Source organism: Paenarthrobacter sp. AT5, from assembly GCF_032764245.1.
In the GTDB taxonomy this organism is placed as follows: domain Bacteria; phylum Actinomycetota; class Actinomycetes; order Actinomycetales; family Micrococcaceae; genus Arthrobacter; species Arthrobacter ureafaciens.
In genome coordinates, this window is the sequence record NZ_CP136441.1 from 2297193 (window position 1) to 2410595 (window position 113403).

113 protein-coding genes and 1 tRNA gene (2 of these 114 running past the window's edge) are annotated in these 113403 nt (G+C 63.9%); 70 read left to right on the forward strand and 44 right to left on the reverse strand.

What is annotated here, in order from left to right; genetic code table 11:
* The 3 genes from RI444_RS10490 to kynA all read right to left on the reverse strand — a co-directional run.
* On the reverse strand, positions 1-274 hold the beginning of the coding sequence (locus tag RI444_RS10490; protein ID WP_139126718.1) for a PaaX family transcriptional regulator C-terminal domain-containing protein. It extends 581 nt beyond the left edge of the window; 274 of the gene's 855 nt are visible here — the first part of the coding sequence; the start codon lies at positions 272-274; its stop codon lies off the left edge, out of view.
* On the reverse strand, positions 271-1509 hold the full coding sequence (locus RI444_RS10495) for a kynureninase (RefSeq protein WP_069694384.1): 1239 nt from the start codon (positions 1507-1509) through the stop codon (positions 271-273). The genes RI444_RS10490 and RI444_RS10495 overlap by 4 nt, the downstream gene beginning before the upstream one ends.
* Positions 1510-1590: 81 nt before the next feature.
* Positions 1591-2487 (reverse strand): tryptophan 2,3-dioxygenase, encoded by an 897-nt coding sequence (gene kynA / locus RI444_RS10500; RefSeq protein WP_021470378.1) that lies wholly within the window; start codon positions 2485-2487, stop codon positions 1591-1593.
* 109 nt (positions 2488-2596) lie between these two features.
* Between kynA and RI444_RS10505 the strand changes: the two genes are divergently transcribed.
* The 6 genes from RI444_RS10505 to RI444_RS10530 all read left to right on the forward strand — a co-directional run bounded on the left by RI444_RS10505 (position 2597) and on the right by RI444_RS10530 (position 7324).
* Entirely contained in the window at positions 2597-3106 is a 510-nt protein-coding gene (locus tag RI444_RS10505) for an HAD domain-containing protein (RefSeq protein ID WP_021470379.1), read from the forward strand.
* A 176-nt stretch (positions 3107-3282) separates the two neighbouring features.
* On the forward strand, positions 3283-4485 hold the full coding sequence (locus RI444_RS10510; RefSeq protein WP_021470380.1) for an inorganic phosphate transporter: 1203 nt from the start codon (positions 3283-3285) through the stop codon (positions 4483-4485).
* On the forward strand, positions 4482-4703 hold the full coding sequence (locus tag RI444_RS10515; RefSeq protein WP_021470381.1) for a hypothetical protein: 222 nt from the start codon (positions 4482-4484) through the stop codon (positions 4701-4703). Before RI444_RS10510 ends, RI444_RS10515 begins: the two co-directional genes overlap by 4 nt.
* A gap of 92 nt (positions 4704-4795) precedes the next feature.
* Positions 4796-5824 carry a hypothetical protein gene (locus RI444_RS10520; protein WP_207604766.1) on the forward strand — a complete coding sequence of 343 codons (1029 nt, stop codon included), beginning with the start codon at positions 4796-4798 and terminating at the stop codon, positions 5822-5824.
* Positions 5821-6726, forward strand: a complete 906-nt coding sequence (locus tag RI444_RS10525; protein WP_242703095.1) for a hypothetical protein — start codon at positions 5821-5823, stop codon at positions 6724-6726. The genes RI444_RS10520 and RI444_RS10525 overlap by 4 nt, the downstream gene beginning before the upstream one ends.
* A gap of 31 nt (positions 6727-6757) precedes the next feature.
* On the forward strand, positions 6758-7324 hold the full coding sequence (locus RI444_RS10530) for a dihydrofolate reductase family protein (protein WP_207604767.1): 567 nt from the start codon (positions 6758-6760) through the stop codon (positions 7322-7324).
* 43 nt (positions 7325-7367) lie between these two features.
* Here RI444_RS10530 and RI444_RS10535 read toward each other — a convergent pair whose 3' ends face one another.
* Positions 7368-7832: a hotdog fold thioesterase gene (locus RI444_RS10535; protein WP_031215923.1), complete on the reverse strand. Its 465-nt coding sequence runs from the start codon at positions 7830-7832 to the stop codon at positions 7368-7370.
* A gap of 157 nt (positions 7833-7989) precedes the next feature.
* On the opposite strand from RI444_RS10535, the gene polA reads away from it, so the two are divergent.
* The 3 genes from polA (at position 7990) to rpsA (ending at position 13691) form a co-directional block, all read left to right on the forward strand.
* Positions 7990-10626, forward strand: a complete 2637-nt coding sequence (gene polA / locus RI444_RS10540; protein WP_021470386.1) for a DNA polymerase I — start codon at positions 7990-7992, stop codon at positions 10624-10626.
* Between the two features lie 83 nt (positions 10627-10709).
* Complete coding sequence (locus RI444_RS10545) at positions 10710-12020, forward strand: GNAT family N-acetyltransferase (RefSeq protein ID WP_207604768.1); 1311 nt, start codon at positions 10710-10712, stop codon at positions 12018-12020.
* A 195-nt stretch (positions 12021-12215) separates the two neighbouring features.
* On the forward strand, positions 12216-13691 hold the full coding sequence (gene rpsA / locus RI444_RS10550) for a 30S ribosomal protein S1 (RefSeq protein WP_021470388.1): 1476 nt from the start codon (positions 12216-12218) through the stop codon (positions 13689-13691).
* Positions 13692-13820: 129 nt separating this feature from the next.
* On the opposite strand, the gene RI444_RS10555 is transcribed toward rpsA, so the two are convergent.
* Positions 13821-14510: an IMPACT family protein gene (locus RI444_RS10555; protein ID WP_207604769.1), complete on the reverse strand. Its 690-nt coding sequence runs from the start codon at positions 14508-14510 to the stop codon at positions 13821-13823.
* A gap of 22 nt (positions 14511-14532) precedes the next feature.
* On the opposite strand from RI444_RS10555, the gene coaE reads away from it, so the two are divergent.
* From coaE to RI444_RS10575, 4 genes are all read left to right on the forward strand, one after another.
* A complete protein-coding gene (gene coaE, locus RI444_RS10560) occupies positions 14533-15744 on the forward strand; it encodes a dephospho-CoA kinase (protein WP_207604770.1) in 1212 nt (403 codons plus the stop codon).
* Between the two features lie 90 nt (positions 15745-15834).
* Complete coding sequence (uvrB, locus tag RI444_RS10565) at positions 15835-17934, forward strand: excinuclease ABC subunit UvrB (RefSeq protein ID WP_062096835.1); 2100 nt, start codon at positions 15835-15837, stop codon at positions 17932-17934.
* A 168-nt stretch (positions 17935-18102) separates the two neighbouring features.
* Positions 18103-19128: a TerC family protein gene (locus tag RI444_RS10570; RefSeq protein ID WP_021470392.1), complete on the forward strand. Its 1026-nt coding sequence runs from the start codon at positions 18103-18105 to the stop codon at positions 19126-19128.
* A 26-nt stretch (positions 19129-19154) separates the two neighbouring features.
* Positions 19155-20480 (forward strand): MFS transporter, encoded by a 1326-nt coding sequence (locus tag RI444_RS10575; protein WP_207604771.1) that lies wholly within the window; start codon positions 19155-19157, stop codon positions 20478-20480.
* 21 nt (positions 20481-20501) lie between these two features.
* Here RI444_RS10575 and RI444_RS10580 read toward each other — a convergent pair whose 3' ends face one another.
* The 4 genes from RI444_RS10580 to RI444_RS10595 are packed head-to-tail and all read right to left on the reverse strand — an operon-like array spanning position 20502 to position 26346.
* The gene (locus tag RI444_RS10580; RefSeq protein ID WP_062096837.1) at positions 20502-21848 is read right to left on the reverse strand and encodes an alpha/beta fold hydrolase; all 1347 of its coding nucleotides are present in this window, start codon (positions 21846-21848) and stop codon (positions 20502-20504) included.
* Positions 21841-22353, reverse strand: a complete 513-nt coding sequence (locus RI444_RS10585; RefSeq protein ID WP_062096838.1) for a GNAT family N-acetyltransferase — start codon at positions 22351-22353, stop codon at positions 21841-21843. Before RI444_RS10585 ends, RI444_RS10580 begins: the two co-directional genes overlap by 8 nt.
* Positions 22354-22402: 49 nt before the next feature.
* Positions 22403-23788 carry a CoA transferase gene (locus RI444_RS10590; RefSeq protein ID WP_207604772.1) on the reverse strand — a complete coding sequence of 462 codons (1386 nt, stop codon included), beginning with the start codon at positions 23786-23788 and terminating at the stop codon, positions 22403-22405.
* A gap of 23 nt (positions 23789-23811) precedes the next feature.
* Positions 23812-26346, reverse strand: a complete 2535-nt coding sequence (locus RI444_RS10595) for a DEAD/DEAH box helicase (protein ID WP_316963908.1) — start codon at positions 26344-26346, stop codon at positions 23812-23814.
* An 83-nt stretch (positions 26347-26429) separates the two neighbouring features.
* On the opposite strand from RI444_RS10595, the gene RI444_RS10600 reads away from it, so the two are divergent.
* The 15 genes from RI444_RS10600 (at position 26430) to RI444_RS10670 (ending at position 42334) form a co-directional block, all read left to right on the forward strand.
* Entirely contained in the window at positions 26430-27203 is a 774-nt protein-coding gene (locus tag RI444_RS10600) for a trans-aconitate 2-methyltransferase (protein ID WP_207604774.1), read from the forward strand.
* 142 nt (positions 27204-27345) lie between these two features.
* Positions 27346-27726, forward strand: coding sequence for a GntR family transcriptional regulator (locus tag RI444_RS10605; protein WP_021470399.1), 381 nt, complete (start codon positions 27346-27348; stop codon positions 27724-27726).
* Positions 27727-27791: 65 nt separating this feature from the next.
* Entirely contained in the window at positions 27792-30719 is a 2928-nt protein-coding gene (uvrA, locus tag RI444_RS10610; RefSeq protein WP_207604775.1) for an excinuclease ABC subunit UvrA, read from the forward strand.
* Positions 30720-30799: 80 nt separating this feature from the next.
* Positions 30800-31516, forward strand: coding sequence for an HAD hydrolase-like protein (locus RI444_RS10615; RefSeq protein WP_316963909.1), 717 nt, complete (start codon positions 30800-30802; stop codon positions 31514-31516).
* Positions 31503-32171: a lysophospholipid acyltransferase family protein gene (locus RI444_RS10620; RefSeq protein ID WP_021470402.1), complete on the forward strand. Its 669-nt coding sequence runs from the start codon at positions 31503-31505 to the stop codon at positions 32169-32171. Before RI444_RS10615 ends, RI444_RS10620 begins: the two co-directional genes overlap by 14 nt.
* Positions 32172-32273: 102 nt before the next feature.
* The gene (uvrC, locus tag RI444_RS10625) at positions 32274-34286 is read left to right on the forward strand and encodes an excinuclease ABC subunit UvrC (RefSeq protein WP_207604777.1); all 2013 of its coding nucleotides are present in this window, start codon (positions 32274-32276) and stop codon (positions 34284-34286) included.
* A gap of 111 nt (positions 34287-34397) precedes the next feature.
* A complete protein-coding gene (gene rapZ / locus RI444_RS10630) occupies positions 34398-35321 on the forward strand; it encodes an RNase adapter RapZ (RefSeq protein WP_021470404.1) in 924 nt (307 codons plus the stop codon).
* Positions 35321-36337, forward strand: a complete 1017-nt coding sequence (locus RI444_RS10635) for a uridine diphosphate-N-acetylglucosamine-binding protein YvcK (protein WP_062096843.1) — start codon at positions 35321-35323, stop codon at positions 36335-36337. The genes rapZ and RI444_RS10635 overlap by 1 nt, the downstream gene beginning before the upstream one ends.
* Positions 36338-36350: 13 nt before the next feature.
* On the forward strand, positions 36351-37331 hold the full coding sequence (whiA, locus tag RI444_RS10640; RefSeq protein ID WP_021470406.1) for a DNA-binding protein WhiA: 981 nt from the start codon (positions 36351-36353) through the stop codon (positions 37329-37331).
* Between the two features lie 175 nt (positions 37332-37506).
* Entirely contained in the window at positions 37507-38130 is a 624-nt protein-coding gene (locus RI444_RS10645; RefSeq protein WP_021470407.1) for a superoxide dismutase, read from the forward strand.
* Between the two features lie 267 nt (positions 38131-38397).
* Positions 38398-39408: a type I glyceraldehyde-3-phosphate dehydrogenase gene (gap, locus tag RI444_RS10650; protein WP_207604778.1), complete on the forward strand. Its 1011-nt coding sequence runs from the start codon at positions 38398-38400 to the stop codon at positions 39406-39408.
* 9 nt (positions 39409-39417) lie between these two features.
* Positions 39418-40644, forward strand: a complete 1227-nt coding sequence (locus RI444_RS10655; protein WP_062096845.1) for a phosphoglycerate kinase — start codon at positions 39418-39420, stop codon at positions 40642-40644.
* A gap of 75 nt (positions 40645-40719) precedes the next feature.
* On the forward strand, positions 40720-41535 hold the full coding sequence (gene tpiA, locus RI444_RS10660) for a triose-phosphate isomerase (protein WP_207604779.1): 816 nt from the start codon (positions 40720-40722) through the stop codon (positions 41533-41535).
* A 36-nt stretch (positions 41536-41571) separates the two neighbouring features.
* Positions 41572-41829: a preprotein translocase subunit SecG gene (gene secG, locus RI444_RS10665; protein WP_021470411.1), complete on the forward strand. Its 258-nt coding sequence runs from the start codon at positions 41572-41574 to the stop codon at positions 41827-41829.
* Between the two features lie 109 nt (positions 41830-41938).
* Positions 41939-42334, forward strand: a complete 396-nt coding sequence (locus tag RI444_RS10670) for an RNA polymerase-binding protein RbpA (RefSeq protein WP_079941385.1) — start codon at positions 41939-41941, stop codon at positions 42332-42334.
* Here the strand turns inward: RI444_RS10670 and pgl are convergent.
* From pgl to tkt, 6 genes are read right to left on the reverse strand one after another with little or no spacing between them, the layout of a single operon-like run.
* On the reverse strand, positions 42287-43057 hold the full coding sequence (gene pgl / locus RI444_RS10675) for a 6-phosphogluconolactonase (RefSeq protein ID WP_062099192.1): 771 nt from the start codon (positions 43055-43057) through the stop codon (positions 42287-42289). The genes RI444_RS10670 and pgl overlap by 48 nt on opposite strands.
* A gap of 37 nt (positions 43058-43094) precedes the next feature.
* Positions 43095-44036: a glucose-6-phosphate dehydrogenase assembly protein OpcA gene (locus RI444_RS10680; RefSeq protein ID WP_062096847.1), complete on the reverse strand. Its 942-nt coding sequence runs from the start codon at positions 44034-44036 to the stop codon at positions 43095-43097.
* A complete protein-coding gene (gene zwf / locus RI444_RS10685) occupies positions 44033-45589 on the reverse strand; it encodes a glucose-6-phosphate dehydrogenase (protein ID WP_021470414.1) in 1557 nt (518 codons plus the stop codon). The genes RI444_RS10680 and zwf overlap by 4 nt, the downstream gene beginning before the upstream one ends.
* Before the next feature lie 15 nt (positions 45590-45604).
* A complete protein-coding gene (locus RI444_RS10690) occupies positions 45605-47236 on the reverse strand; it encodes a glucose-6-phosphate isomerase (RefSeq protein WP_069694400.1) in 1632 nt (543 codons plus the stop codon).
* Positions 47237-47242: 6 nt separating this feature from the next.
* A complete protein-coding gene (gene tal, locus RI444_RS10695; RefSeq protein ID WP_062096849.1) occupies positions 47243-48361 on the reverse strand; it encodes a transaldolase in 1119 nt (372 codons plus the stop codon).
* 31 nt (positions 48362-48392) lie between these two features.
* The gene (gene tkt / locus RI444_RS10700; RefSeq protein ID WP_207605922.1) at positions 48393-50510 is read right to left on the reverse strand and encodes a transketolase; all 2118 of its coding nucleotides are present in this window, start codon (positions 50508-50510) and stop codon (positions 48393-48395) included.
* Positions 50511-50951: 441 nt separating this feature from the next.
* Between tkt and RI444_RS10705 the strand changes: the two genes are divergently transcribed.
* Entirely contained in the window at positions 50952-51914 is a 963-nt protein-coding gene (locus RI444_RS10705; protein ID WP_069694402.1) for a heme o synthase, read from the forward strand.
* A gap of 6 nt (positions 51915-51920) precedes the next feature.
* On the opposite strand, the gene RI444_RS10710 is transcribed toward RI444_RS10705, so the two are convergent.
* From RI444_RS10710 to RI444_RS10725, 4 genes are all read right to left on the reverse strand, one after another.
* The gene (locus RI444_RS10710; RefSeq protein ID WP_207604780.1) at positions 51921-52895 is read right to left on the reverse strand and encodes an IS481 family transposase; all 975 of its coding nucleotides are present in this window, start codon (positions 52893-52895) and stop codon (positions 51921-51923) included.
* 795 nt (positions 52896-53690) lie between these two features.
* A complete protein-coding gene (locus RI444_RS10715; protein WP_021470420.1) occupies positions 53691-54635 on the reverse strand; it encodes a COX15/CtaA family protein in 945 nt (314 codons plus the stop codon).
* Between the two features lie 22 nt (positions 54636-54657).
* A complete protein-coding gene (locus RI444_RS10720) occupies positions 54658-55422 on the reverse strand; it encodes an ABC transporter permease (protein ID WP_021470421.1) in 765 nt (254 codons plus the stop codon).
* Positions 55419-56378 (reverse strand): ABC transporter ATP-binding protein, encoded by a 960-nt coding sequence (locus RI444_RS10725; RefSeq protein ID WP_062096852.1) that lies wholly within the window; start codon positions 56376-56378, stop codon positions 55419-55421. Before RI444_RS10725 ends, RI444_RS10720 begins: the two co-directional genes overlap by 4 nt.
* Positions 56379-56506: 128 nt before the next feature.
* On the opposite strand from RI444_RS10725, the gene RI444_RS10730 reads away from it, so the two are divergent.
* From RI444_RS10730 to RI444_RS10755, 6 genes are read left to right on the forward strand one after another with little or no spacing between them, the layout of a single operon-like run.
* Positions 56507-57310, forward strand: a complete 804-nt coding sequence (locus tag RI444_RS10730) for a helix-turn-helix transcriptional regulator (protein WP_207605923.1) — start codon at positions 56507-56509, stop codon at positions 57308-57310.
* Positions 57310-58785, forward strand: coding sequence for a Fe-S cluster assembly protein SufB (gene sufB / locus RI444_RS10735; RefSeq protein WP_021470424.1), 1476 nt, complete (start codon positions 57310-57312; stop codon positions 58783-58785). Before RI444_RS10730 ends, sufB begins: the two co-directional genes overlap by 1 nt.
* Positions 58786-58787: 2 nt before the next feature.
* On the forward strand, positions 58788-60092 hold the full coding sequence (gene sufD / locus RI444_RS10740) for a Fe-S cluster assembly protein SufD (RefSeq protein ID WP_021470425.1): 1305 nt from the start codon (positions 58788-58790) through the stop codon (positions 60090-60092).
* 53 nt (positions 60093-60145) lie between these two features.
* Positions 60146-60502 carry a non-heme iron oxygenase ferredoxin subunit gene (locus RI444_RS10745; RefSeq protein WP_021470426.1) on the forward strand — a complete coding sequence of 119 codons (357 nt, stop codon included), beginning with the start codon at positions 60146-60148 and terminating at the stop codon, positions 60500-60502.
* Positions 60503-60547: 45 nt separating this feature from the next.
* Entirely contained in the window at positions 60548-61333 is a 786-nt protein-coding gene (gene sufC, locus RI444_RS10750) for a Fe-S cluster assembly ATPase SufC (protein WP_021470427.1), read from the forward strand.
* A 13-nt stretch (positions 61334-61346) separates the two neighbouring features.
* Positions 61347-61679, forward strand: coding sequence for a metal-sulfur cluster assembly factor (locus RI444_RS10755; protein ID WP_021470428.1), 333 nt, complete (start codon positions 61347-61349; stop codon positions 61677-61679).
* Between the two features lie 78 nt (positions 61680-61757).
* Here the strand turns inward: RI444_RS10755 and RI444_RS10760 are convergent, their stop codons facing one another.
* Complete coding sequence (locus RI444_RS10760; RefSeq protein WP_021470429.1) at positions 61758-62657, reverse strand: neutral zinc metallopeptidase; 900 nt, start codon at positions 62655-62657, stop codon at positions 61758-61760.
* Between the two features lie 61 nt (positions 62658-62718).
* Between RI444_RS10760 and RI444_RS10765 the strand changes: the two genes are divergently transcribed.
* Complete coding sequence (locus RI444_RS10765; protein WP_062096853.1) at positions 62719-64110, forward strand: class I adenylate-forming enzyme family protein; 1392 nt, start codon at positions 62719-62721, stop codon at positions 64108-64110.
* Complete coding sequence (locus tag RI444_RS10770; RefSeq protein WP_021470431.1) at positions 64082-65323, forward strand: thiolase family protein; 1242 nt, start codon at positions 64082-64084, stop codon at positions 65321-65323. The genes RI444_RS10765 and RI444_RS10770 overlap by 29 nt, the downstream gene beginning before the upstream one ends.
* On the opposite strand, the gene RI444_RS10775 is transcribed toward RI444_RS10770, so the two are convergent.
* From RI444_RS10775 to RI444_RS10785, 3 genes are read right to left on the reverse strand one after another with little or no spacing between them, the layout of a single operon-like run.
* Positions 65320-65970 carry an energy-coupling factor transporter transmembrane component T family protein gene (locus tag RI444_RS10775; RefSeq protein ID WP_062096854.1) on the reverse strand — a complete coding sequence of 217 codons (651 nt, stop codon included), beginning with the start codon at positions 65968-65970 and terminating at the stop codon, positions 65320-65322. The genes RI444_RS10770 and RI444_RS10775 overlap by 4 nt on opposite strands.
* Positions 65967-66689: an energy-coupling factor ABC transporter ATP-binding protein gene (locus tag RI444_RS10780; RefSeq protein WP_062096855.1), complete on the reverse strand. Its 723-nt coding sequence runs from the start codon at positions 66687-66689 to the stop codon at positions 65967-65969. The genes RI444_RS10775 and RI444_RS10780 overlap by 4 nt, the downstream gene beginning before the upstream one ends.
* Complete coding sequence (locus RI444_RS10785; protein WP_207604781.1) at positions 66686-67321, reverse strand: biotin transporter BioY; 636 nt, start codon at positions 67319-67321, stop codon at positions 66686-66688. Before RI444_RS10785 ends, RI444_RS10780 begins: the two co-directional genes overlap by 4 nt.
* 275 nt (positions 67322-67596) lie before the next feature.
* Here RI444_RS10785 and RI444_RS10790 point away from each other — a divergent pair, with 275 nt between their 5' ends.
* Positions 67597-69195, forward strand: coding sequence for an ABC-F family ATP-binding cassette domain-containing protein (locus RI444_RS10790; RefSeq protein WP_021470435.1), 1599 nt, complete (start codon positions 67597-67599; stop codon positions 69193-69195).
* Positions 69196-69219: 24 nt separating this feature from the next.
* Here the strand turns inward: RI444_RS10790 and RI444_RS10795 are convergent, their stop codons facing one another.
* Genes RI444_RS10795 through RI444_RS10810 form a run of 4 tightly spaced genes read right to left on the reverse strand, consistent with a single transcriptional unit; the run spans position 69220 to position 71316 of the window.
* Positions 69220-69705 (reverse strand): YbaK/EbsC family protein, encoded by a 486-nt coding sequence (locus RI444_RS10795; protein WP_207604782.1) that lies wholly within the window; start codon positions 69703-69705, stop codon positions 69220-69222.
* On the reverse strand, positions 69689-70555 hold the full coding sequence (locus RI444_RS10800) for an SURF1 family protein (RefSeq protein WP_207604783.1): 867 nt from the start codon (positions 70553-70555) through the stop codon (positions 69689-69691). The genes RI444_RS10795 and RI444_RS10800 overlap by 17 nt, the downstream gene beginning before the upstream one ends.
* Positions 70556-70825: a hypothetical protein gene (locus tag RI444_RS10805; RefSeq protein WP_021470438.1), complete on the reverse strand. Its 270-nt coding sequence runs from the start codon at positions 70823-70825 to the stop codon at positions 70556-70558.
* Positions 70822-71316, reverse strand: a complete 495-nt coding sequence (locus RI444_RS10810) for a DUF3099 domain-containing protein (protein WP_062096857.1) — start codon at positions 71314-71316, stop codon at positions 70822-70824. The genes RI444_RS10805 and RI444_RS10810 overlap by 4 nt, the downstream gene beginning before the upstream one ends.
* 151 nt (positions 71317-71467) lie before the next feature.
* On the opposite strand from RI444_RS10810, the gene RI444_RS10815 reads away from it, so the two are divergent.
* From RI444_RS10815 to RI444_RS10825, 3 genes are all read left to right on the forward strand, one after another.
* Positions 71468-72193 carry a beta-ketoacyl-ACP reductase gene (locus RI444_RS10815; protein WP_021470440.1) on the forward strand — a complete coding sequence of 242 codons (726 nt, stop codon included), beginning with the start codon at positions 71468-71470 and terminating at the stop codon, positions 72191-72193.
* A gap of 117 nt (positions 72194-72310) precedes the next feature.
* Positions 72311-73063 (forward strand): SDR family oxidoreductase, encoded by a 753-nt coding sequence (locus RI444_RS10820; protein ID WP_207604784.1) that lies wholly within the window; start codon positions 72311-72313, stop codon positions 73061-73063.
* A 292-nt stretch (positions 73064-73355) separates the two neighbouring features.
* Complete coding sequence (locus RI444_RS10825; protein WP_021470442.1) at positions 73356-74888, forward strand: ATP-binding cassette domain-containing protein; 1533 nt, start codon at positions 73356-73358, stop codon at positions 74886-74888.
* A 134-nt stretch (positions 74889-75022) separates the two neighbouring features.
* On the opposite strand, the gene RI444_RS10830 is transcribed toward RI444_RS10825, so the two are convergent.
* Positions 75023-75391, reverse strand: a complete 369-nt coding sequence (locus tag RI444_RS10830) for a hypothetical protein (RefSeq protein WP_021470443.1) — start codon at positions 75389-75391, stop codon at positions 75023-75025.
* A 605-nt stretch (positions 75392-75996) separates the two neighbouring features.
* Complete coding sequence (gene serB, locus RI444_RS10835; protein WP_021470444.1) at positions 75997-76908, reverse strand: phosphoserine phosphatase SerB; 912 nt, start codon at positions 76906-76908, stop codon at positions 75997-75999.
* Between the two features lie 110 nt (positions 76909-77018).
* Between serB and RI444_RS10840 the strand changes: the two genes are divergently transcribed.
* The 5 genes from RI444_RS10840 (at position 77019) to RI444_RS10860 (ending at position 83304) form a co-directional block, all read left to right on the forward strand.
* A complete protein-coding gene (locus RI444_RS10840) occupies positions 77019-77804 on the forward strand; it encodes an ABC transporter ATP-binding protein (protein WP_031215928.1) in 786 nt (261 codons plus the stop codon).
* A 20-nt stretch (positions 77805-77824) separates the two neighbouring features.
* On the forward strand, positions 77825-78610 hold the full coding sequence (locus RI444_RS10845; RefSeq protein WP_021470446.1) for a sulfite exporter TauE/SafE family protein: 786 nt from the start codon (positions 77825-77827) through the stop codon (positions 78608-78610).
* 28 nt (positions 78611-78638) lie between these two features.
* A complete protein-coding gene (locus tag RI444_RS10850; RefSeq protein ID WP_316963684.1) occupies positions 78639-79532 on the forward strand; it encodes an RNA methyltransferase in 894 nt (297 codons plus the stop codon).
* A 69-nt stretch (positions 79533-79601) separates the two neighbouring features.
* Entirely contained in the window at positions 79602-80165 is a 564-nt protein-coding gene (locus RI444_RS10855; protein WP_316963685.1) for a hypothetical protein, read from the forward strand.
* Between the two features lie 76 nt (positions 80166-80241).
* Complete coding sequence (locus RI444_RS10860) at positions 80242-83304, forward strand: hypothetical protein (RefSeq protein ID WP_316963686.1); 3063 nt, start codon at positions 80242-80244, stop codon at positions 83302-83304.
* A gap of 423 nt (positions 83305-83727) precedes the next feature.
* On the opposite strand, the gene RI444_RS10865 is transcribed toward RI444_RS10860, so the two are convergent.
* Together RI444_RS10865 and RI444_RS10870 are read right to left on the reverse strand one after the other, a co-directional pair.
* Positions 83728-84054 (reverse strand): hypothetical protein, encoded by a 327-nt coding sequence (locus tag RI444_RS10865; protein WP_316963687.1) that lies wholly within the window; start codon positions 84052-84054, stop codon positions 83728-83730.
* Positions 84035-84367, reverse strand: coding sequence for a hypothetical protein (locus RI444_RS10870; RefSeq protein WP_316963688.1), 333 nt, complete (start codon positions 84365-84367; stop codon positions 84035-84037). Before RI444_RS10870 ends, RI444_RS10865 begins: the two co-directional genes overlap by 20 nt.
* A 591-nt stretch (positions 84368-84958) precedes the next feature.
* On the opposite strand from RI444_RS10870, the gene RI444_RS10875 reads away from it, so the two are divergent.
* Both RI444_RS10875 and RI444_RS10880 read left to right on the forward strand, forming a co-directional pair.
* Positions 84959-85540: a hypothetical protein gene (locus RI444_RS10875; protein ID WP_071416348.1), complete on the forward strand. Its 582-nt coding sequence runs from the start codon at positions 84959-84961 to the stop codon at positions 85538-85540.
* A gap of 129 nt (positions 85541-85669) precedes the next feature.
* Positions 85670-86134, forward strand: a complete 465-nt coding sequence (locus tag RI444_RS10880) for a hypothetical protein (protein WP_316963689.1) — start codon at positions 85670-85672, stop codon at positions 86132-86134.
* A gap of 106 nt (positions 86135-86240) precedes the next feature.
* Here the strand turns inward: RI444_RS10880 and RI444_RS10885 are convergent, their stop codons facing one another.
* The 5 genes from RI444_RS10885 to RI444_RS10905 form a co-directional block, all read right to left on the reverse strand.
* Positions 86241-86753 (reverse strand): hypothetical protein, encoded by a 513-nt coding sequence (locus RI444_RS10885; RefSeq protein WP_316963690.1) that lies wholly within the window; start codon positions 86751-86753, stop codon positions 86241-86243.
* 77 nt (positions 86754-86830) lie between these two features.
* On the reverse strand, positions 86831-90433 hold the full coding sequence (locus RI444_RS10890; RefSeq protein ID WP_316963691.1) for a hypothetical protein: 3603 nt from the start codon (positions 90431-90433) through the stop codon (positions 86831-86833).
* A complete protein-coding gene (locus tag RI444_RS10895; protein ID WP_316963692.1) occupies positions 90430-92715 on the reverse strand; it encodes a hypothetical protein in 2286 nt (761 codons plus the stop codon). Before RI444_RS10895 ends, RI444_RS10890 begins: the two co-directional genes overlap by 4 nt.
* 41 nt (positions 92716-92756) lie before the next feature.
* Positions 92757-93656, reverse strand: a complete 900-nt coding sequence (locus RI444_RS10900; RefSeq protein ID WP_166183071.1) for a hypothetical protein — start codon at positions 93654-93656, stop codon at positions 92757-92759.
* A gap of 253 nt (positions 93657-93909) precedes the next feature.
* Entirely contained in the window at positions 93910-96327 is a 2418-nt protein-coding gene (locus tag RI444_RS10905; RefSeq protein WP_316963693.1) for a type IA DNA topoisomerase, read from the reverse strand.
* A gap of 240 nt (positions 96328-96567) precedes the next feature.
* Between RI444_RS10905 and RI444_RS10910 the strand changes: the two genes are divergently transcribed.
* Positions 96568-97059, forward strand: a complete 492-nt coding sequence (locus RI444_RS10910; RefSeq protein ID WP_316963694.1) for a hypothetical protein — start codon at positions 96568-96570, stop codon at positions 97057-97059.
* 7 nt (positions 97060-97066) lie between these two features.
* Here the strand turns inward: RI444_RS10910 and RI444_RS10915 are convergent, their stop codons facing one another.
* From RI444_RS10915 to RI444_RS10930, 4 genes are all read right to left on the reverse strand, one after another.
* A complete protein-coding gene (locus RI444_RS10915) occupies positions 97067-98053 on the reverse strand; it encodes an Abi family protein (RefSeq protein WP_316963695.1) in 987 nt (328 codons plus the stop codon).
* 171 nt (positions 98054-98224) lie between these two features.
* The gene (locus RI444_RS10920) at positions 98225-98419 is read right to left on the reverse strand and encodes a hypothetical protein (protein WP_316963696.1); all 195 of its coding nucleotides are present in this window, start codon (positions 98417-98419) and stop codon (positions 98225-98227) included.
* Positions 98420-98491: 72 nt separating this feature from the next.
* The gene (locus tag RI444_RS10925) at positions 98492-99529 is read right to left on the reverse strand and encodes a hypothetical protein (protein ID WP_316963697.1); all 1038 of its coding nucleotides are present in this window, start codon (positions 99527-99529) and stop codon (positions 98492-98494) included.
* On the reverse strand, positions 99526-99936 hold the full coding sequence (locus RI444_RS10930; protein ID WP_316963698.1) for a hypothetical protein: 411 nt from the start codon (positions 99934-99936) through the stop codon (positions 99526-99528). Before RI444_RS10930 ends, RI444_RS10925 begins: the two co-directional genes overlap by 4 nt.
* 343 nt (positions 99937-100279) lie before the next feature.
* Between RI444_RS10930 and RI444_RS10935 the strand changes: the two genes are divergently transcribed.
* A complete protein-coding gene (locus RI444_RS10935) occupies positions 100280-101275 on the forward strand; it encodes a UmuC (protein ID WP_316963699.1) in 996 nt (331 codons plus the stop codon).
* 499 nt (positions 101276-101774) lie between these two features.
* Here the strand turns inward: RI444_RS10935 and RI444_RS10940 are convergent, their stop codons facing one another.
* Complete coding sequence (locus RI444_RS10940; protein WP_316963700.1) at positions 101775-102155, reverse strand: hypothetical protein; 381 nt, start codon at positions 102153-102155, stop codon at positions 101775-101777.
* A gap of 571 nt (positions 102156-102726) precedes the next feature.
* Here RI444_RS10940 and RI444_RS10945 point away from each other — a divergent pair.
* A complete protein-coding gene (locus tag RI444_RS10945) occupies positions 102727-102918 on the forward strand; it encodes a DUF4113 domain-containing protein (protein WP_316963701.1) in 192 nt (63 codons plus the stop codon).
* 70 nt (positions 102919-102988) lie between these two features.
* On the opposite strand, the gene RI444_RS10950 is transcribed toward RI444_RS10945, so the two are convergent.
* Complete coding sequence (locus RI444_RS10950; protein ID WP_316963702.1) at positions 102989-103306, reverse strand: hypothetical protein; 318 nt, start codon at positions 103304-103306, stop codon at positions 102989-102991.
* A gap of 83 nt (positions 103307-103389) precedes the next feature.
* Positions 103390-103860, reverse strand: coding sequence for a hypothetical protein (locus tag RI444_RS10955; protein WP_316963703.1), 471 nt, complete (start codon positions 103858-103860; stop codon positions 103390-103392).
* Positions 103861-103999: 139 nt separating this feature from the next.
* On the opposite strand from RI444_RS10955, the gene RI444_RS10960 reads away from it, so the two are divergent.
* From RI444_RS10960 to RI444_RS10970, 3 genes are all read left to right on the forward strand, one after another.
* Entirely contained in the window at positions 104000-104155 is a 156-nt protein-coding gene (locus RI444_RS10960; RefSeq protein WP_316963704.1) for a hypothetical protein, read from the forward strand.
* Positions 104156-104585: 430 nt separating this feature from the next.
* On the forward strand, positions 104586-105086 hold the full coding sequence (locus RI444_RS10965; protein ID WP_316963705.1) for a hypothetical protein: 501 nt from the start codon (positions 104586-104588) through the stop codon (positions 105084-105086).
* A gap of 106 nt (positions 105087-105192) precedes the next feature.
* Positions 105193-105630 (forward strand): hypothetical protein, encoded by a 438-nt coding sequence (locus tag RI444_RS10970; RefSeq protein ID WP_316963706.1) that lies wholly within the window; start codon positions 105193-105195, stop codon positions 105628-105630.
* Between the two features lie 56 nt (positions 105631-105686).
* Here the strand turns inward: RI444_RS10970 and RI444_RS10975 are convergent, their stop codons facing one another.
* Positions 105687-106511 (reverse strand): hypothetical protein, encoded by an 825-nt coding sequence (locus tag RI444_RS10975; RefSeq protein WP_316963707.1) that lies wholly within the window; start codon positions 106509-106511, stop codon positions 105687-105689.
* Positions 106512-106836: 325 nt separating this feature from the next.
* Between RI444_RS10975 and RI444_RS10980 the strand changes: the two genes are divergently transcribed.
* The 16 genes from RI444_RS10980 to RI444_RS11055 all read left to right on the forward strand — a co-directional run.
* On the forward strand, positions 106837-107487 hold the full coding sequence (locus RI444_RS10980; RefSeq protein WP_316963708.1) for a homing endonuclease associated repeat-containing protein: 651 nt from the start codon (positions 106837-106839) through the stop codon (positions 107485-107487).
* Between the two features lie 73 nt (positions 107488-107560).
* Positions 107561-107872, forward strand: a complete 312-nt coding sequence (locus tag RI444_RS10985) for a hypothetical protein (RefSeq protein ID WP_316963709.1) — start codon at positions 107561-107563, stop codon at positions 107870-107872.
* A gap of 86 nt (positions 107873-107958) precedes the next feature.
* On the forward strand, positions 107959-108246 hold the full coding sequence (locus RI444_RS10990) for a hypothetical protein (RefSeq protein WP_316963710.1): 288 nt from the start codon (positions 107959-107961) through the stop codon (positions 108244-108246).
* 201 nt (positions 108247-108447) lie between these two features.
* Positions 108448-108768, forward strand: a complete 321-nt coding sequence (locus RI444_RS10995) for a hypothetical protein (protein ID WP_316963711.1) — start codon at positions 108448-108450, stop codon at positions 108766-108768.
* Positions 108768-109007 (forward strand): hypothetical protein, encoded by a 240-nt coding sequence (locus RI444_RS11000; protein ID WP_316963712.1) that lies wholly within the window; start codon positions 108768-108770, stop codon positions 109005-109007. Before RI444_RS10995 ends, RI444_RS11000 begins: the two co-directional genes overlap by 1 nt.
* A 19-nt stretch (positions 109008-109026) precedes the next feature.
* The gene (locus RI444_RS11005; RefSeq protein ID WP_316963713.1) at positions 109027-109290 is read left to right on the forward strand and encodes a hypothetical protein; all 264 of its coding nucleotides are present in this window, start codon (positions 109027-109029) and stop codon (positions 109288-109290) included.
* A gap of 242 nt (positions 109291-109532) precedes the next feature.
* Positions 109533-110024: a single-stranded DNA-binding protein gene (locus RI444_RS11010; RefSeq protein ID WP_021473537.1), complete on the forward strand. Its 492-nt coding sequence runs from the start codon at positions 109533-109535 to the stop codon at positions 110022-110024.
* Positions 110025-110199: 175 nt separating this feature from the next.
* Entirely contained in the window at positions 110200-110463 is a 264-nt protein-coding gene (locus tag RI444_RS11015; RefSeq protein ID WP_133830782.1) for a hypothetical protein, read from the forward strand.
* Positions 110460-110690: a hypothetical protein gene (locus tag RI444_RS11020; protein ID WP_316963714.1), complete on the forward strand. Its 231-nt coding sequence runs from the start codon at positions 110460-110462 to the stop codon at positions 110688-110690. The genes RI444_RS11015 and RI444_RS11020 overlap by 4 nt, the downstream gene beginning before the upstream one ends.
* A gap of 219 nt (positions 110691-110909) precedes the next feature.
* Positions 110910-111047 carry a hypothetical protein gene (locus RI444_RS11025; protein WP_316963715.1) on the forward strand — a complete coding sequence of 46 codons (138 nt, stop codon included), beginning with the start codon at positions 110910-110912 and terminating at the stop codon, positions 111045-111047.
* A gap of 27 nt (positions 111048-111074) precedes the next feature.
* Complete coding sequence (locus tag RI444_RS11030; RefSeq protein ID WP_316963716.1) at positions 111075-111488, forward strand: hypothetical protein; 414 nt, start codon at positions 111075-111077, stop codon at positions 111486-111488.
* Between the two features lie 65 nt (positions 111489-111553).
* Positions 111554-111699 (forward strand) — tRNA-OTHER (locus RI444_RS11035).
* Between the two features lie 62 nt (positions 111700-111761).
* Positions 111762-112070 carry a hypothetical protein gene (locus RI444_RS11040; RefSeq protein WP_316963717.1) on the forward strand — a complete coding sequence of 103 codons (309 nt, stop codon included), beginning with the start codon at positions 111762-111764 and terminating at the stop codon, positions 112068-112070.
* Between the two features lie 17 nt (positions 112071-112087).
* Positions 112088-112390 carry a hypothetical protein gene (locus tag RI444_RS11045; protein ID WP_316963718.1) on the forward strand — a complete coding sequence of 101 codons (303 nt, stop codon included), beginning with the start codon at positions 112088-112090 and terminating at the stop codon, positions 112388-112390.
* A gap of 165 nt (positions 112391-112555) precedes the next feature.
* A complete protein-coding gene (locus tag RI444_RS11050; RefSeq protein WP_316963719.1) occupies positions 112556-113203 on the forward strand; it encodes a thermonuclease family protein in 648 nt (215 codons plus the stop codon).
* Between the two features lie 37 nt (positions 113204-113240).
* A protein-coding gene (locus tag RI444_RS11055; RefSeq protein ID WP_316963720.1) for a hypothetical protein crosses the window boundary here: on the forward strand, positions 113241-113403 show its beginning. Its footprint extends 176 nt past the window's final position; 163 of the gene's 339 nt are visible here — the first part of the coding sequence; its start codon is at positions 113241-113243; the stop codon falls past the right edge of the window.

The window sequence follows — 113403 nt, forward strand, 5'->3', positions numbered from 1 at the left end:
TGTCACCACGGGCCAGCATGGACGCGGCACCGGGGGTGAGGGTGAATCCCGCCAGGCCGGAGCGGGTGTCCGGAACCAAGACACCTTTCTTCCGGAGGCGCCCGAGGGCCGTCCGGGTGACCGTCCCTGACGTACCCAACGCTTCCATCAAGGCAACGATGTCCTTGGTGGCCATCCAACCGCCCGCCTCGCGCATGTACAAGCCGACGACGGTCCGCAGCAGTGACGTAGTACTCCCGGGGCGGGAGTCCATATCGTCAAGGACAGCGCTCACTGCAGTTCCAGGAGGACATCACGGATTGCCGTGATTCCAAGCTCCACTTCCGCGTAGCTGGTGCTCAGCGGCGAGAGCCCGATCCGCAGGCCGTGCGGCGGGCGGAAGTCGGGGATTACCCCGCGTTCCCAGAGCTTCGCAGTGACGTCCGCAAAGAGTGGATGGTCCACCGTGACGTGCGAACCGCGCTCGGCAGGGTCCCGGGGGCTGGCGATGGCAACGCCCAGGGGCACCAGCATTTCATCGGCGAGGTTCATGGCATGTTCGGTGAGCTTAGTGGACTTCTCCCGAACAGCATCCATGCCCACGGAGGCGATGAGCTCCACCATGTCCTTGAGGGGCTGCATGGCAAGTACCGGGGGAGTGCCTGTGATGAAGCGGCGGATGCCCTGTGCAGGCTGGTAGGCGTCAGTCATGCCGAAGGGATCGGCAGCCCCCATCCACCCCCAGATCGGTTGTTGGAGGATATCTTGGCAGGCGCTATTCACATAGGCGAACGCAGGAGAACCCGGACCGCCGTTGAGGTACTTGTACGTGCAGCCCACGGCGAGGTCGACGTTCCAGGCGTCCAGTTCCATGGGCACCGAACCCACCGAATGGCACAGGTCCCACAGCATCAGGGCCCCGGCATCGTGCACCTTGGCCGTGATCGCCTTGACGTCTGCAAGGAACCCGGAGCGGTAGGCCACATGGCTCAGAACCACGACGGCGGTCCGCTCGCCCAGCAGCCCGTCGAGGTCGTGCGGACGAACCCCCGCGGCCGGGTTCGCGGCAATCCACCTGATGCTGGCGCCGCGTTCCTTGGCGATACCCTCGATGATGAAACGATCGGTGGGAAAGTTATCCCGGTCAATGATGATTTCGTCCCTGCCTGGCTGTGAATCAACAGCGGCGCGAATCAGTTTGTACAGCATCACCGACGTCGAGTCCCCAACAGTTACCTGTCCTGCGGCGGCACCCAGTGTCACCTCGCCGATGCGGTCGCCGACCCGCGTTGGTTCGTCCATCCACTGCTCGTCCCAGCCGCGGATCAGCCGGCTGCCCCACGCGTCCTGCACGAATGACTGCAGCGAGGCCACTGTGATGTCCAGCGGCCTGCCCAGCGAGTTTCCGTCCAGGTACGCGGTGAGTTGGCCGTCGTCGGGCGTGTAGAAAGCGGCCCGCTGTGCGGCGAGCGGATCAGCGGCGTCGAGTTGCGCCGAGGTGGGCCGAAGGGTTTGGTGTGCGGTGGTCATGGGTTCTCCTGCGGAGGTGGGTAGGGGGCTGCGCGTAGGGAGACTGTGGCGTCCGGAAATGGAGCCGCTGTCAGGAACGGTTCAACTGCCGATCTCCGTCCGGACGGCATAAAGCTCCGGGAAGAACGTCAGGTCCAGTGCACGTTTGAGGAAGTCGACCCCTGACGATCCACCGGTACCCACCTTGAAGCCGATGGTCCGCTGCACGGTGCGGAGGTGACGGAATCGCCACGCCTGGAAGTTGTCCTCCACGTCCACCAGGTCCTCGCAGGCTTCGTACAAACCCCAGGGTGTGTCATCGGATTCATAGATCTTTTGGAACACCGGCACCAGTTCCTTGTGGAAGACCCACGGTTCCGAGGTGTCGCGGTGCAGCACGTCGGCAGGGATATCGTAGCCGGCGCGGGCAAGGACAGCCAGGAAAGAGTCGTAAAGGGTGGGCTCGGACAAGAGCGTACTCAGCAGCGCGTGGGCTTCGGGGTCGCTTTCAAAAACCCGAAGCATGCCGCGGTTCTTGTTGCCCAACAGGAATTCCACGCCGCGGTATTGATAGGACTGGAAACCGGAGGAGTTGCCCAGGAAACCGCGGAACTGCGCATATTCCCGGGGCGTCAGTGTCCCCAGTACAGACCATTGTTCGGTCATGGTCCGTTGGATCGCCTTGACCCGGGCGATGCACTTCAAGGCCTTTCCGAGGTTGTCCTGGTCGAACAAGCGGCGCGCTTCAAGGAGTTCGTGAAGAATCAGCTTGAGCCACAGCTCGCTGGTCTGGTGCTGGATGATGAACAGCAGTTCGTCATGGTGTTCGGGCTTGCTCACCGGGTGCTGGGAGCTGAGCAGCCGGTCAAGGTCCAGGTAGCTGCCGTAGGACATGGCGTGCCGGAAATCGGTATGGACGGTGTCCTCGATGGGACGTATGTTCCGTGAACCCGGGGATTCGGAAGCAGGGGCGGCCGATTGCGCGGCGGGGTTTTCCATGCATCCAGAATATCACTGAGTTGACGAGCGTCAAGGAAATGATTTGCGCCGGTCCTCCTGCCGGCTGTGCCGTAGGCTGACCTTAACCTTTGGGGAAGGGAGAACGCGGATGGCATCGTCCGTCAGGCCGGTATCCATCTACTTGGACGTCGACGGCGTGGTGAACCCGTTCAGCCCTGTCGGCACCACCGACTGGGGCGGTGACTGGTGCATCGCGGACGCCGGCATCCTGGAGGTCGCCTTCGCGCCGGAAGTCGTCGAGGCCCTGAACGACCTGGCCGCCCACCCTGCCGCGCGCTTCGTGTGGCTCACCACGTGGGAGCGGCTTGCCCCGGAGTTCCTCTGTCCGGCCATAGGTTTGAAGGGGCAGGACTGGCCCGTGCTGTCCAGCCAAGGCTGGGACGAAGGCCCCGAATGGTGGAAGCTTACTGCCCTGCAGAAGGATCTCGCGTCTTCGGGCTCGGACCGGTTCGTGTGGCTTGACGATCAACTGGGCCGGGACGCGGACGCACAATCCTGGGCCGACTACCAGGAAGACCGCGTGTTGTGTATCTCACCGGATCCCCGCCAGGGCCTGTCGCGCAGCCACCTTGCTGCCGTCAGGGCCTTCCTGGGCTGATCACGCCGGGGCGCACGTTTGGCCGGAGGGTGGCTGGCACGTAGGATTCTTAAGGTTTCAGCCCGCACGATGAAGCCGGCAAGTCCAGCCAGTTGAACAGCTGCTGAACTATGCTGTGCTTGGCAGGTATGGGGAAGTGAAACTGCTGAACGTCGACTCTGCAGATTGGGCAACAGGTGGAAATCACCTTCATGGTCGCGCTTGTCATAGCGTTGGCCCTCTTCTTTGACTTCACCAACGGGTTTCACGACACAGCCAATGCGATGGCAACTCCCATTGCTACGGGGGCGATCAAACCCAAGACTGCGGTAGCGCTGGCCGCCGTGCTGAACCTGGTGGGCGCGTTCCTCTCCACGGAGGTGGCAAAGACCATTTCCGGGGGCCTGATCCGGGAAGGCGCCGACGGTATCCATATCACTCCGGACATCATCTTTGCCGGGCTCATGGGCGCCGTCCTCTGGAACATGATCACCTGGCTCAAGGGCCTTCCATCAAGTTCCTCGCACGCCCTGTTCGGTGGTTTGATCGGTGCGGCAGTGGCGGGTATCGGCCTCCACTCCATTAACTTCGAAACAGTGCTTTTGAAGGTGATCCTTCCCGCCCTCTTCGCTCCGCTGATCGCAGGAGCCGTGGCCTACATCTGTACCAGGCTCGCCTACGCGCTGACCTCGCGGCACGATCCCGAAACCGGGGACAAGCTGACCCAGAAGCGTGGGGGCTTCAGGACCGGCCAGATCTTCACATCGAGCCTCGTGGCCTTGGCCCACGGAACCAACGACGCACAGAAGACCATGGGCATCATCACCCTCGTACTCATCGCCGCCGGCACCCAAACTCCCGGCTCCGGCCCACAGTTCTGGGTCATCGCAGCCTGTGCGTTCGCCATTGCCATTGGTACGTACGCTGGCGGTTGGCGCATCATCCGCACCATGGGCTCGGGCCTGACGGAAGTAAAGCCCGCCCAGGGGTTCTCGGCCGAAACCAGCACCGCGACGGCCATCCTTGCCTCCTCGCACCTGGGCTTCGCACTCTCCACGACGCAGGTGGCCTCCGGCTCCGTCATCGGCTCCGGCCTGGGACGCAAAGGCACCTCGGTCCGTTGGGGTACCGCTGGCAAGATCGCCTTGGGCTGGCTCTTCACTTTGCCGGCATCCGCGATCGTCGGCGGGCTGACGGCGCTTCTGGTCAATACCGGCGTCGTTGGCCTGGTCATTGCGGCTGTCGTAGGCACCGCTGCCATTCTCTTCATGTTCGTGGTCTCCCGCAGGGAGCACGTCGGCCACCACAACGCCGTCGAGGTGGATGAAGCCGGCCACGCGGTTGTGTTCCGCAAGAAGAAAAAGTCCAAGTCCAACAAGAACAAAGGTGCACAGCGATGAAGTGGTTGGAATTGCTGCTGGTTGCCGGGGTGACACTCGTGTCCGCGGTGACGGTCGTGGTCCTCTACTCGCTGGGTGTCCGGCTGACCGCGATAGCAGGCGACGTACAGCAGAAGTCGCCGGCACTCTTCAAAAGCCTTGCCTACGTTTGCTTCGGCATCTGCGGGCTGGCTGTGCTGTTCGGGATCTACCTGATCGTTCCTTACTTCGGAAAGTAGCCCGCTCTCTGGCAGTAAAGCCCATTCGGGAGAATAATCGGCAGTGAAATTACATCACTGCACCCTGGTGATCCGGCAGATGCGGGGCTGTCATGAAGAGCCGATCCCTAAGCCACCTCATCGGACTGGCCTTGGCGCCGGTCCTGATGCTGGGCCTTTCTGCCTGCCTTCCCCCCGGTTCCGACTTCAACAGCCCCTCACCCAACCCGGCGCCGGAACCAACCTCTGCTGCGGCAACCACCCAGCCTCCCGCCGTCGAACCTACAGCGGCGCAGCCCGCCGGCCCGGCCGGTCCCGCGGCACCGCAAGCTGAGGCGCCGGTGGTCCGCTGGGTGCCGGTCGGACCGGTCGGACCCAATGACCCGACGGCGGGACAGCGTTACCTGCTGCTGCAGCAGTTCCAGTGCGACGCCCTGGCTGAAAGCGTCCGGCCGGACAGCGTCCAAGGGGCGGCAGACGTGACTGTCTGGCAAGCGGCAGCGGCCGTATGCCGCGCAGTGCAGAGCGGTTCCGAGCAGGATTGGCTTCAAGCGTCAGTGGCGGTCGCGGCGACTCCGCGCATCCCGCAGACGCAGTGCCTGGAGTCCACGGTTGCAGCAACATCCGCCGCAGTCATTGCGCAGCACCGGGCCAGCCCGGGCCTGCCCATCAAGGCCACCTCGCCTCCCGGCGAGGCGTGCCCGCGCCACCTTAGCGGCCTGACAGTAGTGAACGAGGACCTGACGGCGGTGCCGGGCCAACTCCGGGCCTCCGGACCACGTTCGGGCGGCACAATCGTGCGGCTGGACGGCTACTACGTCCGCGTAGGCGACATCCTCTTTGACGGAGAACCCGCCTTCCCGGAAATTGTGTCCGGTGGAGGCGACTACCAGACGATGTACCTCAGGATTCCTCCGGCCAACGGGCGGGACACCCTCCGGATTTCCATCACTGACACAGTGGATATCAGTGGAACAGTGACCTTCTACTATGAGGACACCGCGCCCTCGTCACCTCCGCCTTCCACCGGGCCAAGCCAAACGCCGTCGCCCCAGCCGGGTGGGACGCAACCGGGCGGGACACAACCGGCCCCTTCGCCCAGTACCGCTCCCAGTGAAGCGTCACCCACGGCGTTGCCGTGAGCGGACAAACGGCGGCAGGAGCTCCGGAGGAGGACGATCGCAGCCTCGTCAACACCCGGTGGCAGCGGACCCTGGACGTTTTGTCCGTGATTGGTCCGCCCTTGACGGTGGCCACGGCACTGCTGGTCTATTTCGGCTGGGCACGTACCGACGCGCAGGCAAAGGCAATGGGCCTCGACGTCAGCCTCTTTGGCTACACCGTGCAGGATTTCATTCTTCGGAGCATCCAGTCGCTCTTCCAGCCCTTGGCATGGCTCACGGTGATCGGCTTGCTGTGGCTGATGCTGGACCGGGCTGTTTCCCGGCTTCTGGACGCCTCAAGGCACAGGACGCTGTTGCACCGCACAGCGCTGGTGGTCTTGGTGCTGGGATTCGCGTTTGCTGCCGTGATGTGGGTGGTCGTTGTTACCCAGCCGGGCCGGACTTTGCTGTACGTGCCGTTCCTGATTGCTGCAGGCCTGATAGTCGGGGCCTGGGGCCTGAGTGTCCGACGGCGTGCAGCGGCTCCTGCCGTCCGCACACTGCGGGTCACGCCACGCGCCTTGGAACGGTCCCTCGTTTTTGTCCTTGTCACCCTCCTGCTGTTCTGGGGCACCTCCGACTACGCCCAGGCACTGGGCCGCGGCGCCGCCTTCGACTACCAGGAGCGCTCCGGGCTTTTGCCCACCGCAGTGGTCTACAGCAAAGAGCGCCTGGGCGTCACTGCACCCAACGTCCGTGAGGAGTCAGCTGGAACGGATGCGGCTCCGCTGTACCGCTATTCCGGCTTGCGGCTGCTCGTGGTCAGCGGTGGGCGGATCTTCCTGCTCAACGATCGGTGGACCCTGGCCCAAGGCCGCGTGGTGGTGCTGAGGGACGACGGGAGCGTGCGGGTGGAATACGGCAACGCAAGCGCGGACTGAATTGTCGGTGGGTTTTGGCTAGTCTGGGGCCATGTCGATCTTCCAGTACTACGTGGCGTCCACCATTGACGGCTTCATCGCTTCCCCGGATGACGATCTGGGCTGGTTGCTCCAATTCGACAAGGTGGAAGGTGTAAGCGGAAGCTATGAGTCCTTCTTCTCCGGCGTCGGGTGCATTGCGATGGGTGGGGACACCTACCGATGGCTCATGGTGCACGAGGCCGGGAAGTGGCCTTACCCGAACATCCCGTGCTGGGTTTTTACCCATCACGAATATTCCGCCCCGGCAGGCGCCGACGTGACATTCGTCCGTGGCGACGTCCGCGAATTCGCCCCGGACCTGTTGGCGGATGCCGGGGACAAGAACGTGTGGCTGGTCGGCGGCGGGGACCTGGTAGCCCAATTTGCCAACGCGGGGCTGCTGGACGAGATGATCGTCACGATCATTCCGGTGGTGCTGGGAGCGGGTAAGCGGCTGCTGCCGCTTAACGGCCCGACGGCGCCGCTGGAGTTGGTCTCATCGAAGATCCTTGGCGGGGCCGCGGCCGAACTGCACTACAGGATGCCGGAAAAGAGGATGCCGGAAAAGCGCGGCTGACGCCTTGCCGGCACTTTGCCCGCCGGCTCCGCCCGACAAGCGGTCAGTGACGGTTATCGCGGATCATGTTGGTGATCCGCGCGGTGGAGAGCCTCCGACCCTGCTCGTCAGTGATCACAATCTCGTGCGTTGCCAGCGTGCCGCCAAGGTGGATTGCCGTGCAGGTTCCTGTGACGGTTCCGGCAGCAATGGAGCGGTGATGGGTTGCGCTGAGCTCGATGCCCACTGCATGGCGGCCTGGACCTGCGTGAACGGATGCCGCGAAGGAACCCAAGGTCTCGGCGAGGACTGCGTGCGCCCCGCCATGAAGGATGCCGGCTACCTGGGTGTTGCCCTCCACCGGCATGGTGGCGACGCTGCGTTCGGCGCCCAGTTCGCTGAAGCGGATGCCCATTTTGACCACCAGTGCGCCCACGCCGCCGGCCGATAGCCACTCGTGGAATTCTTCCGGTACGCCTGCTTGCCTGAGCTCATCCACAAACTGGTTCGGCGTGAAATTGTCCATCATGCCAACTAGGCTGGCACCTGTGAGTGAAACAACCAAACCGGACCAGGTTCCAACGGCCCAAGCTTCTGCCATCGCCACGGCAGCCCCCTCTTCCGCATCCCGAGCGAACATCACGGGGGAGGAGCGGCCCAGGCTGCTGGTCCTGGATGGCCACTCCATGGCCTTCCGCGCCTTCTACGCGCTCCCTGCGGAGAACTTCTCCACCGCCCGGGGGCAGCACACCAACGCAGTCCACGGATTCACGTCCATGCTGATCAACCTCATCAAGGACCAGAAGCCCACGCACGTGGCAGTGGCGTTCGATGTCTCCGACGACACCACGTTCCGGAAGGCCGAATACAGCGAATACAAGGGTGGACGCAACGCCACACCGCCCGAATTCCAAGGCCAGATCGGCCTCATCGCCCGGGTGATGGAAGCATGGGGAATCAAGACCATAGCCCTGCCCGGCTACGAAGCCGACGACATCCTCGCAACCCTCGCCGCCCAGGCCGACACCGAGGGTTTCGAGGTGCTCCTGGTCTCCGGAGACCGGGATTCCTTCCAGTTGATCAATGACAACGTCTTCGTGCTTTATCCCAAGCAGGGAGTCAGCAACATTCCCAAACTCGATGCTGCAGCCATCGAGGAAAAGTACTTCGTCAAACCGGCTTTCTACTCTGACCTCGCCGCGCTGGTGGGCGAATCCGCGGACAACCTTCCGGGCGTGCCCGGCGTCGGCCCCAAGACGGCGGCAAAATGGATCAACCTCTACGGCGGCCTGGAGGGAATCCTCGAGAACCTCGATTCCATCGGCGGCAAGGTTGGCGGCGCCCTCAAGGAGAACGTCGAGAACGTCAAGCGCAACCGCAGGCTCAACCAGTTGCTCACGGATCTGGAACTGCCCGTATCACTGGCGGACCTCCATGAGCCGCGCCCGGACCGGCAAGCCATTGAGGAGCTGTTCGAGGAACTCGAGTTCCGCACGCTCCGCACCCGCCTTTTCGACCTCTACGGCGACGACACCGCAGGTGCAGCGCCGGACACCATCGAGGCTCCCGAATTCAACACGCTCACCGACGCGGCCGCTTTGGAAGAGTTCTTTGCGGCCGGATCGGGTGTCCGCTCCGCCCTCGCAATCCAGCAGGTTCCGGGCCGCATCGGCGAGGACGCTGCTGCGGTTGCCGTAGTCCGCAACAACGGTGCCGCCTTCATCGAGCTGACCTCCTTGGACGCCGCCGCCGAATCAGTGCTTGCAACGTGGCTGCAGGACCCTGAGGAAGCCAAGGTGGTCCACGAGTTCAAAGCCGCGCTGAAAGCACTGCACAACAGGGGACTGGGACTGGAGGGAGTGGTGGATGACACCTCCATCTCCGGCTACCTCATCCAGCCGGACCGCCGCAGCTACGATCTCGCCGAGCTGGCCCAGGTCCACCTGAAGATCACCCTAGGCCCCGTGGCTGCGCCTTCCGGCCAACTGGAGCTGGACCTCGCCGGCGACCAGGCTGCCGCCGCAGCGCTGGTCCAGCATGCCGCCGTCGTGCATGCCCTCAGCAAGCACTTCGAGAAGGAACTTGCCGAGCGGAAGGCCGATGCCCTCCTGACCACGCTGGAACTTCCCGTGGCCCGCGTCCTGGCGCAGATGGAGCTCACCGGCATCTACGTCTCCATGGACCGGATGAATGAGCAGCTCGCCGATCTCACCAAGGTGATCGAGAACGCCCAGGAACAGGCCTTCGCGGCGATCGGACATGAAGTCAACCTTGGTTCGCCCAAGCAGCTGCAAACAGTCCTGTTCGAGGAACTCGGGCTGCCCAAGACCAAGAAGATCAAGTCGGGGTACACCACCGATGCCGCTTCGCTGAAGGCCCTGTTGGAGAAGACCGGGCACGAATTCCTGGTCCAGCTCATGGCGCACCGTGAATCGTCCAAGCTCGCCCAGATGGTGGAGACGCTGAAGAAGTCCGTGGCGGAGGATGGCAGGATCCACACCACCTATGCCCAGAACATCGCAGCAACGGGCCGCATCTCCTCCAACAACCCCAATCTGCAGAACATCCCTGTCCGCAGCGAAGAAGGCCGACGCGTGCGCAGCATCTTCGTTGTCAGCGACGGCTACGAATGCCTGCTGTCCGCCGACTACTCCCAGATTGAGATGCGCATCATGGCGCATTTGTCCGGGGACGAAGCTTTGATCCAGGCGTACCGGGACGGCGAGGACCTGCACCGCTTTGTCGGTTCACGAATCTTCAACGTGGCTCCTGCGGAAGTCACGAGCGCCATGCGTTCCAAGGTCAAGGCGATGTCCTACGGGCTTGCCTACGGACTCACTTCCTTTGGCTTGTCCAAGCAACTGGAGATTTCCGTGGACGAGGCCCGGACCCTCATGAAGGACTACTTCGACCGCTTCGGCGGTGTCCGCGATTACCTGAGGGGCGTCGTGGACCAGGCCCGCGTGGACGGCTACACGGCAACCATCGAGGGTCGGCGGCGCTACCTTCCGGACCTGACAAGCACCAACCGTCAGGCCCGCGAAGCGGCCGAACGCATTGCCTTGAACTCCCCCATCCAGGGGTCGGCAGCAGACATCATCAAGCGGGCAATGCTCGGCGTGGCCGCGGAACTCGCCGGCCAGGGCCTGAAGTCGCGCATGCTGCTGCAGGTTCATGACGAGCTGGTGCTGGAAGTTGCCCCCGGCGAACGGGAAGCCGTGGAGAAGCTCGTAGCCGAGCAGATGGGCGCGGCGGCGGATCTGTCGGTTCCCCTTGATGTCCAGATCGGCATCGGTGCCAGCTGGTACGAGGCAGGCCACTAAGCACGTCCCACCAAGAGGTCCGGCCAAGGGGCGCGCCGCCGGAAGGCTGGCGCGCCCCTTCGGCTCTGGCTAGGCTCGGGTGCGTGGCTGATCCCAAGGAAGAAAAACCAGGAAAATACACCGTCCACCAATTCGCTGCCGCCACGCAGGGCAGCCCCGATTTCGACCGTAGCGCCGCATGGGTGCAGGCGGTCTCCCACGGGTTTCACCAAAACCGGCGGGACGAAGACTACATCCGGAAAACGCTGGCGGCCTACAAGGCGGACCAGCGCACCCTGACAGGCATTTACATCAACGGCGACGTGCCCCCGCATTCCCTCGCCGCAGACGTCCCTGTCGCCACGTATGCCACCATGCGGAAGCCACTGAACATCGGCTTTGGCAGGCAACTGGAGGCAAGCCTGGTAACGGCCGTCACCGTCCGGGGAACCCACCGGCGCCAAGGCATCCTGCGCGGAATGATCACCGCGGACCTGGAAGCCGCAAAGGACGACGGCATCGCGATCGCAGCCCTGACCGCTTCCGAAGGCAGCATCTACGGACGCTTCGGTTTCGGCGTGGCCACCTACGAGCGGAACATCACGGTGGATTCCGGCGCCCGCTTCCGGCTTCGGGGCAGCATGACGGGGACGGTGGAGGTTGCTGATCCTGCTGTCCTGCTGGAGCTTGCTCCGCAAATTTTCGACCGTGTGCAGCGTGCCACGCCGGGGTCCATCGGGCGCCAGGAGTATTACCGCCTCCTGGCGTCGGGCTCCATCGGGCATGACGGCAAACCGGACACCGCTGTGCGGTGCGCCCTCCACTACGGTGCCGACGGCGCTCCTGACGGCTACGTCTCCTACCGTTTCAAGGGCTGGGACACCAAGCCCTACACCATGGAAATCGTGGATCTCGTCGCCGGCAGTGACGCGGCCTACCTTGACCTGTGGCGCTTCCTGGGGAGCATCGACCTTGTTGATGTGCTGATGTGGGCGGAAGCACCGGTCCATGATCCTTTGGCATGGGCCATGGAGGATCCCCGCTGCCTGGTGGACTCCGATGTCCGTGACATGCTGTGGCTGCGCATCCTGGACGTGCCCGCCGCGTTGTCGGCGCGGCAGTACGCAGCGGCGGACAAGCTCGTCCTGCGGGTTGCGGATGCACTCGGACATGCGCACGGTACCTGGGAGCTTGATTCCGACGGCGAACCGGCGGCAACCGTACGCAAGGTCACCGCACGTGAGGCGGACCTCGAACTGGACGTGGCCGACCTGGCTTCGATCTACCTCGGCGCCGTTTCACCTGTCACGCTGGCTGCGGCCGGCCGCGTCAAGGAACTGAGCCCCAAGGCAGCTTTCCGGGCCCAGCAGTTGTTCGCGGTTGAACGGCCGGCGCACTGCCTGACGCACTTCTAGGGGAAGCGCACACGTCCTTTTGACCCTGCTTTGCAGAATCAACTACAATAAACGGGCGTGTACTACGTGCGCGCAGCCATTTTGTAACAATCCACAAATCAGGATGACCCGGCACTTTGCCGTGTTCTGCCGTCCGGAGCCGGGCGGCAGCGGTTTGCCTGACCGACATACTATCCACAACGGAGCCCCTACTACATGACCATCACCTCCACCGAGAAGCCCGGTGCCCCCGTCGTCGCGATCAACGACATCGGCACCGCTGAGGACTTCCTCGCAGCAGTCGACGCCACCATCAAGTACTTCAACGACGGAGACCTCGTCGAAGGTACTGTCGTCAAGGTCGACCGCGACGAAGTCCTGCTCGACATCGGTTACAAGACCGAAGGTGTCATCCCTTCCCGCGAGCTTTCCATCAAGCACGACGTTGACCCCGGCGAAGTTGTCGCCGTTGGCGATCAGGTCGAAGCCCTGGTTCTCACCAAGGAAGACAAAGAAGGCCGTCTGATCCTCTCCAAGAAGCGCGCACAGTACGAGCGCGCCTGGGGCGACATCGAGAAGGTCAAGGAAGAAGACGGTGTCGTTACCGGTACCGTCATCGAGGTTGTCAAGGGTGGCCTCATCCTGGACATCGGACTGCGCGGCTTCCTGCCGGCATCCCTCGTCGAGATGCGTCGCGTCCGCGACCTCGCTCCGTACATCGGTCAGCAGATCGAAGCCAAGATCATCGAGCTGGACAAGAACCGCAACAACGTTGTTCTTTCCCGCCGTGCATGGCTCGAGCAGACCCAGTCCGAGGTCCGCTCCACGTTCCTCAACAAGCTGGAAAAGGGCCAGGTTCGTCCGGGCGTCGTTTCCTCCATCGTCAACTTCGGTGCCTTCGTGGACCTTGGCGGCGTAGACGGCCTCGTCCACGTTTCCGAGCTCTCCTGGAAGCACATCGACCACCCGTCCGAGGTTGTCGAGGTTGGCCAGGAAGTCACCGTCGAGGTCCTCGAAGTGGATCTGGACCGCGAGCGTGTCTCCCTGTCGCTCAAGGCTACGCAGGAAGATCCGTGGCAGACCTTCGCCCGCACCCACGCCCTCGGCCAGGTTGTTCCGGGTAAGGTCACCAAGCTGGTTCCGTTCGGTGCGTTCGTTCGCGTCGAAGACGGCATCGAAGGCCTCGTGCACATCTCCGAGCTGGCTGTCCGCCACGTGGAGCTCGCCGAGCAGGTTGTCTCCGTTGGCGACGAACTGTTCGTCAAGGTCATCGACATCGACCTCGAGCGTCGCCGCATCTCCCTCTCCCTCAAGCAGGCCAACGAGGGCGTTGACGCTGACAGCACCGAGTTCGATCCCGCTCTGTACGGCATGGCCGCAGAGTACGACGAAGAGGGCAACTACAAGTACCCCGAGGGCTTCGACCCCGAGTCGAACGAATGGCTCGAGGGTTACGAAGCACAGCGCGCAGCCTGGGAGCAGCAGTACGCTGACGCCCAGACCCGCTGGGAAGCACACAAGAAGCAGGTTGCACAGCACGCTGCTGACGACGCCGCTGCTGCAACGTCCGGCGAAGGCGACTCCGGCGCTACCAGCTACTCCTCGGAGCCGGCTGCTGCCGAGTCCAACGCAGGCACGCTGGCTTCCGACGAGGCCCTCGCTGCACTGCGCGAGAAGCTCACCGGCAACTAATTCCGCCCGCCCTTCGGGGTTGAGCTGAATAGCCCAAGAAGGACCCCCACCGCATTCGGTGGGGGTCCTTCTGCGTCCGGACGGTGGTGCGGCACAACGGCCGTTCCGCACCGGCGGGCAGGCAGGAACCTAGCGGGGAACGTCAACCCATTCAGTTCCCTGCGGATTCAGCACCGAGGCACCCGCCGTCAAGGCCGCAACCCGGTCCTGGGCTTCTTCCAGTACGGGGGGCTCGTCAGGCAGGGCAACCCTGAGTACGGCCTGCCGGGCTTCGTACAGCGTTTCCGCCATGACGAAGCCCCCGCTGCGAAGTTCGTTTTCCAGTCGTCCGGCGTCCGCGTGCGGCACGCCGATGTCACAGAGGCGCAGGCGTTTCCGTTCCACCAAGGGAGCAAGGTCCAGGGCTTTGGAAACCGATTCGGAATAGGCCCTGACCAAGCCGCCCGCTCCCAGCAGGATTCCACCGAAATAACGCACGACGACGGCACTGACGTCGCTCAGGTCGGTGACCCCGTCCGCCGTCTCGCGCTTGATGAGCGCCTCAAGCATGGGAATTCCGGCCGTGCCGGAGGGCTCACCGTCATCGGACGACCGTTGGATCATACGGTCCGGGCCGATGACGAAGGCGGAGCAATGGTGCCGGGCATCGTGGAATTCCCGGCGGAGATCGGCCACCAGGGACCGGGCAGTGTCCTCATCCGGCGAACGGCGGAGCACCGTAATGAAACGGGAGCGGCGGATCTCGAGTTCGTGGCGGAAATCGGACCCGGCCGCCAGGGTTGTGTAGCTGGTTGCTCGGCTGTCGTCCTGGGTTTCCACCGCTTCAGTCTAGTGTGGAGGGGTGCTGAAGATCGGGTTGACGGGCGGTATCGCCTCAGGGAAGTCGTTGGTGGCGTCGCGGTTGCGCGAATTGGGAGCAGTACTCATCGACGCCGATGTCCTCGCGCGGCAAGTGGTGGAACCCGGCACGCCCGGCCTGGCCCAGGTGGCCGACGCCTTCGGTCCGGACGTGATCCGGAGCGACGGCACCCTTGACCGCCCCGCGCTGGGCGCGATTGTGTTCCAGGACCCGTCCAGGCGGGAGGTGCTCAACGGCATCATCCACCCCTTGGTCCGTGCCGCCGCAGCCGAGATGCTGGCCGGCGTGACCCAGGGGGGCATCGTGGTGCAGGACATCCCCCTGCTTGTTGAGACCCGGCAGGGGAGTGCCTTCCACCTGGTCGTCGTGGTGGACGCGCCGGAGGACCTCAGGGTGCAGCGCATGGTCGATGACCGGGCGATGACGCCCGCGGACGCCCGCTCCCGGATGGCTGCGCAGGCCGGCCGTGATGATCGGCTGGCGGCTGCCGACGTCGTCCTTGACAACGCCGGCAGCCGGGAAGAGCTGCTCACCAAAGTCGATTCCCTCTGGAACGAACGGCTCGTGCCCTTCGCCGCCCATCTCACCCAGGGGACACGTGCGCCCCGCACTGCCGGACCGGTTATTGCAGCGCCGCAGTCCGACTGGAGCGCGGCTGCGGAGCGCCTTATCGGCCGCATCAAGGCAGCGGTACCGGATGCCCTTGCCGTCGACCACGTTGGATCCACCGCCATACCCGGGCTGCCTGCGAAGGACGTCATTGACCTGCAACTTGCGGTGAAGGATCTGCAGACGGCAGACCGCATCGCACCGCTCCTTGCCGCCGTCGGATTTCCGGCCGTTCCCGGCGTCACAGGGGATACCCCCAAACCGTCCCATCCCGACCCCGCCGGCTGGCAAAAGCGGTTCCACGCGAATGCCGACCCCGGACGGCCGGTCAACCTCCACGTCCGGGTCGCCGGCTCACCGGGGTGGCGCTACGTGCTCATGTTCCGTGACTGGCTCAGGGCGGATCCCGAGGGGCGCGCCCTCTATGAAGCCCACAAACTCAAGCTCGCTAACGAGTACGCCGGGGATTCAGGCACGGACGGGTACGCGGAAGCGAAGGAACCTTGGTTCACTGACGTAGCCTGGCCCCTGATGGAGGAGTGGGCGACCCGGACGGGCTGGCTTCCGGAGCCGTATTCCCACTAGCCTGCGAAGAGTGCAATGTGACGGTTCTCCCTTGGCTGAAGATGCCTATTCCGGACAGCAGGTGTCCGCAGGCGGGGGTAGATTGAATTCATGAGCCTTGCCCAGGAAATCAACCGCGTCGTCGCACCGTTTGAAGTAGTCAGTGAGTATAAGCCTGCCGGCGATCAACCGGCGGCGATTGCCGAGCTTACGGAGCGCATCAACAACGGCGAAAAGGATGTTGTCCTTCTGGGGGCCACCGGTACAGGCAAGAGCGCCACCACTGCCTGGCTCATCGAGAAGGTACAGCGACCCACGCTGGTCCTTGTCCAGAACAAGACGCTGGCAGCACAGTTGGCCAACGAGTTCCGTGAGCTCCTGCCCAACAACGCGGTGGAGTACTTCGTTTCCTACTACGACTACTACCAGCCGGAGGCCTACGTAGCGCAGACGGATACCTTCATCGAAAAGGACTCCTCCATTAACGAGGAAGTTGAAAGGCTCCGCCACTCGGCCACCAACGCGCTGCTGACCCGCAGGGACGTGATTGTGGTTGCCACGGTTTCCTGCATCTACGGTCTGGGAACTCCCGAGGAATACATTGCGGGCATGGTCACGCTGCGCAAGGGCGCTGAGATGAACCGCGACCACCTCCTCCGCAAGTTCGTCTCGATGCAGTACACACGGAACGACATGGACTTCCACCGCGGGACCTTCCGGGTCCGCGGCGACACCGTGGAGATCATTCCCATGTACGAGGAACTGGCGCTGCGGATCGAATTCTTCGGCGACGAGATCGAGAACATCCAGACCCTCCACCCGCTCACCGGTGAGGTTATTCGCGACGAGGAGGAAATGTATGTCTTCCCTGCCTCGCACTACGTTGCCGGTCCCGAACGGATGTCCCGGGCCATCAAGAGGATCGAAGACGAACTCGCCGACCGCCTGAAGGTCCTTGAAAGCCAAAACAAGCTTGTTGAGGCCCAGAGGCTGCGGATGCGGACCACCTACGACCTCGAAATGATGCAGCAGATGGGCTTCTGCAACGGCATCGAAAACTATTCCGCGCATATTGATGGGCGTGAACCGGGCACGGCTCCGCACTGCTTGCTGGACTACTTCCCGGATGACTTCCTGCTGGTGGTTGATGAGTCCCACGTGACCATCCCCCAGATCGGTGCCATGTACGAGGGCGACATGTCCCGTAAGCGCAACCTGGTGGACTTCGGTTTCCGTTTGCCTTCGGCCATGGACAACCGGCCGCTGAAGTGGGACGAGTTCCTCGAACGCATCGGCCAGACCGTCTACTTGTCAGCAACGCCGGGTAAGTACGAGCTCGGCAAGGCGGACGGGTACGTCCAGCAGATCATCCGGCCTACGGGCCTGGTGGACCCCGAGGTGGTGGTCAAGCCGACCAAGGGCCAGATTGACGATCTCCTGGACGAGATCAGGATTCGAACCGCCAAGGACGAGCGCGTCCTGGTGACCACGCTCACCAAGAGGATGGCCGAGGACCTGACGGACTACCTCATGGGCCACGGCGTCAAAGTGGAGTACCTGCACTCGGACGTCGATACCCTGCGCCGCGTGGAACTGCTGCGCGAGCTGAGGATGGGTGTCTTCGATGTCCTGGTGGGCATCAACCTCCTCCGCGAAGGCCTGGACCTGCCGGAAGTGTCGTTGGTGAGCATCCTCGATGCGGACAAGGAAGGCTTCCTGCGGTCCTCCACCTCCCTGATCCAGACCATCGGCCGTGCGGCGCGTAACGTCTCAGGCCAGGTGCACATGTACGCGGACAAGATCACTGATTCGATGGCACAGGCCATCGATGAGACAAACCGCCGCAGGGCCATCCAGGTGAAGTACAACAAGGATCACGGCATCGATCCCCAGCCGCTCCGCAAGAGGATCGCGGATATCACCGACCAGCTGGCCAAGGAAGACGCCGACACCCAGGAGCTGCTGAACAACAACAGGCTCGCTAAGGGCGGCAAGCGGGGCAAATCCTCGACGAAGGCTGCCGCCACCGTCCGCCAGGACGGTCTTGCGGCAGCGCCTGCCGAAGACCTGGTGGGGCTGATCGAACAGCTCACGGAACAAATGCACGGTGCCGCTGCTGAGCTTCAGTTCGAAGTCGCAGCCCGGATCCGGGACGAAGTCAAGGAGTTGAAGCGCGAGTTACGCCAGATGCAGTCGGCCGGCCACGCCTAGGGTAAAGTTGGCTCAACGTAGGGGAGTATCCCAAGCGCTACGTCCGTCAACACGCAAGGCACAGATGCCTCGCCGGGCCTAGCGGGCCGCCACATCGCGCCTTGGAGCGCATCGGCAGGCCGGAGAGACTTACACCATTTTCCCGTACCCTGCGAAAGGCCTTCTTTAATGGAGCTCCCTGTCTGGTTCGAGGTCGGCTCGTTCGTCGCCCTCGGAATCATCTTGGCCATAGACCTGCTTTTGGTGGTCAAGCGTCCCCACGAACCGTCCATGAAGGAAGCCGGCCTGTGGGTCGCCTTCTATGTGGCTTTGGCTTTGGTCTTTGCCGGTGCCATGTTCTACTTCACCGGCCCCGAATACGGCGGCCAGTTCGTCGCAGGTTGGGTCACTGAGTACAGTCTCAGCATCGACAACCTCTTCGTGTTCATCATCATCATGGCCAGGTTCTCCGTACCCAGGAAGTACCAGCAGGAAGTACTGATGGTGGGCATCATCATCGCGCTTGTCCTGCGGGGTATCTTCATTGCCCTGGGCGCCGTGGTCATCGAACAGTTCAGCTGGGTCTTCTACATCTTTGGCGCATTCCTTCTCTGGACGGCCTGGAAGCAAGCGACGGATTCCGGCGAGGATGAAGAGGACGTCGAGAACCCGCTGATTGCCCGCCTCCGCAAGGTCCTGCCGATGTCCGAGAAGTTCGACGGCGGCAAGCTCCGGACCACCGTGGACGGCAAGAAGGTCTTCACGCCCATGCTGATCGTGTTCATCACGATCGGCATGACGGACCTGCTGTTTGCCGTTGATTCAATTCCGGCAATCTTCGGCCTGACGCAGAGCGCCTTCATCGTGTTTACCGCCAACATCTTCGCCCTGATGGGCCTGCGCCAGCTGTACTTCCTGCTCGGCGGCCTGATGACCCGCCTGGTCTACCTGAAGCACGCTTTGTCTGTGATTCTCGCTTTCATCGGCGTCAAGCTTGTCCTGCACGCCATGCACGTTAACGAGCTTCCCTTCATCAACGGCGGCCGGCACATCGAGTGGGCTCCGGAGATTCCGACCTTCGTTTCCCTGGCAGTGATCGTCGGAACCATCGTCGTCGCCGTCGTCGCCAGCCTGCTCAGCCCGGCGGCCCGGCGGGCAAAGATCGACGCCCGGTTGGAAGAGGATGCAAAGAAGTCCATGAGCCAAGCCGACTAGGCATGGCTTGGCTGTAGTCTCTTGGGGTGACTACCACTTCATCAACGGCGCTGGATCCGCAACGGGTCCAGCGCCGTTCTGTTGCCCTGCTCAGCGGTGCCCAGCTCTTGAGCGGCATCGGAAACGGCGCTACGTTGTCCATCGGCTCCCTGCTGGCCGTCGACCTTTCCGGCTCGCAAGTCTGGGCCGGGTCCGTCACCACCATCCTCACCCTTTCAGCCGCTGTGTTCGCCTTGCCACTTGCCAGGCTCGCAGAGCAGCGGGGGAGAAGGACGGGGTTGGTCGCCGGGCTGGTCGCTGCACTGGCCGGTGCGCTGCTGATGATGGCTTCAGTGGTGGCGGGATTGTTCCTGCTGCTCCTTCTGGGCGGGGCTTTCCTCGGCCTCGGCACCGCCGCCAACCTCCAGGCCAGGTTTGCCGCCGTCGATCTTGCGGACGCGGAGCATCGCGGAAGGTCGCTCTCCACTGTGGTGTGGGCGATTACCATCGGTGCAGTGGCCGGGCCCAACCTCATCCAGCCCGGCGCAGTGGTGGGAACCGCGCTGGGGATGCCACCAATTGCCGGCCCTTTCGTCTTCTCCGCAGCGGGCTTGTTCCTCGCAGCCGCGCTGCTCTTCTTTGGCCTCAGGCCGGACCCGCTGCTCCTTTCCCGCCGCCTGGCCTCGGAAGGGTCAAAAAGCGCCCTTCCCCCGGCCCGGGGTACCGTCCGTTCGGGATTGGCCGCAATCCGCGCGTCGCGACCGGCCCTTTTGGCACTCTGCGCAGTGGTTACTGCCCACGGCGTCATGGTCGCCGTCATGTCCATGACGCCCCTGCACTTGCAGCAACTCATCGCAGGAACCTCCACTGCGTCCGGGCACCAGCACGCCTCGGTGAGCGACAGCACCGACGCCCTGGTAGTGATCGGGTTGACTATTTCCCTCCACATTGCCGGTATGTTCGCGTTGTCCCCGGTCTGGGGTTGGCTTACTGACAAAGCGGGCCGCTATGCGAGCATCATCGCGGGACACGGGCTGCTGCTCGTCGCCGTCGTCGTCGCCGGATTGGGCCAGCATGAGCCGTCGCTGGTGACCGTAGGCCTGATCCTGCTGGGGCTTGGCTGGTCGGGTGCCACGATCGCAGGCTCCACGCTCCTTGCCGAAAGCGTCCCGGAAAGCCAACGGGTAACCGTACAGGGTGTCTCTGACACTCTCATGGGTGCTGCCGGGGCTTTGGGCGGCGCGACGTCAGGCCTGGTCCTGGCCTCGGCCGGGTATCAGGGCCTCAATACAGCCGGGGGCGTGCTGGCCGCAGCGGTGCTCGCGTTCGCGGTCACCGCTGCGACCCGTCGGAAGTCGGCCACCTCCGCCTAGGTGAAGCAACTCCGCGGCTTATCAGCTGCCGGGACGGACCAGCCCCAACAGGCGCCGGAATATGCCTTCGCCGTCTTCGCCGATACCGTCGTGGTGGAAGGCATCGGTCACCCAAGGCTGGAGGCCCCGTACCGCCGACGCAGTCTCCATGGATAATGCGTGGTCCACGTAAATGTCGTCCTGATACACCGCGGCGGCTACAGGAACAGTGTTCGTCGCGAGCCTCTGCGTGTCATAGAGGGGACCCCAGTCCGCCTTGCTGGCAAGCAACTCCGCGACCGGTTGGAAAGGCACAAGCGCAGGATCCTGCACGAAGTACCAGGGATAGACCATTTCGCCGGTGAGAAGGGGTTCGTCCGCGGAGGGTTCGAACTCCGGGTACTCCTCCAGGACCCGCCAGGCTGCCCACTTGGTGGCCTCGCCCTGCGCGTAGATGGACTCGTGCAGTACGGCGTACAGCGGGTTGCCGGCACGGCTCACAAGCGAACGGACCTGCTCAAGGAACGCTTCGGACAGACGGGGTCCCGTGGCTGTTTCGATGAACGCGTCCTCCAGGAGGTAATGCAGGGCATCTACCCGCGTGTTGCCACCGAGGAATGAGCCCACCATCTGGAACCTTTCCGGGGTGAGCCGCTCGCCGCTGGCCAGATGCTCTGGTTGGTCCGCCAGATGGCGCATGATCCGGGTAATACGCCCGCGGTCTTCGGGGTACCAGGCGAAGTATTCGGCGTTGCGCGCGGCAACGCGACGGAAGGTAGCACGGTACACCCGTTCGGCCGGCCCTTGGAGGGGCGCGAGGCCGCCGGTGATAAGGACTTCACGAAGTCCCTCCGGTGCAAAGGACAGGTAAGTGAGTGCGCAGAATCCGCCGAAGCTTTGGCCCAGCACCGTCCAAGGTTCCGCCCCGAGGATCCGGCGAATCATCTCGGCATCGGCCACGATCGAGTCAGCCCGGAAGTGCGCCAGGTACTCGGCCTGCCGCTCTGCGTCTCCGCGACGTGCCAACGATTGGAATTCAATGGGCGTGGACAGGCCGGTACCGCGCTGGTCCAGCATCAGGATGCGAAAATCCTTGGCCGCAGCCTTCATCCAGCCGGACAGGGAGGTTACCCGGTTGCCGCGTCCGCCCGGTCCACCCTGAAGGTACAAAAGCCAGGGCAAGCGTGCCGCGTCCTCCGCCGAGTGTTCCGTGGAGGTGTACTCGCGGGCGAAGACCGTGATGGACTCTTCGCCAGGGATTGCCTCGCGGCCGTTATGGCCCGCCCAAGCCTCCACCGGGCCATGGTCAAGGGGCACCGTGAAGAAGTGTTCCACGGTGCGGAGGCCCCGGAACTCGTGCCTTGCGCGGATGCTGTGCAGTTCAGCCACGCGCCAACGCCCTGTCCGGCGCCCCGGCTGCCGATCCGAAAGTATGAAGGGCTTCGCCCGTCAGGCGGAACGTGGACCACTCCTCCATGGGCAGCGCGCCCAGGTTCTTGTAGAACTTGATGGACGGTTCATTCCAGTCCAGGACGCTCCACTCCACGCGTGCGTATCCGCGTTCGACGGCGGTAGCGGCCAGGTACTGCAGCAGCGCCTTTCCGTGGCCCTCGCCACGGGCTTCGGGCCGGACATAGAGGTCCTCGAGATAGATGCCGTGGACGCCCTCCCACGTCGAATAGTTCAAGAACCACAGGGCAAATCCTTGGACCTCGCCGGCCGCGTTCTCTGCCATGTTTGCGAACACCCGGGGGTTGTCTCCGAAGAGGACCTCGGTGAGTTTTTCGGGCGTGTTCTTGACGGCGTCCGGTTCTTTTTCGTAGATGGCGAGGTCATGGATCATGCCAAGGATCGCGGGGACATCATCAGCGGTTGCGGGGCGGATTACACTCATGGTTCCGAGCTTACTAGCGCCCGGCCCCGGGTGCCTGATGCCGCAAAGCTCAGGCCTTGCCCCACAAGAGCTGTGACGAGCCATAGGCCACAGGCGCGCGGGTGTAACTGACAGGAACACCGTCGGCCAGCAGCGGCGGACCGACGAACCGGAGATGGCCGTGGACGCTCTCCATCCCGTGGTATCCAGGTTCCGGCAGTGGCTCCGGCAGTGACGCCGGCTCGTGGCCGGGAACCTGGGCCGGAAGGAGTCCGGCCCCGAAAAGCTCCTCAGCGGTGCGGACCAGCGACATCGTGGCCACACCGCCCCGGCCCGTGCGGGTCCGTTCGGCAAGCAATCCCAGAATGGCCGCTGCCAGGCCGTAGCCCGTTGCGTGGTCCAACGCCTGGACCGGAAGCGCACCCGGCCGCCATCCGGCGTCGCCGTCGCTTCCGTAGTCAGCAGCGATGCCACAGGCGGCTTGGACAATACTGTCGAAACCCCGGCGCTCCTGCCACGGACCGGCACCCCAGGCGTTAAGCGTCGCCACCACCAGTCCACCATTGTCCCGTGCCAGATCACCCGTTCCCAGTCCGAAGCGCTCCAGGCTTCCGGATCGGTAGCCTGTGACCACGACGTCGGCCCGTGCCACCACAGCGCGCACCTCGTCCAGAACCGAAGGCACCGAGAAGTCCGCCACGACGCTTCGTTTGTCGAATCCGCAATCGAGGAACGCATCGGGAAGTTCGGGAAGTCCGGGCGGGTCGATCCGGAGGACGTCCGCCCCCAGCGCGGCGAGGAGCCGGGTGGCCGTTGGTCCCGCTATGACCCGTGTCAGGTCGAGGACCCTCAAGCCCTTCAACGGACGGGCGGCATCGCCCCCCGGCACCCAGCAGCGTTCCCCTGATGATCCCCCGGACTCCCTCAGCGCGATCCAGGGACCGCGGCTTGCCGCCTGGTGCATGGGGGAGCGGGTCCATTCCGCTCGGGTTCGAACAGCCGCGGCAACGCCGCCTTTGGCGGTAATCACTGATTCCGCTTCCGACGCTGTCAGCTCCCTCAAGGCGGGGCCGACGTCGGCGGTTGAGGAAACGCAAAGGGCCTGCAAAAGCCTGGCCGCGTGGTGCGGATAGTTGGCATGCAACCTGACCCAACCGTCCGACGTCGGACGGAAGCCGGAGAGGGGCGCGAAACCTTCCGGCTGCTTTCCGGCGATCCGCAAGTGCCGCAGCGAGTCAAAGGCGGCTGCGGTCCCCGCTGACGGGACCGAATAGGCCGACGTGCCTGTCAAGGCGTTGAGGGCGGTCGCCGCAGCCTGGACCGACCCAATGGCGAGGCCCTCCACATCCAAGGGCCCGCGCCACCACAGGCGCGGCCCGGACCATTCCGCAACAGGCACGTCCTTGACGGCCTCCAGTGTACGGAGGCTGTCGGCCAGGTTGGGAACAGGATGCATTCGCGCCTCTTCGCTATGACCCGCTACAAGCGGCCGGCGTCGGTCACGCGGACCACGGCGGTTCCCGTTTCATCGGAGGCCTGGAGGTCGACTTCCGCCGAGATACCCCAGTCGTGGTTGCGGGCGGGGTCGTCAAAGATTTGGCGGACGAGCCACTTCCCGGGTTCCTCGGTGATGATCAGCAACCCGGGTCCGCGGGCATCGGGACCTGTTCCAATGTCGTCGTGTTCGTCGAAGTAGTCGTCCAGGACCTCTTCCCAGCGATCGCCGTCCCAACCGCCCTCGCCGTCGAGTTCGCCCAAGGCGGCCGAGTCTTCGTCAGCAAACAGCTCCACCCTGCGGAACATCTCGTTGCGCACCATCACCCGGAATGCCCTGGCGTTGGATGTCAACGACGGCGGAGGCGGCGGGGGAGCATCATGCGGCGTCGGAGCCAGCCCGGCCGTCAGTTCCTCCCATTCGTCAAGGAGGCTCGAGTCCACCTGGCGGACCAGTTCCCCCAACCATGCGATGAGGTCTTCGAGGTCCTCCCGCAGCACGTCCTGGGGTACGGTCTGCCGCAGGGCCCGGAAGCCGTCGGCGAGGTAGCGCAGGACGATCCCTTCGGAACGTGCCAGGCCATAGAACTGGACGAACTCGCCGAAATTCATGGCGCGCTCGTACATATCGCGAATGACCGACTTGGGCGCCAACTCGAAGTCACCCACCCACGGTGCCGCCTTGCGGTAGACCTCAAAGGCCTCGCCCAGAATTCCGGCAAGGGGCATCGGGTACGTGACTTCCTCCAGCATGGCCATGCGTCGGTCGTACTCGATGCCATCCGCCTTCATGGCTGCGACGGCCTCGCCGCGGGCCTTCTTCTGCTGGGCAGAAAGGATCTGGCGCGGCTTCTCAAGCGTGGCCTCGATGACCGAGACGACGTCCAAGGCGTACGACGGCGACTCCGGATCGAGCAGCTCCAAGGCAGCCAGCGCGAAGGGGGAGAGAGGCTGGTTGAGGGCAAAGTTGGGCTGCAGATGGACCGTCAGCCGCACGGAACGGCCCTCAGCGTCCTGTTCCCCGGGAGGAACGCGCTCAACGACACCTGCCGCCAGCAGTTCGCGGTAGATACCCAAAGCCTTCTTCATGAGCTTGAGCTGGGATGCCCTGGTTTCGTGGTTCTCCGTCAGCAACCGGCGCGTCGCCAGGAAGGGGTCGCCCGGCCGTTCCAGCAGGTTCAACAGCATTGCGTGGGTGACCGTAAAGCTCGAGCTCAGCGGTTCCGGCGTCGATTCCACCAGTTTGTTGAATGTCGGTTCCCCCCAGGAGACAAAACCTTCAGGCGGCTTCTTCTTCACCACTTGGCGGAGCTTCTTCTGGTCGTTGCCGAACTTCGCGGTCGCCTTGGCCATGGCCTTTGTGTTCTCGACAACGTGTTCCGGAGCCTGCACCACCACTGTCCCGGCGGTGTCGTACCCGGCCCGGCCCGCACGGCCGGCAATCTGGTGGAACTCGCGGGAGTTAAGCAGCCTGGTGCGAACGCCGTCGTACTTGCTCAAAGCGGTGAGCAGCACCGTGCGGATAGGGACGTTGATACCGACGCCCAGGGTGTCCGTGCCGCAGATGACTTTCAAGAGTCCGGCCTGGGCCAACTGCTCCACGAGCCGGCGGTACTTGGGGAGCATTCCCGCGTGGTGCACCCCAATTCCGTGGCGGACAAGGCGGTTCAAGGTCTTCCCGAAGCCGGCCGCGAACCGGAAGTTCGCGATCAGCTCGGCGATGCGGTCCTTTTCTTCGCGGCTGCACATGTTGATGCTCATCAGGTTCTGCGCGCGCTCGATCGCTTCCGCCTGGCTGAAGTGCACCACATAGACCGGCACCTGCTTGGTGGAGAGCAACTCCTCCAAGGTCTCGTGGACGGGGGTGACGTGGTAGTAGTAATGCAGCGGGATGGGCCGCTCCGCCGAGCTCACGGTGGTTGTGGGCCGCCCGGTCAACTCCGTCAGGCCGCGCTCGAACCGGGTGACGTCGCCCAAGGTGGCGGACATCAGCAGGAACTGTGCCTGCGGCAGTTCCAGCAGCGGCACCTGCCACGCCCAGCCGCGTTGCGGGTCGGAGTAGAAGTGGAACTCGTCCATCACCACTGAGCCAAGTTCCGCAGCCGCCCCCTCGCGCAGCGCGGTGTTGGCCAGGATTTCGGCCGTGCAGCAAATGATGGGGGCGTCCTGGTTGACCCCGGAATCGCCGGTGATCATGCCGACGTTCTCCGCGCCGAAAATCTCGCAGAGGGCAAAGAATTTCTCGGAGACAAGCGCTTTGATGGGAGCGGTGTAGTAGCTTCGTTGGCCCCGGGCCATGGCCTCGAAGTGGGCCGCGATCGCCACCAGCGACTTTCCTGAACCCGTGGGCGTCGCCAGGATGACGTTGTTGCCTGCGGCGAGTTCCATGATGGCCTCGTCCTGAGCGGGATAGAGCTGCAACCCGCGGCTCTCCGTCCATTCGACAAACCGCGTGTAGATCTCGTCAGGGTCGAGGGGCCCGGCGCCGGTGGAAGCTGGAAGCTGCTCTGGAAGTTTCATTGGTTTCCAGCTTAGTGCCCGGACGCACTAGGCTCGCTCAGGTCAGCAGTACCCGGTCCGGAGCTTGCCTGAAGGGTTGTCGAATGAAGTGGGATCCCAGTAGATACGTCCAGTTCGGTGACCATCGTGACCGTCCCTTCCATGACCTCGTTGCCCGGATCCGGGCCGATGACCCCACCCGGGTGGTGGACCTTGGATGCGGGCCCGGCAACCTTACCGCCACCTTGGGAAGGCGTTGGCCGGAAGCACGGGTGACGGGGATCGATTCGTCTGCCGAAATGCTGTCCAAAGCTGCCGCGCTGGCCGAGCCCGGCCGCCTCGGCTTCCAGCACGGCGATATTGCCGATTGGCAGCCGGAGCCGGACGTGGACGTCGTCGTCACCAATGCAGCACTCCAATGGGTCCCCGGCCATCAGGAAATGCTGGCTTCCTGGTTGCGCGCTTTGCAGCCAGGGGCCTGGTTTGCCTTGCAGGTCCCCGGCAATTTCACCTCGCCGTCACACACCCTGATGCGTGAACTCGCCGACTCGCCGGCCTGGGCGCCGCGCCTGGCCGGTGTACTGCGGCACGACGCCGTCGGCAGCCCTGCTGACTACCTGAACATCATGCTCGACGCCGGTTGCACGGCTGACGCTTGGGAAACGACCTACCTGCAGGTGCTCCCGGGCGAGGACCCTGTCCTTGATTGGGTGCGGGGCACTGGACTCCGGCCGGTACTGGCAGCCCTGTCTCCGGCCGAGGGAGCCGAATTCGAGCACGAATACGCCGCTATGCTGCGTCAGGCCTACCCTCCATCGAAGCATGGCACCGTGTTTCCGTTCAGGCGGATCTTCGCCGTGGCACAGAGGAATCCGTGACAGGCAACAGCGCCGTACGCTTTCCCGCGAGCCGTCACAGCTTGTCCCGGCACTTCGACGCTGGTCTAATTTTCGGCATGGACCAAGGACGTTTCGCTGATCAAGGCACCGCCGCCCAGGTGCCGCCCTGCCGGTGCCCGCAATGACCGGCAACGGTGAGTTTCCTGGAAACTGGCGTCCGAACACCAACAGCGGGGTTGCCCTGTTCGAGCAGTTGAGGCTGCGGATCATCGAACTGGCCGACTCCGGCGTCCTGGCCGTGGGTGCCAAGCTTCCCCCGGTGCGGAACCTTGCCGGGGTCCTTGATGTTGCGCCCCACACTGTTGCCCGGGCCTACAAGGAACTCGAAGCCGCCGGCGTCGTTGCCACCAGGGGCCGCAATGGGACCGTGATCTGCGCCCGCGACGACCGGTGGGGCGCTTTGGCCGAAGTCGCCGCCCAATATGCGGCAGCCGCGAAGGCCCAGGGGGCATCGTTCGCGGAGGCGGTGCAGCTTCTGGCCGCAGCCTATGATGCCGACTGATACCGCCGGGTAGGGTGTGAGCAACGACATGGAAATTCGAAGACGTTTTCGACTAGCATTGTTGGGTGCCCAAAGCCTTAGCTGAAGATACAGCCGTCCATGACCTGAACACTGTTTCCGTCGCACCTGACGCCAAGCCCGTGCGCCCGGATCTGTCGCGCCTGGTGGTCAAGGGTGCGCGTGAGCACAACCTCCGCAATGTCGACCTCGATCTTCCCAGGGATGCGATGATCGTCTTCACCGGGCTCTCCGGATCCGGTAAGTCGTCCCTTGCCTTCGACACCATCTTTGCTGAGGGCCAGCGCCGCTACGTCGAGTCGCTGTCCGCCTATGCGCGCCAGTTCCTGGGACAGGTGGATAAGCCCGACGTCGACTTCATCGAAGGCCTCTCGCCCGCGGTCTCCATCGACCAGAAGTCCACCAGCAAGAACCCGCGCTCAACCGTTGGCACCATCACCGAGATTTACGACTACATGCGCCTCTTGTGGGCCCGTGTGGGACGTCCGCACTGCCCGGTCTGTGGTGAGCCCATCACGCGGCAGACTCCGCAGCAGATTGTCGATCAGCTGCTCGAGCTCGACAAGGGCACGCGCTTCCAGGTCCTCGCCCCGGTGGTCCGCGGCCGCAAGGGCGAATTCGTGGATCTCTTCAAGGAGCTCACGGCCAAGGGCTACTCCCGCGCCCGGGTGGATGGTGAACTGGTCCAGCTCAGTGAAGCTCCCAAGCTGGGAAAGCAGTTCAAGCACACCATTGAGGTTGTGGTGGACCGCCTGGTGGTCAAGGAAGATATTGGCCAGCGCCTCACCGACTCCGTGGAAACCGCCCTGGGCCTGGCCGAGGGCCGCGTACTGGTCGAGTTCGTTGACCTCGACGCCGAGGACCCCGCACGGATTCGCGCTTTCTCCGAGAACCTGGCATGCCCCAACGAACATCCACTGGCCATTGACGAGATCGAACCCCGCTCCTTCTCCTTCAACAACCCTTTCGGCGCCTGTTCTGCCTGCAGCGGCATCGGTACCAAGCTTGAGGTGGACGAGGAACTGATCGTTCCCAACCCGGAACTCTCCTTGGCCGAGGGCGCCATTGCGCCGTGGTCGATGGGCAGTGCCACCACGGAGTACTGGAACCGGCTCCTGGTAGGTCTTGCCTCGGAGCTCGGCTTCTCCATGAATACGGCCTGGGAAAAACTGCCGAAGGACGTCCGCAACACGGTCTTGCACGGCAAGGACCACAAAGTGGTTGTGCAGTACCGGAACCGCTTTGGCCGTGAGCGCAAGTACAGCACCGGCTTCGAGGGCGCCATCCAGTATGTGCACCGCAAGCACGGCGAGACGGACTCCGATTGGGCGCGGGACCGGTACGAAGAGTACATGCGCCAGATTCCCTGCCCCGAGTGCAACGGTGCCCGCCTCAACCCGGCATCCCTCTCGGTGCTCATCAACGGCAAATCCATCGCCGAAGTCGCTGCGCTGCCCATGCGGGAGTGCGCTTCCTTCCTCGGCAACCTGACGCTCACCGGCCGTGAAGCGCAGATTGCACACCAGGTCCTCAAGGAGATCCAGGCCCGCCTGACGTTCCTCCTGGACGTCGGCTTGGAGTACCTGAACCTGGAGCGCCCGTCCGGCACCTTGTCCGGCGGAGAGGCCCAGCGTATCCGCCTGGCCACGCAGATCGGTTCGGGATTGGTGGGCGTCCTCTACGTACTGGATGAGCCTTCCATCGGCCTCCACCAGCGCGACAACAGGCGCCTCATTGAGACCTTGACCCGGCTGCGGGACCTGGGCAACACCCTCATTGTGGTGGAACACGATGAAGACACCATCCATGAGGCCGACTGGGTAGTGGACATCGGACCGGGCGCAGGTGAGCACGGTGGCCAGGTGGTCCACTCGGGCACCTACAAGGAACTGTTGGCGAACACGAAATCCCTGACCGGTGATTACCTGTCCGGGCGCCGGAAGATCGACGTCCCCGCCAAGCGCCGCAAGTACGACAAGAAGCGTGAGCTGAAGGTCGTTGGGGCACGCGAAAACAACTTGAACAACGTGGACGCGACCTTCCCGCTGGGTCTGTTTACTGCCGTGACGGGCGTCAGCGGCTCCGGAAAGTCCACTCTGGTCAACGAGATCCTTTACAAGGTCCTCGCGAACAAGCTCAACGGTGCCAAGCAGGTAGCCGGAAGGCACCGGACAGTGAACGGCCTGGAGCACCTGGACAAGGTGGTCCACGTCGACCAGAGCCCCATCGGCCGGACCCCCCGGTCCAACCCGGCAACCTACACCGGGGTCTTCGACAACATCCGGAAGCTCTTCGCGGAAACAACGGAAGCCAAGGTTCGTGGCTACCTGCCAGGACGGTTCTCCTTCAACGTCAAGGGCGGCCGCTGCGAAGCCTGCTCGGGAGACGGCACGTTGAAGATCGAAATGAACTTCCTGCCGGACGTGTATGTGCCCTGCGAGGTCTGCCATGGTGCCCGCTACAACCGGGAAACGCTGGAAGTGCACTACAAGGGCAAGACCATCGCCGATGTCCTCAACATGCCGATCGAGGAAGCTGCCGAGTTCTTTGCGGCGTTCACTCCGATCGCCCGGCATTTGAAGACCTTGGTGGACGTCGGCCTCGGGTATGTTCGCCTTGGCCAGCCGGCCACCACCTTGTCGGGCGGCGAAGCGCAACGCGTGAAGCTGGCAGCCGAGCTCCAGAAACGCTCCAACGGGCGCAGCATCTACGTGTTGGATGAACCCACCACCGGCCTGCACTTCGAGGACATCCGGAAGCTCCTCATGGTCCTTCAGGGCTTGGTGGACAAGGGCAACACGGTGATCACCATCGAACACAACCTGGACGTGATCAAGTCCGCCGACTGGATCGTTGACCTCGGTCCAAACGGCGGCTCCGGAGGCGGCCGGGTGGTGGCCACAGGCACGCCCGAGCAGGTGGCCAAGTCGACCGAGAGCCACACGGCAAAGTTCCTGGCCGAGATTCTCGGTTAACGGCCCTTTACTGCGGTCGAAGTATTCCCGTAGCGGCATGCGAGTTTCAGGCATGCCGCTACGTGTGGGAAACTAAGCCGGTGACTCATACAAAGGTGCCCGTAATTTTCGATCTGGACGGCACCCTTGTCGATCCAGCAGGCGGTATCACGGGAGGCATCTCGACTGCCCTGCGGGAAATGGGACTACCGGTTCCGGACCAGGCTGTGCTGAATTCGATGGTCGGACCCAAGCTCAGCGACGCGTTGCTGAATCTTGCGCAGGTGCCCGCGGCCCTGGTGGATGAGACCATCCATCGCTACCGGAGCCATTACCGGGACACCGGAATTGCCCAGAGCAAGCTCTACCCCGGCATCTTCGATCTCTTGGAGTTCTACGCCGAGTCGGGCCGGCCTACCGCTGTGGCAACGCAGAAACCGCAAGGGATTGCGCGGCTGGTTCTTGAGCACCACAACATCGCAGACTTCTTCGTTGCCATTCACGGAGCTCCGGACGACGAATCACTCGGTACGAATGCCGCCCCCGGCAAGGTTGGCATCGTGGGGGCCGCGTTGGCCTCACTGCACAGCCAGCCGGCAGTCATGGTCGGCGACAGGCATCAGGATGTCGCCGGGGCCATGGCGAACGGCCTGTACTGCATTGGTGTCAGGTGGGGGTTCGCTCCCGACGGCGAACTTGAGGAAGCCGGGGCCGTGGCCGTGGTAGCCACGACGCTGGAACTGCGAAGCAAAATTGAAGAACTTGATGCTGTCCGAGCGGCGGCCCTGAGCGAGGTACATAACGATGGCAGTATTTGATGCGATCCGGTGGACTACCCGTGGACTGATTTCCACCACGTGCCGGCCAACGGTCATCGGCCTTGAGAATGTGCCCAAAGAAGGCCCCTTCATCGTCGCACCCAACCATCTTTCCTTCCTGGACAGCGTCATTGTCCAGGCGCTCATGCCTCGGCCGGTAGCTTTCTTCGCCAAAGCCGAATACTTCACCACCAAGGGCGTCAAGGGCGCCGTCATGAAGTCCTTCTTCGAAGCTGTGGGTTCCATCCCCGTCGAACGCGGCGAACAGGCAGCCAGCGTCCAGGCATTGAAGACCCTGCTGGATATCCTCGAGGATGGCAAGGGCATTGGCATCTACCCTGAGGGAACCCGATCCCGGGACGGGATCCTGTACCGCGGACGGACCGGAGTGGGCTGGTTGGCGTTGACCACTGGCGCACCTGTCATTCCGGTGGGACTCATCGGCACTGAGAAGCTGCAGCCGGCAGGCAGGAACGCTGTGCGCCCCCAGCACTTCACCATGAAGGTGGGAGAACCGCTGTACTTCGAAAAGACCGGCCCTGACCATTCACTGCCGGCCCGGCGCGAAGTTACTGACCGCATCATGGATGCCATTGCGGCGCTCAGCGGGCAGGAGCGGTCCACCAGCTATAACCAGAGCAAGGCGGTGGAGTAGCCCGCCCGGGTACCCGCCATCCAGTGCGCCGCCCATCCTCTGCACTGACCATGCTGCACGGCGGCGGCGTATGCTGTCCGCCCCGATCACTAGACTTGAAACGTGGCACATCCAGCAAGTTACCGCCCTAAAACAGGCGAAATCCCCACCAACCCCGGCGTATACCGCTTCCGCGACCCGCACGGCCGCGTCATTTACGTGGGCAAGGCAAAGAACCTCCGTTCCAGGCTGAATTCGTATTTCGCCAATCCGGCGGGCCTGCTGCCCAAGACGCACGCCATGGTGCACGCCGCGAGCAGCGTCGAATGGACGGTGGTGGGCAGCGAGCTGGAGTCGCTGCAACTCGAGTACACGTGGATCAAAGAGTTCAAGCCGCGCTTCAACGTGGTGTTCCGGGACGACAAAACGTACCCGTACCTCGCAGTGACCATGGGGGAGAAGTACCCCAGGGTCCAGGTCATGCGTGGCGAGAGGAAAAAGGGAACACGCTACTTTGGCCCCTACACCGCAGGCGCCATCCGCGAGACCATGGACACCCTGCTCCGGGTCTTCCCGGTCCGCAGTTGCAGCGCAGGCGTTTTCAAACGCGCCCAGGCCAGCGGCAGGCCGTGCCTCCTGGGGTACATCGACAAATGTGCCGCGCCGTGCGTGGGCCGGGTGAGCCCGGAGGAACACCGGGGCCTGGCCGAGGACTTTTGCTCCTTCATGGGCGGGGAAGCCAAACGGTTCATCAACAAGCTCGAGAAGGACATGGCCGCCGCGGTTGCCGAACTCGACTATGAGAGGGCAGCGCGCCTCCGGGACGACATCATCGCCCTTCGCAAGGTCTTTGAACGCAACGCAGTGGTCCTGTCCGAAGACACGGACGCCGATGTCTTCGCCCTGCACGATGACGAACTCGAAGCGTCCGTCCAGGTCTTCCACGTGCGCGGCGGGCGGGTCCGCGGCCAGCGTGGCTGGGTGGTGGAGAAAGTGGAAGACGCCACCACTCCCGAGCTCATTGAGCACTTGCTCCAGCAGGTTTACGGCGAGGACAGCGAAGTCCAGGGCCGCATTCCGCGCGAGGTCCTGGTTCCTGAAATCCCGAGCAACCATGACGAACTTTCCGAATGGCTGGCCGGGCTGCGTGGCGCCAAGGTGGACATCCGGGTGCCGCAGCGGGGGGACAAGGCCGCCTTGATGTCCACCGTCAAGGAAAACGCGGAACAGGCCCTGAAGCTGCACAAGACCCGCCGGGCAGGGGACATCACGGTGCGTTCCCTCGCCCTGCAGGAACTCCAGGAAGCACTGGAACTGCCTGTTCCGCTGCTTCGGATCGAATGCTTCGACATCTCCCACGTCCAGGGCACCAATGTGGTTGCATCCATGGTGGTGGTCGAGGACGGCCTGCCCAAGAAGTCCGACTACCGCAAGTTCTCCATTACCGGAGCGGCTGCCGCGGACGACACCGCGGCAATGCACGACGTCCTCACCCGCAGGTTCAGGCACTATCTCAACGACAAGGCCGAGCAGGTGCCCGTGTCCGGTGAGATCGTCAACCCGCTCCAAAAGGCGGTGACGGGCGCTACCGAAGAGTCGCCGTCGGACCCGTCCCAACCGGAGCCGAAAGCCAAGTTCGCCTACCCGCCCAACCTGGTGGTGGTGGACGGCGGACAACCGCAGGTGAACGCCGCTGCGCGGGCCTTGGCCGAGCTGGGGATTGACGACGTCTACGTGGTGGGCTTGGCCAAAAGGCTTGAAGAGGTGTGGCTGCCGGAGAGTGATTTTCCGGTGATCCTTCCGCGCACGTCCCAAGGCCTCTACCTGCTGCAACGTATCCGCGATGAGGCACACCGCTTCGCCATCACGTTCCACCGGCAAAAGCGCGGCAAGGCCATGACGGTCTCGGCACTGGATGGTGTTCCCGGCCTGGGAGAAGCCAAGCGGAAGGCCCTCGTGGCGCATTTCGGGTCCTTGAAGAAGATCAAGGCCGCTTCCGTCGAAGAACTGACGTCGGCCAAGGGGATCGGGCCCGCCCTGGCTGCCGCTGTTGTCCGGCACCTCGGTTCCGCAGAGAATACAGAGGACGCCGCACCGGCCATCAACATGACCACCGGCGAAATCCTGGAATCTTAGTTAGGGTAAGAACTTGACCGGTGGCCGCGTTCGCGATGCCGCCGGCGCATATGCCTGCCTTCAACAGGCGCTTTGTGGGACACACCACTTTCAGGGAAACGGGGACGACGGATGGACGAGGCAACGGCAGGATCGGGCGCGGAACAGGACGGGATGACCCCCGTCAAGCCGCCGGAGGCCGAACTGCTGGTGGTGACGGGCATGTCCGGGGCAGGCCGAAGCACCGCGTCGGACGCGCTGGAGGACCACGGTTGGTATGTGGTGGACAACCTTCCCCCGCAGATGCTGGGCACGCTCGCCGAGATCGTTTCCCATGCCCCCAAATCGATCCCCAAACTGGCCGTCGTCGTTGATGTCCGGAGCAAGGACCTCTTCACGGACATCCAGACCGCCTTGGGTGCCCTGAGTGCCAGCGGCGTGACGTTCCGTGTCCTGTTCCTCGACGCCAGGGACGAAGTCCTGGTGCGCCGGTTCGAGCAGGGCCGCAGGCCGCATCCGCTGCAGGGCGGGGGACGCATCCTGGACGGCATCGGAGTGGAGCGTGAGGTCCTCCGGGAACTCAAGGAACACGCCGACATTGTCCTGGATACCAGCGATTACAACGTCCATGGCCTGGCTACGGCGATCACCGAACTGTTCAGCGACACCGGCCCGGTCACCCTCCGGCTGAACGTCATGAGCTTTGGCTTCAAGTACGGGCTTCCCGTGGATGCGAACTTCGTTGCCGATGCCCGCTTCATTCCTAACCCGCATTGGGTTCCGCAATTGCGCCCGCATACGGGATTGGACCAGGACGTCAGCGACTACGTGCTGGCAGCCGACGGTGTCCACGAGTTCGTCGACCGCTATGTCAGCGCCCTGGAGCCGGTACTTGACGGTTACCGCCAGGAGAACAAGCACTACGCCACGCTGGCCGTGGGCTGTACCGGCGGCAAGCACCGCTCGGTGGCTGTCGCCGTCGAGCTTTCCAAGCGGCTCGCGCAGTACCCGCGGGTGACCGTGACAACCACTCACCGAGACCTGGGTCGCGAGTAATGGGCGTCCTCACCGGTCCGCTGCCGCTGATCCCGCCCAAAGGCGTTCCCGGCAGCCAGCAGGACAAGACCCCCTCCGTCGTCGCCCTCGGTGGCGGCCATGGGCTGGCCGCTTCCCTGTCCGCCCTGCGCCTTCTGACCTCCGAGCTGACGGCGATCGTCACGGTAGCGGACGACGGCGGTTCTTCCGGGCGCCTGCGGGACGAGTACGGCGTCCTCCCGCCCGGGGACCTGCGGATGGCACTCAGTGCGCTCTGTGATGACACCGATTGGGGCCGCACCTGGCGCGATGTCATGCAGCACCGGTTCAACGCGGGAACCGCCAAAGGTGGTTCACTGGACAATCACGCCATGGGCAACCTGCTGATCGTGACGCTGTGGGAACTGCTGGGCGATACTGTGGCAGGCCTCAAGTGGGCCGGCGCGCTGCTGGGTGCCCGCGGACAGGTCCTGCCCATGTCCAGCGTGCCGCTGACCATCGAAGGGCAAGCCCGGGTGGAACTTCCCGGAGGCGGTCATGAGCTGCAGACGGTGCGCGGCCAGGCCAAATGCGCGGTAGCCGGAAAGCTCGAGGAGGTCCGGCTCCTTCCCGAGGACGCACCGGCCTGCACAGAAGCGCTGACCGCCATTGAGCTGGCCGACTGGGTCATCCTGGGCCCCGGCTCCTGGTACACCTCGGTACTGCCGCACCTCCTGTTGCCCGAACTTCGCCAGGCATTGGGGGAGACAACCGCAAAACGCTGCCTCACCATGAATCTCGACGTCGAGACCAAGGAAACCTCAGGCATGACCGCCGCCGACCATTTGGATGTCCTGCGGCGCTACGCCCCGGAATTCAGCGTGGACGTTGTGCTTGCCGACCCGGCCGCCGTACAGGACCTCAAAGCCTTCGAGAAGGCCGCCGGGATGATCGGGGCCGAAGTCGTCTTGGGTAGAGTAGGGGCGTCGAGACGCAGGCCCGTCCATGACCCACTGCTCCTGGCGGCGGCGTACCACGATATCTTTGGGAACAGTTAGGAATACATACGCGATGGCACTTACCGCGTCGGTCAAGGACGAACTGTCCCGGCTGGACATCAAGAAGTCCTCAGTCCGCAAGGCCGAAGTCTCGGCCATGCTCCGGTTTGCGGGCGGCCTGCACATTATTTCGGGCCGGATCGTCATCGAGGCCGAGGTGGACCTGGCTTCCACCGCCCGGCGGCTTCGGGCGGCCATTGCCGAGGTTTACGGCCACCAAAGCGAAATCATCGTCGTCTCCGGCGGTGGCCTCCGCCGCGGCAGCCGCTACGTCGTGCGCGTGGTCCGCGACGGCGAGGCGCTGGCCCGGCAAACCGGCCTCCTGGACGGCCGGGGCCGGCCTGTGCGGGGGCTGCCGTCGGTGGTCGTCAACGGTTCGGCGGCGGATGCGGAGGCCGTGTGGCGCGGGGCCTTCCTCGCCCACGGCTCGCTCACGGAACCGGGACGGTCCTCCTCCTTGGAGGTGACGTGCCCGGGTCCCGAGTCCGCATTGGCACTGGTCGGCGCAGCACGCCGCCTTGGCATCCAGGCCAAAGCACGCGAGGTACGGGGAGTTGACCGTGTGGTCATCCGCGACGGCGACACCATCGCCGCGTTGCTGACCCGGATGGGCGCCCACGATGCACTGATGGTGTGGGAAGAACGGCGCATGCGGAAGGAAGTGCGCGCCACGGCCAACAGGTTGGCCAACTTCGACGACGCCAACCTGCGCCGCTCCGCCCAAGCGGCCGTTGCTGCCGGCGCCAGGGTCGACAGGGCCTTGGAGATCCTCGGCGACGACGTTCCCGAGCACCTGAAATACGCGGGGGAGCTGCGGGTTGCCCACAAGCAGGCAAGCCTGGATGAGCTGGGCCGGCTTGCCGATCCGCCTATGACCAAAGACGCGATCGCCGGACGCATCCGGCGTCTGCTGGCCATGGCGGACAAACGCGCTCTCGACTTGGGCATCCCGGGTACAGAGGCAAATGTGACTCCGGAAATGATGGACGAATAGCCGCCGCCCATAGAATCGACAGGGTGCGGGGGAAATACTCCGGGGGCCAGTCGGGTTGTCGCCCGTAGACTCAACAGGAGGCTTCTCCGCCCAAGGGTTTCCGGCCGGTTCATCGGCCGGATGAACAGAACGAGAGTTACCAACCGGACTTCGGTCCACTACATTGGAGGATTTCGTGACAGAGTATGTCCTGCCCGAGCTCGGCTACGACTACGCAGCACTGGAGCCGCACATTTCGGCGAAGATCATGGAGCTGCACCACAGCAAGCACCATGCCGCCTACGTTGCCGGCGCCAACAACGCCCTCGCACAGCTGGCGGAAGCCCGCGAAAAGGGTGATTTCGCCAACATCAACCGCCTCTCCAAGGACCTGGCGTTCCACACCGGCGGCCACATCAACCACTCCGTGTTCTGGAACAACATCTCCCCGGACGGTGGCGACAAGCCCGAAGGCGAGCTCTCGGCAGCCATCGAGGATGCCTTTGGCTCGTTCGATGCCTTCCGCGCTCAGTTCACTGCTGCAGCACTTGCCCTGCAGGGGTCCGGCTGGGCCTTCCTTGCCTACGAGCCCATTGGCGGCAACCTCGTGATCGAACAGCTCTACGATCAGCAGGGCAACGTTGCCGTGGGCACCACCCCGCTGCTCATGCTCGACATGTGGGAGCACGCTTTCTACCTGGACTACGTCAACGTCAAGGCTGACTACGTGAAGGCTTTCTGGAACATCGTCAACTGGGCGGACGTAGCCAAGCGCTTCGAAGCAGCCCGCGCCAACGCCACGGGGCTCATCGTTCTCTAGTTGGTGAGGCCGCGTTCATTGAGGTGTAACAAAAGTCACATTTCAGTGAAATAGGCCCAAATGCTGAAATGCCTGCCTCCGCAGTTGCGGGGGCAGGCTCAGTTAAACGTAAGATGGATCACGGAAGGCGGTCAGCCTTCAGCAACGTGGCTGGTCGCCCTCCGATCTGATAATCACCTCTGCCCAATGACGTGCGGGGTCTGTTGGTTGGACCCAATTCCAACTCACGAGGCGTGCTTGCAAGAGCACCAAGGAGATTGACAAACAGTGACCACCCGTATTGGTATCAACGGCTTCGGCCGCATCGGCCGTAACTACTTCCGCGCCGCGCTGGCACAGGGCGCAGACCTTGAGATCGTGGCAGTCAACGATCTCACCAACCCTGAGACCCTGGCGCACCTCCTGAAGTACGACTCCGTCGGAGGCCGTCTGACCCAGTCCGTGGAAGTTGTGGACGGCAACATCGTCGTTGACGGCAAGTCCATCAAGGTTCTGGCAGAGCGTGATCCCGCCAACCTTCCCTGGGCCGACCTCGGCGTTGACATCGTCATCGAGTCCACAGGCTTCTTCACCGCAGCTTCGGCAGCGCAGAAGCACATCGACGCCGGCGTCAAGAAGGTTCTTATTTCGGCGCCTGCCAGCGACGAGGACATCACGATCGTCATGGGCGTGAACGACGACCTCTACGACCCCGCCGCACACAACATCATTTCCAACGCATCATGCACCACCAACTGCCTCGGCCCCTTGGCCAAGGTTGTCAACGACGCCTTCGGCATCGAGCGTGGCCTGATGACCACCGTGCACGCGTACACGGCAGACCAGAACCTTCAGGACGGCCCGCACAAGGACCTGCGTCGTGCACGTGCAGCTGCCATCAACATGGTGCCCACGTCCACCGGCGCTGCGAAGGCCATCGGCCTGGTGCTTCCCGAACTCAAGGGCAAGCTTGACGGCTACGCCATCCGCGTGCCCGTCCCCACCGGTTCGGCTACGGACCTGACTGTGACCGTGTCCCGCGAAGTGACGGTTGAGGAAGTCAACGCGGCTGTAAAGGCTGCTGCCGAGTCCGACCAGTGGGCCGGCATCCTCACCTACACAGACGCCCCGATTGTTTCCTCTGACATCGTGGGGGATCCGGCGTCGTCCATCTTTGACTCGGGCCTGACCAAGGTCATCGGCAACCAGGTCAAGGTTGTTTCCTGGTATGACAACGAATGGGGCTACTCCAACCGCCTCGTAGACCTCACGGAGCTCGTTGCATCCAAGCTGGGCTAGGGTAGACACATGACATCTCACACCCTCAACGAACTCATCGCTGAAGGTGTCCGCGGGCGGTACATTCTGGTTCGAAGTGACCTGAATGTGCCGCTCGACGGCTCTACAGTGACCGATGACGGCCGCATCAAGGCTTCCCTTCCGGTCCTTAAGAAGCTCTCGGACGCCGGTGCCCGCGTGCTCGTCACCGCCCACCTCGGACGCCCCAAGGGAACTCCCGAGGAAAAGTACTCCCTCAAGCCTGCTGCAGCCCGTCTTGCTGAGCTCGCCGACTTCAAGGTCCAGTTGGCCGAAGATACCGTCGGAGAGTCCGCCAAGGCCCTCGCTGCGGCGTTGCAGGATGGTGAAGTGCTCATCCTGGAGAACGTCCGTTTCGACGCACGCGAAACCAGCAAGGACGACGCCGAACGTGGCTCCTTTGCTGACGAGCTTGTAGCGCTGACCGGGGACAATGGAGCATTCGTGGATGACGCTTTCGGCGCCGTCCACCGCAAGCACGCCAGCGTCTACGACGTCGCTACCCGCTTGCCCGCTTACCTGGGCGACCTCGTCCACACCGAGGTTGAGGTCCTCCGGAAGCTCACCACGGACACGCAGCGGCCGTATGTGGTGGTGCTCGGCGGTTCCAAGGTCTCGGACAAGCTCGCGGTTATTGACAACCTCCTGGGCAAGGCGGACACCATCCTCGTTGGTGGCGGCATGCTGTTCACCTTCCTGGCAGCGGCCGGCCACAAGGTGGCGGGCAGCCTGCTGGAAGAGGACCAGATTCCCGTTGTGCAGGACTACCTCAAGCGCGCTGCCGACGCCGGTACGTCATTCGTCATCCCGACCGACGTCGTGGTCGCTTCCAAGTTCGCCGCAGACGCGGAGCACGAGGTAGTGAAGGCCGACGCCATTGAGGAAAGCTCTTTCGGCAAGAGCGGTATCGGCCTGGACATTGGTCCGGAATCAGCTTCCGCCTTTGCTGCCCAGATCGAGGGTGCCAAGACCGTTTTCTGGAACGGCCCCATGGGCGTTTTCGAGTTCGAGGCCTTCTCCGGCGGCACACGTGCCATCGCCCAGGCCCTGACGGACACCGTGGCTTTCACGGTGGTTGGCGGCGGCGATTCGGCTGCGGCCGTTCGTACCCTCGGGTTCGAGGACTCGCAGTTCGGCCACATCTCCACCGGCGGCGGTGCCAGCCTTGAGTACCTCGAGGGCAAGGAACTTCCGGGCCTCAGCGTCCTGGACCGCTAAATCAGCAATCCGGCCGGCGGGACGCCCCTGCGTTCCGCCGGCCGTTCACTTTTCACAAGCAATCTTGGAGTTCACGTGACTACTTCTGACAACGGCAACTTCGTCCGCAAACCCTTCATCGCCGGCAACTGGAAGATGAACATGGACCATGTCCAGGGCATCACCTTGTTGCAGAAGCTGGCGTGGACGCTTTCGGACGCCAAACATGACTACAACCGTGTTGAAGTTGCCGTCTTCCCTCCGTTCACAGACCTTCGCGGTGTGCAGACGCTCGTCCAGGGCGACGAACTGGACGTCGTCTACGGCGGCCAGGACCTTTCCCAGTTTGATTCCGGCGCGTACACGGGAGACATCTCCGGTCAATTCCTGAACAAACTGGGTTGCGCCTATGTCCTGGTTGGGCACAGCGAACGCCGCACCATCCACAACGAATCCGACGAGGTCCTGAACGCCAAGGTCAAGGCCGCGTTCCGCCACGAGGTCACCCCCGTCTTGTGCGTTGGTGAAGGCCTCGAGGTGCGCCAAGCGGGCACCCATGTGGACCACACGCTGGCCCAGCTGCGGGCCGGGGTCGAGGGCCTCACGGCAGAGCAGGCAGCTCAGCTTGTGGTTGCGTACGAGCCCGTGTGGGCCATCGGCACCGGCGAAGTGGCTGGCCCGGACGATGCACAGGAGATGTGCGCAGCCATCCGCGCTGAACTTGCGGAACTGTTCGACGCCGATGTGGCAGGGAAGACCCGGCTGCTCTATGGCGGATCGGTCAAGGCCAACAACGCTGCGGCCATCATGGCCGAGACCGACGTCGATGGCCTGCTTGTGGGTGGCGCCAGCCTTGACCCGGCCGAGTTTGCTAACATTGTCAGGTTCGAGAGCCACGTCGCCAACGGCTAGTCGGGCTCCCGTTTTCCGTTTCTTCGAAAGGCCGTCGTGGACGTTCTTCAAGTCATCCTGCAGATCCTGCTGGGCATCACCAGCCTCCTGCTGACCTTGCTCATCCTCCTGCACAAGGGCCGCGGTGGCGGCTTGTCGGATATGTTCGGCGGTGGCATGAGTTCCGGGCTGAGTTCGTCCGGCGTCGCTGAGCGGAACCTGAACAGGTTTACCATCATCCTGGGTGTTACGTGGGGTGTGGTGATCATCGGGCTGGGCCTGATCATGCGCTTCACCTCCGGTGGGGATTCCTAGCCTTCATCCGAAGGGTGCCGCCGTCCGCGCCCTGGCATTAGACTGAGCGTGTCGGCCTGAAAGGCCTACTGGCCTTTCAGGCCGATCACCGAGTCGCTAGGGGATCGAAATGGTTCATGGCACGCAAGGTTACCGGGGCACCCGGGTGGGCGTAGCCCAGGGGTCGCCTCCCAGAAATCACAGTGATCATAGTGATGGAGAACAACTGCCGCGTATTCGTGTTCCCTATTGGTGCGCCAAGGGACACGAGACGCGGCTTGTTTTTCTTAAGCTGCCCGAAGATCAGATACCAGTGAGCTGGGATTGCCCGAAGTGCGGGCTACCCGCCTCCAGGGATCCGCTGCACCCGGCTTCGGCACGTTCCGAGGACGAGATTTTCAAGTCGCACCTGGACTACGTTAAAGAAAGACGCTCCAGCCAAGACGCGGAAAAGGTCTTGGCAGGAGCGCTTGAACGCCTACGCGCCCGCGGGGTCCTTCCGGACCAGCTGCTGGGGGACGCGTGAAGCCGCATTCTCATCGATAAGCCACAGTGTCCTGGCTTGGCCCACGGGGCCTGCTGCGGGCACCTGTACTGGATTGGCACCGGCCAGGGCCAGGCCTACCGCGCCGGCCTTGTCCTCGCCCGCAACCACCATCCAGATTTCCTGGGCGGTGTTGATGGCGGGGAGCGTCAGCGAAATACGCGACGGCGGCGGCTTCGGCGAGTTCTCGACCCCCACTACCGTTCGGCTCTTCTCCCTGATTGCACCCTGTTCCGGGAAGAGGGAAGCCACATGCGCATCCGGACCGACACCCAGCAGCAAGACGTCGAAGCGGGGGAGTGCTGCGGGCTCTTCCGGACGATCATCTGACATGTCGGCTGCGTGCTCGGCTTCCGCTGCTTCCTTGAGCTTGGCTGCGTAATCCTGGGCAGCTTCGTCGGCAGTCGCAAAATCGTCAGACGAGCCAGGTTCGTGGACCCGGTTCGGATCTACGGGCAGATGTGCCAACAGAGCCTGGTAGGCCTGACGCGTGTTCCTGTCCTCGCTGTCGGCGGGCACAAAACGTTCATCCCCCCACCAGAAATTCACTCGGGACCAGTCGACTGCCGGAGCCGCGGCCGACTCCGCCACGGCCTTCAGCGTGCCGATACCGACGGTTCCGCCGGTGAGGACCACCGTAGCTTCGCCGTGCTTGTCCTGGACGTCCACAAGCTTGGTGATGAGGCGTGCCGCAATGGCTGCCATCAGAACCTTGGAGTCGGGGTGGATGCTAACTCTTGGCTCAGCGCGCACTGGTCTGGACTCTCCTTTGACTGGTAAGTGGAAGTCCCATCGTAATCACTTCTCCGAAGACTTCGTCGGGGTCGAGCCGGCGGAGTTCTTCTGCGAGGCAGTCCTTGAGGCTGCGGCGCGGAAGGGCAATGCGCTGGGCAGGCTGTCCCGGCTGGGTCAGTTCCGCCACGGACAGGCCCGGCCGGAACAACTGCACGTCGCCGCTGGCCCGCGTCAACCGCACCCGCCGAATGCCCGTTCCTGCGGGGTCGGCCACAATAGTGACCGGTGCCTGCAGCGCCAAGGTCAACCACGCCGCCAGCAGGAGCGTGCTGGGTGAATCCGACGCGCCTTCAACGGCGATGGCCGACACGGGATCGCTGTCCACCTGGTCCAGCACCGCAGCGAGTTGGATGCGCCAGTTGGTCAGTCGGGTCCAGGCGAGGTCGGTGTCGCCGGCCTTGTAGGTTCGGCGGATGTTCTCCAGGGCCTGGGCGGGGTCCGGTTCGTTTGCGGAGTCGGTGATCCGGCGGTGCGCGATCGCTCCGATGGAGGTCTCACACGCGCTTTCGGGTGCCCCGTTCGGCCACCAGGCCACGATCGGGGCGTCCGGGAGCAGCAGCGCAGCCACCAGGGACTCGCTTTCGTGGGCCATCTGACCGTACCCGCGCAGCACGATCACTTCCGAGGCGCCCGCGTCGCCACCGACACGGATCTGCGCGTCCAACCGGTCCGGGGCCTGCGCTCCGGCGTCGGCCAGCACGATGATCCGGCAGGGGTGCTCCCGGGAAGCTTCGTTCGCGGCCTCGATGGCTTCTTCTTCCTGCCCGGACTTGGTCACCACCACCAGCGTCAGCACCCGGCCCAGCGCGATCACCCCGCCCTGCTCACGCAACGAGGTGATCTTCTTGGAAATCTTCGAGGTGGTTGTATCGGGAAGATCTACGATCATGGCCTTCTCCAGGTTCGTCCGTCACGGGCCAGGAGCTCATCGGCCGAAGCCGGTCCCCAACTGCCCGGTGCGTAAGGTTGCGGTTGTTCGTCCAGCCCGGCCCAGTACTCCTCGAACGGGTCAAGGATCTTCCAGGACAACTCCACTTCCTGGTGCCGGGGGAACAACGGCGGCTCACCGAGCAGCACGTCCAGGATCAGCCGCTCATACGCCTCGGGGGACGACTCGGTGAAGGAATGCCCGTAGCCGAAGTCCATGGTCACGTCACGCACTTCCATCTGCGTGCCCGGGACCTTGGACCCGAAACGAATCGTGGCACCCTCATCAGGCTGGACCCGGATCACCACAGCGTTCTGCCCGAAGTCGTCCTCGGCGTGGTCACGGAAGAGCAGGTTCGGGGCGCGTTTGAAGACCACGGCGATCTCCGTCACGCGTCGGCCCAGGCGCTTGCCTGCGCGCAAGTAGAAAGGCACACCGGCCCACCGCCGCGTATTGATGTCCACCCGGATCGCGGCATACGTTTCGGTCTTGGAATCGGCGGGGATGCCGTCCTCATCCAGATAGCCCAGGACTTCCTCACCGCCCTGCCAACCACCGGTGAACTGTCCCCGCGCCGAATGCGTGGACAGGTCCTCGGGCAACTTCACCGCAGCGAGGACCTTTTCCTTCTCCGCCCGCAAATCATCGGCATTGAACGAGATAGGTTCTTCCATCGCAGTCAAGGCCAGGAGCTGAAGGAGGTGGTTCTGGATCACGTCACGGGCCGCGCCCACACCGTCGTAATAGCCTGCACGGCCGCCGGTGCCGATGTCCTCGGCCATGGTGATCTGCACGTGGTCAACGTAGTTCGCGTTCCACAACGGCTCGAACAACTGGTTCGCAAAACGCAACGCCAGGATGTTCTGGACTGTTTCCTTGCCCAGGTAGTGATCGATCCGGAACACCGCATCCGGCGGGAACACCGACTCCACAATGTCATTGAGCGCCCGCGCCGATTCGAGGTCATGACCGAACGGCTTCTCGATGACCACACGCCTCCACTGCCCGGGCCTGGCCTGCGCCAACCCGTGCTTGGACAGCTGCCGGCAGACCTGCTCGAAGGCCTTCGGCGGGATCGAGAGATAGAAGCCATGGTTGCCGCGGGTACCACGGGTCTGGTCAAGCTCGTCCAGGACATCCCCGAGGCGCTCGAACGCGTCGTCGTCGTCGAACTCACCCTTGACGAAACGGATACCGGAAGCAAGCTGTTCCCACACCGCCTCGTCAAACTTCGTCCGCGCGTGGGCCCTCACGTTTTCCTTCACCTCGGCCGCGAAGTCAGCATCATCCCAATCCCGACGGCCGAAACCCACCAGCGCAAAACTCGGAGGCAACAACCCACGGTTGGCCAAGTCATAGACGGCCGGCATCAATTTCTTCCGGGCCAAGTCACCGGTAACCCCGAAGAACACCAACGACGACGGCCCGGCAATGCGGTTCAGGCGGCGGTCCCGCGGATCACGCAACGGATTGCGCAGGCCGGCGTTCTTCCTGCCGTTTTCAGTTTCTGGCATGTTTGCTTTTGTGCCTTAGCTTTCGAGTGCGCTGGCCTGGCCGGCCAAAGCAGCGACGACGTCCTGGAGTTGTGCCACGCCTGCTGCACGCTCTGTGAGGTGCAAGCGAAGGACGGGCCGGCCGTGTCCTTCGAGGACCTGGGCATCGCCCGATGCCTGGGCGGAGATAAGTTCCCCGAAGGTAAACGGGCGCTCAGGAATCTCAAGATCAGTGGAGGATGCCGCAGTGACCTGCAGGAACACACCGATCGCGGGGCCGCCCTTGTGGAACTGGCCGGTGGAGTGCAGGAACCTGGGTCCCCACCCAAAGGTCACCGGACGTCCGCTCACAGCGGCAAGCTCCTCACGGATGCCTTCGAGGGGCGCGTGGCTGATGCGGTCAAGGTAGGCCTGAACGCTCAGGTACCCATCAGGTCCCAGCTGGTTCAGCAGCGCCTGCACGGCCTCGCTGACGGTAGCCGCCTGGCCCAACCACTCACCGCCGCGGACCTCAACGGCACCATCGGTGAAAGCAGCCGGCGTCGGCTCCGGGCGGGCGTCCAGCAAGCCGCGGGCAGCCACCTTGGCTGCTTCGACGTCGGGCTGGTCAAACGGGTTGATGCCCAAAAGGCGGCCGGCGACGGCGGTGGCAAATTCCCAAACAAACATCTGGGTCGCCAGGCCGCCGGCAATGGCGACCTCGTTCTCACGCAGTTCAACATCGGCATCGGCATCCACAAGCCTGACGACCAGGACGTCCTCAGCGCCACCCCGGGCTTCCGGGGAGTCCGAACCCGCCACTACGGGAAGTACGCCGGTGCCGAGCTTGCCGGTTGATTCGGCGATAAGCTGCTCTGCCCAGTCCGCGAAACCGACAATGCCGGAGCCGTCCTCAGCAATGACAATCTTGTTGCGCAGGGGAGTGGTTCCACCCAGAGCGACGCCCAGGGACAGGCCGATGTTGTCCGCGGAGTCCTCGTTGAGCACTTCAGCGGCTTCTTCGGCTTCGTCGAGGAAGGCCTGGATGTCGACGCCGGCGAGGCCGCAGGGCACGAGGCCGAAGGCCGTCAGGGCCGAGAAACGTCCGCCAACGTTCGGATCCGCGTTGAACACCGCACGGTAACCCGCCTCCCGCGAGGCCTTGTCCAAGGGTGAACCGGGGTCCGTCACAATGATGATCCGGCTCTTGGCGTCCAGGCCGGCGTCGTTGAACGCCTTTTCGAAGACCCGTCGCTGGGAATCGGTCTCAACAGTGGAACCGGACTTGGAAGAAACGACGATCGCCGTTTCCGCCAACCGGTCTGTAAGGGCAGCACCAACCTGCTCGGGGTCGGTGCTGTCGAGAACAGTCAGCTCGACGCCAGCGGTGCCGGCAATGACCTCCGGCGCCAGAGAGGAACCGCCCATGCCGCAAAGGACAATATGGGAGACGCCTTCGGCGCGGAGGGCATCACGCAGTTCCAGGATCTGGCCTACCAGGGGCTGGGATACGGCCGGAGCCTCAACCCATCCCAGGCGGATGGCCGACTCCGACTCCGCGTCCGGGCCCCACAACGTGTGGTCCTTCGCGAAAATCCGCGTGGCAATCCGGTCTTCGACCAGGCTGTCAATGTGCTTGGCGATTGCCTGCTGTGCGGCACCGCTGGCGTCAAAGCTGATTGTGCTCATTGTTGGTTAGGAAGCCTTCCGTGCAGTTGCAAGTGCGCCTTCGACGTCGGCCAGCAGTTCCTTCCAGCTGGCCACGAACTTATCCAGACCTTCGGACTCAAGGAGGGCCACGACGTCGTTGTAGGAAACGCCGAGCTTCTCGAGGGCATCAAGGGTGCTGTTGGCCTCTTCGTAGGTACCGGTCACGGTGTCCCCGGTAACCACGCCGTGGTCGAAGGTTGCGTCGAGGGTCTTCTCCGGCATGGTGTTGACGACCCCGGGGGCAACAAGCTCGGTGACGTAGAGGGTATCCGGGTAGGCCGGATCCTTGACGCCTGTGGAGGCCCACAGCGGACGCTGGGGAAGGGCTCCGGCCTCGGCCAGAACTGCCCAGCGTTCGGTGGAGAACAGCTCTTCGTAGACCTGGTAGGCAAGACGGGCGTTGGCCACGCCGGCCTTGCCCTTGAGTGCCTTGGCCTCTTCGGTGCCGATGGCGTCCAGGCGCTTGTCGATCTCGGTGTCCACGCGGGAGACGAAGAAGGATGCCACCGAGTGGATCTTGGAGAGGTCGTGTCCGTTTTCCTTCGCCTGCTCCAAGCCGGACTGGAAAGCGTTGATGACGGCCCGGTAACGCTCCAGGGAGAAGATCAGGGTCACGTTGACGCTGATGCCCTCGGCCAGGACGGCCGTGATGGCCTCGAGGCCCTCGAGCGTGGCGGGGATTTTGATGTGGACGTTGTCCTTATTCACCGTGGCGTACAGCTGCTTCGCTTCGGCGATCGTGCCTTCCGTGTCCCAAGCGAGGCGGGGGTCCACCTCGATGGAAACGCGGCCGTCGACACCGTTGGTGGCGGCAGCGACAGGTGCGAAGAGGTCGCAGGCGTCGGCGACGTCGGTGGTGGTGATGGCGAAGATTGTTTCTTCAACGCTGGCACCCTCTGCAGCCTTCGCTGCGATGGTCGCATCGTAGTCCGTGCCGGCGGTGATCGCGGCATGGAAGATGGACGGGTTGGTGGTTACGCCAACGACGTTCTTCTCGTCGATGAGCTTCTGCAGCGTGCCAGTGTCCAGGCGGGTGCGGGAGAGGTCATCGAGCCAGATGGAAACGCCGGCGTCGGAGAGTTGCTGCGTGGGAGTGCTGGTCATGTCTTTTATCTCCTTCGAAGTTCGCAGTCAGTTATGCGTTGACGGCTGCGAGCGAGTCTTTGGCAGCGGCTGCAACGGCTTCGGCGGTGATGCCGAACTCCGTGAAGAGCCGCTTGTAGTCGGCGGAGGCGCCGAAGTGCTCAAGGCTGATGGAACGGCCGGCGTCCCCAACGAATTCGCGCCATCCCTGGGCAAGGCCGGCTTCGACGGAAACGCGTGCCTTCACGTCGGACGGAAGGACGGACTCGCGGTATGCCTCGTCCTGCTTGTTGAACCACTCAACGCACGGCATGGAGACAACGCGGGTGGCGATGCCTTCGGACTGGAGGGCTTCGCGGGCTGCGACGGCGAGCTGGACCTCGGAACCGGTGCCGATCAGGATCACCTGGGCGTCAACCGTTTCGCCGCCCTTGGAGGCTTCGGCCAGGACGTAGCCGCCCTTTGCCACGCCGGCGGTGGACGCGAACGTGTCACCGCTGGCTTCACCTTCACCACGTGCGTACGTGGGGATGTTCTGGCGGGTCAGGACGATGCCTGCCGGGTTCTCGTGGTTCTCGAGCATGACCTTCCAGGCTGCGGCAACCTCGTTGGCGTCGCCCGGGCGGACAACATCCAGGCCCGGGATGGCGCGCAGCGAAGCGAGCTGCTCCACAGGCTGGTGGGTGGGGCCGTCTTCGCCCAGGCCGATGGAGTCGTGCGTCCACACGTACAGCGAGGGAACACCCATCAGCGCGCCGAGGCGGATGGCCGGGCGCTGGTAGTCGGAGAAGATCAGGAACGTGCCGGAGAACGCACGGGTGCGGCCATGCAGGGCGATGCCGTTCACAATCGAGGCAGCAGCGTGCTCGCGGATACCGAAGTGCAGCACACGGCCGTAGGGGTTGCCCTTCCAGGCGTCGGTGGAACGCGAGGTGGGGATGAACGACGGCGAGCCCTCGATCGTGGTGTTGTTGGACTCGGCGAGGTCGGCAGAACCGCCCCAGAGTTCCGGGAGGACCGGGCCGATCGCGTTCAGGACCTTGCCCGAAGCTGCACGGGTGGAAACGTCCTTGCCCGCCTCGAACACCGGCAGGGCTGCGTCGATGCCCACGGGCAGCTTCTTTGCCTCGATGCGCTCCAGAAGTGCGGCACCATCCGGGTTGGACGCCTGCCATGCCTCGAACTTGCTCTGCCAGGCAGCGCGCTCTTCGGAACCACGCTCAACAACCTTGCGGGCGTGGGCGAGAACCTCTTCATCGACCTCGAAGGACTTCGCAGGATCAAAGCCAAGAACGGTCTTAAGAGCGGCAACCTCTTCGGCACCGAGGGCCGAACCGTGGATCTTGCCGGTGTTCTGCTTCTTCGGGGCCGGGTAACCGATGATGGTGCGCAGCGAGATGATGGACGGCTTGGTGGTCTCTGCCTTGGCCTTCAGCAGGGCCGAGTAGAGTTCCTGGACATCTTCGACGTACTGGCCGGTCTTGGTCCAGTCCACGCGCTGGGTGTGCCAGCCGTAAGCTTCGTAACGCTTCAGAACGTCCTCGGTGAACGCAACGTCGGTGTCGTCTTCGATCGAGATGTGGTTCTCGTCGTAGATCACTACGAGGTTGCCCAGTTCCTGGTGGCCGGCCAGCGAGGAAGCCTCGGAGGTCACGCCTTCCTGCAGGTCGCCGTCGGAAGCGATGACCCAGATGGTGTGGTCGAACGGCGACTCGCCGGCGGGAGCATCGGCGTCGAACAGGCCGCGCTGGCGGCGCTGGGAGTAAGCGAACCCGACCGAGGACGCGAGGCCCTGGCCCAGCGGGCCGGTGGTGATTTCCACGCCTGCGGTGTGCTTGTACTCGGGGTGGCCCGGGGTCAGGGAGCCCCAGGTACGCAACGCCTCAAGGTCCTTCAGTTCCAGGCCGTAACCCGAGAGGAACAACTGGATGTAGAGCGTCAGCGAAGTGTGGCCGGGGGAGAGGATGAACCGGTCGCGGCCAATCCACTCAGGGTTCTTGGGGTCGTGGCGCATCAGCTTCTGGAAAAGCAGGTAAGCCGCGGGCGCCAGGCTCATGGCCGTACCCGGGTGGCCGTTCCCGACCTTCTCCACAGCGTCGGCAGCCAACACGCGAACGGTGTCAACAGCCTTCTGGTCCAGATCGGTCCAGGACAGTTCTTGCTCTTCCAAATGTGGCACGAAAACCGAGCCCCTCTCTGTGCTGACGGCGGGATAGCGGATACACGACCGCGCAGGAAGCTCAGATGGCGCCCGCTGCAATGTGTCTACCAGCCGTTCACCATTGAAACGTTGATCTTTCTTCCAGACACACGGACAGTCCGAGAATACGGTTTCCCGGAAGATCGACGCGCGCTGATCTGCTTCACAGCTTAGCCCTAAATGTGGTCCAAAGCTCAGGAAATCCCACTAACTGGACAGAAAAACAGCTTTTATGAATCACCATGGCGTCAGCCGGTAGTGAAGAGTCAGAAACATTGGCGTATTTTGCGGACATGGGCCCGCTTCCGGCCACGGTATGATATTTGGAGGCCTCCAGCGGCTCGCGCGCCCGCGGTTCATTCCGCGAATCAGGACGCTGCCGCTGCGCAAACCCCGAGAGCATAGAACAGAGTGACTGCCGTCGTGAGCACAACTGATACGCCCGTCAACGCGACCCCGGCCCGGGGGAGCATTGGATTTTCCCGCAAGCTCAAGGCGTATCTGGCTCTCACCAAACCGCGCGTCATAGAACTCCTTTTGGTGAGCACGTTGCCCACCATGATCTTTGCCCAGCGGGGATTCCCGTCCATCGGGCTCATGCTGGCAACCCTCGTGGGTGGTGCCTTCGCTGCCGGCAGCGCAGGCGTGTTCAACTGCTACATCGACCGCGATATCGACAAACTCATGCACCGCACGGAGAAGCGGCCGTTGGTCACCGGTGAGGTCAGCCCGCGTGAAGCGATTGTCTTCGCATGGCTCCTCGGTGCGGCCGCCATCGCCATCCTGTGGTTCGGCGCCAACCCGCTCTCCGCTTGGCTGGGCCTCGGCGCGATCGTTTTCTACGTGGTCATCTACACGATGATCCTCAAGCGCCGCACCGCCCAGAACATCGTCTGGGGAGGCGCGGCAGGTTGTTTCCCTGTCCTCATCGCATGGTCCGCAGTCACCAACACCGTTGAGTGGCCGGCCATTGTACTGTTCATGGTGATTTTCCTGTGGACTCCGCCGCACTATTGGCCGCTGTCCATGCGCTACGGCGAGGACTACCGGAACGCCAAGGTCCCCATGCTCGGGGCGATTGCGGGCGCCAAGGTCGTCTCGGTGCAGGTTGTCCTTTACGCCTGGGCCATGGTGGCCTGCTCGCTGCTGATGATTCCGGTGGGTGGAGCAGGGTGGGTTTACACCATCGCGGCCGTTGCCACCGGCGCCTGGTTCCTCTACGAAAGCCACGCCCTCTACAAACGGGCACAGGGCGGGGACGTCTCCAACAAGGGCGCAATGAAGGTTTTCCACGGCTCCATCAGCTACCTGACACTGCTCTTCATCGCCTTGGCCGTCGACCCGTTCGTCGGTTCACCCCTCATCGGCGGCTAGTTGTACTCAGCCAACAGGTTGGTTACACCTGCTGATGGGTGGTTTGCCTCCGAGGCTGCCGTGGGGCCGGTGGTTGTTGTAGAAGTCTAGCCATGGTTGCAGGGCGTCGGTGCGGGCCTGGTTGGAGGTGAAGGGCTGCCGGTATGCCCAGCCTTCCTGGAGTGTGCGGTTGAAGCGTTCTGCTTTGCCGTTCTGCCATGGGTGGCGGGGTTTGATCAGGATGTGTTTGGCGTCCAACTGTGCCAGTGCGGCCTGGAAGTCGCGGGAGAGCCTGTAAGCGAAGGCGTTATCGGTCATGACCCGGCGCACGGGTGCTCCGTTGGCTGCCATGGCCGCCGCAGCCCGGATTAGGAAGCCGGCACAGGTAGGCCCTTTCTCGTCGGGCAGTACCTCGGCGTAGGCGAAGCGGGAGTGATCATCGACTGCGACGTGAACGTAGTCAAAGCCCAGCTTCTGGCCCGAGGAACGGTGGTTGGCCGGGTTCTGCGCGGGGTCTGTCCGCCATCCGCCGCCCTCGGGGATCCGCCCGAGTTTCTTGACGTCAACGTGGATCATGTCTCCCGGGGCGTCCCGTTCGTAGCGGCGGTCTGTGGCCCGGGAAGCACGAATCCGCGTCCCGGTGACCGGATCCAGGTCCCACAGCCTGGGCATGCGGGCCCGGGCCAAAATCCGGGAGACGGTTCGGGCGCTGACGCCGCAGCGCTGGGCCAAATCCACTGGACCTTCCCGGTGCTTTATCCGCTGGGCAACAACATCGGCAACCACCCTCTGCGGGGTGGCGCGCGGGCATGACTTAGGTCTGGAGCTGCGATCCTCTAGCCCGTCCCAGCCATGGGTCCTGTAGCGGCTGACCCAGCGGTGGGCGCACGTCCGGGAGATACCCAGTTCCTTAGCCACGTGAGCAATGGGACGGCCCGACAGGACGCGCTCGATGATGATCCGCCTACCGGTCGGTGTCAGGCGGGCGTTACGGTGGGACATGAAGACCTCTTAGATTCAGTTGGCAGTTGTGGTAACCACCAACCTAAGAGGTCTTCACTCTTCTCACGGTGTAACCAACCTGTTGGCTGAGTACAGCTGGTCGCCTAAAGCGGCCCAACCCGCCACACCCCGACGTCGACGCTCGCCCCTGAGCGTCGACGTCGGGCTTTGTTGTTGCTCGCCCAACGTTCCTCTTTCACATCCCAGCCCGGGTGGCCGTTTCCTCTCCCACATCCCAACCCGGGTGGCCGTTTCCTCTCCCACATCCCAACCCGGGTAGCCGTTTCCTCTCCCACATCCCAACCCGGGTAGCCGTTTCCTCTCCCACATCCCAACCCGGGTAGCCGTTTCCTCTCCCACATCCCAACCCGGGTAGCCGTTTCCTCTGGCACATCCCAAGGCACTTAGCCACATCCTCTGCGACTGAGGCCGTCCGGTCATGTCGCCCAGACGCCGGCAACGTAAAAAGCCCGACGCCGGCACTCCGGCGTGAGTTTTCGTGATCACCGCCCGAGATCAGACCCCAAGCCGTCCCGCATGCTGAGCATATGTGCCAAGAATTCCACCTCGAATTTGAAGTCCTGCCGGAAGCCCCCCCGGATGCAGTTGCCCAAGTCCCGTCTACGTCATGGGAGAGCATCCTCGGAAACCCCGACGGTACGTGACAGAGGAACGCCCAAAACCCCGACGGGACATGACAGAGGAACACCCAAAGCCCGACGGGAAGTGACAGAGGAACGCCCAAACCCCGACGGGACATGAAAGAGGAACGCCCGAGTTACAGGGCGCCTCCGGCTACTTAACGGGGCTGGCCTTGGCGAGGTCTGCAGCGTTGGTCGAGGCACTCATGAGCAGTGCCGCACCCAGCATGTGGGCACCCACCAGCAGCGCGGGGATGCCGTTGTAGTACTGCGTGAAGCCAATGACGGCCTGGAGAGCTGTGACCGCGAGCATGAGGAAGGCAGCCGTACGGAAGGGGCCGCTGATTTTGTGCCGCAACACCAGGTAGACGGCGAACAGCGAGCCAGCCGTGATGACGTAGGCCGGGATGGCATGGATGTGGGAGAACAGGTCCCAGTCGAGGTTGTTCCGGGGAGCGTCGGCGTCGCCGGCGTGGGGGCCGGCACCCGTCACCACCACGCCGAGCATGACCGCGATGGTGGAGAAGACCAGGACGGCCATCATCGCGGGACGGAGGATGGACGGGAGCGGTGCAAGCGTCCTGTTCATGAACTGCCCGGTCCGGCCAAATGCCCTGTTGACCAGGAGCGTGGCAACGACAACCAGCGCCATGGAGACGAGGAAATGCAACCCGACCACCCACGGGTTGAGGCCGGAAAGGACCGTGATGCCACCGATGATTGCTTGCGCAGGGATGCTTGCGAGCAGGCCCAAGGCAAGCAGGAAGAGGTCCCGGCGTTCCTTGCGGAGGTTCCACAAGTAGACGAGCATCAACGCGGCTACCGCGGCAAGGGCGAACGTCAGGAGCCTGTTGCCGAACTCAATGAAGCCATGAATGCCCATCTCAGGGGTGTTGACCAGGGAGTCATCGGTGCAACGCGGCCAGGTAGGGCAGCCCAGCCCGGATGCGGTCAGGCGCACGGCTCCGCCGGTGACTACAAGGACTGTCTGGCCGATCAAGGAGAGGACCGCCAGGCGGCGTACGGTGCGGTTCACCTCCGTGGGCAGCTTGGACGTAAGCCGCTGTACGGTCTTTGGTAGGCGCGATGCCGTGCTCACAGGATTCTCGATTCTTCTGGGGTCAGTTCCACTTGAACCAGCGGATGGCTGCGGCTCCGGCAAGAACCGTCCACAGCAAGAGGACTACGACGGCGGGGACGGGTACCAATCCGTACTGGAAAGCGTCCCGGAGTGCTTCTCCCAACGCCCCGGAGGGCAGGAAATGCACGATGGCCTGGGCGAGGCCCGGCAAGCGTTCGGCGGGAACCACAATGCCGCCCAGTGCGCCCAGCAGGATCCACAACAAGTTGGTGATGGCCAGCGTTGCCTCGGGACGGACGGTGCCCGCTACCAGGAGGCCCAGGGCCGTGAAAGCCGCGGCGCCCAAAACCAGGATCGCGAGCCCGGGAAGCCAACCGGACGGGTGGGGTTGCCACCCCAGGAACGCTGCGATGACGCCGACCACCACCACCTGGAGGAACAACACCACCAACACCGCGAGGATCTTGCCGGCGATGAGCCCGCCGCGGCCCAGGGGAGTGGTGGAAAGGAACCGAAGTACCCCGTAGCGGCGGTCGAAGCCGGTGGCGATTCCTTGTCCGGTGAACGCCGTGGACATGGCGCAGAGGGCAAGGATGCCGGGGGTGGCGATGTCCACACGCGCACCGCCCAAACCGTCCAGCAGCGGCGTGACAACCAATCCAAGCAATGCAAGGAGCGGCAGGATGATGGCCAGGATGAGTTGCTCGCCGTTGCGGAGCATGGTGATGGTCTCGTAGCGTCCCTGCTGCAGGATGCGTCGCGTCAGGGATGCGGGACCGGCATTGGTGCCGAGGAGCGGGCTCATCGAAGATCCCTTCCGGAGATATCCAGGAATACGTCCTCGAGGCTCCGTGCCTCAAGGCGAAGCGATGCAGGCAAGATGTCCTTTTCCGCCCACCAGGCTGCCAGCGAAGCCAGGTCCGCCGGTGTTAGTGCCCCGCTGACGGTAAAACTTCCCGCACGGGTTTGCGTCACCTGCAGTCCGGCACTGAGGGCAGCTCCCAGTTCGAGCCCTGGCGGAATGTCGAAGTACAGGGTCCTGTCAGCGATATCCGCTGAATGCTCCTGGGCCAGCAACTCCGCGACAGTGCCTTCGGCGACGTTGTGGCCGCCGTCGATGATGTAGACGTAATCGGCCAACCGTTCCGCGTCATCCATCAAATGGGTCGTCAGGACAATTCCCATGCCGGCGTCGCGGAGCTCGGCAATGAGCTCGAAGACGATCTGGCGCGACTGCGGATCCAGTCCGGCGCTCGGCTCGTCGAGGAAGAGGATCTCGGGGTTGCCCACCAGGGCTGCCGCCAGGGCCAGCCGCTGCTTCTGCCCACCGGAGAGGCGGCGCACGGACGTCCGGCTGAACTGGTCGATGCCCAAACGGTCAACAAGGCGGCCCAGCTCCATGGGCTTTTGGTACATGCCGGCAATATGCCGCAGCAGCGGCAGGGGACGGGCCGACGGCGGGAGGCCGCCGTCCTGGAGCATCACGCCGACGCGGGACCTCAGTTCCGCACCTGCGGTATCAGGATCCTGGCCAAGGAGGGAGATGGTGCCCCCGGTGCGTTTTTGCAGTCCTTGTGCGCATTCCAGGGTGGTGGTCTTACCGGCCCCGTTGGCACCCAGGAGCGCGGTGATTTCGCCGCGACCGGCCACAAGGGAAAGGTCACTCACTACACGGAGCATCTTGCCGTCGAGGGAGGCCAGGGGGCCCACATCCTTGACGAGTCCGTCTATGCTGAGGACAGGGGAGTCGGTGGATCGCACCAAAGTATTCTACGCGAAGTAGTACGGTCACATGCGGTTGGTAAGGTGAGGTCAGTCTCGCCTTACTAGAGACCGGAAACAAATTACGACATGATTATGTTGTGTATTCCGTGAGCACCCCCGTTTCCATGCCATCAAAGCGGCATGCGGCACCAGCCGGAGCCCCCATGGCGGCTCCCGCGCTGCCGGACGCTGAAGATCGCACGCGCGATCGCGTGCTCAGCGCCGTGCTCGAAAACGGTCCGGTCAGCGCCGCCGAACTGGGCGATCTACTCGGTTTCACGCCGGCGGCTGTCAGGAGGCACCTCGACCACCTTGAGCGCAACGGCGTCATAGAGGTGAAGCGGGTAGCGAAGGCAGGCTCCGGCGCCGGTCGCCCGGCACGCCGCTATGTCCTCAGTTCCCAGGGCCAGTCAAAGCTCGGGGACGATTACCTGAACATCGCAAGCTCGGCCCTGCGGAAGCTTGAGGCCATTGCCGGAGCAGACGCCGTCCGTGAGTATGCGGAAGAACGTTTCGCTGAGCTGGAGAGCCGCTACGCACCCGAGGTGGAAGCTGCCGGGGACGACATCACCTCGCGCGCCATGGCACTGTCCCAGGCACTCAGCCGCGACGGCTACGTAGCGTCGGCACACTCGATTGAAGCCAAAGCTCCGTTGCCCGCCGAATTCTCCAGCGTCCAGTTGTGCCAGGGCCATTGCCCAATCCAGCAACTGGCTGCCGAATTCCCGGTGTTCTGCGATACGGAGACCAAAGTGTTTTCCCGTTTGGTGGGCGTCGACGTGCGCCGGCTGTCCACTTTGGCGCAAGGCGGTCACGTCTGCACCACCCATATACCTACCGGGCGCCCCTCGGCCACAGTGCTCCCCGGCACTGCAGTGCCGGCGGGAAGCCCGTCCCGGGAATCAAACAACCAGCAAGAAAGGCCGTGATGACGGGTCAATTAGCTGAAGGAACAGCAGAGAAGGCAGTAGCTGACGGCACTGTGATCTCGGAGATTCTGGAAAAGAATCCCGAGTTGCACGGTATCGGCAACTACGAATACGGCTGGGCCGACAAGAACGACGTCGGCGCCAATGCCCGCCGTGGCCTGAGCGAGGAGGTTGTCCGTGACATCTCCGAGAAGAAGAGCGAGCCCGAATGGATGCTCGACCTGCGCCTGAAGGGCCTGAAGTACTTCGATCGCAAGCCCATGCCTACCTGGGGTGCAGACCTCTCCGGCATCGACTTCGACAACATCAAGTACTTCGTCCGGTCCACGGAGAAGCAGGCTGCAACGTGGGAAGACCTCCCGGAGGACATCCGGAACACCTACGAGAAGCTCGGCATCCCCGAAGCTGAGCGCAGCCGCCTCGTTTCAGGTGTGGCCGCCCAGTACGAGTCCGAGGTTGTCTACCACCAGATCCGTGAGGACCTGGAAGCCCAGGGCGTCATCTTCCTGGACACGGATACCGCACTGAAGGAGCACCCGGAAATCTTCCAGGAGTACTTCGGCACGGTCATTCCGGTGGGTGACAACAAGTTCGCTTCGTTGAACACCGCGGTCTGGTCCGGCGGTTCCTTCGTTTACGTGCCCAAGGGTGTCCACGTAGAGATCCCGCTGCAGGCCTACTTCCGCATCAACACGGAGAACATGGGCCAGTTCGAACGTACGCTGATCATCGCGGACGAAGACTCCTACGTGCACTACATCGAAGGTTGCACGGCTCCGATCTACACCTCGGATTCACTGCACTCGGCCGTTGTGGAGATCATCGTGAAGAAGGGCGCCCGCGTCCGCTACACGACCATCCAGAACTGGTCCAACAACGTGTACAACCTCGTCACCAAGCGCGCCATCTGCGAAGAAGGCGCCACCATGGAGTGGGTCGATGGCAACATCGGTTCCAAGGTGACCATGAAGTACCCGGCGGTTTACCTGGTTGGCGAGCACGCCAAGGGCGAAACCCTGTCCATCGCCTTCGCCGGTGAGGGGCAGCACCAGGACACCGGCTCCAAGATGGTCCACATCGCGCCGAACACCAAGAGCTCCATCATCTCCAAGTCGGTGGCCCGCGGTGGCGGCCGTGCTGCCTACCGCGGCCTGGTCCAGGTCCGCGAGGGCGCAAAGCACTCAGCCAACACGGTCCGCTGTGATGCCCTCCTGGTGGACACGATCTCCCGTTCGGACACCTACCCGTACATCGACATCCGCGAGGACGACGTCGTACTGGGCCACGAAGCCACCGTTTCACGCGTCAGCGAAGAGCAGCTGTTCTATCTGATGTCCCGCGGCATGCCGGAGGACGAGGCCATGGCCATGATCGTGCGCGGCTTCATTGAGCCGATCGCCCGCGAGCTGCCCATGGAATACGCCCTTGAGCTGAACCGCTTGATTGAACTTCAGATGGAAGGATCCGTCGGTTAACAATGACTGATATCACTACCGAAAAGGCCCGTATCGGCGCGCCTTCAGCCCAGCCCTTTATCGACGGCTTCACGGAGGAGGGCGAGAATCTTTCGCCCATCAACGCGTCAGGTTCGACGGCGGAACAGCCTTCCGCAGGTCCGCTCGCGGGCGCTTCGGCCAAGAGCCATTCGCATGGCGGCGGCGTCGGCGTTCCGGACAGCTCCCGGGCCGGTCGTTTGACCTCTTATGAACTGAACGATTTCAAGGCATTGACCGGCTTGGAAGAAGACTGGCGCTTCACGCCGCTTCGCCGCCTGCGCGGCCTCCACACTGAGGCCTTGACCGGCGCAGCTCCCACCACCACTGTGTCCGCCCCTGCCGGTGTCACGGTGGAGACCGTGGGCCGCGATGACCAGCGCATCGGCCTGGCCGGCATTCCGGAAGACCGGGTTTCCGCCAACGCCTGGGCAAACTTCAAGGAAGCCACGGTCATCACGGTTCCTTCGGAGACGTCGCTTGAGTCGGAGATCACGGTGACCCTCGCGGGCGCCGGCACCGAGGCAGCTGCCCAGCACGTGGTTGTCGTTGCGCAGAAGTTCTCCAAGGCCGTGCTTGTCCTGGGCCATGAAGGCTCCGCAGTCGTGTCCGAGAACGTGGAGATCATCGTCGAAGACGGCGCCGACCTCACGGTCGTTTCCCTGCAGGAATGGAACGACGACTCCGTTCACGCGTCGTCGCAGCAAGCGAAAATCGGCCGCGATGCCAAGTTCAAGCACATCGTGGTCAGCCTTGGCGGCGACCTAGTCCGGGTTACGCCGACGGCACGCTTTGCCGCCCCCGGTGGCGAGGCCGAACTCTTCGGCCTTTACTTTGCCGATGCAGGACAGCACCTGGAGCACCGCACCTTTGTTGACCACGCGCAGCCCAACTGTGTGTCGAACGTCCTGTACAAGGGCGCTCTCCAGGGCAAAGGTGCGCACACCGTGTGGGTTGGCGACGTTCTGATCCAGAAGAACGCCGAGGGCACTGACAGCTACGAGAAGAACCAGAACCTGGTCCTGACCGATGGCTGCCGCGCTGACTCCGTGCCGAACCTCGAGATCGAAACCGGCCTCATCGAGGGTGCGGGCCATGCCAGCGCCACCGGCCGTTTTGATGATGAGCACCTGTTCTACCTCATGGCGCGCGGTATTCCGGAAGATGTTGCCCGCAGGCTCGTGGTCCGCGGCTTCCTCAACGAAATCATCCAGAAGATCAAGGTCCCGGCCATCGAGGAACGCCTGACCGCTGCGGTTGAGCGCGAACTCGCTGCGACAGACAACTAACTCACTGCGTCAGACAACTAGCGTCTCCCGACACGACAGGCAACAGAACAAACATGAGTGATCACATCAAGGGCGAACTGGTTTGCAACGCCAACGACATCAAGGTCAAGCAGGCGTTGCGTGTCCTGATCGACGACTACCCGGTAGCCATCGTCAAGGACTCGATGGGCGAAATCCACGCCGTCGGCGACACCTGCTCGCACGCTGACATCTCATTGTCCGAGGGCGAGGTCGAGGGCTGCGCCATCGAATGTTGGGGCCACGGTTCCCAGTTCGACCTGCGCAGCGGCCAACCCCTTCAGTTGCCTGCCTACGACCCCGTCCCCGTTTTCGCCGTCACCATCGATGGCGACGACGTCTACGTGGACGTGACCAACGTTGTGAACGGCGCCCCGGTCAACAACTACTGAGCGCGCCGAGTACCTCCAGACTTACGAACGGAAAGAAAGAAGAGCATGTCTACTCTTGAGATCAAGGACCTGCACGTCAGCATCGAGACGGAGCAGGGCACCAAGGAGATCCTGAAGGGCGTCAGCCTGACCATCAGGACCGGCGAAACCCACGCCATCATGGGGCCGAACGGCTCGGGCAAGTCCACCCTTGCCTCCACCATCGCAGGCCACCCGCGTTACACGGTCACCAGCGGCAGCATCACCCTCGACGGCGAAGACGTCCTGGAAATGAGCGTCGACGAGCGTGCCCGTGCGGGCGTCTTCCTGGCGATGCAGTACCCGGTTGAGGTTCCGGGCGTCACCATGACGAACTTCCTGCGCACCGCCAAGACCGCCATCGATGGCGAGGCCCCTGCCCTCCGCACCTGGACCAAGGATGTCAAGGCTGCCATGCAGGAACTCCGCATCGACGCCGACTTCGCCCAGCGCAACGTCAACGAAGGCTTCTCCGGTGGCGAGAAGAAGCGCGTCGAGATCCTTCAGCTCGAGCTCTTCAAGCCGAAGTTCGCTGTCCTGGATGAGACTGACTCCGGCCTTGACGTCGACGCACTCAAGGTTGTCTCCGAAGGTGTGAACCGCGCCCATGCACAGGGCAACATGGGCACCCTGCTCATCACCCACTACACCCGCATCCTGCGCTACATCAAGCCGGACTTCGTCCACGTATTCGTTGACGGCCGGGTTGTCGAAGAAGGCGGCCCGGAGCTCGCCGACCGACTCGAAGAAGAGGGTTACGATCGCTACGCCGCAGGTTCGGGCGTCGCTGTTGCTCCTGCCGCTCAGGCCTAGTTAGGATCACCTTATGACCGAAATCAACGCTGCGCGCACCAGCCTCGAGGACGTCGAGGAAGCGCTCAAGGACGTCATCGACCCCGAACTCGGTGTCAACGTCGTTGACCTGGGCCTGCTCTACGGGCTCAAGTACTCCGATGAAGACGGCGCGCTCCTGATCGACATGACACTGACGACGGCGGCCTGCCCGCTGACCGACGTGTTGGAAGAGCAGGTGGGCAAGTCCTTGGACGGCATCGTCGATGACTGGCGCCTGAACTGGGTATGGATGCCGCCATGGGGTCCCGAGCGGATCACCGACGACGGCAAAGACCAGATGCGGGCCCTCGGCTTCAACATCTGATCAAACTTTCCGCTGAATGCGGACACAAAGAATGGCTCCGGGCATTGTGCCCGGAGCCATTTTGCGTGGTGGCAACCGCTATGGCACTGCAACGCCGAACGTGTCGCACTTGTTGATGTCGCCGGTGGAGTAGCCCTGGTAGAACCACTTCTGCCGCTGTTCGCTGGAACCATGGGTCCAGGATTCGGGTGAGACCCTGCCCGTGGCCGCTTGCTGGATGCGGTCATCGCCGACGGCGGATGCAGCCGACAGGGCATCCTGCAGGTCTTCCTGCGTGATGGGATCCAGGAAGGGCTGGCCCGTGGCTGGGTCCGCCTGCGAGGAGGCGTGGCGGACCCAGAGCCCTGCGTAGCAGTCGGCTTGGAGTTCCACGCGAACGGCTCCGGACTGCGGTCCCTGCGGATCCTGCTGGGCGCGGTCCAGGTTGCCGAGGATGTTCTGCACGTGGTGTCCAAACTCATGAGCCACCACATACTCCTGGGCCAGTGGCCCGCCGGAGGAACCGAATCGGGTGACCAGTTCGTCAAAGAAGCCCGGATCGAAGTAGGCCTTAACGTCCGCCGGGCAGTAGAAGGGGCCAACGGCAGTCGTGGCCGCTCCACAGCCGGTGTTGGTGGCCTGGTCGAAGATGACGGTTCCCGGCTGCGAGTACCGGACGTTGTAGTCGGCGAGGTATGTAGGCCAGAAAGCGTTGAGGCTGTTCACGGTTCCCGTGATGCGGCAATCCAGGCGCTTGTCGGCGTCGGCGCCTGTCCGGCATTCGTTGACACCGCCGCCGCTGCCGCTTTCTATGGCCGGCGGCTGGCTGCCGCCACCCAGGTCCCCAAGGATGTTGGGATTGAAGCCAAGGAGCGCCAGTAGCAGTACTACGATCCCGCCACCGATTCCGCCTCCGATCTTGGTCCCACGGCCCAGCCCGCTGCCGCGTCTGTCTTCTACCTGCGATGGATCAAGCTGTGCGCCGTCATTGAAACTCATACAGTCAGAATAGACGTCACTATTGGTGTCCGATGGCGCACACTGCCGTAAAATTGCGGGGATGCCTTTCCTGAACAACCTTCAACTGTGGGCCGATGACCGCCCCCACCACACTGCCGTGGTGGTCGGGCGCAGCAGGCTCTCCTGGTCGGAGTTGCGCGACGCAGCAACCGGGTTGCTCGCCACCACGTCCGACACCACGGTCCTCGCCGAGCGAAATTCCACGGAGTTCGTGGCCCGTTACGCTGCGGCTTTGGCGGGGGAGCGCCGGTGCGCGGTCCTGGATCCGTCGTGGCCGCCGGCGATGATCGACGAAGTCGCCTCGCGCATCACGGGATCGGGCCGGGATTCCGGCGGAGTGCTGTGTGACGGCGATCCTTCATCGACGTTCCTTGTCGGACTCACGTCCGGAACCACCTCGGTGCCAAAGGCGTTCACCCGTTCGAGGCATTCGTGGCGCGTTTCCTTCGACGCCTCCATCGAATTCTTCGGTCTCACGCAAGACGACCGCACCCTCGCCGCAGGTCCACTTTCTTCCAGCCTCAACCTTTATGCCTTGTCAGAGTGTCTCTACGCCGGCTCGGCCTTCTACACCCTTGAATCCTTTGACGTCGGCGATGCCCACGCCGCGATCAGCCACGACGGCATCACGCGGTTGATCGTGACGCCGACCATGCTGCGTTTGCTGAGCGAACGCGGCCTGGCCGGCGACGTGGATGCCTCCGGCGTCCGCAGCATCATCTGCGCAGGTTCCAAGCTGGATGCACGCACCCTTGAAGCGGCCCGCAGGTGGGCACCAAACGCAGCGCTCTACGAGTACTACGGAGCGTCCGAGCTCAGCTTTGTTTCCGGAACCCGCTTGGCAGCGGGTCAACCTCTGGACGTTGGAGGAACGGGCATCGGGCGCCCGTTCCCGGGGGTGGAACTGAGCATCCTGGATGATGACGGAGTGCCCGTGCCGGACGGCGCACACGGCAACATCAGCGTCCGCAGCGGAATGGTCAGCAACGGGTACCTCTGGGGTGACGACGGTCAGGCCCTCCGGTGCTTGGACGGGTGGTACACCGTTGGGGACCAGGGCTACCTTGAAGGCGGCGTGCTCCACATTCTTGGGCGGCGTTCGGACATGATCATCACGGCCGGGAAGAACGTTTATCCGCACGAGGTCGAACTTGCCTTGGCGTCGGTTCCGGGGATTGAGGTGGCCGTTGCGGCAGGAGCACCGGATGACGTCCGCGGCCAAAAGGTGATTGCCGCCGTCGTACCCGCCTATGGCGCCGTCACTGCGACGCAATTGCGTACCGGACTTGACGGTCTGCTGGCCAGGGACAAATGGCCGCTGCAGTACTACGTCCTTTCCGAACTGCCCATCACTGATCGGGGAAAGATCAGTCGTTCGCTCCTGTTGGACTGGATAAAAAACCATGATGCCCGCATCCAGCCCCTTCACTGACCAGTCCGGGGCGTCGGGGCAGAACGACCGCTTAGCGGACATCGACCCCTCCCGCCAGCCGGTGATCATCGCCGCGCTCCGTACACCGGTATGCAGGGCGAACGGCGCCTTGAAGAGACTCCGTGCCGCCGATCTGCTGGCGCCCGTGTTGTCAGCCTTGATGGAACAAACGGGTGCTGAGCCTGCGGACGTGGACGACGTCATGATGGGCAACGCGGTGGGCGGTGGCGGCAATGTGGCCCGGTTTGCCGCCCTCCAGGCAGGCCTGCCTGTCTCCGTCCCCGGCATCACGGTGGACCGGCAGTGTGGTTCCGGTTTGGACGCCATTGCCCTGGCTTCGCGGCTTGTGGCCGCCGGCGGCGATCCACTGTACCTGGCGGGCGGCGTGGAGAGCGTCAGTACCGCTCCGGCCCGAGCCCACAGGAATGACGACGGCGGACTGGACTTCTACTCGCGGGCCGCCTTCGTGCCGCCTACCTTCGGTGACCCGGACATGGGCGTGGCGGCCGAGAACGTCGCCCGGCACTTCGCGATCAGCCGCGACCGGCAGGACGACTTTGCCCTCCGAAGCCACCAGCGGGCAGTCGCTTCGGCAGCTGCAGGCACCTTCCTTGCCGAAACAGTGCCCTTGGACGTCGACGGCCGGCCAGTAACCGCGGACGACGGCCCCAAGCCCAACCTTCGTCCTGCGCTGATGGCGCGCTTCCCGGCAGCTTTTGTACCGGAAGGTTCCGTCACGGCCGCGAACTCCTGCTTCGACGCTGACGCAGCGGCCGCCGTCGTCGTCACCTCCCTGCGACGGGCCCGCCTCATGGGTGTGAAGGACGGGCTGCTTGTCCTGGACAGCGGCACTTCAGGGGTCGACCCACAGTTGCTCGGCATCGGGGCAGCTTTCGCGGCGGAGCAGTTGTTGGCACGCCACGGCATGAATCCGGAGCAGCTGGACCTGGTCGAATTCAATGAGGCTTTCGCCTCGCAGACGCTGGCTTGCCTCGACCATCTGGGCATTGACGCTGCACGTGCCAACCTCGATGGGGGAGCACTGGCCTTGGGGCATGCCTACGGCGCCTCGGGCGCGGTCCTGGTAACCCGGCTGCTGGCGCAGGCGCGGCGGGACTACGAACTTCGGCAGCGGGAAGTCACGGGTATTGCGATGATCAGCATCGCCGGGGGCATGGGTACCGCGGCCTTGGTGAAGTACCGTCGGTTCTAGCCCCGGCCCGGAGGCGGTTCCGGGTAATCGTCGGCTTCGCCGAGGCCCCGTGCGGCCAAGGCGTCGCCCGTCTGCCGCGCATAGGCAACAGTGCTAATGAACACCGGCAGGATGAGGGCCTTCGGGTTTCGTTCCAATCCGCGTGCACGCGCCGCATCCCGCACATCGCTGAAGGCACCGGCTATGAACGGGATACTCCGGAGCATGATGGCGATGGTGAGGGCAAAACGTTCCGGATCCGCGCCCCAGCGCTGGAAGGGCCGGGCCAACCGGACCACTCCGTCCAACAGGTCCTGGACCGGGGTAGTGGCCGTCAGGATGGACGCCGCCACCACGCACACCAGAACGTTCAGCACGATGCGTGCAGCCGTAGGGCCGCCCAATTGCCACCACTGGAATGCCCCGATGACAAGGAGGATCGGCGCTACCAGCCATACAGCCCGCAGGAGCCTCCGGAAGCCGGCCCCCGTGAGCAGGAAGATCCCGCACAAAAGTGCCAGGACCAGCAGGGATACCAGCCAGTCGACGATCAGGAAAGAAGCAGCGCCGCATGCAGCCACCACAAGGAACTTGGCCCAGAGGGGAGTGCGGTGGACAAGCGAATCTCCACGGACATAGTTCGCCAGCAGGAAGCCGTGCCCCCTCATCGGCCCGGACCCTCCAGGCTCGCCGCGCACAGCGCACGGTAATGTGCCACCGCAGCGGACGGACCGCCGTCGAACACAATCCTCCCGGCTTCGACCACCAACACGCGGTCCATGTCGGCGGCGAGGTCCAGATCGTGCGTGGACATGATGACTTGTTGCTCCAGGCCGGACATGGTGCGGCGCAGCAATTCGCGGTTCCTGAGGTCCAGCAGCGTGGAAGGCTCGTCGAGGACCAGAACCGCGGGGTCGACCGCCAGCACGGCTGCCAGCGCGAGCAGTTGCCGTTCCCCGCCCGAAAGTTCGTAGATACTCTGGTCCGCCAGGTGCAGGATTCCAAACCGTTCCAGAACGGACTCTGCGCGGGAAGCCCGCTCCTGCCTGTTTTTGATGCTGCGCCTCAGCGACAACTCGACGTCCTCGCGGCCTGTTGGCATCACCAGTTGGGAGAGGGGATCGGTAAAGACGAAACCGACGTTTGCCCTGACCTTGCGGACGTCGTGGACGGTGTTGTGGCCGTGGACCACAACTGATCCTTGGCTCGGCTCCACGAGCCCATTGACCAGGCGCAGCAGCGTGGACTTCCCGGAGCCGTTGGCCCCGATGACGCCGATCCGTCGTTCGCGCAGATCGAGGCTTACATCCTGCAGCAGCGTCTTGGGCGCGTCGCTGCCATCTACTGCGACGGCGACTGAGACGTTGCTGAAGTTGATGGAGTTCATGAAGAAGTGGAGCCTGCCCTTTTAACCCGGCGCACCAGGACGTCAGGAAATGCCTTATGAAGTGCCACCGCGATAATTACCGCGAGGACATTCTTCAGGATATCTCCCGGGTAGAACGGAAGGTCCGCGAGGAAGGCCTTGGGAAGGTCAAGCTTGCCGTTAACCATCATGCCCACGATCCCCAGTGCGTGGATGATCAGGACGCTGCTGGCCATGGTGGCTGCAAAGAATAGCGCCGCACGGAACCGAACGGTCTTGCGGATGATCAACGACGTCAAGTACCCGGTGGCTGCCGCGGCCAAGGGAAAAGCGATGATATAGCCGGCAGACGGTGTTGCCAGGATGCCAAGTCCGCTGCGTCCGCCGCTGAAGATGGGTAGGCCGGCTAGTCCCAGCAGGACATAAAGCCCGACGGCGGCGAACCCCCTCCCTGCGCCCAGCACCAGTCCGCTGAGCATCACCGTCAACGTGACAAGCGTGATCGGCACCCCGAGGGCGCCGACCGGGATGCCGGGAACGATGGCGGAGGTGGCCACGAGGGCCGCGAAAACGGCCACGAGTCCGAGGTCGGTGGCGTTCCAACGGCGACGGGCCGCTGCGCCGGGGCCCTTGGTGGAATGGGTCTGGGTCATTGGGGATCCTCTGCGGAAAAGTTGGTGCGTTTTAAGCGGGCACTGCCCACTCTTTCGAGGGTACGGAGCGCGGCGGCAGGCCATTTTGGAGCCTCTCCACAAAGACCGGCCGCGGTTCTTTGGAGAGTGGGGCAGTGTTCCGGGAAATATCCGTCGTGTTTGTTGGCCTCCAGCCTGCCGGTAGACTTGATAAGGCTGTTCTCACAGCAGTTCCCGCCGCTTCCACCGGATTGTCCGGTGCCGCAGGCGTTCCCCGTTGAAAGGCATCACCCGAATTGATTAACGTCCAGGACCTAGAACTTCGTGCCGGCGCACGCCTGCTGATGGACCAGGTCAACTTCAGGGTGGACAAAGGGGACAAAATCGGACTTGTCGGCCGCAACGGTGCCGGCAAGACTACTCTCACCCGTGTACTCGCCGGGGAAGGCCTGCCTGCCGGCGGCAAAGTCACCCGGAGCGGGCAAATCGGCTACCTCCCACAGGACCCGCGCACCCCGGACATGGAACAGCTGGCGCGGGACCGCATCCTGTCGGCCCGTGGCCTGGACGCCGTCGTCGGCAAGCTCAAGAAGGCCCAGGCCGAGATGTCCAGCGAGGACGCCGCCGTCCAGCGCAAGGCCATGAACCGTTACGACCGGCTTGAAGCTGAGTTCCTGGCGGGGGGCGGATACGCAGCCGAGGCTGAAGCTGCTGCCATCTCCTCAAACCTTGCACTGCCTGAGCGCATCCTGAACCAGCCGCTGAAGACCCTCTCCGGTGGCCAGCGGCGCCGCGTGGAACTCGCCCGCATCCTCTACTCGTCCGCCGAGACGCTGCTGCTGGACGAACCGACCAACCACCTCGACGCCGACTCGATCAGCTGGCTGCGTGACTTCCTTAAGAACCACCAAGGCGGCTTGATCGTCATCAGCCACGACGTTGAGCTGCTCGAAGCGACCGTAAACAAGGTCTACCACCTCGACGCCAACCGTGCCCAGATCGACTACTACAACATGGGCTGGAAGCGGTATCTCCAGCAGCGCGAAACTGACGAGCGCGCCCGCCGGCGCGAGCGTGCCAACGCCGAAAAGAAGGCCCAGGTCCTTTTGGACCAAGCCAACAAAATGCGCGCGAAGGCCACCAAAGCCGTGGCGGCCCAGAACATGGCCAAGCGTGCCGAGCGTCTGTTGAGCGGACTTGAGGCGGTGCGCGAGCAGGACCGCGTAGCAGCCCTGCGCTTCCCTGAGCCCTCGCCCTGCGGCAAGACTCCGCTGACCGCCGAGGGGCTGAGCAAGTCCTACGGGTCTTTGGAAATCTTCACGGACGTTGACCTGGCCATCGACCGGGGCTCCAAGGTGGTCATCCTGGGCCTCAACGGTGCAGGCAAAACGACGCTGCTGCGCATGCTCGCGGGAGTGGACAAACCGGATACGGGAGAGATCATCCCGGGCCACGGGCTCAAGGTCGGCTACTACGCGCAGGAACACGAAACCCTGGACCACGACCGCACGGTGCTCGAGAACATGCGTTCCTCCGCGCCCGATATGAAGGATGCGGAGGTCCGGGGGATCCTGGGTTCCTTCCTCTTCTCCGGTGACGACGTCGACAAGCCTGCCGGAGTGCTCTCCGGCGGTGAGAAAACCCGCTTGGCCTTGGCTACGATCGTCGCTTCCAGCGCGAACGTGCTGCTGCTGGATGAGCCCACCAACAACCTCGACCCCGCCAGCCGCGCGGAAATCCTGGGCGCCCTGAAGAATTACACTGGAGCCGTCGTCATGGTCAGCCACGACGAAGGAGCCGTTGCAGCGCTCAATCCGGAACGCGTTGTGCTGCTTCCCGACGGCGTAGAGGACCTTTGGAACGAGGACTACCTCGATCTGATCACGCTGGCGTAAGCCCGCGCCGCGGGCGCAGCCGGGCTAACGGACGTCGAGTTCTTCGGCGTCGGTGATTCGCCGCAGGTCCTCGTAGGTAATGGAGAACATCGAGTGATGGTCTCCTGCGCCTGCCCACAGTTCGTAGTGAACCCTCAATGAGTTGTCCAGGATGGTACGGATCTTTGCGGGGTGGCCCACTGGTGCCACGCCGCCCACTTCCTGGCCGGTGTGCGCCAGGACGAATTCGGGTTTGGCGCGGCGGATCTGTCCCGTTTCCAGCCGGCGGGCGACGTATGCCGTGTCGACTTTCGCTGCGCCGCTCGCCAGGATCAGAAGAGGTTCGCCGTCTACCTCAAATATGAGGCTGTTGGTGATGGCAGCGACCTCACAGCCCAAAACGGAAGCTGCGGCTGCCGCCGTCGGAACTTCCTCGTCGAAGATCCGTACGGTATCCGCAACGCCAAGCGCCGTGAGCGCCGCCTTGACCGACAGGACCGGCTCCGGGATCTTTTCAGTAACCTTGGGCATCCAGAATCGCGTCTTCCTCTTCTTCCGACGTGGGCTTCTTGTTTCGCCGGGGGGCCGGTGCCGGCCGCTTCCGGGGACCTGCAGCGGCGATGACGTCGTCGTCTTCATCGTCCTCAGCATCGATTGCCGCGTTACGTGCCTGTTGGCGGGCAGCGTAGCCGAAGCCGATGAACATCAACACTCCGAAAGCGAACCACTGGAGTGAGTATGAAAGGTGGGTTCCCTCTTCAGTGGCCGGCTTGGGAAACGGCGTAGGCATCGGCTGCACAGGGGGAGTCTCACTTGCCAGCTGCCCGTAGGCACCCGTTTCGATGGTGTACGGCAGTTCCTCGGCAAATCCCGGAAGGTCGATGGAAGCGAGTTGGCCTTCCACCGCGCCGCGGTCCAGTTTCGGCTCGGACGGCTTGAGGCGGGCGACGACCGTGACCTCACCTGCAGGAGGCGATGGAACGACGTCGGGCCTTCCCGGAGTGTTGTTGCCAATCGGTAGCCAGCCGCGATCGATGATCACTGTTTCGCCGGTGGTCAGGCGGAATGGAACAACGACGTCGTAGCCGGGTTGGCCATTGAGCGGCCTGTTGCGGACTACCCGCTGCCCGTCGACGTCATAGCTGCCGCGCAACTCCACCTGGGTCCATTCACGGTCCGGATCCAAGTGGCGGAACTGGTCCTTTACATCGGCGAATGGCATCGGGGTAGCTGAGTAGTTGCTGACGACGCGATCAATCTCAGCCAGTGTCTCGGCGCGCCGATCCATCTGCCAGCGGCCAAGGAAGACGCACGCCGTCGCGAAGATGACGGCCAGGACAAAGTAGCCCAGCCACTTGCTGGAAAACAGGAAACGGTACATTCAGGCTGTCCCGCCCACTGACGCTGCCGCGGATCCGAAAGGCACGGTTTCCTTCCACAGACCCCGCGTTTGCAGGTAATCCTCAAGCCAGGCCCGGTGCTCGTTGCATGCGAGCCATACCTTGCGGCGTTCAGGTGTATGGATTCTGGGGTTGTTCCACAGGAGCTGCCAATCGGCCGCTGCCCGGCACCCCTTGCGCGAGCATTGTTCAGGCGCCGCGGCGCGCGGGGATTCCTCGCCGCCCAAGCCGCCGAGGTTGAAGATGTTCATGAAGCTGCCCGTTCGTCGCCGGCGTTCCCGGCTTCCTCTGATGCATCGTCGCCCGCGGGAGTTTCGTCATCCGCCAGTTCGCCCTGGAGGAGGGTGACGGAGTCATCCGCTTCGGGTTCCTCATCGCTGCCGGACTGGCTGGTGCCTTCAATCTCCGGCACGGCGACGTAGTCCAGCAATGAATCACTGTGGACTTCGGCTTTGTCGCTGCCGTTGGCAATAACCACCGCGATCCAGGGCAGGAAGACAGCTCCAGCCACGGCGAGGATCTTGAACCAGCCATCCACTACGAAAATGAGGACGATGCAGACCATGCGAATGCCCATGGCTATTGAATACTTGATCATGCGTTCGCGCATGTCCTCGGAGTGTGCAGCTGCTGCATCAGTGATGCTATGGACCTCGGGGTCGCTCGAGTAGGCGTCCGGATCCCCGGGCACCTGCTGCAGGGGACTGTTCTCTCGTGTCACAGCTGAATAATCACGCTCCAAAGGCTCCCGTTAATTCTCTCACCGATCCGATGAGTCACCCAAACCGCGCTGGCAGAAGCGGTTACCAGCGCGTTGCGGGAGGCGGCGGCTAAGATCGAGGCAGGAAATCCCTCGTCATCGCGGTAGAGTCCGCAGAATTCGGAGCCCATTCATGCCTGAAGCAGTACCCAGCGGCCGCAGCGTCCTTATTACCGGCGGTAACCGCGGAATCGGACTGGCCATTGCCGAGTCTTTCCTCGCAAATGGAGACAAGGTAGCCGTTACCTACAGGAGCGAAACGGAGTTGCCTGAAGGCATCCTGGGGGTCAAAGCCGATGTGACGGATGAGGCTTCCATTGATGCAGCCTTCAAGATCGTGGAAGAGGCCCACGGCCCGGTGGAGGTTCTGGTGGCCAACGCCGGAATCACCAAGGACACTCTTCTCCTGCGCATGAGCGAGGACGACTTCACGTCGGTTCTGGACACCAACCTGACAGGCGCCTTCAGGGTCATCAAGCGGGCTTCCAAGGGAATGATCCGTTTGCGCAAGGGCCGGGTGATCCTGATCTCCTCGGTCTCCGGCCTCTACGGCGCTCCGGGCCAGATCAACTACTCCGCTTCCAAGGCCGGAATGGTGGGCATGGCGCGTTCGCTGACGCGGGAGCTGGGCAGCCGAGGCATTACGGCAAACGTCGTAGCACCGGGGTTCATCAACACGGATATGACGGCTGAGCTTCCGGAAGAGACCCAGAAGTCCTACCTTGCCAACGTTCCTGCGGGGCGTTTCGCGGAGGCTTCGGAGGTGGCCAACGTTGTGCGCTGGGTTGCGAGCGATGAGGCGGCTTACATCTCCGGCGCCGTTATTCCCGTTGACGGCGGCCTTGGCATGGGCCACTAGCGCCGACGCACCGGGACAAACAATTTGTGGGGGCTCCACAACACGCATTCCGCTTTGCCACCGGCAGGATGGAAGCAGGGCCCAAAGATGTGGAAGAAGTGAACAGAAGGAGCACGCATGGGAACGCTTGATAACAAGACAGCCATTGTGACGGGATCCTCCCGCGGCATCGGCGCAGAGGTTGCCAAGATCCTCGCGGCCGAAGGTGCCGCCGTCGTCGTCAACTACCGCCAGAAGGCGCCCCGCGCCAATAAGGTGGTGGCTGATATCCAGGCTGCGGGCGGTCGCGCTACAGCAGTGGGCGCAGACCTCACCACGGAAGAAGGCGTTCACGCCCTCGCCAGTACGGCCATGGAGGAATTCGGCTCCCTCGACATCCTGGTGTTGAACGCCTCCGGCGGCATGGAATCCGGGATGGAGGAGGGGTACGCCCTGAAGCTGAACCGTGATGCACAGATCAACATGCTCAATGCTGCAGTTCCGCTCATGCCGGAGGGCTCCCGGGTGGTTTTCGTCACCAGTCACCAGGCGCATTTCGTTGAGACCGTGCCAACCATGCCCGAGTACGAGCCAGTTGCCAAGAGCAAGCGGGCCGGGGAGGACGCCCTGCGCGCCCTGCTGCCTGACCTCGCCAACAAAGGCATCAAGCTGGTGGTGGTGTCCGGGGACATGATCGAGGGCACGGTGACCGCGACGCTCCTGGACCGTTCAAATCCCGGCGCCATCGAGGCCAGGCGCGCCGAGGCCGGGAAGCTGTACTCGGTGGAAGAGTTTGCCGCCGAAGTAGCCAAGATGGTCACCGCGGACGTCGAATCGGGACACACCGAATACGTAGGCGGCGCTGACTACTTCGGGAAGTCAGAGCAGTAAAGCCTTTTCAAGAGGGGGTCCGGGACAAAATGCCCCGGGCCCCCTCTTTTGTTGTTGACCACACTTTCCGCTGCGTGGGATTGGAGTCACTTACCAATTCAATAAAAGTTCCATCTTTTCCCATCACGTTTTGTGAGTTTCTGTTTCAAGAACCATTTTTTGCATTACAAAGTCTCTTCTGATTGACTCGGCAATGTGCTCCGTTCGTGAATGCGCCCCACCGCCCGGACCGATGCGCACCAAAAGAATTTCTCCGGCCGCCAGCGCCGATTTCGCGAAACCAGGAGCTTTTGTGGACCTTCTCTTGCACGTGGACGATATCCGTGCGTCACACGACCAGCGGCGCATCCTTCGCGGTGTAGGCTTTTCGCTGCACCGTGGAGAGATTCTGGGATTGATAGGCACCAACGGGGCGGGTAAAACCACCTTGATGGACGTCCTGACCGGCTCCCATCTACCCAACGGCGGGCGCATGAGCCTCGCCGGCGAAAACTTCAACCCGGACTCCTTGGAAGCAGCCCAGGCCTGCGGCGTAGGCCTCATTCCCCAAAATTTTCGGCTTGATCCTGAACAGACCGTCGCCAAGGCTATCTTCCGCAGGACGTTCCAGGCCGCTAAGCCCCATCCCGAGCTCCGGGCCCAGGCAGCAAAGCTCATCGCGGAGGTGGGGGTGGACCTGGACCCTGACGCGAAAGTAGGAGTCCTGGTCCGCGCCGAGCAGGCCCTGGTGGAAGTCCTCCGTATGGTGGCGGAAGAGGCACAGTTGGTCATCATGGACGAGGTCGCGGCTTCCTTGCCGGACCACGATGTAGCAGTGCTGCACAAGGTACTGCGGATGCTGACAGGCCAAGGACGCGCCATCATCTACATCACCCACCGGTTGGATGAAGTGCGCTCGATTGCCCACCGCATTGCTGTTCTCCGCGAAGGCGTCGTGCACCGGATCCTTGATGCGTCCCAGTGCACCGTGGAAGAGCTCGCCCTCCTCCTGCTGCAGAAAGAACCCGAGAGCTCCGACCGCCCCAACGGCCTCCTTGAAGATCAGGAGGTTCTGCGGGTAGTCAACCTCAGCGTGGCGGAAGACATTCGGGACGTGACGTTCACCGTGGCCAAGGGCGAAATCTTTGGCCTGGTGGGTACCCATCGCTCGGGAACTTACGCCCTCGTTGAAGCCCTGGCAGGCGTCCGCGCCATGACGTGCGGGGAAATCCATGTCAATGGCGAGCAGGTGGATCTTCAGTCCGAAACTGACGCCCGGCACAGGAAGATCGGGTTCCTCCCGGATTCGGACCATAACTTCCACGAGGACCCCAGCATCGCCGAGGAACTCCAGCAGGGCCGGAACCGTCAGGCTGGAGCATCCTCGGTGGAGGATGAGGTCAGCCAGCTGCGCGGCGTGATCGATGTCGTTCAGCAGATGCGCATCAAAACCGGCAACATCCAGGGGACAATGAGCACGCTGTCAGGCGGGGACCACCAGAAAGTGCGCCTGGCCCGGTGGATGGCCGCAGAGTGCGACATCCTGATCCTTAGCCACCCCAGCCGGGGCATAGACATTGGCGCCAAAGAGATTGTCTACAGGATGCTCCGTGAGCTATGTGAAACGGGAGTGGCCATCATCCTCCATTCCTCCGACTTGTCCGAGCTCGTCGGATGGTGCCACCGGATTGGCGTGATGCGCGACGGTGAGCTGGTATCCATCGAAGCCAATGCGAACACCAATGAGGATGTCCTGGTGCACCACATGCTGGGTGACAAGTTCGCGTCAGGGAACAGCCCGGCCCGTCGTTCAAAAGGCGTGACAGACACGCTCCTGCCGGGATGACAGAAGGCCGCCGGGTAGCGAGGTTCTTCCGCTGCCCGGCAGCAGCATTCAATTTTCCACAAAGAGGGGTGGACCCGCCTTCCGGCCGGTCCACCCCTTCTTGTTGCTGTCGAATCAGACGTGTTGTGGTGGAATCAGATTGAAATCACCTTCGCGATGTTCTTGAGCTTATGCCGCGCCAGCGCCAAGTTTGCGTACGTCCGGTCAAGCACCAGGTATACGAAGAGCCCTTTCGCGGCGGTGGAGTTCAAAACGTTGATCAGGTGGTACTGCGATTCCAGCGTAATGAGGACGTCCTCGATGTCGCCGTCCAGGCCGAGGTCCGCCATCGTGCGGATCTTCGCACTGACGACGTTGGAGTTACCGGCGGCGGCAACCCCCAGGTCAAAACCGGGGCTTCCGCCCTGCGCCAAAGCCATTCCGCTGGTGTGGTCCACCACGGCCGCCGCAGTGGCACCTTCAATGGACAACAACTGCTTTACGGCGTCATCGAGCGAGCTCATATCTACATTTTCCTGTTCTGGTTGGTAACCGGTGTTCTCCCCAGGAAAGATTTCATGCAAGGGCACTAAACGGTCGTCGGGAAGGTCGTGATGACCTTTCGGCGGCTTTACTTCCTCACGGCGTTTCCACCACTTCCATGCGTTACGCGAACCGCTCACACCATGCCCTAGCACTGATCTTCCGCAGCCGGAAAGGACAGCGGATTTCCTGTTGGAAATAGGAACATATCACGCACTAATTGCAATGAAGGAAACCGATGGCGTTGATCGGCATTTCGGTAAAGACTTGGATAAGACTTGATAATTCCGCGTCACGAATAGTGGCACCAGGATTTTCAATTCCGCGCGCCTACGGCACAAAAAAATGTGACCGGTCAGCCGCCGAGCTGACCGGTCACATTTTTTGCCTGCCACACGAACTGGAACACGCCGGCAGACGGAACAACACGGGAACGTCACCAGGCTGGATCAGGTGCCATGCCACGCGCTGTGGCGCAACCACCGCAGGCATGGGAGGCAGTGAAGCTGCCACGCTCTTGCGATGGTCACGCCCTATAGGTATGTCCTAAACGGTTTTCGTGACGTCGACGGGCCCCAAAGAAGAGCTAGACGTTGGCGATGTGCCGTACTGCGTCGAGGTAAGGCATGTTGACGGCAGCATCCGCCACTGCCCGAACAGCCGGCTTTGCGTTGAAGGCAACGCCGATACCCGCGGCACCCAGCATGTCAAGGTCATTGGCGCCATCGCCCACGGCAATGGTGTGTTCAAGGGGGATGCCCGCAGCTGCAGACCACTCGCGCAGGTATTTTTCCTTCGCTGCCCTGTCGATCACTGCGCCAAGAATTTTTCCTGTCAAAGCGCCGTCGACGATCTCCAGTTCGTTGGCAATCCAGTGATCCAAGGCGAGATCCCCGGCGATAGGTCCGAGGATCTGGTTGAAGCCCCCGGAAACAACGGCGACAACGTGGCCGGCTGCCTTGAACGCGGCCACCAGTTCCGCCGCACCCAAACTGAGGCGCACCTCGTCACGCACGGAATCGACGACGGCGGCGGGCAAGCCTGCCAGCACGGCTACGCGGGCGTGAAGGCTCTGGGCGAAATCCAACTCGCCACGCATGGCCGCCTCGGTGACTGCGGCCACTTCGTCGCGCTTTCCGGCGTGGGCGGCCAGCAACTCGATGACTTCCTGCTGGATAAGGGTCGAGTCGACGTCCATGATCAGCAGCTTCCTCCCGGCCTCGCGCAGGGCCGCAGGAACGACCGCCACATCGATTCCGGCCGGCGCCGCGTCGGACACCAGGCGGCGAAGCGTCCCGAGGGTTTCGGCAGTGCCGGCCTCGGCAGAGAAACTGATGGTGTGCACCTCGTAGCGGGCATCGCCGGACTGTGTTGTTGACGACGTACTGGATTCCGACCACACCGTGGCACCGAAAGCGGCCAGCGCCTTACGCACCTCATCCAGGGATTCGGGATTCACATTCACGCCATAGCTGACCGCAGCCAAGTTCGAAGTCATGCCGTCAATCCTATCGACGGAGCCGCACCCACCCGAATTCGTTTTGCTTCACAATGCGGCGTTCACGCCGGTTATCAGTCATCTTCATTTTTGTCCTAGTGTCTACTCCTATGAGTGATGTTCTGGATTTGGCTTCCGTTAGCGTTGTCCGAGGCAAAAAGGCACTGCTGGACAAGGTCGACTGGCAGGTCAATGAGGGCGAACGCTGGGTCATCCTGGGCCCCAACGGCGCCGGGAAGACGACGCTTCTTCAGATTGCCGCAGCACGTCTGCATCCGAGCAGCGGGAAGGCCGGCATCCTCGACGAGGTACTGGGCCGCGTCGACGTCTTTGAGCTTCGCCCCCGCATAGGCCTGTCGTCGGCAGCACTGGCCAACCAGATCCCGGAGCAGGAGAACGTCCTGAACGTGGTGGTGACTGCGGCCTACGGCGTGACCGGCCGTTGGCGCGAAGGCTACGAGCGCGACGACGAACGCCGCGCCTTTGCGCTGCTGAACGACTGGGGGATGGGGCCGCTCCTGAACAGGCCTTTCGCCACACTCTCGGAGGGCGAACGCAAGCGTGTCCAGATCGCCCGGGCCTTGATGACGGACCCCGAGCTCCTCCTTCTTGACGAACCGGCCGCGGGCCTGGACCTCGGCGGACGCGAAGAACTCGTCCACAAACTCAGTGAGCTGGCGCAGGACGACGCCGCCCCCGCGATGGTGCTCGTCACCCACCACCTCGAGGAAGTGCCGCCGGGCTTTACCCACGCCATGCTCCTGCGCGAGGGCGGAATCGTGGCTGCCGGACCTATCAAGGAAGTCCTCACGGACGAGTACCTCAGCAAGACCTTCGGGCTCGATCTTGACGTGACGGAGAAGTCCGGCCGCTACACCGCCACCGCCCGCCGCTAGACCGGACGCGTATACCAACTGTGGAACTTCTTAGCAGCATTCTGGTCTTTTTCGCTGGTCTGTGGGCCGGCACCATCAACGCCGTCGTAGGCTCCGGAACCCTGGTGACCTTCCCGGTGCTGATCGCCTTGGGCGTCGCTCCGGTGGTGGCTTCGATGAGCAATGCCATGGGGCTTGTGGCGGGCACTGCCGCAGGCGCCTGGGGTTACCGGCGCGAATTGGCCGGCAGGGGGCGGCAGCTGTTGAAGCTCATGCCCGCCTCACTGCTCGGCGGCATTACGGGCGCGTGGCTGCTGCTTCACCTGCCGGAGAAGGTGTTCGGGTACGTCGCACCGGTCTTGCTGGTAGTGGCGCTGCTGATGGTCATGTTCCAGCCCAAGCTCCAAGCGTGGATCAAGAACCGGGAACAGAATCCTGAACATGCCTTGAAGGACAAGAGCCACGGGTTCCTCCTGGTGGCACTGGTCTACCTCGCAGGCGTGTACGGCGGTTACTTCGTTGCGGCACAGGGAATCCTTCTGGTGGGCATCCTCGGAGTTTTCCTCTCCGGCACCATGCAGAACGCCAACGCGATGAAGAACATCCTGACCCTCACCGTCAACATGGTGGCGGCCATCTCCTACTTGATTTTCGCTTTCGATCGCATCAACTGGCTCGTTGTGCTGCTCATTGCCGTCAGTTCGACAATCGGCGGGCTGATCGGTTCCAAGGTGGGACGCAAGCTCTCTCCCAAGGTCCTGCGCAGCGTGATCTTTACCCTGGGCATCGTTGCTTTGGGCTTCATGATCGCCAACCTCGTGAAATGATGCGCGAATCCTTCGAAATGACTCTCCAGTGACCTTCCACTACCTTGAATCAGCCGACGATCCCCGCGTTTCGGACTACACCACGCTCACCGACGTCCATCTCCGCAAACTTCGCGAACCGGCGGAGGGAATGTACATCGCCGAGTCTTCGCGGGTACTGCGCCGCGCGCTGGCAGCGGGACACCAGCCGAGATCGTTTTTCCTCGCCGAAAAATGGCTTGAGGACCTGCGTGACGTTTTCGAGGCCCATCCCGACGTCCCCGTCTTCATCGGCACGGCAGCCCTCCTGGAGGAAATCACCGGTTTCCATCTGCACCGCGGAGCGATGGCGGCCATGCACCGCCCGGTTCCGGTGCCGCTGGCGGAATTGCTCGCAAGCGCACAGCGGGTGGCTGTCCTCGAGGACATCGTCGACCACACGAATGTCAGTGGTTCCAAAGTACAAGGGCCGGAAACCGCTCAGCTACGAGGACGATCGAGAATCGCGGTCCTTGAGAACCTTACCGACCACACGAACGTAGGAGCGATTTTCCGCAGCGCCGCAGCCATCGGCATCGACGCTGTCCTGGTCTCGCCCCAGTGCGCCGACCCGCTGTACCGCCGTTCCATCCGCGTGTCGATGGGCACGGTGTTCCAGGTGCCGTGGACCCGGATCGAGTCGTGGCCTGGGGACCTCGAGGTACTCAAGGAAGCTGGCTACTTCGTGGCCGGCATGTCGCTCGGCGAAGGTGCCATCACTCTTGATGAGCTGGTCGCCCAGGACCATCCGAACCTGGCGCTGGTCTTCGGCACCGAGGGTGAGGGACTGAGACCTGAGACCGATCAAGTGCTCGACGCGCGCGTAACAATTCCGATGATGAACGGCGTGGATTCGCTCAACGTCGCTGCCTCGTCGGCAGTGGCGTTCTACGCGACGAAGTAGCCGATGCCGGACGATAGCTTCAGGACAAGCCGCAGGAAGCATGCCCACGAGATCCGGGAGAAGTGCCAGATGACACCGACCAACAACGCTGGACTACACCTGGCTGATTTCTCCCTGGACGCGCTCCAGTGCAGCGAGAAGGGATACGGGTTCGCCGAATTCCGGCAGCTGCCGAAGGCCAGGCAACTTCGCTGGCCCGATGACGTGCTCGAACAATGGGTGTTCGACCACGCCGGGCATGACCCCTTCCTGAATGACTACGGTGAGATCGACCTCAGCGGGATCGATTGGCAGGTAGAAACCTTGCCCGTCGAAGACTTTGTGGCGATGCCGACAGGGCCCTCCGATGGTGATGCCATCGAATGTTACGAAGCTGATCCTGACCACTCGATAGCTGTGCGGAAGCACGGCGTGCACATGGGCGTGAAGCTCTGCTGGGAGACCCACGGGACCTGGAAGCGGTGGCCCATCGTGCTCGACCGGGATCTGATCAATCCAGGTGATCAAGGTCTTCAGTTGGTCGAGGGCCGAACAAGGGTGGGCGTGCTGCGGGGCCGTATGTTGCGAGGGCAGCCTATCGCTGAGAGGCACTTGGTATGGATCGGCCGGCCAAGTAAGAGATCAGCCACATGAGGTGCCCCGGCGTGGAGGTCGTAACAGGCCGGGAGATCAAGGGAACAGATTCGTACCAATCCAGGAGCCCCAGACGTTGAACTCTCCTACCCAACTGGCCACTCAGATCCGGTTCCACCTTGAGAGCATCGGTGAGAATAACGCGCATCATGCGTTCGAGCAGCTGTGTCTCGGCCTGACCCGCCGCCGCATCGTGAGCAACGTCATACCGGCGACTGGCCCGGTGTCCGCCGGCGGCGATGGAGGCCGGGACGCCGAAAGCTTCTGGACTGTTGTGGCGAAAGAGCTGCCCGACACGTCCTTCTTCACCGCCCTCGCCACAGAAGACGCCGTGGTCCTTGCAGTCACTGCCCAGCGCACCAAAATTCCATCCAAGATCAAGTCTGATCTCGCGAAGATCGGTGGCAAAGGTGAACCCGTAAACCGTGTCATCTATTTCACCATCAGCCCTGTCGACACAGCGAAGAGGCATGAGCTCCAGGAACATGCACGCAGCCAGTATTCGATTGCACTGGACATTTGGGACGCGCAGGCGATCGCAAATGAGCTTGCCAGCCCTGACCTGTTCCACCTCGCCGTTGAATTTCTTCATGTGCCCTCTTCGCTCGCACCCGCACGCGAAGACTCCGATGAGGGGCTCCCCGAGTGGTACCTCGAGGAGCGTGACCGCTGGCGGTCCCCGTCGGACCTGTCGGGCTCCATGGGGGAGATCGTTGATCTGAGGGAGGGGCTTCGGTTCTCCAGCCTGAATCCTGCGGCGCGTGCCGACCTGCCGGACTGGCTGGCTGCGGCGTACGTGCTCCGGAACGCCGCCGATGGGCACCCCAGCGTCCTGAACCGCGTCGATTACGAGATCGTCATCGCAACCGGCTTCGGTATGAACACGCTGAAGCCAGTTGACGCGATTCTCCGTGGCTACTTCAACCGGCTCGCATCCCAGCCATCCGATTCCGGCGTTCTGATTGACGCCATCACCCTTCTCCGGCTCCTACAGGCGACGTTGCCAGGTGGCGGAACCACTGTCACGGCTGATGAGGCAGAAGCCTGGAGTGCTGAGTTGGAGCGTCTGCTCGAAGCCGGACTGGCTGCCGCAGCAGGATCAAATGCAAAAGCAGGCCTGCTGGCAGCCACGGCCATACTCGCCCTTGGGGCCCCCGATGTGACACTGGAGGAACTCGAGGAAGCCGCCGGCCCCGGCCCCCGGCTGTCAGAGATCCACCAAAAGCTGAGCGCCGCCAAACGGGAAGGACGCACGCTCCCCGCCATGCCGTCAGACGCGGAGCTGCGCGATCTGGACGCCGGCATGCGGTATTTGGTGGATCTCGTGGAGATTCTGCCGGAAGCACCGATGGTACCGCTGGATGACCTTATGTCGATCTTCGACCTCACCGCGCCCGTCCTGATCGATCATCCGGACTTTTTCAAGGTGCGGCAGTCGCTGGACAACGTGACCGTTCAGCGCTCCGGCCAGGCGGCGGCCGGCGACCGGGCACAGAGCCGTGCCATGGCATTGCTCGAGGGAGGCCGTCCCGTGGAGGCACTCCGGGAGATTCACTCCGCAAAACTGAACTGGCTCAGTGGGGACACCGCGGAGGGAGCGGCCATCATGATGCTGCTCGCGTCGGCGGTCTACAGCGACCTCGGACTCCCGCTGGCGGCGAAACAGTATGCGATGAGTGCGGCGATGATCGCCAAATCGAGCGGTGGCCCCGATCTTGCCGTCCTCATGGCCCGGGGAATCATCCTGGCTGCCACCTATGAACACCAGGCCGGCCAGTGGCTGACAGCAACCCAAACGTTCAGAATCGGAATCTGGGCCCAGGCCCAGCTGGCAGGAGACCCCTGGAGCCTCGAACGCTATCCGTACTTCCAGGACATGCTGCTCAACCAGTGCCACATCCTCCGGGCCACTGCCGCCCTTCGCCCGGCACTGGTGCCCGCCATCGAGTCGGTTGTAAAGTCCACACAGCTTGACCAGCTCGTGACTCCCATGCTGGCTTCGGTGGCGCACATTGACCACCCAGGAGAAGACGAGATCGCCGATACGGCGGACCGGGACGGCCTTGGACGGCCATTCTCCGATGCCGGTCCGGTTCGCGAGTACACCTGGGGCGCACTCGGCAACGTGTGGATTGTCACGACCCCAAATGACCGCGCGCACGTTCTGGCAGCTGAACGGTTTGTTGCTGCCGCACAGATCACCCTTGCTGACCTTGCCGGGGAAGACCTCCTTCTCATGCCAGGTGAGATCCGTGTAGAGGTCGACGTCGCCGACCAGCCCGTCGAACCCGGATCGGCCTTTACGCCAGCGTCTGGGCGCAGTGAAGGCACACCGCGACATCTGGTAACCCTTACCCGCTCCGGAACCGGAACGGCCGAGGCGGTTCAACTGGAGGTTGCCTCAGCGGCGCTCCAGGTCATCGTCACCCAGTCCCTGCTGGGACAGCGGGCATTCGTCGATGTGATGAACCGGACCTACGAACACAACCTGCCGAACATGCTGACCTGCGTACGGCCGTATGACGAACTCGTCGACCTTCACAAAGATGCGTTCTATGACGAAATCAGCGGATTGTCCGACGGCCTCATCGGAGCCGATAAACCCCGCTCGCCGCAGCCTGATGCCAGGCTGCGCGGAAAGCTGCCGCAACACGCCGCGGCCTACGACCATGCCAAGGTTCTTGATGCCATCGCGGGCCGCTACGAGACGATGCGGCCTCCGGTGCGGCTGACGCTTCAGCGTCTCGCCAAAGACCAGCAGTTCACGGAAGTTATGGCATCACTGCGTGCCCAAGGATGGAAGGATTGGCACCTTCTCCTCGCTGTCGTCAACATCGTGGTCAACGGCCGGGCACGCCGCTTGGGTGTGAATATGAACGCACTCACCAAAGACGACTTGGAACGGGTACAGGGCCTCCTGCGGGCGGAGGAGCGCCCAGACGATCCGATGCCGCCGGCGGATGTCTTTACCGAAGACGCAATGTGGGTGCACCTCGCGAACGCTGCGGTCACGACCATACGAGGGTGGGGACTGGAGCTGCGCGTCCGCTTTGAGCCTCGGGCTTTGCTGGCAGTGTTGGGTGACCGCTTCAACTACTGGGACGACGATGTTGCCCATGAGCCAATCTTTACGGCGTAACACCCAGCCTGCTGGGCATAGCCCTACAAAACGAAGCCCCGTCCGGATAATCCGGACGGGGCTTAGCGCACTTGATTAGCCTGCCGCCTTTTCCTGCCCCTTTGGATAGCGCGCAGCATACTCCTGCTGAACTGACGGAGGCAGCGTCACCCATATGGCGGCGATGCCAGCCCAAAAGCTTGCCCATGCTTCATCTTCGGCCGGGAGCGCAGCCTGGGTAGGCGAGCTTGTGCCTACCTCAAGCTGTCCCTGGCGTTCCGAAGACATGTACCCCACCTGCATGCGTATCGACTGACGGATGATGCTGTATCAGCACTGTATCGCAGAGACGATGCAATGTCAGCACTGAAAGCAATGTAGTCATCAATAGCCATGACTCAAATATGAGTCGATAGGGGGATGACAGGTGGAATTCTCCGAGGCTCAGGCCGCGGCAGCCCCGACGTCGCTGATCCCGGCCAGCAGCCACTGCTCGGACAGTGGGTCGCGGCGCAGCTCGAAGGTTCGCAGCGCCGAAGTGGATGTCAGCCGGACCTGGACCTGCCAGTGTTCGACGCTGACCAGGTCACCGCAGCCCACCGGTGCCCGCTTGGCGGTGTTCCACCAGTCGGCGCGGGTGAACCAGTGCACAGGCCCTGCTGCTACAGCCCAGATCCTGCCGTCACATCTGACGGCCAGGGGAATGCCCTTTGCTGTAAACCGGACCTGCACCGGTACATCCAGGGGGCTGTCAGTTGTTGCTCTTGCCACGGGTCCGCTCTCCAAGATTCCTGTTCATCATTTCTTCCCGGCGGGTAACCGCCGAACTCCACACCCAGGTCCGGTACGTCACCGGCCCGTCCTTCCACGTCACTTCGACCGCTTTCGCTGTCCAGGCGAAGACCTCGCCGTCCACCAGTTCTGCGCAGTTCGGGAACCGGATCCATGCCTTGACGGGGATTCCGGGATACCCGTTCTTGGCCGGGAAGTGTTCGAAGTCGAGCTCTTCCGCGGTCAGCCCGATCGGGCCGGCCCGCCGCGCATACTGCGCTTGCAGTGCAGCGGCGAACTCTTCGGAGGACATAACACAACCTTAGAACATATATTCGAATAGACGACCCACAAAGATGGCGGCTACGGCCTGCCGCCTCTCTCCCGGGAATCACGTTTGGTCCTGTTCTTCGATCCCCTGGGCACCAAGCTATGAAAGGGCTCCGACAACGCCCGGAACGGACTGATCCTGGTCCGCTGCCGGCTCGGCACAAAACGGCCCAGTGTCCGACAATGGGGACATGTCAGTTGCTTCTGCCCCCTGCACCGTCCACCACCTCTACTCCACACCCGGTCACCTCCTCCCCGCGTGCGGTGTAACCCCCGGCCCCGACGGGTCCGAGTGGCACACCGGACACGACGCCGCGGTCCTACAGGCGTTCTCCGCGCAGGGATCCGCTTGCTGCTCTCTGTGTCTGGAGTTGTCCCTGTCATCTCCTGACTGACATGTGCAAGGTGGTACATGTGGTACGTGGTCTGCCATACTGGTAGAGAAAACAGGTATACGAGTGGAAATCTGCTCAGCCCCGGCTGAGCAGATCGTCCGTCCAGGCGGGCGTGGATAGTCCAGCTTCGGCTCCCGGGCGTGGCCTGGGAACGGGGCTCGGGGAAACAGTTCTGAACTGTGGAGCCGAGACGCTGGACCTTCCGAACACTCATTGCCTGGACACAGAGCCAGGACGACAGGACCGACCAGAAGGACGAGAAGACCATGGACATCACCAGGACCGCACACGTGACGCGGACGAAGCTGGCCGCGACCGCTGCGGCCCTGGCATGCGCCGCGCTGGTGCTCAGCGGCTGCAGCAGCTCCGGCGGGGACGGGCGGTACTTCGCCACCTCGGAAGGACAGAACGGCGACATCGTCGTCGTGGACGGTGACCAGATCACCTACTTCGACACCGCGAGCCGCCAGGACCTCGCCTGCCACTCCATCAACTCCGTCCTCGACGACCCTAAGGCGGCCGCGGCGAAGGGCGAGCTCAAGGACGCCTACACCGTCCGCGGCACCGGCAAGATCAACGAGTCCAAGTCCTCCGTGGACTGGACCGAGGCTGGCCGCAGCACCACCGAGACCGGCTCGATCAGCTTCGGCAAAGACAAGTCGACCATGGAGTTCGTCTTCTCCAACGGCGTCAACGACGTCGTGCTCGTGCCCGTCGACAGCGAGCAGGGCAAAGCCGTCAAGACCAAGTACTGCGGCTGAGGAGGCTGACCTCTTGACTGCCCCGATCGACCTGCAGCACCGGAGCCCCGTGGACCACGCATCCGCGGGGCTCTGCCATTTCTCTCCCGGGATGCGCCCGCGCGCCAGACAGGATGCAGGAGGTCGGACATGACGCTCATCGGACCGATCAGGTACTACAAGGAGCGGGTGGCGTACCCCAGCGACGAGCAGCTGCGCGCAGCAAGAGCCACCTGGGATTTCGACGACATCCGCCGGCCGACGGACGATGTCGACTGCACGCACATCCAGCTGATCGAAGTCTCCGGCCGCAACGCGGGGGAGCGGCGGCAGCTCCAGGAGGAGAAACTTACACGCTTCTTCGACTACATCGGCACCCGGGCCGGCTTCCGGGTGCTTACCCACCAGAAGAAGCCGGACTCGGCCACTTCGGCCTTCGTCTCGCACGAGATCGTCTACGTCATCGAGTCCCGGCCGACCAGGGGGTATGCCAAGCTCACCCTGCGCTCGGAGCTGCCGCGCAGCGGGACCTCCGGCACTGTCTCGGACATCTTCAGCGCCGAGGGAATCGACCGCATCTCGCGGATCTTCGACAAGGGCCCCCGGAGGGATTAGGCCGGTGCTCCAGTACGACTGCCGCCCGACGGGAAAAGAAGACCCCGTGGACATCACGTCCACGGGGTCTTCTTTTGTCTGACTGGCTGGCAGTCCCGTAGGAGCCCTACAGCCGTCCGCCCTTCAGGCGCAGCGCCCGGTACTCCTCGATCGTCTCCGGCGGCCGTCCGTTCTTCGGCTCATGTGTCTCGACGAAATCGATCTCGGCCCAGGTGTCCCGCTGCCGGACCCGCGACCTGGCCAGCACCGCAAGCACGGTTACTGAAACGACCACGTTGGCCAGCCACCACAAGACGGCGATGAGGACCGCCGCCTGGACCAGTCCCCGTTCAGGAGAGCCCGTCTGTGTTGCCACGGCCGCCAGGGCCGTTGAACTACCCAAAGCCATGCATCCGAGCAGGAGCCCGGCCACCCAACCCTCCGTCGGCACCCGCCGGCGCGCCAGATCAGCGGGGCTGTCGCGATCGCGGACCAGCCGCAGCGCCTCGCGCAGGAAAAACACAGCAGCCAACGCGGCCAGGCAGTTCACCGTCAGCTCGCGCGCTCCCTCGAGCCACCAGCGCCCCGAGTGCCACCAGCCCAGCGGAAACTCGTCGCGCGCCTTGCCTCGCAGATTCATCCGTTCCATCCTTTCCCCCGTGGCACGCAAAGGGCGGCGCACCCCTTGTCGGAGTGCGCCGCCCTCATCACCAACGATCAGTTCTTCGGGTCCTCAGCCGGCTTCCTCCGCGACACGGGACCGTCCGGGTGCTTCGGAGCCGGATCCGCCGTCCGCCGCTGCTGGGCCGGAGCCTGCTGCGACGGCTTCGGGGCCGGGGTGGGAGCCGAAGCCTTCGAAGCCTGAGCCGCCGGTGCCGGTCGACGTCCGCTGCGTGGAGTCGGCTGGACACCCTGGCTGCCCTGAGCGCCTCCGGTAACCCGGCCACCGACACGGGGCTGGGTAGGAGCAGGAGCAGGAGCAGGAGCCGGGGCCTGCGGACGCTGACCGGACTGGCCCTGCGCCTGCGCCTGCGCCGGAGCGCCGGTGCGGGGCTGGACCGGAGCCCGGTGGGCACTGCCCTGGCCGGTCGGAGCCTGGACCGGAGCCTGCGGGCTGCGGCGCTGGCTGCCGCTGGCCTGCGGGATACCCGGTCCTGCCTGCACAGCACGGGAGCCGGAACCCGCGTTGGCCTGCGGCTGCTGGCCTTCGGCGGCCCGCGTCGCCCGGGTGCCCGGAATCCCCGGGACCGCTGCGACGACGGGGTTCACCTGCGCGGGCCCGACGGTGCCAGCGGTGAAGCGCGGGCCCTGGCCCGAGGAGGCAGGAGCCGCCTGCTGTCCAGTGCCGAACTGCGTCGGTGCCGACTGGCCGGCGTCCGCCTTACGGCCACGGCTGGTGTGCGCACCGCTATCGGTGCCGCCCGTGAGCCCGTCCCGTTTCTGGCCCTGACCCTGGCCATGGCCCGGCTGCCCGGTACCAGGAGCACCCTGCGCGCCGCCGAGCCCGAAGCTCGTCTGGCCGCCGGTGGCCTGGCCGCCCCTCGAGGAGGGACCCTGGCCGGTGCTGTAGCCGAGGTTCGACAGGCCGCCCTTGCCGCTCAGGGTCTGAGCAGTCTCCTTGTCGGAGCGGGAGCTCCCCGCCTTGCCGCCCGTGAGCTGCAGAGGACCGCCCTTGTCGCCGGGACCCTCGGGACCACCAGCGGACGGGCCGCGGCCGCCGCTGTCACCACCACCGCCGGGAACCGGACCGGGGCCGGCGGGGCTGCCGCCGTCGGGGCCGGCTTCCGGACCGTCGTTCGGACCGGCGGCCAGGGCCAGTGCGCCCTTCCCGGTAGCAAGCGACTTCTGCTCACCGTTCAGGCCGCCGGCGTTGGTCGACGAGCCCTTGCTGGCACCGGGGGTGCCGCCGGGCTTCGTGGCCCCGCTGCCGCCGAGCTTGCCGCCGACGCCGGAGGCGAGCTTGTTACCCATGGCCATGCCCGCTCCGGCCCCGGCTCCCGCAGCCAGCGCGGGGAGCATGCCGCTCTTGTCCGGCTTCGGTGCGGTGTTGGTCTCGAGGAACTTGTCCACGAGCTTGGTGAACACCTCGTCCATCGCCTGCAGCACGACCTTGCGCACCCGCAGGAGCGCCAAGGTGATGCCGATGATCAGCAGCGAGGAGATCAGGGTCAGGATGACCACGATGATCCCGCCGAGCATGCCTGAGCCCCACAGGCCGTCCTGGGACATCCAGGCCGACACCGGTCCGGAGATGATGTCCGGGATGGAGATCAGCAGCTCCGAGACGAACTGGTAGATGAACAGCGTCACCAGCACCTCGAGGATCAGTGCGACGGAGTAGACGATCACCTTGCTGATCGCGGCGATCGCGCCCAGCGTGGCGAACGGCACCGCGGCCACGAGGCTGAAGGTGCGCTTGACCGCGCCCACCAGCATGCCGATGGCGTACCAGAAGCCGAGCAGGACCATGCTGCCCAACACGACGCCGGCGTTCTGCCAGTACATGAACTTCGCCGGGCCCGTGCCGACCTGGCTGACCGCCATGTGGTCCTCGCGGGTCAGGCCGCTGGTGACGTTGTTCGAGCTGTACATCGTCATCGAGTCGGGGCCGAAGCCGGTGTTCAGGTAGTTGTACGCCGACAGCGCCGACATGTTGCAGGAGACCGGGGCGTTGTCCGCCCAGACCGAGAACCCACAGCCGTGCTTGGTGCTCTGGGTCGAGAAGCTCGTCGTGTTCCCGCCCGGGTTCGAGGAGGTCAGGCCCTTGCCGCCGGCCGCCAGCACCGGGTGGTTGGTCGGGATGTAGTCCGACTCGCCGTGCCCGCCGAAGTTGTCGCTGTCACCGTAGGACTTCTTGTCGATGAACCACTCCTTCTTCACGTCGCTGTTGACCGGCAGGTTGGTAATCGCGCTCTTGATGCCCGACTCGAAGTCCGACGCCGATGTAATCTGGCCCGAGATGTAGCTGTTGAGCATGCCGAAGGTCTCGCCCACGGCGTTGAAGTCACCCGCCGGGCTGCCCTCCATGCCGACCAGGCTGTTCTTCCAGGCCGTCTCGGCATTGGTCGCACCGGGGCCCACACTGATGTCGCGGAAGGTCGAACCGTGCGCCTGCTTGTTGATCGCCAGTGCCGTCGTGCGCACCGACATCATCGCGTTGTTGCTGGCCTGGCCGTTGTCCCAGGCGATAACGGCCTCATCGGGAACGCCGAGACGGTCGTTCATCATCCAGGCCTCGAAGTCCACGTACGTGGAGAGCACCACACGGGTCGGGCCGGCGTGCTGGCCCAGCAGCGAGTCATCGAACTTGTCCAGGACGCCGGTGTACATCGAACCCATCAGCGGAAGGCCCACGCCAATGAAGACGACGCGCACGACGAGCTTCTTGATCGCCGAGCCGCGGTCCATCTTCTTGAACAGCACCAGGCCAATAATCAGGAATCCGATGAAGAGCGGGACCAGCGCCTCCCAGGCGATGGACTGCAGCAGGCCGTACCAGCTTGCGATCCAGTGCTGCAGGCCCGCCAGGGCACCGCCGCCGGCCTGGCCACCGCTCATCCCGTCGGCGAGGTCCTGCTGGTGCGCGCTGTTCGTATTGCCGCCGGAGTCCGCGACGCCTGCGACCGCCTGGTAGAACCACATGAACGGGTTCAGCACCTTCAGCAGCTGGATGATGAGATAGAACAGCGTGCCCACGGCCAGCGCCATCGCGTAGAGCAGCCAGATCCCGCCGCCGCCGATGAGCGACAGGATCTGTCCACCGATGCCCGAGGACATCGTGTCCAGGCCGAGGTCGGCGTTGGCCGCGCCGAAGTGGGCGTAGTCCACCATGCCGGAGTAGACGTTCTTGCCGCTGCCGCTGGCTGTCGCATTCAGCGTGTCGTACCCGATGGTCTGCGTGGAGCCCGTCGCCTCGGCGAAGAGCCAGCCGACTACGTTGAAGAGGCTGAATTCGGAGTCGGCGTAGCCGAGCATGTCGCCGCCCGTCGCCGGGTCGGCGGTGATCGCCCGCCAGTCCTCGTTCATCCGATCCTCGGGCTTGTCCTTGCCTTCGGGGGAGTTCTCCTGACTGAAGTACGTCGAGGCATTCGACGCCAGCTGGTACAGCGAGTAATTGTCGCGGTCCTCGTCGTCGGCAGCGTGCGCCGATGGCGCGAACACCGTCATCAGCAGCGGCACAACCAGTGCCACGAGCAGCGACAGAGCCAGGACGCGCACCAGCCCGCCCCGGGCAGTCGCCGCGGCCCGGGCCCGCGCCGCGAGCGTGATGGTCCCGTTCATCTTTCCCTTCCTGTCTGTCGTGTCCGTGATGGCCGTCATGACTTGCCCAGCTTCCGCGGGGCGGTCCCGGCCTTCTTCATCTCCTTCCTGCGGTCGGCCCGCCCCACCTGGTCCTCAGAGCGGTCCTCCTCGGACTCGACGCTCTGGCGGGCGCTGGTGAGCTTCGCGCCGGGTGCCGGCTTGTCCTTCATCAGCTGGTCCATCCGGGCCGCCTCGTCGGCCTTGGCGGCCTCCAGGCGAACCTGCCTGCGCTGGGCCTCGCGGAAGGGGTTGATCCCCAGCGCGAGGTCGAGGTGGAAGACCACGTTCGACACGTCCCGGCGAAGGTAGGTAAGGTTCTCGCCCTTGGTCGTGATGAGCTGGGCGAGGTCCGGCGGGATCTGCTGGTGCAGCTGCTTCTGGTACTCCGCCACCGTGCGGTCGCGCATCGGCCCGAAGAGCGTGTAGTCCGCGGCGTCGAACTTGTTGAAGTCCGAGTCCGCGAGCATCTTGTCGACGTCGTTGTAGCTGTAGACCACGCGGCCGCCGCGCTCGTGCATGTGTTCGAACTGGTCGCGCAGGTACTTTTTGACGCGGTCGTCAATCTGCTCGGTGCCGTGGATCACCACGGTGTCCCCGAGCCCGAGCTTGCCGACGGCGAAGCCGACGATGTTGACCAGCTGGGCCATGGCCACGCCCTTGCCGCGGCGCATCAGCCGCGAGAAGTCGTAGACCACGCGCCGGGCATCCCGGACCCCGTCCACGGCCGATGCCGTGTGGTTGTTGAACAGGTCGCCGTTCGTGCTGAGCATCGTGTTCGCGATGCCGCGCAGCACGTTGTACGCGCGCAGCTGGTCGGGGTCGGTCTTGCTTGAGTTCAGCAGGGCCTTGTGCGCGGTGTCGAGGTACGAGACGAACATCTGCAGCCGCGGCACCTGCGGGTGCGGGATGTTGACCACGCGCAGGCGGTGCCGCTGGTCCTTGGCATTGTGCCGCCACATGCCCTGCTCGACGTAGAAGTCGGTCGCCGTGTCCTCCAGCGCAGAGCGGATGATCGAGCCGATTGCCCCGTCCGTGGTCTCGTAGAGCTGCTCAAACATCAGCTTGAGCTTCTCCATCTGCGCTGCGAAGACCGTCAGTTCGTCGTCCTCGTCGCCGAACAGCTCGAAGGGATTGACGTCACCGCGGTTCAGGTCCACGCGCGAGGTCAACCGCTCGAAGTTCGGGCCCAGCTTGTCCAGGTCCGCCCCGTCCAGCACGAGGTGGACCACCGAGCCGTTGCCGAGCATGCAGGCCTGCGAGATCTTCGAGCACCACATGTTCGACACACGCTGGCGATCCAGGTACTCGCTCAGGGTCCCGTCTGCCACGACAACGTGGTGCTCGTACCGGTTCACGTCCATGAGTACGGCCGAGTTGTTGACGTCGCCGACCATGTAGCCGACGTACTCGCCGCCCCGGTCGTTCAGGCCGTTAGTCACCAGCGAGTACGAACCCGCGAGCTCGGTCGAGGTGAAGTGGAAGCCCTTGCCGCGCTTCTTCTCGTTGTTCTTGAACAGGCCCGAGAGTTCCTGGCGCTGCTCGCCGGCGTACGCCGCAGCCTTCAGCGTGCCGAAGCGGTCGATGTACAGGCGCGTGACGCGGTCGACCGAGTCGTCCAGCGTCTCGAGGTCCGGAGCCTTGAGAAACAGGCGGTTGTGCACCGACAGGTAGCTCGCGCCGTCCTGGATCTCGCCGATGGTGACCTCCAGGTCAGAGGAGATCTTGGCGGCCTTGCGCTTGGAGGAGGTCGTGCCGGTCTCCTCCTGCTCGTTCGCGTCAAGGCGGTCGAGCTTCTCCGACTGCTTGGTGAACGAATCCACCCACTTCTCGTCCATCCGGCGCACCTGCTCCAGGACGACCGCGGTGACGCGCTCGTCGAGCCCGTCCGGGATCCGGTCGATGCCCCAGAACGCGGCGAAGTTGTCGTGGGCGGCGTCGTCGTGGAAGAACGCGAGCACGCACGCCACGGAACCGTCGACCTCGAAGTAGTCGGAGCGGAAGACGTACTTCTCCCGAGGCTTGAGCGCCAGCAGGTGCGGATACGAGTCGAACCGCCCTTCCAGCTTCTTCATCTCCTGGCGGCGCTGCCACCAGTTCTTCTTCGGCTCGGCCACCTCGGCCGGCTCAGCGGCGACCGCCGGCGCGGTCACCTCGGACGGCTCCGCCGTCCCGTCCGTGGCGGGATCGCCGTCGAGAGCGGCCTCCAGTTCATCCACGCCCGGCACGGCCGTCGCGTCCCCGCCCCGGGGCTTCTTCCCCGGAATGCCCAGCTGCGCGCGGGCCTTCGTCATCAGCGCCATGTCACCCTTCGTCCTTCCTTTGTTCGTCCAGCTCGGCCCGGTCAGTTCAGTGAGGCCTTGAGAGAGTGCAGGTCGTCCTCGATGCCCTGGTAGAAGACCCGCAGCATGGGCTCGGTCTCCTCGCGGTCGAGGACCGTAGCCTCCTTGATCATCAGCGCGGACCCCTCGACCTCGGACTGCAGCACCATGTGCGCCCGGCGCAGAGCGTCAGCGCTCTTGCCCTTGAGCAGCAGGTACTGGTGGATCGAGGTGAACTTGCCACCGACGTGCTGCGTGAGGATGTCATACTGCTCGTTCTGCAGCTCGATCAGGTCAGGGTCGCGTACCTCGAGGGCGTGGTTGCGGTGCTCGAGCGAGGCCACCTGGTGGTAAATCCGCTGCGGCTCCTTCGTGGTGACGAAGGCCCACTCGCAGTTCGTGTCGATCTTGCGCCAGAAGGCGTCGACCCGGTCCAGGATGCCGATGCGGTCCTCGTCGAAGAGCAGGTACGACGCTGAGCCGACGACCAGGTAGACCTGCCCCTCACCGCCGTCGGAGAAGTGGATCCGGCCGTCCTCCTCGATGCCGTCGATGCCGACGATCGAGTAGAAGTCGCTCGGGTCCGAGCTGCGGCGGGTGAAGACGTTGCGTGCACGGGAGGGGGCGTACGCCAGCAGGGCGGGCACGTTCATCGCCCGCAGCTCCTTGGTCTTGGTCATGCCGCCGAAGTAGACGATCAGTGCCAGGCCCCAGATGACGAAGAGCGTGATGAACACCGGACCCGAGCTCGCCACGAAGGTCTGCGTCACCGCCCACAGCAGCGCCAGCGCGCCCCCGCCGAAGAAGAACAGCTGCTTGATGGGGGAGGGCTTGGCCGCCCAGCCGCCCTTGCTGAGCGTGATCTCGTGGTCGAGGAACGACCTGTTGAGGCTCGTCGGCACCTTGTACGACATCTTCGCCATGAATCTCTCCCTGCTGCCACCACTGATTTGTCTGTGCCTGTCCGAATGCCCTCATAGACGAGGGATACATGACTACTCTACCTTAGATAGACCTATCGAATCGAGCGTGACTGACGCAAGAATGGCACCGCCCAACGGACTCGGACGTGCGATCCGATGCCGTCGGGCGGTGCCGTGGCGTGCTGATGTACGTGGACGGGCAGTCTGTCGGACTGACCTCCGAATAATCATTCAGGAACGAGTCTGCGCAACCTCAGCCGAAGGAGGGGACGAGCTTCCTCTTGCCGCCCTCGTCCTTCCAGGCCAAGGTCGCGTCGAACTTCTTTCCCTTGCTCGAGGTGAAGCCCGTACCCTTGATCGTCTTGCCCGCGGCCAGTGCCGCGAGCTGATCGTCGGTGAAGGCAACCCCGCACCAGCTCTTCGGCGGGGAGTCCAGGGAGGCCTCGAAGTCAGGCACGATCTTCTTACCCTCACCCTTCTTCTCCTCGCGGAAGAAGACCTTGCACTGGAAGCGGTTACCCTTCTTTGAGACGAAGTCGCTGGACTCGACGCCCTCGCCAGCCATGAGGCGGTCGATCTCCTCGGGCGTAAAGGTGTAGTGGCACCAGGACGCCGGCGGCAGCGCGTTGCCGCTGGCGTCGCGGCGGCCGAAGCCGAGCTTCTGGAACCCGACGAACTTCCGGCCCTTGAAGGTGCCCTCGTCAAGCTCGCCGAAGACCTCGTAGGCCTTGCCCGTGGTGCTCTTCGCCGAAAACTCGATCGTCTCCCCGGCCAGCAGCCGGGCGACCTCGTCGTCGGTGAAGCGGTGGCCGCCCCACTCACGCGCGAACACCACATCCTTGCCCGTCTTGGCCCAGGTACCTTGCGCCCGCTCCTTCCGGGTGACGGCCTCCTCCTTGAGCCCCAGTGCGGAGCGCATCGTCGCCGCGTTCTTCTGCATGGTCGCGATGTCTTCGCGCACCCAGTCGGCCACGACCGCGAGGCGCTCCTCTGCGCTCGGGCCGCTGCCCGCGGCAATCTCCTTCATATCGGCATAGACCTTCTCGGTCAGCGCCAGATCGCCGATCCGGGTCCCCGGCAGGAGCCGCCAGCTCATGTCCCCGGCCTCGGCGAGGGTGAGCTTGCGGCCCTTCTCCAACAGCAGCGGGTACTTCGTCTTCGTCGAGGTCACCTCGGAGTACGTCGAGGTCCGGGTGGCACCCGTGCCCACGTCGCGCTTCTCCAGCTGCTTCATCAGCCACTTCATACTCGGGTGCTCGGGGCGCTTGTTCGCACCCTCGAAGACGAAGGGCTCAGCGTTGGTACCCAGGCCCTTGGCCGATTCGTTCTCGTCGCCCTCGGCGGTGTCGTCGCCGGCGTCCGGATCGAACACCGCCTTCCAGCCCGCCGACATGGGCACGTTGGCGATGCCCACGAAGTCCGGATAGTCCTTGACGTGGCCCTTCTGCTGCTCGTAGATGTAGTCCTCGGCGATCATCGCCAGGTAGTTCTTGCCCAGCGTCTCGTAGATCAGGCGGCCGGCCCTGCCGAAGCGCTGCTCGACCTCGTCCAGTGAAGCGGGCACCTTCGGGCCCGGCCGGTTCGCACCGTGCGCGCCCTGGGGCTTGACGTGCGTCTTGCGCGGCTGGCGGTGCGTCAGGAGCTTCACGTCCACACCCACGACCCCGGCAATCTTGTCCACCAGGGGCGCGAGCTCGTCGAACTGCTCGGGCGTGATCGTCACGTCGGCAGTGCGCGGGTAGCTGACGGCCTGGGCCTCGTACATGGACTGGTAGGTCGAAAGCACGAGCTGGGCCTTGATCCCCTTGCCCACCAGGAGCGAGGACAGTGCGGCCAGGTCCAGCAGCTTCGGTGGCGCGGTCTGCTTCGCCGCCTTGCCGTCGAGCACGACGGGGGAGGGGCCGTACTGGTTCGGCACCTGGTCCTTCTGGTCGAACCGCGGCTCCTCCGGGTTCGTGTACATCACGTCGTTCTCGTCACGGAACCGGTTCTGGAAGAACGGCTTCTTGACGTAGTCGTTGTACGCCTTCAGCTGGTCGCCGACGAGCTTGACCATTGCCGACTTCAACCGGCCCTGGCGCAGCACCGTGTCCTGCCCGGACTGGCGCGCCATGTTCGTGGCGATGCGGGTGAACTGCATCGAGAGCAGGTCGAACTGTGAGCGGTAACGCGCCTTGCGGTACTCGTCGAAGTCCAAGAGCGACGGAATGACCTTGCGCGCGGCGAAGGCCTTCTGCAGCGAGGCCGGAGCCTCATCAGTGAAGTACATGCGCGACCACTTGCCCGGCTTCAGCCCCAACTCGAGGAAGGCATTGACCGCGATCATGCCGCCCTCGCCCGTGGGGTCGACGTCGGTGGCGATCACGATCTCGTCGCACTTGCCCAGGGTCCGCTTCACGTCCTGGGCGACAGAGCTCGCGTTCTTGATCACCTCCAGCCTCCAGTCCAGCTGCTGAGGATCCCAGGGCAGGTTGCCCAGGTCCCAGGTCCGGTACTTCCCGGCCACGTCCGGATCCGCCACCATCCGGTGCGGATCGACGAACTCGTACAGGTGCCCCCGGGCGTGGGCGATGACGAACTGCTCCCCGTTGTACGTGCCGTTCATGCCGCCGAGGGCTGCAGCGAAGTGCCGCGCCGCGCTCGGCTTCTCGGTGAGAATACCGACAACCATCGTGACTCCCTTTCGTCGGTGACTCATAAACCAGTCGACTCATAAATCAGTCACAAGTCTATCGACAGAACGAGTCGAATGGCGAATCTGAGCGAGTCGCATAGCGAGTCGAGTGGGAGCGGCGAGGCCCGCGCCGGCACGCCGGTCAGAGAGGGCCTGGATCATTCACGGCGACCCCGGATCGAGGTAACGTCTATAGAGTCGCCACCCGCTCACGCCCGACCCAGGAGCACGAATCCCATGGCCCTCGACCACGCTTTCCTGCGCACACCACAGGACTTCAGCAGCATGTTCATCGAGATGCAGGAGGGCAGCTGGCCGCCAGACGAGGCGGACATCATCCGTATCGCCCAGGGGTGCTCGATGCTGATCGAGTGCATCGACGCCTGGGAGAGCGCCACGCACGGCAAGAACGTCTTCGACGTCGCCCGCGGAGAGATCTGCACGGCCGACGTACGGCGGCTCCTCGCCCAGGAGGTCTCACTGAGCTACGAGGGCGACGTCGCGGTGCTGCTGGTGCCGCCTGCGGACGAACGTGTGCGCGTGGAAATCCGGGCCGACGTCGACGAATACCAGGGCCTGCTGCGCCGTCCGGAGATGGTCCTGGATTGGGAGCAGGATGGCAAGCAGCACGAGCACTACATCTCACTCAAGCCCAAAGGCGCGCACTGGTACATGCTGTCGCAGCTGCGCGACGACATGAAGGAAGGCCGGCTCACCGTCCGGTCCTAGCTCCGCCTCAGCCGCGCCAGAGCTCGAGCGACTCCCAGCCCACGGGCGCGCCCATCGACTCGATGGTCAGGGCGTGTGAGACCGGGAATTGGCGAAGCAAAGCCGCCAGCCGACCGGACCAACCGGTGTCCGGGTCGATGGCGCGCAGCAGGTACGCGATCACGGCCAGGGCGTTGTACGTGCCGAAGACACCCTTGGCGGTCTGCTCATCGCGCAGGTGGTCCAGCACCGGCACCGCTCCGACCTTCGGCCGCGACGGCGCGTTCTGGAGCTTGCGGTTGAACAGCCGGGCATGGTGGGCAGCGGCGTTGCGCACGTAGTTCAGGCTGGCGAGCCAGCTGATCATGACCTTCTTCGTCGGCACGCCGAACTCACGGGCAATCTCCTCGGCATCCTGCTGGTGCATGCCGCGGTAAAGCACGCACAGGTGCCCCAGCTCGAGGACCTCCGTCAGCGCCCACACCGGCATCCTGTCGTCGTACTTCTGCCTGAAATGCTCCACGAACTGCTCGTCGGAGCTGGCCCGCCGCTCGTTGACGCGCTGGAGCCAGCGCACATGCGGGCTCGGCGCGGGATCCCGCACATCGGTGCTCTCGGCTGTGAAGGCCTCAGTGAAGCACTCCGGGTCCTCGTAGGCGAAGGGGGACCGGCGTCCGAGGACGTAGCCGATCCGCATCCGCGCGGCAACTTCGATCCGCTCGACGCCGTCCATGACCAGCATGCGCAGCTGCCGGTCGAAGTCGATGATCTCCTCGGCGTGGCGCAGCGTCGTGCCCGGCCGGTAGCCGCTGAGCACCCGGATGCGAGAACGCCTGTCCTCGTCGGCGTAGCGCTCGGACTCGCGGAAGGGGTAGAGGTAGCCGGTGAGGCGGTAGTAGCCGACTGCACCCAGCAGCACGGCTGCCCGGTCCCGTTCCCCGACCTCTGCCCCGTGCCACGCCAGCCGGTCGATCTGTGCGTCGACCGACAGCCATGGCTTCGCGTACTCGGCCACGTTCCTCCCCCGAAAAGAAAATCAGCCCGCGCCTTGCGGCAACGGGCTGATCGTGATGGCTATAAAGTAGCACGGATCGTCTGTCCATGCATCGCTGACGCTGAACGGCGCTAATCACCGTCCGGAGGTCGGCAGCGCGACGGCCAAACGGACAAGGTAGGCCTTCATCCACTATGACAACCCGCCGTTCACTACCGACTCGTAAAACGCCTCCCAATCAACTTGCAGCTCAAGCGGCGATTCCGGATCAGACGCATAAGCCTCAAGACCAGCAACCTGTCGCAGAATGAATGACTTGTACACGCCACCTTGATCAGTTGCTCGAGTGTCATCAGCCAGCCGCTCTTCCAGCCAAGACTCAGCCACGTCCCGCCTCCTTTTCGACCTTCTCCCAGAACCGCTCGGCGTCGGTCGCTGTACTCCTGTGCGTGGCGGTGCTCATCGGATCGGCCGCCCTTCCCGCTCGCGCTCGAGCTTCGCCTGCTTCTTCGTCGCCTCCCGCACCCGGTCGCGGACGAAGACCGCGTCCTTGTGCGTGATCGGTGCTTCGTGGATGTTGTGCGATCCGCGCAGGAAGTTGCTCGTGCGGTCCGCGATCGAGTACGCGACTGCCTGCTCGATCGCCGCGCTGGTCTCCTTTACCTCACCCAGCTGCCCGTGCAGCGCGGCCAGGCCCTGGGTCTGCTCACGGCCCCGACGCTCCAGGGCTTCCATGCGCGCCGCGATGCTGCCCAGCAGCGGATCACGGGAGCGGAACAGCTGCGCCGCGCGCCGGGTGGCGGCATCGGTCGCCAGTCCAAGGTCGAGCTGGGCCAGCAGAAAGGCCGTGACCAGGCTTGCCTGGCTCAACCGCTCGGCGAACTCGCGGGCTGCCGTGTCGCCGACACCGAGCTCACGGACGGCCGCTGAGCGCAGCTGCTCCCGCAGCGCGCCGACGATGGCCTCGGGCAGGGCCCGGACGGCGGGCTGGCTCTTCACGCCGTCGAGCCGGAAGCCGCTCTGTGGCAACGACTCGCTGCCCTCGTCCCCTCCTCCGGAGCCGCCCCTGGCCGCCGCAGACTGCACGGCCTCCTGATGGTCGGTGTGCTGGAGCGGGACGGGCGGGAGGAGGTTGGCATCTTCCGGCGGCGACACCGGGAGGGCCGCGGGGTGCGCTTCGGCGTCTGCGTCGTCGTGCACCTGTGGCGTCGCTGCTGTGTCCACGGCGATGGCGTCGTTCTGGGCCGGGGGAGTGGCGCTGCCTGCTCCCGAGCCTCCCCGCTGACTGGCACCGGTGTCCCGGTCGAGGTCCTCGGCGCTCTGCTGCGGGGCTTCAGCCTTCTCCGGCGTGTCCTGCTCCGGCTCCGCCTGCTGTGCCCGTTCCTGGGCCCGCTTCAGGCCCTCGCTGCCGCCGGTCCGGTACGCATCGAGGAAGGACGTGTCGACGTCCATCAGCTCGTCGGTGGACGGCATGATCTCGTTCAGCCCCTGGCTCACGTCAGCTCCCCGTTCTCCACGTCCAGCAGATAGTTGTCGCCCCTGGTCAGCCCGAGCAGGGAGTCGAAGCCCATGGTCACGACCCGCTCGAGGTTGGCGTTGTTCGTCGAGAGCGCCTTGAGCTCGTCGACGACCTGGTTAATGCGCGCGGTGAGCAGATCGGGGATGTCGAAGTCGAGGTTCTCGCGCCGGATCTTCTCGGCGATGGCCTCGGCGTAGTACTCGTTGGCGGAGGGGTAGCCGCGCCGTTGCGCCCAGTACTCCGCCCGCTGCTTCTCGTCCGAGGACAGGCGGGTAAAGACCCGCTCCCTGCGGTCGCTGCCGTTCTGGTCGGTGCTCGGTCCACCGGACCTGGTCGCAGCCCGCGCAGCAGGAGGCGCAGCCTTCGGCTCGTCGACGACGGTCATGTCTGGCCTCTCCTGTCATATTCGACTGATGTACGATTCCATTCTAACGTCATTCGAATGCCTGTCATGAATGGTTTAGCAATGAGTTGTGACAGACCTTTGCAGAGAGATCGGGCAGGCAGGTAGAGTCGTCTGCGTCACCCGGTCAGCGCCTGATCGCGTGTCCCAGGCGGCCTCGGTTCCTCGAACCCAAGGCCGGGGCCGCTGAACGTTGGTTCGCACCTCCCGTTGGTGCGAAAAAGAGAAGGCCCCGGCGCGCATGAAGCGCACCGGGGCCTTTATTCCTGCATGCCGTCCCAGAGCCCAGGCCTGTCCAGTCCGCCGGGCATTTGCTCCATGTTGCGTGCCGTTCCCGCCCCGGCGTACGATTCGATCGAATATATGTTCGAAAAGGAAGTGGACATGCAGGCCTCGCAGCCAGAACCGTTGGCAGATCCGCGGCTGGTGCCAGGCCAAGGGCGTCGAAGCCAGGTCATCGAACTATGAGCTCTATGGCTCGCTAAGTGCACGGGTTGCCACCATTCTGGGCCGCTTCAGTGCGTGGCAGGAAGCGTATTCGATCGACGAAAGCTGGCTGAAGCTGCGGGGCACTCCTGAAGAACTCGAACCACGGGGACAGGAGATCCGACGGACGGTCCTCCAGCTGACCGGCATTCCTGTCCGCGTCGCGATCGGTCCCACGAAGACCCTCGCCAAGGTAGCGGCTCTCGGCATCAAGGAAAACCCCGCGTTCAATGGAGTTCTCGATCTCCGGCGGTTTTCGGAGGAGCAGCTTGACCGGATCCTTGACTCCCTCGATGTGACTGATCTCTGGGGCGTCGCCGGACGTAACGGCAAGCGCCTGGCTGCGCTCGGCATCCACACAGCCAGAGAACTGCGCGACGCTGATGCCAAATGGCTCCGCAAACGCTTCTCCGTCGTCATGGAAAGAACCATCCTGGAGTTGCGCGGGCAAAAATGCATCGAGCTGGAGACCCAGCCGCCGGCTGCCAAGGAACAGCTGATCTATTCCAGGAGCTTCTCGCGCAAGCTTACAAACCCTGATGAGATGCATCAGGTTCTGTCGATCTACGCCCAGCGGGTCTCAGCACGTCTTCGGGCCCAGGGGTCCGTCGCCGGCGTGCTCTCGGTGTGGGCCTCGATGGGCTGGGCCGACGAAGGAACCGTACCGCATTCAGCCCACCGGGCTGTTCCGCTGGCTATGCCGACCGATGACCCGATCGCGCTTACGAAAGCTGCCAGTGTGATCCTGCCTGATTTGTTTCCGACCGCCGGTATCCGCTACGCCCGTGCAGGAGTTGTACTCACGGGACTGCGCGCGGGTGACCACGTTCCGTGACCGAATAACCTCTTGGTCGGAACTGGCCCTGCCGCTTGCGGGCGCGTGCGTGTCGGGCAGTTTAAGCTCCAATGCTTCGACGAACGGGCCGCTGAGAAGCTCGCCCGCTGCTCCGGAAGGTGCTTTCGAACACTCGGTGTCCCCGACTATTGCAGACGAGGCAGTACGTGCGCCCTTCCCTCGACTCCGTGCTGGCATCAACGCCGTCGTACAGGCAAGTGATAACGTGTTGGAGCGGTCTCCTGCACTCTACTCCCCCTCGACATATCGGCAGTAAGACCTACGAGCTGCGCGACCTCGAAGTGTTCGAATTCTCATTCGTCGCGGTCGGAGCCAACAGGACGACGTCCGTCGTCGCCGTGAAGGCACCCGCTGGAGGCACAGCACGCCTGACGCGTGCTCGGGCGAAGCTCGCGCAGCTCAGGCTGTAGCCGACCCCGGCAACCTACATCGCCCGCCACGCGTCGCGTGTGACGGGCGATGTGGGTTGCCCCCCGGATCATCCGCCCGATGTAAGGCGCGCCATCTCGAAGCGGAAAGCGTCATCGATCGGCTGCCCCGACATCGCGCTTTTCAGCCTGGCCTGCTGAAAGGCGTCAATATGCAAGCCGTGGATCGCGGGAATGTATTCTGCCCCGTGGGCACTACCGCCAGCTGCTTCGGCAGCGCGAGATATGGCGTTGTTCATGGTGACGTTCGCCGCAACATGAAAGGCGAATCCGACGACCACGAAAAGAACGAGTCCGATGACAATCGCTGCGACTGCGCTCGCGACAAAGCCATAAATGGTGATCGCGATCCCTACCCCGCCAACAATGACGGACATCGCGCGGTAGGCCTTGCGTCGGGATAGTCCGTCAGCGAGCGGCGTGTGAGACATAAGTACCTCCTGAAGAATGGGACTGCTGACGGTTTAGTTGACAGCTGGGGTTGATAATTTCCTATGCGGCTGAGGCCGCATTTTTTATTGTCTCAAACTTGATGGGGTCAGGCGTCCGAGGGCGCGCTGACGGCGTTTTCGGATCTCCCAGCAGCCAGTCCCTTTATCGCAAACTCTCCATCACAACTTCCTTGGTGCCTCCCTGGCACGAAGTCCGATCCTCGGCGAAATACACATTCGATGGGCATCGAACCAGTCAAGCTCGATTCGGCTCTGTGTAAGAGAGCGGGGTAAGGATCCCAATCCGAAGAGGCCGCCCCTGTGGGACGAGTTCAACCCTCGGGGTGGGTGCACAAAACAACGCAGCTCAGTCGAATCCCATCGACTGAGCTGCGTTATCGCGCTGCTAAAGCGACATCAAATCGGGAATTCCACCCGCTTGGGCGGGATTTGTAGGGCGGATGTCGAACTTTCGGCGAAGCGAATCTGGTCGGAGATGAGAGGCCGAATTAGGACGCCACCCTAAAGGCTAGAGCGCAAACCTAAATTCCACGGCGTTCAGTTCCTACCTGTGTTCCAATCCGAATTCGAAGATCGGGGAGTAGGGAAGGTACTTGACGAAATCACGAGAAAGCTCGGCGCGCAGGCAGTGGGTGTGGGCCTGGGTGGCATGAAGACCCCGCCGGCGTGGGAGATGAAGCGCGCCATGCTCTCGAAGCGCTGCACGACCCACTGGGACGAGCTGCCGGTCGCTGTGGCATAGCGAGGTAAGGGAAGCGCAGGACCTCAACAGCACCCGCGCCGGCAGCAAACTCGAGCAGCCACCTGCCACATTAAAGCGCGGCTTCGAGTTCCTCCCAGGAATACCCGAACATGTAATCCTCATCCTTACCGTGTGAGGCCCAGATCTGAGCTGCATCGTAAACACTCAGCGCCTCGCTGTCGCCATCGTCATCGTCATCGTCATCAAGACCGTAGCGGCACTCAAGGCAGTACGTCTCGGAGTAAACAAACTTTTTCACCAGGGGCGTCCCACAGTTGGGACACGGGGGCGTTTCACCCTTATAGGCATCGATCTCGTCCCAGCTTTTTTCCTTTTTCGCAAGGAAATCAAAGAAGCCCAAATGTCCTACCGTCCCGATACGTTCCACCGAAGCGGTCTTTTGGTACGAGATCAACCGCTGACGACAAGCACATCCGCTATTCTCGTCACGGCCAGTATCCCATACGCCTGTTAGGCACTGCCTCCACGGGAGTACGGCGAGACCTGGACGATCCTTGTTTCTGTGCGGCCCGGACCGTAGTGCTGCAGGCGCGGATGGCCACTGACACTATGCTCGGTCGGAGACTTTCTGATGGCTTCATCACCGATGCCTTCGAAAGCCGTCTCCGTAAACTCAGGGACTTTCTCCAAGAGCGCGGTGCTGACCTGCTTGAATGCTTCGGGCGACCTCAGCGCCAACAACGTGACCGCGCCAGCAGCCGCAAGAGCGCCAACGGCGACACCTGTCTTGAAAGCCGGATGCTCCTTGATCCGCTGCCAGCGGGTCGGGCCCTGGCTCATATCCTGCTCGCAGGCTCCGGCGGCCTCAGGGCGCACTTCAATGGGCTCAGACTGGACTGACTTGTCCTTGGGCTGCTGAAGACGTGATGGATTGAGCGGCTGCGCCCGATCGAACGGGCTTTCTTGATCATGACCGGGCACTCAGGCAGTCTATCCTTTACCGGCAATCCCAGTCTCACTCCGGTCTTAGGCAGGCTACTCACTGCGCATGCTGTTACTTGAGAACTTTCTCTTCTCCAACGGACAGAGGACGGCCGGGCAGGGCTCTATGCTCAGAGCTATGGAGGTTGAATTGACCATTGAAGATGCCCAGGGCGAAATGATGCGCGTCAGCGCGACGGGCCCCGACTATGGCACCACCCTGGCCGCGGCGAAGGCCAAAATCCCGGAAGGATCCCGGATGATCATCATTCGCGTTCCGGACCGTGAGGGGTAACCGTTTCAGTATGCTCCTCCGCCCGGATACCCTGCTGAATTCACCTGGCCCCTTCCCAGCAAGGTCCTGGTCCGGCCTGAAGCAAGCAGTCCGGCATCAGGAAGCACCAACCATACAACCAAGACAGCGCCCGCTAAGGTTGGTCATTGCCAGGTCTGGCCACACCAGCAACGGCTCTCTTCGTGTTCCTGGATGACCAGGACCCGTTCCTCGCCGAGCAGAATGATGTCTTCGTAGCTGAGCATGCCTCCAGTGCAGCATCGGTTGCCGACTGCCGGTAGGGGAGTCCTGGCGTATGTGGAAAACCGCAGGGACGATCAAGCTCGTTCCGGTATGCCCAGCCGCCTCGATCCGGTGCCCTTCAACCTCCGTCCGAACCGGGCCTATCATGAGGGAGGGGACACCTATTGGCCGCTTGTCGGGACAGGTCATGGCACCACACAACGCGAATAGGCGGGACAACCGCATCCCTGGAATTGCAACATTGCGCCCCGGGCACCGCATCAGGGAAATACGCCAGGACCTCCATGACCGACACCCTGCCCGGGCCCGCTACCAGGTCATTGCTGCTCATCATCCGTTAGCCGGCGGGGCAGCTCTTGCGCCCCCGGCCTCGGATGAATATCAGATCCGTCTCTACACGCGGTCCCGCAGCGGAGACGTAAGGGTGCGACTCGGCGCGGTCAGGGAGGCCATAGCAACCTCGCCATATGTCTGGGAGGACCTTGCCGACGATGGCGTGCGGGAATGGGTTGAGCCTTCGATCGAGGACGACGCACTGTTGGCGGCTGCACTGGTGTCTCTGGGAACTTTGAGCGCCGAGGAACGCCCATATTTGGGGAAGTTTGTGGTCGAGCAGATCTACGAGATGCTGACGAGCGCGGAAGCGGCTTACTGGCACCGGGCCGTATCAGGCCGCCGCCGGCACTGACCGATATACCCTGGTTCCGAGATCCTCAGCTCTCAGAGCGGACCAAACGACGTTTTTGAACCCATGAAGCATGGGCCTCTCGGCTGAACTCTGCAAGAATCACGCCATGGTCGACCGCACTGCGTCCGATGAGCACTACGTGCTTGACCTGTGCGATGGCGTCCTCGGCATGAGCAGCTGTCGCCAAGCGACGTTCGATTGGCTCCGCGGCGACCCGTCCCCTTTGCGACCCCTCGGCACCAAGCTACCCGTGGACGGCTTTTGGTCCGATCTCAAGCTCGTCGTCGAGTTCCAGGAGGAGCAGCATTCGAAGCCGTCGCCGTTCTTCGATCGGCGGCAGACCGTCTCTGGTGTCGGTCGCGGCGAGCAACGTCGCCTCTACGACGAACGCAAGCGCCTTCTTATCCCCAAACATGGATTGAAGCTCATTGTGATCGAGAAGTCCGCGTTCGTCGTCAAGTCGAAGCGGATCCTGCGCGACCCGACGAGGGATATTGCCGTGGTGCGCGCGCACCTCGGCAAGGCGCAGCCAAAACGGCTCTAGTGCCGACGTATCAGACGCTAATCAGCGGCAGGACGAAAACCCGCGATGGATGCGCCTCAGACCTTTGCGCTGGCCGTGCAGTCCACGAGTGCCGAGGTAAAGTCCTTCGACTTCCAGATCAACGTGTCCTCGTCCTTTGGCAGGAAGTCCGAGATCGATCCGACCCCTATGGATGCGCCGCCGGCGAGGAAGCGCAACGTCTCCTGCGAGAACCGCGCCTGGAAGACGACGCCCGCCAGGCACTCGCCCGAGGCGGCGTAGGTCTTCTTCTGATCCTCGTTCAGCGCGTATGAGGAGAACATCGAGACGAGTCCCGCGGTCAGCTGCGAGGAGGCGTTGATGCTCGTGCCCTGCGGCACCGGGAACTTCGGCGTGAGATCCGGCTGCCGGGCCTGGGGGAGCTCCTGTCCCTGCTTCGGCGGCGCGTAGGCCTGATCCTTGCTGGCCGTGGCACCCGGAGCCGTGGTCGGCGGGATCACTGCGTCGACGCAGGCGTCGAACTTGTCGCGCAGCTCGGGGGAGAGCATGATCGCCGCGTCCATCGCACTGACCTCGCGCAGGCCATTGGCCACCGCGGCGATGTCGTCGCTGCCCTTGCCCACGATATAGGCCTGCGCGGCATCCGAAAGCTTCTTGTCCTGAACGGCGCGGACCAGGCACGCGCCGCCGTCGGTGCTCTTGGCCCCGGTGCCCTGGAACACGAGCCTGTCCAGCGCCTTACCCAGGTCCCCGCTGGTCACCTTCGCCGCGCTGGTGCTCGGGCTCGACGACGGCTCTGCCGTCTCTGAGCCGCCGGAGCATCCGGCGAGCAGGCTGCCCAGCACCGCCAGTGCGGCGGCGGACAAAGCCGCCTTCCTCGTCATCGGGGTCTTCATTGCCATGGCCTCTCCTGTCGGGTCGGTGTCTGCGCCGGATGGCACAGAGCCCGCATCCGACTGGTCTTCCAGTACATCTTATCCGATAGGTCAATCGAATGGTCTATTGGATAATGCGCGAAGAGCGACACAAAAGACGGCTGACAGAAGGTCTGCGCCAGGCCCTGGCGATGCCTGGTATCGCCAGGGGGCAGCTGGGCTGGGAGGGATCAACGGAGTTGATCCGGACGGGTGCTCGACGCGTCCCGAACGCGTCACCCGGTCCCTGGGTGGGCCGGAGCGGGACGGCATGCCGTGCCCGGACGACGCCGACCTGAAAGAGGGACTGTCAATGACCCGGACGACTGTGCCGACAGGCCTGATGCCGCGCTGCCAGATCGCGGACCCGCAGGTGCAGGAGCACCTGCTGTGCCAGCACTACGAGAGCGGAGGCGTGCAGTGCGAGAACCCGGAACCGCACACAGACGATCACTGGATCTCGGAGCACACAATTTCCCACGCGCTGGCCGGAAACGGCTACGCCTGCACGGCATTCGACCCCGCAGAGCCGGCCCGAGCCTTCCAAGGGCCTGTCCAGACCTACACCGAACAGCAGATGGTCGACGCGCTCCTGCGCTGCGCCGCGGACCGGGACAGCCTCCCGCGCAACGACTACATCCGCCGCAGACACGACGACGAACCATCCGCGCCGCTGCTGGAGCGCCGGTTCGGCTCCTGGAATGCAGCCCTGGAGAGAGCGGGCCTGAACACCACCGAGCAGCCGCTGCACTTCCAGGGCGCGACCACGAAGTGGACCGAGGAGATGATCCTCGACGCCCTGCGCGAGTGCTGGATCAAGACCGGCTCCATCGCCGTGCTTGCCTACGAGGCCTGGCGCACCGGCGGCACCGACGGCATCTGCCGGACCCATGTCCCGCCGGCGGCCACCATCCGGTTCCGGATGGGCAGCTGGTCGCGGGCCACGCAGCTCGCCGTGGGCTGAGCCGGCGGCCCTTGCGCGGGTGGCTGCCATCCCGCTCATCCCACTGACCGCACACAGACCGAAGGACTCCATCATGACGATCGCCCGCCCCCTCCATGACGTCATCGACGACGCACCGCCGTCGGACGCCATCGCACAGCAGATCCAACTGCAGGCCGCCGCTGCGCTCCTGCCCGAACAGGAGTGGTGCGGCGGCTGCACCCCCGGGGACGATCCGGTGCCCGACGTCGAGGGCGGCATCCCTGGCATGCCGCAGGACGTCGTCCTGCGCATGACGGAGACGCTGCCGCTGCCCGCGGACTGGAAGGCCGCCTGGGGCCCGGCCCCGCTCTACGACATCGCGTACCTCGCCTGTGGGCACACCCTTGCCCGCCGGGCCTCCTGACCCGGGGCAGGGATACAGCGACGCAGCGCAGCTGCGCCGGGGGACTCATCGACTGAACCATCGACCAGTGAAGGAGCGTCCCGCTCATGCCCATGACACCACTGCAGAGCTGGGCCCTCATCGTGCTCCTCGCCGTCTTTGTGCTCGGGCTGATCTGGCTCTACGCCGAGGCCGAGGCTGCGCTCCGGCGCAGACATAAAGACAAGGCGGCAGCACAGCAGCCGCAGGCCGAGGAGGCGGACAGCTCACTCGTTCCCATTCCTGTACCCACCGCCCGCCCGACCCTTCGTCTCATCCAGGGGCAGGGCCAGGGCCCTGCGAGGTCCCGTCGCGGTCCCGCCGAGGTCTACGACTGGGCCCGCCGGGGACTCTGACCAGACCCCTTCCGGCCCCTGGCCTCCTGCGGGGCTGGGTCAAGACTTCATGCGGCCCACCGCCGCACCACGAACAGCCCCAGGGCCGTCGCGAGAAGCGCCGGGCACATCGTCCCTGCCGCAGCCCGGCAACGAAGCCACGGCGGCCCGGGGTCAACAACCATTCATCTGCCCGTGCAGGCATCCAAAGCGAGAAGAACCATGGACCAGACCATCGCACCGCCCGTCATCAAGCACAGCGTTGCCGTCGACTTCGGCGTCATCGAGCTCACGGGGACCCTGCGCCACGCCGACGCCCAGCGCAGCCTCGTACTCCTGACCGACGAGGCCCCCGAGCGCATCTCGGTGAACCTCGAGGCATATGGCCTCGTAGCCAGCCCGGGGCGAGTGTTCATCAAGGACTGGTCGGAACACGCTGGACTGGCCGAGCGCCTGCAGGAGGCGGGGCTCGTGCGCATCATGCGCTCCGTGACCGTCAGCCCGTTCGCCTCTACCGCCCACGAAGTCGAGGTGACGCTCTGATGGCCGCGGACACCCATGCGCTGAGCATCCTGAAGCTGAGCACCGGCCACCTCGAGAAGATCGAACAGCTCCAGGGACGGATGCTCGCCCCCGGTGAGGAGCAGCTGGAGGTCGCGCGCCGCCAGCTCGAGGCCCAGGACACGCAGAACGTCCTGGCCTGGCTGCAGCTGCAGCAGGCCCAAGGACAAGCACCCGACCCGACGCTCGTGGACCTGGTCCGCCGACGGCTGCGGGTCTGAAGCAGACAGGAGGAACACGATGGACAACGTCATCGAGAGCGCCGGTGTCGTCATCGCCACTCTGGCCTTCATGATCTGCGTTGCGTGGATGGGCTGGTCGATGTTCCGGCGGCGGTTCCCGAAGCGGGACGTGCGGGTCGCGTATTTGGAGGAGGACTACCGGCGGGCCTGCACGAGTGGCGACGTCGCCGCGGCCGACCAGATCGAAGCTGAGCTCTGGGATCTCCGGGCAGCACCGGGCTGGCCGGGGACCGGGAGGACCGGGTTCGATCAGCACAGCTGATGCGGGACCGGTAATGCAGGACAGGGCAAGGCCATCTGGGATCAACGCAGTTGATCCGGAAGGAGCACTGAGGAGCGCTCGATCAGCACAGCTGATCCGAGTCTTCATTCGAAAGATCATCGTCTGATCAGCACAGCTGATCCGGATGGGGGTCTGAGAGACAACCGAACACTTCAACTCACCATCGCGCGCGGAGCAGGGACACTGCCCGCGCGTTTCGTGCACAACGAGGAGAAACACTCATGTCGAACCCCCGCAACTCCGCCACCGTCATCGGCCGCCTGACCAAGGACCCGGTCGTCTTCAACAACCAGGACGGCTCCAAGAAGGTCGCGTTCACCCTGATGGCCGACCACAACTACACCGACAGCCAGGGCAACCGCGGCGCTGACGCTGTGCCGGTCGAGGCTTTCGTGCGCGCGACCACCAACGGCATCGGCCCGTTCGCGAGCATCCACAAGGGTGACCTCGTGGCCGTGAACCTCAAGCTGCGCCAGGACCGCTACACCAAGAACGGCGTCGAGGTCTTCGAGCTCAAGGCAGTCGTCGAGGACATCACGTTCCTCGAGCCCCGCTCGGTGACCCAGGCCCGCGTGAACGAGCGCGTCGCTGCCGCCGAGGCGCAGAACCAGGCCCTGCAGACCCAGCCGGCTCCGGCTCCCGTCGCAGCCGCTGCCGCACCGCAGCCGGCCGTCGCCAGCGCCGTCCACAGCGAGGAGCTGCCCTTCTCCTGAGAAGCGCGGACCGCACCCAGCACAACCCACAACTGAATAACAACCGAATAGGCGGGTCACGCACGCCGACAGTCCCCGTCCGAGGAGCCTCGCGCTGCTCGGACGGGGATCTGCTTTCGCTGGCCGCCGCCCTGCCCTGCCCCCAACGTCATCAGCCAAGAGAAGGAGTTCCGCCATGCAGATCGTCGCCGACGCGACCGTCGAGGCCACCGATCACGACCAGGCCCTGCACGCAGGGCTCACCGCCGTCGTCGGCTCGGTGATCACCGACCACCCCGGACCGGATGTCGAGGCCATGGTCGACGACGTCGTCACTGCCGTCATCCAGAAGCTGCGCCTTCACGCCAGCCAGGTCTTCGTCGCCGATCACGGTGGTACCCGCCCCGTGGAGCGCTTCCGCACCGTCACCGGGCGGATGGACCTGGAGGACCCGGAATGAGCCTGGTCCAGCAGCTCGAGCCCGCCGCCGAGGTCCATCGGGCTGCCGGGCTTCCCGCGGCGGCGCGGATCCTCGCCGAGGCATATCCCCAGATCGTCGACTTCGACCCCAGTGGGATGACGATCGAAGAAGTGCACTACTTCCTCGGTGAGTCGGCTGCCGTCGCCTTCATCCAGTTCCTGGTCCTCACCAAGCAGTGCAAGGTCGCCGTCGGGATCCGGCGCTGAGAGCTTCCGTACAGAGCGGTTCGATCCCTCCGTGGCTCCGGCCCCACCAGCGCCCCGCGCGCCCTGCCCTGCCCTCCCGGCAGCAGCGGCGTGGCGGGGCGCTGTCTTTTCGTTCAGGTTTCGTTCCTGGCCGGGCGTGGAGGGGATCGGCACAGCCGATCCGGATCTGACGACGAAGGACAACGTCCCCGTCCTGCCACACTTCACTGGAGGTCCTCCATGTCTGGTCTCAGCTGCCCCAACGATGGCGCGCCGATGGAGTCCGACGCCCCCGCCACGGCCCGCGAACGGGCCGGCCGGAGCGGTTGCGCCTGCACCCACACCTGCCCGGAGTGCGGCTACTCCGAGATCCGCTAATCACCGCCCATCGACCGAGGAGGGGCCATGTCGACCTCCGTGCAGCACCGTCATCACCGCAACCACGACCACACCCTCACCGGCTTCCTGTCCGCCGTCGCAGCGGTCTGCCAGGAGCTGAACGCCGCCGACGACGCCGACGAGCTCGAGCGCCACGTCGGCTGGGTCTCGCACTCGTGCGAGCCGGACTACCAGGTGCTCGTCGAGCTGATCGGCCCCGCGCCGGGCCTCGCCCTGCAGCTGGTCATCGACCTGGACATCGACTCGACGGTCGCCTCCGCGCAGATCGTCGGCACGGCCGATGACGAGTCGTTCACGACGGACGTCGAGGTCGGAGTCCGGTTCCTGTCCCATCTCGTCGAGCACCACCTCGCGCCAGCGGCCAGGCCGTGCGACGGCTGCACGGCTCCGGACTCCCTGCGGGCACCGACCCGGAAGTGAGTAGCGAACGGCTCCTCGTCCCTTTCCTCACAACCCTCGCCGGCTCCTTCCCGGAACCGGCCCACGGCGCTCTAGCTCAGCGGCAGAGCACTCGGCGTTCTGACTGCCCGCGGTTCGATTCCGCATCACTCCCTGGTCGGGCAGACCCAGGCAACAGGCCCGTTGCAGGGCGACGCACGAGAGGTCACGGGTTCGATCCCAGTGAGCGCCACAGACCCAGGGTCGTACAGGCCCGCGCGATCCATCAGCTGCACCAGCCAGGAGGGCACTGCCATGACCGACACCATCACCCCCGCCTTCCTCGACATCGTCAAAGACGGCGGTCCTGCGGTCCAGGAGGCTCTGTTGCGCTCGACCGAGCGCCACCGCATCCTCGGCGGCAAGAGCGCCCGGATGCTGCGCCGGGGCGACCGGGTCGCGCTGCGCGACCTGAACCCCGATCTGGATGGCGGCACAGCCGTCGTCGAGCAGGTGCGGCCCTCGGTGGGCAGCACTGTCCACGTCCTCACCGTCGGCGGTGAGGCCCATCTCGTCCGCGGCTCGCGCCTCGTGCTCGTCGCCCGCGGACCTGAACAACCCTGACCAGCAAGGAAACCGCCATGTACACCGGACCCATCAGCAACGGCATGCTGCTCGGCATGACGCACAAGGGACGCAGCGCATTGATCCGCGAGCTCAGCCCGGACGTGCGCCGCAAGCTCGCACACATCGCCTCGCTCGGTGCCGAACAGGAGACCAGGAAAGCCGCAGAGCACTTAGACGCTGGCCGGCGTGTCTGGGCCGGTACCAGGCTCGACCACGCCCAGTCACTGAGCCGGCTCGCTGCTGAGCTCACGGGCGAGCCCGACGGCGTCTTCATCGTCGAACCCATCGACTCCGGATCCGTCGCGGCAGGCAACTGATCTCTCTCACTGGACCCCTGGCACCGAGCGCATCGCTCAGGGCCGGGGGTCCTGTCTTTCTCTTTCCGGAACAGCCAGCACAGCTGGCTCGGGCGTGCCCGTGGAGAAACACGCCTGCCACCCCGGCCAGAGCGCCCGACGACCACTCCAGCAAGGAACCCCACCATGAAGCGCACCCCCTCCGGATCTGTCATCGGCGGCCTCATCGCCGCCGTGCTCTGTATCGTCACGCTGACCGGCTGCGAGGACCTGCCGAAGGCCCCCGGCGTCCCGGGTACGCCGTCCACCAGCACTGCGGCAGCCCAGGACCCGGGACAGGTGTCCTCTGGCAAACCGGCGAGCGTGGAGACCAAAGTCATCCGTGTCATCGACGGCGACACCGTCGCCGTGCTGCCGGTGGCCGGCCTGCTCGAGGCGACCGACAAGCATATCGGGATCCCCGAGCACACAGTCAGGCTCATGGGCATCGACGCGCCCGAAATGAACTATCACAAGGATGCCGAGCCCGAGTGCGGCGCTAGGGCCGCCACTGATCATCTTGGCGGCATCCTGCCGCAGGGCATGCCAGTGACCATCGAGTTCGACCCCGGGGCAGACAGAACTGACCGTTATGGCCGTTCTCTCGCCTACGTCATCACACCGGCCCACAACGACGCCGCGCGACAGCAGGTCACTGACGGCTACGCCATGCCCTGGTTCCCCAAGGGCGAGCCGGAGCCCCAGCGGATCCCCGAGTACCGCACGGCGGCTGACAACGCCGTGGCACTGCATGCCGGTGCGCACTCACAGTGCTCCTCCATCGGCCGCGGCTGAGCTGCTGCACTTACAGACTACGAACCAGGAGAACCACATGCCCATCCCTACAGCACCCTCTGAGCTGGACGAGCTCCAGGTTGGCGACAAGGTCCTCGTCAAGAGAGTCCTCGACCACCCCGCCTGGATGAAGCAGGTCCCGTGCGATCCCCGCAATGGCTCCGCCACGAAGTACGTCCGCGACCCGCAAGTCGTGGAGG

What these genes read in the sequence shown, in the direction of transcription:
- RI444_RS10495 (WP_069694384.1), bottom strand. Translation starts at nt 1,509, where the DNA reads ATGACCACCGCACACCAAACCCTTCGGCCCACCTCGGCGCAACTCGAC.
- kynA (WP_021470378.1), bottom strand. Translation starts at nt 2,487, where the DNA reads ATGGAAAACCCCGCCGCGCAATCGGCCGCCCCTGCTTCCGAATCCCCG.
- RI444_RS10505 (WP_021470379.1), top strand. Translation starts at nt 2,597, where the DNA reads ATGGCATCGTCCGTCAGGCCGGTATCCATCTACTTGGACGTCGACGGC.
- RI444_RS10515 (WP_021470381.1), top strand. Translation starts at nt 4,482, where the DNA reads ATGAAGTGGTTGGAATTGCTGCTGGTTGCCGGGGTGACACTCGTGTCC.
- RI444_RS10520 (WP_207604766.1), top strand. Translation starts at nt 4,796, where the DNA reads ATGAAGAGCCGATCCCTAAGCCACCTCATCGGACTGGCCTTGGCGCCG.
- RI444_RS10530 (WP_207604767.1), top strand. Translation starts at nt 6,758, where the DNA reads ATGTCGATCTTCCAGTACTACGTGGCGTCCACCATTGACGGCTTCATC.
- RI444_RS10535 (WP_031215923.1), bottom strand. Translation starts at nt 7,832, where the DNA reads ATGATGGACAATTTCACGCCGAACCAGTTTGTGGATGAGCTCAGGCAA.
- polA (WP_021470386.1), top strand. Translation starts at nt 7,990, where the DNA reads ATGGCCTTCCGCGCCTTCTACGCGCTCCCTGCGGAGAACTTCTCCACC.
- rpsA (WP_021470388.1), top strand. Translation starts at nt 12,216, where the DNA reads ATGACCATCACCTCCACCGAGAAGCCCGGTGCCCCCGTCGTCGCGATC.
- uvrB (WP_062096835.1), top strand. Translation starts at nt 15,835, where the DNA reads ATGAGCCTTGCCCAGGAAATCAACCGCGTCGTCGCACCGTTTGAAGTA.
- RI444_RS10570 (WP_021470392.1), top strand. Translation starts at nt 18,103, where the DNA reads ATGGAGCTCCCTGTCTGGTTCGAGGTCGGCTCGTTCGTCGCCCTCGGA.
- RI444_RS10585 (WP_062096838.1), bottom strand. Translation starts at nt 22,353, where the DNA reads ATGAGTGTAATCCGCCCCGCAACCGCTGATGATGTCCCCGCGATCCTT.
- RI444_RS10590 (WP_207604772.1), bottom strand. Translation starts at nt 23,788, where the DNA reads ATGCATCCTGTTCCCAACCTGGCCGACAGCCTCCGTACACTGGAGGCC.
- RI444_RS10595 (WP_316963908.1), bottom strand. Translation starts at nt 26,346, where the DNA reads ATGAAACTTCCAGAGCAGCTTCCAGCTTCCACCGGCGCCGGGCCCCTC.
- RI444_RS10600 (WP_207604774.1), top strand. Translation starts at nt 26,430, where the DNA reads ATGAAGTGGGATCCCAGTAGATACGTCCAGTTCGGTGACCATCGTGAC.
- RI444_RS10605 (WP_021470399.1), top strand. Translation starts at nt 27,346, where the DNA reads ATGACCGGCAACGGTGAGTTTCCTGGAAACTGGCGTCCGAACACCAAC.
- RI444_RS10620 (WP_021470402.1), top strand. Translation starts at nt 31,503, where the DNA reads ATGGCAGTATTTGATGCGATCCGGTGGACTACCCGTGGACTGATTTCC.
- rapZ (WP_021470404.1), top strand. Translation starts at nt 34,398, where the DNA reads ATGGACGAGGCAACGGCAGGATCGGGCGCGGAACAGGACGGGATGACC.
- RI444_RS10635 (WP_062096843.1), top strand. Translation starts at nt 35,321, where the DNA reads ATGGGCGTCCTCACCGGTCCGCTGCCGCTGATCCCGCCCAAAGGCGTT.
- whiA (WP_021470406.1), top strand. Translation starts at nt 36,351, where the DNA reads ATGGCACTTACCGCGTCGGTCAAGGACGAACTGTCCCGGCTGGACATC.
- RI444_RS10655 (WP_062096845.1), top strand. Translation starts at nt 39,418, where the DNA reads ATGACATCTCACACCCTCAACGAACTCATCGCTGAAGGTGTCCGCGGG.
- RI444_RS10670 (WP_079941385.1), top strand. Translation starts at nt 41,939, where the DNA reads ATGGTTCATGGCACGCAAGGTTACCGGGGCACCCGGGTGGGCGTAGCC.
- pgl (WP_062099192.1), bottom strand. Translation starts at nt 43,057, where the DNA reads ATGGCAGCCATTGCGGCACGCCTCATCACCAAGCTTGTGGACGTCCAG.
- RI444_RS10680 (WP_062096847.1), bottom strand. Translation starts at nt 44,036, where the DNA reads ATGATCGTAGATCTTCCCGATACAACCACCTCGAAGATTTCCAAGAAG.
- zwf (WP_021470414.1), bottom strand. Translation starts at nt 45,589, where the DNA reads ATGCCAGAAACTGAAAACGGCAGGAAGAACGCCGGCCTGCGCAATCCG.
- RI444_RS10690 (WP_069694400.1), bottom strand. Translation starts at nt 47,236, where the DNA reads ATGAGCACAATCAGCTTTGACGCCAGCGGTGCCGCACAGCAGGCAATC.
- tal (WP_062096849.1), bottom strand. Translation starts at nt 48,361, where the DNA reads ATGACCAGCACTCCCACGCAGCAACTCTCCGACGCCGGCGTTTCCATC.
- RI444_RS10710 (WP_207604780.1), bottom strand. Translation starts at nt 52,895, where the DNA reads ATGTCCCACCGTAACGCCCGCCTGACACCGACCGGTAGGCGGATCATC.
- RI444_RS10720 (WP_021470421.1), bottom strand. Translation starts at nt 55,422, where the DNA reads ATGAGCCCGCTCCTCGGCACCAATGCCGGTCCCGCATCCCTGACGCGA.
- RI444_RS10730 (WP_207605923.1), top strand. Translation starts at nt 56,507, where the DNA reads ATGCCATCAAAGCGGCATGCGGCACCAGCCGGAGCCCCCATGGCGGCT.
- sufB (WP_021470424.1), top strand. Translation starts at nt 57,310, where the DNA reads ATGACGGGTCAATTAGCTGAAGGAACAGCAGAGAAGGCAGTAGCTGAC.
- sufD (WP_021470425.1), top strand. Translation starts at nt 58,788, where the DNA reads ATGACTGATATCACTACCGAAAAGGCCCGTATCGGCGCGCCTTCAGCC.
- RI444_RS10745 (WP_021470426.1), top strand. Translation starts at nt 60,146, where the DNA reads ATGAGTGATCACATCAAGGGCGAACTGGTTTGCAACGCCAACGACATC.
- sufC (WP_021470427.1), top strand. Translation starts at nt 60,548, where the DNA reads ATGTCTACTCTTGAGATCAAGGACCTGCACGTCAGCATCGAGACGGAG.
- RI444_RS10755 (WP_021470428.1), top strand. Translation starts at nt 61,347, where the DNA reads ATGACCGAAATCAACGCTGCGCGCACCAGCCTCGAGGACGTCGAGGAA.
- RI444_RS10760 (WP_021470429.1), bottom strand. Translation starts at nt 62,657, where the DNA reads ATGAGTTTCAATGACGGCGCACAGCTTGATCCATCGCAGGTAGAAGAC.
- RI444_RS10765 (WP_062096853.1), top strand. Translation starts at nt 62,719, where the DNA reads ATGCCTTTCCTGAACAACCTTCAACTGTGGGCCGATGACCGCCCCCAC.
- RI444_RS10770 (WP_021470431.1), top strand. Translation starts at nt 64,082, where the DNA reads ATGATGCCCGCATCCAGCCCCTTCACTGACCAGTCCGGGGCGTCGGGG.
- RI444_RS10775 (WP_062096854.1), bottom strand. Translation starts at nt 65,970, where the DNA reads ATGAGGGGGCACGGCTTCCTGCTGGCGAACTATGTCCGTGGAGATTCG.
- RI444_RS10780 (WP_062096855.1), bottom strand. Translation starts at nt 66,689, where the DNA reads ATGAACTCCATCAACTTCAGCAACGTCTCAGTCGCCGTCGCAGTAGAT.
- RI444_RS10785 (WP_207604781.1), bottom strand. Translation starts at nt 67,321, where the DNA reads ATGACCCAGACCCATTCCACCAAGGGCCCCGGCGCAGCGGCCCGTCGC.
- RI444_RS10795 (WP_207604782.1), bottom strand. Translation starts at nt 69,705, where the DNA reads ATGCCCAAGGTTACTGAAAAGATCCCGGAGCCGGTCCTGTCGGTCAAG.
- RI444_RS10800 (WP_207604783.1), bottom strand. Translation starts at nt 70,555, where the DNA reads ATGTACCGTTTCCTGTTTTCCAGCAAGTGGCTGGGCTACTTTGTCCTG.
- RI444_RS10805 (WP_021470438.1), bottom strand. Translation starts at nt 70,825, where the DNA reads ATGAACATCTTCAACCTCGGCGGCTTGGGCGGCGAGGAATCCCCGCGC.
- RI444_RS10815 (WP_021470440.1), top strand. Translation starts at nt 71,468, where the DNA reads ATGCCTGAAGCAGTACCCAGCGGCCGCAGCGTCCTTATTACCGGCGGT.
- RI444_RS10820 (WP_207604784.1), top strand. Translation starts at nt 72,311, where the DNA reads ATGGGAACGCTTGATAACAAGACAGCCATTGTGACGGGATCCTCCCGC.
- RI444_RS10830 (WP_021470443.1), bottom strand. Translation starts at nt 75,391, where the DNA reads ATGAGCTCGCTCGATGACGCCGTAAAGCAGTTGTTGTCCATTGAAGGT.
- serB (WP_021470444.1), bottom strand. Translation starts at nt 76,908, where the DNA reads ATGACTTCGAACTTGGCTGCGGTCAGCTATGGCGTGAATGTGAATCCC.
- RI444_RS10840 (WP_031215928.1), top strand. Translation starts at nt 77,019, where the DNA reads ATGAGTGATGTTCTGGATTTGGCTTCCGTTAGCGTTGTCCGAGGCAAA.
- RI444_RS10855 (WP_316963685.1), top strand. Translation starts at nt 79,602, where the DNA reads ATGACACCGACCAACAACGCTGGACTACACCTGGCTGATTTCTCCCTG.
- RI444_RS10870 (WP_316963688.1), bottom strand. Translation starts at nt 84,367, where the DNA reads ATGTCCTCCGAAGAGTTCGCCGCTGCACTGCAAGCGCAGTATGCGCGG.
- RI444_RS10880 (WP_316963689.1), top strand. Translation starts at nt 85,670, where the DNA reads ATGACGCTCATCGGACCGATCAGGTACTACAAGGAGCGGGTGGCGTAC.
- RI444_RS10885 (WP_316963690.1), bottom strand. Translation starts at nt 86,753, where the DNA reads ATGAATCTGCGAGGCAAGGCGCGCGACGAGTTTCCGCTGGGCTGGTGG.
- RI444_RS10890 (WP_316963691.1), bottom strand. Translation starts at nt 90,433, where the DNA reads ATGACGGCCATCACGGACACGACAGACAGGAAGGGAAAGATGAACGGG.
- RI444_RS10895 (WP_316963692.1), bottom strand. Translation starts at nt 92,715, where the DNA reads ATGGCGCTGATGACGAAGGCCCGCGCGCAGCTGGGCATTCCGGGGAAG.
- RI444_RS10900 (WP_166183071.1), bottom strand. Translation starts at nt 93,656, where the DNA reads ATGGCGAAGATGTCGTACAAGGTGCCGACGAGCCTCAACAGGTCGTTC.
- RI444_RS10905 (WP_316963693.1), bottom strand. Translation starts at nt 96,327, where the DNA reads ATGGTTGTCGGTATTCTCACCGAGAAGCCGAGCGCGGCGCGGCACTTC.
- RI444_RS10910 (WP_316963694.1), top strand. Translation starts at nt 96,568, where the DNA reads ATGGCCCTCGACCACGCTTTCCTGCGCACACCACAGGACTTCAGCAGC.
- RI444_RS10930 (WP_316963698.1), bottom strand. Translation starts at nt 99,936, where the DNA reads ATGACCGTCGTCGACGAGCCGAAGGCTGCGCCTCCTGCTGCGCGGGCT.
- RI444_RS10940 (WP_316963700.1), bottom strand. Translation starts at nt 102,155, where the DNA reads ATGTCTCACACGCCGCTCGCTGACGGACTATCCCGACGCAAGGCCTAC.
- RI444_RS10960 (WP_316963704.1), top strand. Translation starts at nt 104,000, where the DNA reads ATGGAGGTTGAATTGACCATTGAAGATGCCCAGGGCGAAATGATGCGC.
- RI444_RS10965 (WP_316963705.1), top strand. Translation starts at nt 104,586, where the DNA reads ATGGCACCACACAACGCGAATAGGCGGGACAACCGCATCCCTGGAATT.
- RI444_RS10970 (WP_316963706.1), top strand. Translation starts at nt 105,193, where the DNA reads ATGGTCGACCGCACTGCGTCCGATGAGCACTACGTGCTTGACCTGTGC.
- RI444_RS10975 (WP_316963707.1), bottom strand. Translation starts at nt 106,511, where the DNA reads ATGGCAATGAAGACCCCGATGACGAGGAAGGCGGCTTTGTCCGCCGCC.
- RI444_RS10980 (WP_316963708.1), top strand. Translation starts at nt 106,837, where the DNA reads ATGACCCGGACGACTGTGCCGACAGGCCTGATGCCGCGCTGCCAGATC.
- RI444_RS10985 (WP_316963709.1), top strand. Translation starts at nt 107,561, where the DNA reads ATGACGATCGCCCGCCCCCTCCATGACGTCATCGACGACGCACCGCCG.
- RI444_RS10990 (WP_316963710.1), top strand. Translation starts at nt 107,959, where the DNA reads ATGCCCATGACACCACTGCAGAGCTGGGCCCTCATCGTGCTCCTCGCC.
- RI444_RS10995 (WP_316963711.1), top strand. Translation starts at nt 108,448, where the DNA reads ATGGACCAGACCATCGCACCGCCCGTCATCAAGCACAGCGTTGCCGTC.
- RI444_RS11000 (WP_316963712.1), top strand. Translation starts at nt 108,768, where the DNA reads ATGGCCGCGGACACCCATGCGCTGAGCATCCTGAAGCTGAGCACCGGC.
- RI444_RS11005 (WP_316963713.1), top strand. Translation starts at nt 109,027, where the DNA reads ATGGACAACGTCATCGAGAGCGCCGGTGTCGTCATCGCCACTCTGGCC.
- RI444_RS11010 (WP_021473537.1), top strand. Translation starts at nt 109,533, where the DNA reads ATGTCGAACCCCCGCAACTCCGCCACCGTCATCGGCCGCCTGACCAAG.
- RI444_RS11015 (WP_133830782.1), top strand. Translation starts at nt 110,200, where the DNA reads ATGCAGATCGTCGCCGACGCGACCGTCGAGGCCACCGATCACGACCAG.
- RI444_RS11020 (WP_316963714.1), top strand. Translation starts at nt 110,460, where the DNA reads ATGAGCCTGGTCCAGCAGCTCGAGCCCGCCGCCGAGGTCCATCGGGCT.
- RI444_RS11025 (WP_316963715.1), top strand. Translation starts at nt 110,910, where the DNA reads ATGTCTGGTCTCAGCTGCCCCAACGATGGCGCGCCGATGGAGTCCGAC.
- RI444_RS11030 (WP_316963716.1), top strand. Translation starts at nt 111,075, where the DNA reads ATGTCGACCTCCGTGCAGCACCGTCATCACCGCAACCACGACCACACC.
- RI444_RS11040 (WP_316963717.1), top strand. Translation starts at nt 111,762, where the DNA reads ATGACCGACACCATCACCCCCGCCTTCCTCGACATCGTCAAAGACGGC.
- RI444_RS11045 (WP_316963718.1), top strand. Translation starts at nt 112,088, where the DNA reads ATGTACACCGGACCCATCAGCAACGGCATGCTGCTCGGCATGACGCAC.
- RI444_RS11050 (WP_316963719.1), top strand. Translation starts at nt 112,556, where the DNA reads ATGAAGCGCACCCCCTCCGGATCTGTCATCGGCGGCCTCATCGCCGCC.